Annotated in this window: 108 protein-coding genes, 2 pseudogenes and 1 riboswitch (1 of these 111 only partly in view); of the genes and pseudogenes, 60 read left to right on the top strand and 50 right to left on the bottom strand. The window is 59.7% G+C overall.

All coding sequences use genetic code 11. The features are described from left to right. A protein-coding gene (gene ahcY, locus EQV90_RS04685; RefSeq protein WP_004419650.1) for an adenosylhomocysteinase crosses the window boundary here: on the bottom strand, positions 1-1,037 show its 5' portion. It extends 373 nt beyond the left edge of the window; the window shows 1,037 of its 1,410 coding nt (coding positions 1-1,037); it begins with the start codon at positions 1,035-1,037; its stop codon lies beyond the left edge, outside the window. A gap of 22 nt (positions 1,038-1,059) precedes the next feature. Then, positions 1,060-1,166, bottom strand: a riboswitch (S-adenosyl-L-homocysteine riboswitch). Between the two features lie 165 nt (positions 1,167-1,331). Between ahcY and EQV90_RS04680 the strand changes: the two genes are divergently transcribed. Beyond that, entirely contained in the window at positions 1,332-1,733 is a 402-nt protein-coding gene (locus EQV90_RS04680) for a hotdog domain-containing protein (RefSeq protein WP_004419651.1), read from the top strand. A 157-nt stretch (positions 1,734-1,890) separates the two neighbouring features. Then, the gene (locus EQV90_RS04675) at positions 1,891-2,736 is read left to right on the top strand and encodes a formate/nitrite transporter family protein (protein ID WP_004419652.1); all 846 of its coding nucleotides are present in this window, start codon (positions 1,891-1,893) and stop codon (positions 2,734-2,736) included. A 74-nt stretch (positions 2,737-2,810) separates the two neighbouring features. On the opposite strand, the gene EQV90_RS04670 is transcribed toward EQV90_RS04675, so the two are convergent. The 7 genes from EQV90_RS04670 to pilG all read right to left on the bottom strand — a co-directional run bounded on the left by EQV90_RS04670 (position 2,811) and on the right by pilG (position 13,019). Next, positions 2,811-3,428, bottom strand: coding sequence for a hemolysin III family protein (locus tag EQV90_RS04670; RefSeq protein WP_004419653.1), 618 nt, complete (start codon positions 3,426-3,428; stop codon positions 2,811-2,813). Positions 3,429-3,565: 137 nt separating this feature from the next. Continuing rightward, positions 3,566-4,018 (bottom strand): chemotaxis protein CheW, encoded by a 453-nt coding sequence (locus tag EQV90_RS04665; RefSeq protein ID WP_004419655.1) that lies wholly within the window; start codon positions 4,016-4,018, stop codon positions 3,566-3,568. Next, complete coding sequence (locus EQV90_RS04660; RefSeq protein WP_160626591.1) at positions 4,011-9,530, bottom strand: Hpt domain-containing protein; 5,520 nt, start codon at positions 9,528-9,530, stop codon at positions 4,011-4,013. Before EQV90_RS04660 ends, EQV90_RS04665 begins: the two co-directional genes overlap by 8 nt. Continuing rightward, positions 9,530-11,560 (bottom strand): methyl-accepting chemotaxis protein, encoded by a 2,031-nt coding sequence (locus tag EQV90_RS04655; protein WP_232286865.1) that lies wholly within the window; start codon positions 11,558-11,560, stop codon positions 9,530-9,532. Before EQV90_RS04655 ends, EQV90_RS04660 begins: the two co-directional genes overlap by 1 nt. 80 nt (positions 11,561-11,640) lie before the next feature. Beyond that, positions 11,641-12,180 (bottom strand): chemotaxis protein CheW, encoded by a 540-nt coding sequence (locus tag EQV90_RS04650; protein WP_004419661.1) that lies wholly within the window; start codon positions 12,178-12,180, stop codon positions 11,641-11,643. A 10-nt stretch (positions 12,181-12,190) separates the two neighbouring features. After that, positions 12,191-12,568 (bottom strand): twitching motility response regulator PilH, encoded by a 378-nt coding sequence (gene pilH, locus EQV90_RS04645; RefSeq protein ID WP_004419663.1) that lies wholly within the window; start codon positions 12,566-12,568, stop codon positions 12,191-12,193. Positions 12,569-12,611: 43 nt separating this feature from the next. Further along, positions 12,612-13,019 (bottom strand): twitching motility response regulator PilG, encoded by a 408-nt coding sequence (gene pilG, locus EQV90_RS04640; RefSeq protein WP_004419664.1) that lies wholly within the window; start codon positions 13,017-13,019, stop codon positions 12,612-12,614. Between the two features lie 296 nt (positions 13,020-13,315). Here pilG and gshB point away from each other — a divergent pair, with 296 nt between their 5' ends. The 7 genes from gshB to EQV90_RS04605 all read left to right on the top strand — a co-directional run bounded on the left by gshB (position 13,316) and on the right by EQV90_RS04605 (position 19,309). Beyond that, positions 13,316-14,287: a glutathione synthase gene (gene gshB / locus EQV90_RS04635; protein WP_004419666.1), complete on the top strand. Its 972-nt coding sequence runs from the start codon at positions 13,316-13,318 to the stop codon at positions 14,285-14,287. Between the two features lie 145 nt (positions 14,288-14,432). After that, positions 14,433-15,332 (top strand): energy transducer TonB, encoded by a 900-nt coding sequence (locus EQV90_RS04630; protein WP_004419668.1) that lies wholly within the window; start codon positions 14,433-14,435, stop codon positions 15,330-15,332. Positions 15,333-15,412: 80 nt separating this feature from the next. Continuing rightward, positions 15,413-15,985: a YqgE/AlgH family protein gene (locus tag EQV90_RS04625; RefSeq protein WP_202210205.1), complete on the top strand. Its 573-nt coding sequence runs from the start codon at positions 15,413-15,415 to the stop codon at positions 15,983-15,985. Further along, positions 15,985-16,437: a Holliday junction resolvase RuvX gene (ruvX, locus tag EQV90_RS04620; protein WP_004419670.1), complete on the top strand. Its 453-nt coding sequence runs from the start codon at positions 15,985-15,987 to the stop codon at positions 16,435-16,437. The genes EQV90_RS04625 and ruvX overlap by 1 nt, the downstream gene beginning before the upstream one ends. An 83-nt stretch (positions 16,438-16,520) precedes the next feature. After that, a complete protein-coding gene (gene pyrR, locus EQV90_RS04615) occupies positions 16,521-17,024 on the top strand; it encodes a bifunctional pyr operon transcriptional regulator/uracil phosphoribosyltransferase PyrR (protein ID WP_004419672.1) in 504 nt (167 codons plus the stop codon). A 12-nt stretch (positions 17,025-17,036) separates the two neighbouring features. After that, the gene (locus EQV90_RS04610) at positions 17,037-18,041 is read left to right on the top strand and encodes an aspartate carbamoyltransferase catalytic subunit (protein ID WP_004419674.1); all 1,005 of its coding nucleotides are present in this window, start codon (positions 17,037-17,039) and stop codon (positions 18,039-18,041) included. Then, positions 18,038-19,309, top strand: a complete 1,272-nt coding sequence (locus EQV90_RS04605) for a dihydroorotase (RefSeq protein ID WP_010656707.1) — start codon at positions 18,038-18,040, stop codon at positions 19,307-19,309. The genes EQV90_RS04610 and EQV90_RS04605 overlap by 4 nt, the downstream gene beginning before the upstream one ends. Before the next feature lie 86 nt (positions 19,310-19,395). Here the strand turns inward: EQV90_RS04605 and EQV90_RS04600 are convergent, their stop codons facing one another. Then, a complete protein-coding gene (locus tag EQV90_RS04600) occupies positions 19,396-19,812 on the bottom strand; it encodes a TM2 domain-containing protein (protein ID WP_004419677.1) in 417 nt (138 codons plus the stop codon). A gap of 252 nt (positions 19,813-20,064) precedes the next feature. On the opposite strand from EQV90_RS04600, the gene EQV90_RS04595 reads away from it, so the two are divergent. Further along, positions 20,065-20,724: a C40 family peptidase gene (locus EQV90_RS04595; RefSeq protein ID WP_004419681.1), complete on the top strand. Its 660-nt coding sequence runs from the start codon at positions 20,065-20,067 to the stop codon at positions 20,722-20,724. Positions 20,725-20,805: 81 nt separating this feature from the next. On the opposite strand, the gene EQV90_RS04590 is transcribed toward EQV90_RS04595, so the two are convergent. Further along, positions 20,806-21,804 (bottom strand): type IV pilus twitching motility protein PilT, encoded by a 999-nt coding sequence (locus EQV90_RS04590; RefSeq protein ID WP_240877796.1) that lies wholly within the window; start codon positions 21,802-21,804, stop codon positions 20,806-20,808. 56 nt (positions 21,805-21,860) lie between these two features. On the opposite strand from EQV90_RS04590, the gene EQV90_RS04585 reads away from it, so the two are divergent. From EQV90_RS04585 to EQV90_RS04540, 10 genes are all read left to right on the top strand, one after another. Continuing rightward, positions 21,861-22,547, top strand: a complete 687-nt coding sequence (locus EQV90_RS04585) for a YggS family pyridoxal phosphate-dependent enzyme (RefSeq protein ID WP_004419686.1) — start codon at positions 21,861-21,863, stop codon at positions 22,545-22,547. 33 nt (positions 22,548-22,580) lie between these two features. Continuing rightward, entirely contained in the window at positions 22,581-23,399 is an 819-nt protein-coding gene (gene proC / locus EQV90_RS04580; RefSeq protein ID WP_240877795.1) for a pyrroline-5-carboxylate reductase, read from the top strand. A gap of 10 nt (positions 23,400-23,409) precedes the next feature. Further along, positions 23,410-23,997: a YggT family protein gene (locus tag EQV90_RS04575; protein WP_240877794.1), complete on the top strand. Its 588-nt coding sequence runs from the start codon at positions 23,410-23,412 to the stop codon at positions 23,995-23,997. Then, positions 23,997-24,290 carry a DUF167 domain-containing protein gene (locus EQV90_RS04570; RefSeq protein ID WP_004419693.1) on the top strand — a complete coding sequence of 98 codons (294 nt, stop codon included), beginning with the start codon at positions 23,997-23,999 and terminating at the stop codon, positions 24,288-24,290. Before EQV90_RS04575 ends, EQV90_RS04570 begins: the two co-directional genes overlap by 1 nt. A 199-nt stretch (positions 24,291-24,489) precedes the next feature. After that, positions 24,490-25,629 (top strand): homoserine O-acetyltransferase, encoded by a 1,140-nt coding sequence (locus tag EQV90_RS04565; RefSeq protein ID WP_004419696.1) that lies wholly within the window; start codon positions 24,490-24,492, stop codon positions 25,627-25,629. Positions 25,630-25,636: 7 nt separating this feature from the next. Beyond that, on the top strand, positions 25,637-26,257 hold the full coding sequence (metW, locus tag EQV90_RS04560; protein ID WP_004419699.1) for a methionine biosynthesis protein MetW: 621 nt from the start codon (positions 25,637-25,639) through the stop codon (positions 26,255-26,257). Positions 26,258-26,301: 44 nt separating this feature from the next. Further along, entirely contained in the window at positions 26,302-26,700 is a 399-nt protein-coding gene (locus EQV90_RS04555) for a DUF4426 domain-containing protein (protein ID WP_236010223.1), read from the top strand. After that, positions 26,700-27,296: an RdgB/HAM1 family non-canonical purine NTP pyrophosphatase gene (gene rdgB, locus EQV90_RS04550; protein WP_004419705.1), complete on the top strand. Its 597-nt coding sequence runs from the start codon at positions 26,700-26,702 to the stop codon at positions 27,294-27,296. Before EQV90_RS04555 ends, rdgB begins: the two co-directional genes overlap by 1 nt. Then, positions 27,293-28,507: a radical SAM family heme chaperone HemW gene (hemW, locus tag EQV90_RS04545; protein WP_004419708.1), complete on the top strand. Its 1,215-nt coding sequence runs from the start codon at positions 27,293-27,295 to the stop codon at positions 28,505-28,507. The genes rdgB and hemW overlap by 4 nt, the downstream gene beginning before the upstream one ends. A 9-nt stretch (positions 28,508-28,516) precedes the next feature. Continuing rightward, positions 28,517-28,840: a DUF3392 domain-containing protein gene (locus EQV90_RS04540; protein ID WP_004419711.1), complete on the top strand. Its 324-nt coding sequence runs from the start codon at positions 28,517-28,519 to the stop codon at positions 28,838-28,840. A gap of 115 nt (positions 28,841-28,955) precedes the next feature. Here the strand turns inward: EQV90_RS04540 and trmB are convergent, their stop codons facing one another. From trmB to EQV90_RS04520, 4 genes are all read right to left on the bottom strand, one after another. Further along, a complete protein-coding gene (gene trmB / locus EQV90_RS04535) occupies positions 28,956-29,675 on the bottom strand; it encodes a tRNA (guanosine(46)-N7)-methyltransferase TrmB (RefSeq protein ID WP_004419716.1) in 720 nt (239 codons plus the stop codon). 9 nt (positions 29,676-29,684) lie between these two features. Beyond that, on the bottom strand, positions 29,685-30,479 hold the full coding sequence (locus EQV90_RS04530; RefSeq protein ID WP_004419719.1) for a thiazole synthase: 795 nt from the start codon (positions 30,477-30,479) through the stop codon (positions 29,685-29,687). Positions 30,480-30,530: 51 nt separating this feature from the next. Further along, positions 30,531-30,731, bottom strand: a complete 201-nt coding sequence (gene thiS / locus EQV90_RS04525) for a sulfur carrier protein ThiS (RefSeq protein ID WP_004419723.1) — start codon at positions 30,729-30,731, stop codon at positions 30,531-30,533. Between the two features lie 80 nt (positions 30,732-30,811). Continuing rightward, positions 30,812-31,183: a DUF423 domain-containing protein gene (locus EQV90_RS04520; protein ID WP_010656711.1), complete on the bottom strand. Its 372-nt coding sequence runs from the start codon at positions 31,181-31,183 to the stop codon at positions 30,812-30,814. Between the two features lie 77 nt (positions 31,184-31,260). Between EQV90_RS04520 and mtgA the strand changes: the two genes are divergently transcribed. Continuing rightward, the gene (gene mtgA / locus EQV90_RS04515; RefSeq protein ID WP_029612693.1) at positions 31,261-31,983 is read left to right on the top strand and encodes a monofunctional biosynthetic peptidoglycan transglycosylase; all 723 of its coding nucleotides are present in this window, start codon (positions 31,261-31,263) and stop codon (positions 31,981-31,983) included. 71 nt (positions 31,984-32,054) lie between these two features. Here mtgA and rpoH read toward each other — a convergent pair whose 3' ends face one another. The 4 genes from rpoH to ftsY all read right to left on the bottom strand — a co-directional run bounded on the left by rpoH (position 32,055) and on the right by ftsY (position 36,200). Continuing rightward, positions 32,055-32,909, bottom strand: a complete 855-nt coding sequence (rpoH, locus tag EQV90_RS04510) for an RNA polymerase sigma factor RpoH (RefSeq protein ID WP_004419731.1) — start codon at positions 32,907-32,909, stop codon at positions 32,055-32,057. Positions 32,910-33,022: 113 nt separating this feature from the next. Beyond that, on the bottom strand, positions 33,023-34,045 hold the full coding sequence (gene ftsX / locus EQV90_RS04505; RefSeq protein WP_004419734.1) for a permease-like cell division protein FtsX: 1,023 nt from the start codon (positions 34,043-34,045) through the stop codon (positions 33,023-33,025). Then, the gene (gene ftsE / locus EQV90_RS04500; RefSeq protein WP_004419735.1) at positions 34,042-34,713 is read right to left on the bottom strand and encodes a cell division ATP-binding protein FtsE; all 672 of its coding nucleotides are present in this window, start codon (positions 34,711-34,713) and stop codon (positions 34,042-34,044) included. The genes ftsX and ftsE overlap by 4 nt, the downstream gene beginning before the upstream one ends. Beyond that, positions 34,710-36,200 carry a signal recognition particle-docking protein FtsY gene (gene ftsY / locus EQV90_RS04495; RefSeq protein WP_240877793.1) on the bottom strand — a complete coding sequence of 497 codons (1,491 nt, stop codon included), beginning with the start codon at positions 36,198-36,200 and terminating at the stop codon, positions 34,710-34,712. The genes ftsE and ftsY overlap by 4 nt, the downstream gene beginning before the upstream one ends. Positions 36,201-36,555: 355 nt before the next feature. On the opposite strand from ftsY, the gene EQV90_RS04490 reads away from it, so the two are divergent. From EQV90_RS04490 to EQV90_RS04470, 5 genes are all read left to right on the top strand, one after another. Further along, positions 36,556-37,911 (top strand): pitrilysin family protein, encoded by a 1,356-nt coding sequence (locus EQV90_RS04490; RefSeq protein WP_004419739.1) that lies wholly within the window; start codon positions 36,556-36,558, stop codon positions 37,909-37,911. Continuing rightward, complete coding sequence (locus EQV90_RS04485; RefSeq protein ID WP_240877792.1) at positions 37,904-39,394, top strand: pitrilysin family protein; 1,491 nt, start codon at positions 37,904-37,906, stop codon at positions 39,392-39,394. The genes EQV90_RS04490 and EQV90_RS04485 overlap by 8 nt, the downstream gene beginning before the upstream one ends. Further along, a complete protein-coding gene (gene rsmD, locus EQV90_RS04480; protein WP_004419741.1) occupies positions 39,394-40,002 on the top strand; it encodes a 16S rRNA (guanine(966)-N(2))-methyltransferase RsmD in 609 nt (202 codons plus the stop codon). The genes EQV90_RS04485 and rsmD overlap by 1 nt, the downstream gene beginning before the upstream one ends. A gap of 186 nt (positions 40,003-40,188) precedes the next feature. After that, positions 40,189-41,178 carry a hydrolase gene (locus tag EQV90_RS04475; RefSeq protein WP_004419742.1) on the top strand — a complete coding sequence of 330 codons (990 nt, stop codon included), beginning with the start codon at positions 40,189-40,191 and terminating at the stop codon, positions 41,176-41,178. Beyond that, positions 41,178-42,026, top strand: a complete 849-nt coding sequence (locus EQV90_RS04470; RefSeq protein WP_240877847.1) for an AraC family transcriptional regulator — start codon at positions 41,178-41,180, stop codon at positions 42,024-42,026. Before EQV90_RS04475 ends, EQV90_RS04470 begins: the two co-directional genes overlap by 1 nt. 45 nt (positions 42,027-42,071) lie before the next feature. Here EQV90_RS04470 and EQV90_RS04465 read toward each other — a convergent pair whose 3' ends face one another. Next, positions 42,072-42,926: a sulfurtransferase gene (locus tag EQV90_RS04465; RefSeq protein WP_004419746.1), complete on the bottom strand. Its 855-nt coding sequence runs from the start codon at positions 42,924-42,926 to the stop codon at positions 42,072-42,074. Positions 42,927-42,956: 30 nt separating this feature from the next. Further along, on the bottom strand, positions 42,957-43,625 hold the full coding sequence (locus EQV90_RS04460; protein WP_004419748.1) for a TetR/AcrR family transcriptional regulator: 669 nt from the start codon (positions 43,623-43,625) through the stop codon (positions 42,957-42,959). A gap of 166 nt (positions 43,626-43,791) precedes the next feature. Here EQV90_RS04460 and EQV90_RS04455 point away from each other — a divergent pair, with 166 nt between their 5' ends. The 5 genes from EQV90_RS04455 to EQV90_RS04435 all read left to right on the top strand — a co-directional run bounded on the left by EQV90_RS04455 (position 43,792) and on the right by EQV90_RS04435 (position 48,441). After that, entirely contained in the window at positions 43,792-45,222 is a 1,431-nt protein-coding gene (locus EQV90_RS04455) for a coniferyl aldehyde dehydrogenase (RefSeq protein WP_160626575.1), read from the top strand. Between the two features lie 13 nt (positions 45,223-45,235). Next, entirely contained in the window at positions 45,236-45,781 is a 546-nt protein-coding gene (locus tag EQV90_RS04450) for a twin-arginine translocation pathway signal protein (protein WP_240877791.1), read from the top strand. 115 nt (positions 45,782-45,896) lie between these two features. Further along, on the top strand, positions 45,897-47,492 hold the full coding sequence (locus EQV90_RS04445) for a GMC family oxidoreductase (protein WP_004419752.1): 1,596 nt from the start codon (positions 45,897-45,899) through the stop codon (positions 47,490-47,492). Positions 47,493-47,607: 115 nt separating this feature from the next. Then, positions 47,608-48,090: a pantetheine-phosphate adenylyltransferase gene (gene coaD / locus EQV90_RS04440; protein ID WP_004419754.1), complete on the top strand. Its 483-nt coding sequence runs from the start codon at positions 47,608-47,610 to the stop codon at positions 48,088-48,090. A 99-nt stretch (positions 48,091-48,189) separates the two neighbouring features. Further along, complete coding sequence (locus tag EQV90_RS04435) at positions 48,190-48,441, top strand: YfhL family 4Fe-4S dicluster ferredoxin (RefSeq protein WP_004419756.1); 252 nt, start codon at positions 48,190-48,192, stop codon at positions 48,439-48,441. Positions 48,442-48,549: 108 nt separating this feature from the next. Here the strand turns inward: EQV90_RS04435 and mutM are convergent, their stop codons facing one another. Further along, positions 48,550-49,362, bottom strand: coding sequence for a bifunctional DNA-formamidopyrimidine glycosylase/DNA-(apurinic or apyrimidinic site) lyase (gene mutM / locus EQV90_RS04430; RefSeq protein ID WP_160626567.1), 813 nt, complete (start codon positions 49,360-49,362; stop codon positions 48,550-48,552). Positions 49,363-49,379: 17 nt separating this feature from the next. Then, positions 49,380-50,192: an HDOD domain-containing protein gene (locus tag EQV90_RS04425; protein ID WP_240877846.1), complete on the bottom strand. Its 813-nt coding sequence runs from the start codon at positions 50,190-50,192 to the stop codon at positions 49,380-49,382. A gap of 201 nt (positions 50,193-50,393) precedes the next feature. Between EQV90_RS04425 and EQV90_RS04420 the strand changes: the two genes are divergently transcribed. Further along, on the top strand, positions 50,394-51,590 hold the full coding sequence (locus EQV90_RS04420; RefSeq protein ID WP_004419762.1) for a class I SAM-dependent rRNA methyltransferase: 1,197 nt from the start codon (positions 50,394-50,396) through the stop codon (positions 51,588-51,590). 147 nt (positions 51,591-51,737) lie between these two features. Here the strand turns inward: EQV90_RS04420 and EQV90_RS04415 are convergent, their stop codons facing one another. Continuing rightward, on the bottom strand, positions 51,738-53,432 hold the full coding sequence (locus EQV90_RS04415) for a DUF4153 domain-containing protein (protein ID WP_240877790.1): 1,695 nt from the start codon (positions 53,430-53,432) through the stop codon (positions 51,738-51,740). A 317-nt stretch (positions 53,433-53,749) separates the two neighbouring features. Here EQV90_RS04415 and ilvD point away from each other — a divergent pair, with 317 nt between their 5' ends. Continuing rightward, a complete protein-coding gene (gene ilvD, locus EQV90_RS04410; protein WP_004419765.1) occupies positions 53,750-55,597 on the top strand; it encodes a dihydroxy-acid dehydratase in 1,848 nt (615 codons plus the stop codon). A 591-nt stretch (positions 55,598-56,188) separates the two neighbouring features. Here the strand turns inward: ilvD and EQV90_RS04405 are convergent. Beyond that, the gene (locus EQV90_RS04405) at positions 56,189-57,244 is read right to left on the bottom strand and encodes a hypothetical protein (RefSeq protein WP_003444524.1); all 1,056 of its coding nucleotides are present in this window, start codon (positions 57,242-57,244) and stop codon (positions 56,189-56,191) included. Between the two features lie 218 nt (positions 57,245-57,462). Between EQV90_RS04405 and EQV90_RS04400 the strand changes: the two genes are divergently transcribed. Then, the gene (locus EQV90_RS04400) at positions 57,463-58,854 is read left to right on the top strand and encodes an L-cystine transporter (RefSeq protein WP_240877789.1); all 1,392 of its coding nucleotides are present in this window, start codon (positions 57,463-57,465) and stop codon (positions 58,852-58,854) included. 50 nt (positions 58,855-58,904) lie between these two features. Here EQV90_RS04400 and EQV90_RS04395 read toward each other — a convergent pair whose 3' ends face one another. Then, on the bottom strand, positions 58,905-59,423 hold the full coding sequence (locus tag EQV90_RS04395) for a dihydrofolate reductase (RefSeq protein ID WP_240877788.1): 519 nt from the start codon (positions 59,421-59,423) through the stop codon (positions 58,905-58,907). Positions 59,424-59,514: 91 nt separating this feature from the next. Between EQV90_RS04395 and EQV90_RS04390 the strand changes: the two genes are divergently transcribed. Continuing rightward, positions 59,515-60,894, top strand: coding sequence for a DUF2868 domain-containing protein (locus EQV90_RS04390; protein ID WP_003444528.1), 1,380 nt, complete (start codon positions 59,515-59,517; stop codon positions 60,892-60,894). Further along, the gene (locus EQV90_RS04385) at positions 60,887-62,251 is read left to right on the top strand and encodes a GTPase/DUF3482 domain-containing protein (protein ID WP_003444529.1); all 1,365 of its coding nucleotides are present in this window, start codon (positions 60,887-60,889) and stop codon (positions 62,249-62,251) included. Before EQV90_RS04390 ends, EQV90_RS04385 begins: the two co-directional genes overlap by 8 nt. 137 nt (positions 62,252-62,388) lie before the next feature. Here the strand turns inward: EQV90_RS04385 and EQV90_RS04380 are convergent, their stop codons facing one another. The 7 genes from EQV90_RS04380 to EQV90_RS04350 all read right to left on the bottom strand — a co-directional run bounded on the left by EQV90_RS04380 (position 62,389) and on the right by EQV90_RS04350 (position 71,319). Further along, positions 62,389-62,946 carry a phosphonate degradation HD-domain oxygenase gene (locus tag EQV90_RS04380; RefSeq protein WP_003444530.1) on the bottom strand — a complete coding sequence of 186 codons (558 nt, stop codon included), beginning with the start codon at positions 62,944-62,946 and terminating at the stop codon, positions 62,389-62,391. Continuing rightward, the gene (locus EQV90_RS04375; protein WP_240877787.1) at positions 62,946-64,073 is read right to left on the bottom strand and encodes a TIGR03364 family FAD-dependent oxidoreductase; all 1,128 of its coding nucleotides are present in this window, start codon (positions 64,071-64,073) and stop codon (positions 62,946-62,948) included. The genes EQV90_RS04380 and EQV90_RS04375 overlap by 1 nt, the downstream gene beginning before the upstream one ends. Before the next feature lie 130 nt (positions 64,074-64,203). Beyond that, positions 64,204-65,226, bottom strand: coding sequence for a putative 2-aminoethylphosphonate ABC transporter substrate-binding protein (locus EQV90_RS04370; RefSeq protein ID WP_003444532.1), 1,023 nt, complete (start codon positions 65,224-65,226; stop codon positions 64,204-64,206). Between the two features lie 47 nt (positions 65,227-65,273). Continuing rightward, complete coding sequence (locus EQV90_RS04365; protein ID WP_060781710.1) at positions 65,274-66,998, bottom strand: putative 2-aminoethylphosphonate ABC transporter permease subunit; 1,725 nt, start codon at positions 66,996-66,998, stop codon at positions 65,274-65,276. A 1-nt stretch (position 66,999) separates the two neighbouring features. Beyond that, positions 67,000-68,076, bottom strand: a complete 1,077-nt coding sequence (locus EQV90_RS04360; protein WP_003444536.1) for a putative 2-aminoethylphosphonate ABC transporter ATP-binding protein — start codon at positions 68,074-68,076, stop codon at positions 67,000-67,002. Between the two features lie 230 nt (positions 68,077-68,306). Then, positions 68,307-69,170: a LysR family transcriptional regulator gene (locus EQV90_RS04355; RefSeq protein WP_003444538.1), complete on the bottom strand. Its 864-nt coding sequence runs from the start codon at positions 69,168-69,170 to the stop codon at positions 68,307-68,309. 16 nt (positions 69,171-69,186) lie between these two features. Continuing rightward, on the bottom strand, positions 69,187-71,319 hold the full coding sequence (locus EQV90_RS04350) for a heavy metal translocating P-type ATPase (protein ID WP_240877786.1): 2,133 nt from the start codon (positions 71,317-71,319) through the stop codon (positions 69,187-69,189). 36 nt (positions 71,320-71,355) lie between these two features. On the opposite strand from EQV90_RS04350, the gene EQV90_RS04345 reads away from it, so the two are divergent. Further along, positions 71,356-71,541, top strand: a complete 186-nt coding sequence (locus tag EQV90_RS04345; RefSeq protein ID WP_240877785.1) for a hypothetical protein — start codon at positions 71,356-71,358, stop codon at positions 71,539-71,541. Positions 71,542-71,589: 48 nt separating this feature from the next. Beyond that, complete coding sequence (gene cadR, locus EQV90_RS04340) at positions 71,590-72,039, top strand: Cd(II)/Pb(II)-responsive transcriptional regulator (RefSeq protein ID WP_003444544.1); 450 nt, start codon at positions 71,590-71,592, stop codon at positions 72,037-72,039. Positions 72,040-72,160: 121 nt separating this feature from the next. Here cadR and EQV90_RS04335 read toward each other — a convergent pair whose 3' ends face one another. Both EQV90_RS04335 and lgt read right to left on the bottom strand, forming a co-directional pair. Further along, positions 72,161-73,132, bottom strand: coding sequence for a thymidylate synthase (locus EQV90_RS04335; RefSeq protein WP_003444545.1), 972 nt, complete (start codon positions 73,130-73,132; stop codon positions 72,161-72,163). 53 nt (positions 73,133-73,185) lie between these two features. After that, positions 73,186-73,989, bottom strand: a complete 804-nt coding sequence (gene lgt, locus EQV90_RS04330) for a prolipoprotein diacylglyceryl transferase (protein ID WP_010657386.1) — start codon at positions 73,987-73,989, stop codon at positions 73,186-73,188. Positions 73,990-74,156: 167 nt separating this feature from the next. Between lgt and EQV90_RS04325 the strand changes: the two genes are divergently transcribed. Further along, positions 74,157-74,903 (top strand): NRDE family protein, encoded by a 747-nt coding sequence (locus EQV90_RS04325; protein WP_240877784.1) that lies wholly within the window; start codon positions 74,157-74,159, stop codon positions 74,901-74,903. A gap of 63 nt (positions 74,904-74,966) precedes the next feature. Here the strand turns inward: EQV90_RS04325 and ptsP are convergent, their stop codons facing one another. Then, positions 74,967-77,246 carry a phosphoenolpyruvate--protein phosphotransferase gene (gene ptsP, locus EQV90_RS04320; protein ID WP_003444550.1) on the bottom strand — a complete coding sequence of 760 codons (2,280 nt, stop codon included), beginning with the start codon at positions 77,244-77,246 and terminating at the stop codon, positions 74,967-74,969. Positions 77,247-77,267: 21 nt separating this feature from the next. After that, positions 77,268-77,747 (bottom strand): RNA pyrophosphohydrolase, encoded by a 480-nt coding sequence (locus tag EQV90_RS04315; RefSeq protein ID WP_003444551.1) that lies wholly within the window; start codon positions 77,745-77,747, stop codon positions 77,268-77,270. A 143-nt stretch (positions 77,748-77,890) separates the two neighbouring features. On the opposite strand from EQV90_RS04315, the gene EQV90_RS04310 reads away from it, so the two are divergent. Continuing rightward, positions 77,891-78,547, top strand: coding sequence for an HAD family hydrolase (locus EQV90_RS04310; protein WP_127196542.1), 657 nt, complete (start codon positions 77,891-77,893; stop codon positions 78,545-78,547). 61 nt (positions 78,548-78,608) lie between these two features. On the opposite strand, the gene EQV90_RS04305 is transcribed toward EQV90_RS04310, so the two are convergent. Both EQV90_RS04305 and ilvA read right to left on the bottom strand, forming a co-directional pair. Continuing rightward, positions 78,609-79,037, bottom strand: a complete 429-nt coding sequence (locus tag EQV90_RS04305; RefSeq protein WP_003444557.1) for a DUF2269 family protein — start codon at positions 79,035-79,037, stop codon at positions 78,609-78,611. Between the two features lie 37 nt (positions 79,038-79,074). Then, positions 79,075-80,592, bottom strand: a complete 1,518-nt coding sequence (ilvA, locus tag EQV90_RS04300; RefSeq protein ID WP_003444559.1) for a threonine ammonia-lyase, biosynthetic — start codon at positions 80,590-80,592, stop codon at positions 79,075-79,077. Positions 80,593-80,812: 220 nt separating this feature from the next. Between ilvA and rpiA the strand changes: the two genes are divergently transcribed. Then, positions 80,813-81,484, top strand: coding sequence for a ribose-5-phosphate isomerase RpiA (gene rpiA / locus EQV90_RS04295; RefSeq protein ID WP_003444561.1), 672 nt, complete (start codon positions 80,813-80,815; stop codon positions 81,482-81,484). A gap of 70 nt (positions 81,485-81,554) precedes the next feature. Here rpiA and EQV90_RS04290 read toward each other — a convergent pair whose 3' ends face one another. Together EQV90_RS04290 and EQV90_RS04285 are read right to left on the bottom strand one after the other, a co-directional pair. After that, on the bottom strand, positions 81,555-82,454 hold the full coding sequence (locus EQV90_RS04290) for an SdiA-regulated domain-containing protein (protein ID WP_003444563.1): 900 nt from the start codon (positions 82,452-82,454) through the stop codon (positions 81,555-81,557). Positions 82,455-82,546: 92 nt separating this feature from the next. Continuing rightward, positions 82,547-83,479 carry an SdiA-regulated domain-containing protein gene (locus EQV90_RS04285; protein WP_003444565.1) on the bottom strand — a complete coding sequence of 311 codons (933 nt, stop codon included), beginning with the start codon at positions 83,477-83,479 and terminating at the stop codon, positions 82,547-82,549. A gap of 969 nt (positions 83,480-84,448) precedes the next feature. Here EQV90_RS04285 and EQV90_RS04280 point away from each other — a divergent pair. The 8 genes from EQV90_RS04280 to EQV90_RS04245 all read left to right on the top strand — a co-directional run bounded on the left by EQV90_RS04280 (position 84,449) and on the right by EQV90_RS04245 (position 92,150). Continuing rightward, on the top strand, positions 84,449-85,690 hold the full coding sequence (locus tag EQV90_RS04280; RefSeq protein WP_240877783.1) for an SfnB family sulfur acquisition oxidoreductase: 1,242 nt from the start codon (positions 84,449-84,451) through the stop codon (positions 85,688-85,690). A 14-nt stretch (positions 85,691-85,704) separates the two neighbouring features. After that, positions 85,705-86,901, top strand: a complete 1,197-nt coding sequence (locus tag EQV90_RS04275; RefSeq protein WP_003444569.1) for an SfnB family sulfur acquisition oxidoreductase — start codon at positions 85,705-85,707, stop codon at positions 86,899-86,901. After that, complete coding sequence (locus EQV90_RS04270) at positions 86,901-88,262, top strand: LLM class flavin-dependent oxidoreductase (RefSeq protein ID WP_003444571.1); 1,362 nt, start codon at positions 86,901-86,903, stop codon at positions 88,260-88,262. Before EQV90_RS04275 ends, EQV90_RS04270 begins: the two co-directional genes overlap by 1 nt. Positions 88,263-88,344: 82 nt before the next feature. Beyond that, positions 88,345-89,142 (top strand): MetQ/NlpA family ABC transporter substrate-binding protein, encoded by a 798-nt coding sequence (locus tag EQV90_RS04265; protein ID WP_003444573.1) that lies wholly within the window; start codon positions 88,345-88,347, stop codon positions 89,140-89,142. Positions 89,143-89,144: 2 nt separating this feature from the next. Continuing rightward, positions 89,145-90,266, top strand: a complete 1,122-nt coding sequence (locus EQV90_RS04260; protein ID WP_240877782.1) for an ATP-binding cassette domain-containing protein — start codon at positions 89,145-89,147, stop codon at positions 90,264-90,266. Beyond that, the gene (locus EQV90_RS04255) at positions 90,256-90,900 is read left to right on the top strand and encodes a methionine ABC transporter permease (protein WP_240877781.1); all 645 of its coding nucleotides are present in this window, start codon (positions 90,256-90,258) and stop codon (positions 90,898-90,900) included. The genes EQV90_RS04260 and EQV90_RS04255 overlap by 11 nt, the downstream gene beginning before the upstream one ends. 40 nt (positions 90,901-90,940) lie before the next feature. Further along, entirely contained in the window at positions 90,941-91,567 is a 627-nt protein-coding gene (locus tag EQV90_RS04250; protein ID WP_240877780.1) for a class I SAM-dependent methyltransferase, read from the top strand. 124 nt (positions 91,568-91,691) lie between these two features. Then, positions 91,692-92,150 carry a transposase gene (locus EQV90_RS04245; protein WP_240877779.1) on the top strand — a complete coding sequence of 153 codons (459 nt, stop codon included), beginning with the start codon at positions 91,692-91,694 and terminating at the stop codon, positions 92,148-92,150. 101 nt (positions 92,151-92,251) lie between these two features. On the opposite strand, the gene EQV90_RS04240 is transcribed toward EQV90_RS04245, so the two are convergent. From EQV90_RS04240 to EQV90_RS04205, 8 genes are all read right to left on the bottom strand, one after another. Further along, positions 92,252-92,467: a TOBE domain-containing protein gene (locus EQV90_RS04240; protein WP_003444581.1), complete on the bottom strand. Its 216-nt coding sequence runs from the start codon at positions 92,465-92,467 to the stop codon at positions 92,252-92,254. 35 nt (positions 92,468-92,502) lie between these two features. After that, entirely contained in the window at positions 92,503-93,309 is an 807-nt protein-coding gene (ssuB, locus tag EQV90_RS04235) for an aliphatic sulfonates ABC transporter ATP-binding protein (protein ID WP_003444583.1), read from the bottom strand. Continuing rightward, complete coding sequence (gene ssuC / locus EQV90_RS04230; protein ID WP_003444585.1) at positions 93,306-94,112, bottom strand: aliphatic sulfonate ABC transporter permease SsuC; 807 nt, start codon at positions 94,110-94,112, stop codon at positions 93,306-93,308. Before ssuC ends, ssuB begins: the two co-directional genes overlap by 4 nt. 7 nt (positions 94,113-94,119) lie before the next feature. Further along, positions 94,120-95,268 (bottom strand): FMNH2-dependent alkanesulfonate monooxygenase, encoded by a 1,149-nt coding sequence (gene ssuD / locus EQV90_RS04225; RefSeq protein WP_003444587.1) that lies wholly within the window; start codon positions 95,266-95,268, stop codon positions 94,120-94,122. Between the two features lie 31 nt (positions 95,269-95,299). After that, the gene (locus EQV90_RS04220) at positions 95,300-96,265 is read right to left on the bottom strand and encodes a sulfonate ABC transporter substrate-binding protein (protein WP_003444589.1); all 966 of its coding nucleotides are present in this window, start codon (positions 96,263-96,265) and stop codon (positions 95,300-95,302) included. Between the two features lie 204 nt (positions 96,266-96,469). Further along, positions 96,470-97,063: an NADPH-dependent FMN reductase gene (gene ssuE, locus EQV90_RS04215; protein ID WP_240877778.1), complete on the bottom strand. Its 594-nt coding sequence runs from the start codon at positions 97,061-97,063 to the stop codon at positions 96,470-96,472. A gap of 268 nt (positions 97,064-97,331) precedes the next feature. Continuing rightward, on the bottom strand, positions 97,332-97,970 hold the full coding sequence (locus EQV90_RS04210) for a peroxiredoxin (RefSeq protein WP_003444594.1): 639 nt from the start codon (positions 97,968-97,970) through the stop codon (positions 97,332-97,334). 294 nt (positions 97,971-98,264) lie between these two features. Beyond that, positions 98,265-99,626, bottom strand: a complete 1,362-nt coding sequence (locus EQV90_RS04205) for an OprD family porin (protein WP_003444596.1) — start codon at positions 99,624-99,626, stop codon at positions 98,265-98,267. A 497-nt stretch (positions 99,627-100,123) separates the two neighbouring features. Here EQV90_RS04205 and tauA point away from each other — a divergent pair, with 497 nt between their 5' ends. The 4 genes from tauA to tauD are packed head-to-tail and all read left to right on the top strand — an operon-like array spanning position 100,124 to position 103,652. After that, complete coding sequence (gene tauA / locus EQV90_RS04200; RefSeq protein ID WP_003444597.1) at positions 100,124-101,107, top strand: taurine ABC transporter substrate-binding protein; 984 nt, start codon at positions 100,124-100,126, stop codon at positions 101,105-101,107. Positions 101,108-101,134: 27 nt separating this feature from the next. After that, positions 101,135-101,929 carry a taurine ABC transporter ATP-binding subunit gene (gene tauB / locus EQV90_RS04195; RefSeq protein WP_003444599.1) on the top strand — a complete coding sequence of 265 codons (795 nt, stop codon included), beginning with the start codon at positions 101,135-101,137 and terminating at the stop codon, positions 101,927-101,929. After that, the gene (gene tauC, locus EQV90_RS04190; protein ID WP_003444601.1) at positions 101,926-102,762 is read left to right on the top strand and encodes a taurine ABC transporter permease TauC; all 837 of its coding nucleotides are present in this window, start codon (positions 101,926-101,928) and stop codon (positions 102,760-102,762) included. Before tauB ends, tauC begins: the two co-directional genes overlap by 4 nt. 56 nt (positions 102,763-102,818) lie before the next feature. After that, positions 102,819-103,652 (top strand): taurine dioxygenase, encoded by an 834-nt coding sequence (gene tauD / locus EQV90_RS04185; protein ID WP_003444603.1) that lies wholly within the window; start codon positions 102,819-102,821, stop codon positions 103,650-103,652. A gap of 95 nt (positions 103,653-103,747) precedes the next feature. On the opposite strand, the gene EQV90_RS04180 is transcribed toward tauD, so the two are convergent. Continuing rightward, positions 103,748-104,407, bottom strand: coding sequence for a TetR/AcrR family transcriptional regulator (locus tag EQV90_RS04180; RefSeq protein WP_003444604.1), 660 nt, complete (start codon positions 104,405-104,407; stop codon positions 103,748-103,750). Positions 104,408-104,550: 143 nt separating this feature from the next. Further along, the gene (locus EQV90_RS04175) at positions 104,551-105,927 is read right to left on the bottom strand and encodes a glutamine synthetase family protein (RefSeq protein WP_240877777.1); all 1,377 of its coding nucleotides are present in this window, start codon (positions 105,925-105,927) and stop codon (positions 104,551-104,553) included. A gap of 278 nt (positions 105,928-106,205) precedes the next feature. Here EQV90_RS04175 and EQV90_RS04170 point away from each other — a divergent pair. The 7 genes and pseudogenes from EQV90_RS04170 to EQV90_RS04140 all read left to right on the top strand — a co-directional run. Beyond that, positions 106,206-106,859: pseudogene (locus tag EQV90_RS04170) on the top strand (gamma-glutamyl-gamma-aminobutyrate hydrolase family protein). A 36-nt stretch (positions 106,860-106,895) separates the two neighbouring features. Beyond that, positions 106,896-108,254 (top strand): glutamine synthetase family protein, encoded by a 1,359-nt coding sequence (locus tag EQV90_RS04165; RefSeq protein WP_003444610.1) that lies wholly within the window; start codon positions 106,896-106,898, stop codon positions 108,252-108,254. A 71-nt stretch (positions 108,255-108,325) separates the two neighbouring features. After that, the gene (locus EQV90_RS04160; protein WP_003444612.1) at positions 108,326-109,690 is read left to right on the top strand and encodes an aspartate aminotransferase family protein; all 1,365 of its coding nucleotides are present in this window, start codon (positions 108,326-108,328) and stop codon (positions 109,688-109,690) included. A gap of 184 nt (positions 109,691-109,874) precedes the next feature. Then, positions 109,875-110,987: a polyamine ABC transporter substrate-binding protein gene (locus EQV90_RS04155; protein ID WP_240877776.1), complete on the top strand. Its 1,113-nt coding sequence runs from the start codon at positions 109,875-109,877 to the stop codon at positions 110,985-110,987. Between the two features lie 235 nt (positions 110,988-111,222). Continuing rightward, a complete protein-coding gene (locus EQV90_RS04150) occupies positions 111,223-112,317 on the top strand; it encodes a polyamine ABC transporter substrate-binding protein (protein ID WP_003444617.1) in 1,095 nt (364 codons plus the stop codon). Between the two features lie 69 nt (positions 112,318-112,386). After that, positions 112,387-113,529, top strand: coding sequence for a polyamine ABC transporter ATP-binding protein (potA, locus tag EQV90_RS04145; protein ID WP_010657423.1), 1,143 nt, complete (start codon positions 112,387-112,389; stop codon positions 113,527-113,529). Next, a pseudogene (locus tag EQV90_RS04140) lies at positions 113,526-114,087 on the top strand (putrescine ABC transporter permease PotH); the annotation flags it as partial. The gene potA and the pseudogene EQV90_RS04140, both read left to right, overlap by 4 nt.

Genomic DNA, 114,087 nt, shown 5'->3' with positions numbered 1-114,087 from the left:
ACCTGTGGCTTCACTTCTTCCCATGCCCAGTTCTTGCGCATGAAAGCGGTGTCGATTTCATTGTCGAAGTGGCCGATGTTGCACACTACAGCGCGTTTTTTCAGCGCAGCCAGCATGTTCTTGTCGCACACGTTGACGTTACCGGTGGTGGTCACGATCAGGTCGATCTTGCCCAGCAGCGCAGCGTCGATGCTGGCGGCAGTGCCGTCGTTCTGGCCATTGATGAACGGCGAAACCACTTCGAAACCGTCCATGCAGGCTTGCATGGCGCAGATCGGGTCAACTTCCGAAACCTTGACGATCATGCCTTCCTGACGCAGGGACTGAGCCGAACCCTTGCCCACGTCGCCGTAGCCGATCACCAGCGCCTGCTTGCCGGACAGCAAGTGGTCAGTACCGCGCTTGATGGCATCGTTCAGGCTGTGACGGCAGCCGTACTTGTTGTCGTTTTTGCTTTTGGTCACCGAGTCGTTGACGTTGATCGCAGGGATCATCAGCTCGCCTTTGGCCAGCATGTCCAGCAGACGGTGTACGCCGGTGGTGGTTTCTTCCGTCACGCCGTGGATCTTTTTCAGCATGTCCGGGTATTTCTTGTGCAACAGCTCGGTCAGGTCGCCGCCGTCGTCGAGGATCATGTTGGCATCCCAAGGCGCGCCATCCTTGAGGATGGTTTGCTCAAGGCACCACTCGTACTCTTCTTCGGTCTCGCCTTTCCAGGCAAATACCGGGATACCGGCAGCAGCGATAGCGGCAGCAGCCTGATCCTGAGTCGAGAAGATGTTGCACGACGACCAGCGCACTTCGGCACCCAGGGCAACCAGGGTTTCGATCAGCACGGCAGTCTGGATGGTCATGTGGATGCAGCCCAGAATCTTCGCGCCCTTGAGCGGTTGTTCTGCTGCATAGCGGCGACGCAGCCCCATCAAAGCCGGCATTTCGGACTCGGCGATGAAGGTTTCGCGGCGGCCCCATTGGGCCAGGGACATATCAGCGACTTTATAGTCAGTAAAACCTGCAGGCGTGTTTACAGCGCTCATCAAGAGCCTCCATTCGTTTAATCGCGAATGGGCGCCGTTGTGCGTTTAGTGCCTGAACAGGGAGCCCTGAACAAACAACGCCCCATCCGAGCCTGACAGGTTGAACCTGCTGCAGCGCCCCTCGGACAGGTGGCGGGAACGGTACTGGGTAAATATGACCGTTTTGAAGCGGGGGGGATTATAGCTGTCTTTATCCGGGTAGTGGCAAGCTGCAAGCAAGAGCGAATCGGCTTCTACTTGCAGCTTGTCGCTTAAAACTTGAAGCTGGGGGCCACACTCAAACCTGGAGCCGCCATGAACTTCCACACCCGCAAGTGGGTTAAACCCGAAGACCTCAACCCCAACGGCACCCTGTTCGGTGGCAGCCTGCTGCGCTGGATCGACGAAGAAGCCGCCATTTACGCCATCGTGCAACTGGGCAACCAGCGCGTGGTGACCAAATACATCTCCGAAATCAACTTTGTCAGCGCTTCGCGCCAGGGCGACATCATCGAGCTGGGCATCACCGCCACAGAGTTCGGCCGTACCTCGATCACCCTGACCTGTGAAGTGCGCAACAAGATCACCCGTAAAAGCATCCTGACGGTCGACAAGATGGTCTTCGTCAACCTGGGTGAGGACGGCTTGCCGGCTCCCCACGGGCGCACCGAGATCAAATACGTCAAAGACCAGTTCCAGGATGACGATCAGGCCTGACCGGACATCGGGCCTTGTGGGAGCCGGCTTGCCGGCGAATGCATGATCAAGACCGCATCGCTGGCAAGCCAGCTCCCACCTGCCATGCAGCACCCTGAGTGAACAGCTTGCAATCCAGCGTGTCGTAGCTTTACACACGCTTACGGTGACGAGCCCGATGGACACTCAAAAAAGCGGTAAAACCCCCAACCTGTCGGCTGAAGAAGAGCACGACGTCACCAAAAACCAGCCGCCACGGGCAGCCGTGCTGCATGAAATCATTCGCCTGCAGGGCGACATGGAACTGGAGCGCAGCATTGCCGCCCTGTTCTGGTCGGCACTGGCTGCCGGACTGACCATGGGCCTGTCGCTGATGGCCATGGGCTTGCTCAACTCGCGCCTGCCGGACGGCGAAGCGTTCAAGGTCATTGCCAGCTTCGGTTACTGCGCAGGTTTTCTGGCCGTCATCCTCTCCCGCCAGCAACTCTTCACCGAAAACACCCTGACCGCCGTATTGCCGATCATGAGCAAACCCACGCTCAATAATTTCGCACGCCTGTTCCGGCTGTGGGCGGTGGTGCTGGTGGGTAACCTGCTGGGCACGCTGCTGGTTGCCTACACGATGCTGCACTTGCCGATTTTCGACAGTCAGACCGATAAGGCCTTTCTCGAAATCGGGCGCAAGGTCATGGAAAACGACTCCAGCCAGATGTTCGCCAAAGGCATTATCTCGGGCTGGATGATTGCCACCATGGTGTGGATGATCCCGTCGATGGAGAGCGCCAAGATGTGGATCATCATCCTCATCACCTATCTGATGGCCCTGGGTGACTTCACCCACATCGTGGTCGGTACGGCCGAGGTCTCATACCTGGTGTTTGCCGGCGAGTTGCCGTGGAAAGATTTCTGGCTGATCTTTGCCGGCCCGACCCTGGCCGGCAACATCATCGGCGGAAGTTTTATTTTCGCCCTGATCAGCCACGCCCAAATCCGCAGCGACACCAAAAAACCGCAAAAAACCTGAGCCAAATCCTGTAGGAGCGAGCTTGCTCGCGAGCTTTTTCAAAGCAGCAAAGCTCGCTCCTACAGATATCAGGGCTAGATCACGTAGTGCGCGATCGCCACAAAGTGCAGCACGCTGCCGGCAATCACAAACAGATGCCAAATGCCGTGGGCATGGCGCAGGCGGTGATCAAGGGCAAAAAATATGATGCCCACGGTGTACATCACACCACCCGTGGCCAGCCAGACAAAGCCGGCGGTACCCAGCGCCGCCAGCAATGGTTTGACCGCCACCAGCACAATCCAGCCCATTACCGCGTAAATCACGATGGACAGAATGCGCGCCTCGGAGCGCGGCTTGATCTCTTGCAGCATGCCGATCACCGCCATGCCCCAGACTATGCCGAACAGCGACCAGCCCCACGGCCCATGTAGCGTGACCAGACAGAACGGGGTGTAACTGCCGGCGATCAACAGGTAAATCGACAGGTGATCGAACTTCTGCATGATCACTTTCGAGCGCCCGCGCACGCTGTGGTAAACAGTCGAAACGCTGTACAACAACACCAGCGTCACGCCATAGATCGCCACACTGACAATCTTTTGCGGGCTGCCGTCCAGAGATGCCATCACCAGCAACCAGATACTGCCTGCCGTCGCCAGCAACGCCCCCACCAGATGAGTCCAGGCGTTGAGTTTTTCACCGTGATACATGTGCAACTCCCTCAAGATCCGATAGTGCGACCGTGTCACCTTGTTACGAGATAAGGGCCAAGGCTGCGACCTTAAAGGGCAATGCGGCGATCGTCGAGAAGTGCAAGGCTGCTCCTGCTGAAACTTTGCTGGCGCAGTTAAACCTCTTCCCCCATCACCAATCTCTCCAGCGCCAGCAGATCCGGAATCCTGGCCACGTGATCTCCCACTTGCACCGCCGCACGCTCCAGCGGGCACAGCGGCACGTCGACAAAGCTCAATTGGCTATCGACTTTGTAGGAGCGGGGGATGCCCTGCACCACCATGGCGATGAACTTGAGCTGCGGATTGCCCCCCAACGTATTGAGAATGACGATGCGTGCCCGCTCGCCAATCACCAGCGGGCTGCCGCACGCGGCTTCGAAACTGATCAGCGGCAATTCACGGTCGCGCCAGGTGATCTGCCGCAGATGCCAGGGCGGCGAGTCGCTGCTGGGTTCGCCGCGCTGCCAGTCGATCAGCTCCGCTATGGCAACGTTGGGCAATAGCAGGTAACGGTCCGCCAGCGGCAGCAGCAGCCCGGTCAGGCTGCCCACACGGTGATCAAGCATTGAACTTGCTCCAGTAGGCGATGCGCTCCAGCAACACCGACTCTTGATACGGTTTGCCCAGGTAGTCGTTGACGCCGATGGCCATGGCCCGGTTCTGGTGCTTTTGCCCGGTACGCGAGGTGATCATGATGATCGGCAGGTCTTTAAGACGAGGGTTGTTGCGCACGCGGGTGGCGACTTCAAAGCCATCCATGCGCGGCATTTCAATGTCCAGCAGCATCAGGTCCGGGGTGTGTTCTTCGAGCACGCTCATGGCATCAACCCCGTCCTTGGCGGTGATCACGTTCATGCCGTTGCGCTCCAGCAGACGGCTGGTGACTTTACGCACGGTGACCGAATCATCGACCACCAGCACCAGCGCCGGGCGCAACGCCGGGGAGAACTCCAGGGCACCGACCGCCCGCTGTTGCGCCTGCAACAAAGGCAGGCGCGCCTGGTGGGCGCGAATGTAGGCCAGCAGATCAAGGATCAATACCACTCGCCCGTCACCCAGAATGGTGGCACCGGACAAGCCCTGAACCCCGGTGAATTGCGGCCCCAGACTTTTGACCACGATTTCCCGCGACCCTGCCAGCGCATCGACTTGCAGCGCCACCCGCTGGTCCTGGCAATGCACCAGCAACACCGGTACCGAATGGTTTTCGCCCGCCAGCCTGGGCTTGCCCACGGTTTGCAGCAGTTCACCCAGATAACGCAATTCGTAGGTTTGGCCGCCGTAGTGATACAGCGGCGGGTTGAGCTGGTAGTAGCCCTCCAGCTCATTGGGCATGACCCGCACAATGCCCTCGACAGTATTGAGGGCGATGGCGTACTGCTCGTCGGCGCACTGCACCATCAGCGCCCGATTGAGCGAGACACTGAACGGCAGGCGGATTTGAAAGTGCACGCCCTGGCCGGCCACCGAGTCGATGGTCATGCTACCGCCCAGCTGGCGCACTTCTTCGTGCACCACGTCCATGCCCACGCCACGCCCGGAAATCTGGGTGATTTTTTCCGCCGTAGAAAAGCCCGGCTGCATGATGAACTGCAACACGTCGCGGTCCGAGATGCTGGAAGCCGGGTCGAGCAGCCCGCGCAGGATGGCCTTGCGCCGCACCGCCTCAAGGGGCACTCCGGCGCCATCATCATGCATGTCGAACACCACATCGCCACCTTCATGGGACAGCTCAAGGGTAATCAGCCCCTGCTCGGGTTTACCGCTGGCCCGGCGCACGTGCGCCGGCTCCAGGCCGTGGTCGACGGCATTGCGCAGCATGTGTTCGAGGGGGGCCACCATCCGCTCCAGCACATTGCGGTCGATCTCGGCTTCGCCATTGATGACACTGAAGTCCACCTGCTTGCCCAGCTCGCTGGCCACTTGCCGGACAATCCGTTTAAGGCGCGGCAACACCCGCTCGAACGGCACCATGCGCGTGCCCATCAGGCCTTCCTGCAACTGAGTGTTCACCCGCGCCTGCTTTTGCAGCAGGCCCTGGGCATCCCGATTGCGCGCGGCCAGGGTGGCCTTGAGGTCGAGCAAGTCAGATGCCGACTCGAACAGTGCCCGGGACAATTGCTGCAGCAGCGAATGGCGATCCATTTCCAGCGGATCAAACTCATCGTAGGCCACCCCGTCACCCTCGGTGTGCTGACGATTATGCTGGCGCCCCTGGGTTTCGCTGTCGAGCCGGCGCAACTGATCGTGCATCCGCTCCAGGGTGGTCTGCATTTCGTTGAGGGCGACCTGGGCATCGTTGACTTGCTGCTCCACACGCCCGCGGATGATCGAACTTTCCCCCGCCAGGTTGAGCAAGTCCTCCAGCAGTTCGGCCGGCACCTTGACCGTGTCCAGCCCGGTACGCTCGCCTTCCGGCACCACCGCGCCAGCCGGCTCCGGTTTGCTCGGCACAGCACTCGGGCCAGGTTGCCGGGTGCTGCGCTCGATCTGCCGGATGCGCTCGATCAGCACCTGTGGCGAGGGCAACGGCTGACCACTGCGCAAGGCATCAAGCATTTGCGCCAGCTGGTCATGACAGCGCTGCAATAACATGAACAGGTCCGCACCGGGCGCCAGAAAACCCACGGAAATATCTTCGAACAGGGTTTCCAGCTCGTGGGCAAAGTCGCCGATGGCCGCAACTTCAACCATGCGCGCGCCCCCTTTAAGGGTGTGCAAGTCCCGCAGCAGGTTTTCGACTTCCATATGGTTCTGCGGGTCGGCTTGCCAACGCACCAAGGCCGCACCCGAGCTTTCGAGAATGTCGAAAGCCTCATCCAGAAAGATGTCCTGCAACTCAGGGTCGCCATTGCCTTGGGCCGCGTCGGACTGAATGCTGCTCGCCGGCCCCTGGCTGGCACCCAGCTGCGCCGTGGCGGCGCCCAACTCGGTAATCTCCAGGGTTTTGGTGCCCTCCCGACGGATCAGGCCCGTGGCTTCAGGTGCCAGACCTTCATGCAACAGGTCGTGCAGGGTCTGGATCAGCACCGGCTGCGGGGTGATTTCTTGCCCCGCCGCCAGCTGGTCGAGCATGTTGATCAGTGCTTCATGGGCGTTATTGGCCTCGGTGAAAAAACGCTCACTGACCGCCAAGCTGCTTTCTTCAACGGCGCCATACAGATCAAGCAAGGCTTCGCACAGCGCGTCGAAAGGCTGCAAGTCCAGCAGATGCGCGGACTCGGCCAGGCCGGTCAGATGCTCGAGCAACCCATCCAGCCCCTGACGCTCGTGCGGGTTCTCGCGCCAGTGCAATAGCAGGTCTTCGGCGTCAAACAGGCTGTCCATGCTTTCGGCCAGAAACTCGGCGATGCGCTGAGGATCGCGCTTGGGTTCCAGACTGCCCCCGGGAGCATTGATCAATTCATCCACACGACTGGCGATCAATTGCTCGATACGCTTGATCAGGGGCCGGGCACCATGGATTTCAGCCTGCGGGTCGACATCCAGTTGCTTGAGGCCGCGATGCAGCAAGCTGTCAGCCTCCAGCAGCAGTTCGATTTCATCCCGGTCCAGGCTGATTTGGTGCCCCTTGTACTCGCGAACCAGATGATCCAGGGCCGTGGCCAGCTCCGCCATCGGCAACATACCGGCCATGTGGGCGCTGCCCTTGAGGGTATGCATGGCGCGTTGCAGGTCGTCGCTGGCAGGCAACGGTAATTGCTGGCTGGCCTGATCGAGAAAATGGTCAAGGCTGCCGAGGTGGGTTTGTGCTTCCTGTCGGAAGATATCCAGCAGTTGCGGATCAGTACCGCTGCTGTCCTGCTCGATCAGCAACGGCAACGGCTTACTTTTTGACAGGCTGTGGGCCCGTGCGGCCAATCGGTCGACATCTTCGCGCTGACGCTGGCTAAGCTCGGCAAACTCCTGCACCAGCTCCGGGATAATCACCAGTACCTCTTCCAGCAACTGATAGATCTGCGGCCCTGGCGCCACGCTGCGCTCAATCACCCGGTTGAGTAGATTCTCGACAGCCCAGGCCAGCTCACCCAGCACCAGCGCCCGGACCATGCGCCCGCTGCCTTTAAGCGTGTGAAAGGCCCGCCGCAGTTCGGCCAGTGCAGCACTGTCGGCCGGGTTGGCTATCCACTGGGGCAAATAGTCATGCAGGGCGACCAGAACCTCGTCGGTCTCTTCAAGAAAGACTTCCAGCAGTTCTTCATCGACTGCTGCCTCGTCTACCGGGGGCGGTAGCAAGCTGCCGGGAATATGTTGTGCCGGCGGGTTGAGCGCTGACACCGGGCTGGCCAGAACATCGGCCAGGCTCTGCGCCACCAGGGGCCCTTCCAGGGTCTGAGAGATCTGCATGGCCAGCACTTCGGCCGGACTGAGGCGGTCATTGAGCACTGGCACCTGGCGCTCTGCCGGGGCATAACCCAGTTCATTGAGGCTATGCTCGGCCCGATCCAGCACCTGTTCGCCGCTGGCCCCGGGGTCCTGGGAGAGGCGCTCCAGGTAATATTCGATGCTGATCAGCACATTCGCCAGTTGTTCAAGCTGCTGCGCAGACGGCGGTCTGGCTGGCAGCAGTAGCTGTTCGCCCAAGTATTGGTTGCAGGCCTCGAGCAGGCTGGCGGCACGGGTCAGCGGGATCATCGCCAGGGCGCCACGGATTTGCGTCAGCAGTTCGGGCAGTGGTTGCAGATGCTGGCGATCAAAGTCTGCCGCCAGGTAGTCGCTGATCAGGTCTTTGACTTCTTCGAGGCCGATGCGCGCCTCTTTGATCACCAGTTGATGGATCTGCATCAGATCGGTGGTGGGCAGACGGCTCTCTTCGCGCTGCGACGGTTCAGCATTGCCGACCATGCCGGCCAACGTGGCCTCGACATAGAGCAAGGCCGCAGCGACATCCATTAACACCGCATCGGTGGGCTCACGCTGCCCCTGGGCCAGGCTCTGGACCACGGCCAACTGGTCGATGATGACTTTACGCGGCTGACCAAAACCCAGCACGGCCAGGGTATCGGCGATCTGCCGCAAAGGCGCCATCAGGCTGCTCAGCTCCGACACGTGGGAGCGGTCGCTGCGCACAAACAGGTCCAGACGCTCCTTGACCCGCACCAACTCTTCGCACAATGCCGCCACCACTGAGCGCATGGCATCGCGATCGGGCCCCGCCAGCCGCGCACGCTCTTCATCCACCATGGCCGCGTCGGGCATGGCTTCGTCCAGCTCATAGCGGGTTTTCAGCGCGAGCATTTTGGTGGTCGGCTGTTCGGCTTTGGCGATGTAAAACAGCAAACTGGTCAGCAGTTCTTCGGGCGCAGGCTGGTTGATGCCGTCTATGCCTTGTTCCAGCAGGCGCTTGAGTTCTTTGTCCGATTCATTGAACAGGCTGCGCAACGCCGGGCTGTTGGCCACCCGCCCGCGGAGCATGCCATCCACCAGCGCCGCGGAGATTTTCCACAGTGCATTGAGCGGCGCGCCGTGGCACATGCTTTCGAGGCGGGCGAACACCCCCGCCATCAGCTCCAGACTGGCCTGCACCTCTTCTTCACGCTGCAAACCCTGCAGCGCGGATTGCAAGGTGTGGCGCAGGGCCCGCAGTTGATGCGGCCATTGTGGCGGTAGCAAGCGGGCCAATGCGGCCTGGTCCAGCTCGGGCAAGTGCTGCAAGGGCGGGCTGAACAGGCTGGTTTCCGAGAGCAGTGCTTCACCTCGGGCGGTGCGCAAATCATTGAGCAGCGGCAGCACCACCAGCGGCCAGTCACGCCGGGCACTGTGCACACGGTCCAGATACAAGGGCAACTGCCTGAACGCTTGCTGCAACAGGCGCAAGGCTTCGTCGAGCTGGCTGACACGGCCCTGCTGCAGGGCAATCACCAGTTTCTCCATCTCTTCGGCCAGCAAGGCGGCGCCGTAGAACTCCACCATCAACAGGCTGCCATGCACCTGATGAATACAGTCCAGGCACTGTTCCAGCATCTGGGCAGTGGGCGGCTGCCCGTCCTCTCCCAGCGCCACGCGTGCCTGTTTCAAGGTGTCGGCAATATCGCCTTTGACCCATTCGAGGGCTACGTAGTCGTGCCGGTCAACCATTACTGTGGCTCACGTGGTTTTTGCGTGGCGGGCAAGGTGAACCCGGACACTGAACGCCGCAACTGGCTGGCCATTTTGGCCAGGTTGCCGATGCTGTCGGCGGTGGCAGTGGAACCGGATGAGGTCTGGTTGGTGATTTGCTGAATCACGTTCATCGTCAGGGAAATCTGCGCCGCCGAGGTGGTCTGCTGTTGCGCGGCGTTGGAAATGCTTTGAATCAGATCGGCAAGGTTTTGCGATACACCTTCGATTTCTTCCAGGGCCACACCGGCATCGTGTGCCAGGCGAGCACCGCGCACCACTTCGGTGGTGGTCTGCTCCATGGAAATAACCGCTTCATTGGTGTCGGCCTGAATGGCCCGGACCAGGGTTTCGATTTGCCGCGTGGCCGCCGAAGAGCGCTCTGCCAGGCGCTGGACTTCGTCAGCCACCACGGCAAACCCGCGTCCGGCATCACCGGCCATCGAAGCCTGGATGGCCGCGTTCAGGGCCAGGATATTGGTCTGATCGGCAATGTCATCAATCAGACTGACAATGTCGCCGATCTCCTGGGAAGACTCGCCCAAGCGTTTAATCCGCTTGGCGGTGTCCTGAATTTGCTCACGAATGTTGTCCATGCCGTGAATGGTGTTGTGCACCACTTCATTGCCTTTGTTGGCAATGGCGACAGAGCGCTCCGCCACCGCCGAGGACTCTGAGGCGTTGGCCGAAACCTGATCGATGGAGTGGGCCATTTGCTGGATCGCCCCCGATGCCTCTGCAATCTGCTGCGCCTGATGTTCCGAGGCTTCTGCCAGTTGCATGGCCGTGGCCTGGGTTTCCTGCACCGCCGCCGCCACCTGACCCGCAGTCAGGTTGATGGTCGCCACCAGTCCGCGCAATTGGTCGATGGAATAATTGATGGAGTCGGCAATGGCGCCCGTGAAGTCTTCCGTGACCGAGGCCGTCACGGTCAGGTCGCCGTCGGCCAGGTCTTCGATTTCATCAAGCAGGCGCATGATCGCGTTTTGATTGCGCTCGTTCTTTTCAGCGGTTTCCCGCAGCTGGCGATTGGTTTCGCGCACCATCACCATCCCGATCAGGATGATCGACGCCAGCGCCAGCAGGCCCAATACATAGCCGCCGATGATGTCCAGCGAGCGTCCGCTGGCCAGGTTTTCAAAGCCGTTGGCCAGGTTCGACGCCTCGTCGAGCAAGGTCTGCGACAAGCTGAAGATATTGTTCGCCGCTTCGCGCACGTGGAACAGCTGGGGGGAGGTTTCGAGAATCTCGTCCACCGAACCGGATACAAACTGGAACAGCTCCGAGATTTCCAGCAAGCGGGTACGTGCGTCCTTGTCTTCGACCTGAGTAATTCTCAGCCCCTCACTCCCTTCCAGCATGCCGTTGAGCACTTGCCCGAAACGGTTGGCATCGCGGCCAAAGGCACCTGCGGCCTGCGCGGCATTCTCATCACCGGCCAGCACGGTGTTGACCGCGCCCAAAATGCGCTCGGCCAACAAGGATTGACGCTGGGCCAGCACCACTTGGCTGGCAGGAGCACCCCGCTGCAAGAGGATTTCCACAACCTTTTCGTACTCGACCTGCAACTGCGGCACGGTTTCCGCCAGGGTGGCGGCGACCTGATGCAGCGACAGGACGGTTTGCTCACTTGCCAGAATGGCGTTGGTGTTATCCAGCAATTGCTCCCAGTCGCGCTGCACCGCCTGCATTTCCTTGTGCACGGCATGGGGCGCCGGGGGCAGGCCAGTGGCCGGGTCGCCTTTTTTCAGGAAGCCCCAGCGCTGGCTGAAATCATTGCGCGCATCGCTGAGCAAGCGGAACGCCGCCGCCTTGCCGGCAGCCGCTTCAGTGGCGTTCTTGGCGATACGCTGCGAAAGCACCCGCAACTCACCCGCATGGCTGATGTACTGCTTGTCGTAGTTGGACTGGGTATTGAGGTAAGCAAAGTTGGCGAACAACAGCATGATGAACACGATCAGGGCGATAAAAAGCACGATGATCTGGGAGCGACTGCGCGACCCTTCCATTGGTTTAGCGGTATTGGCTGTGGTCATCGATCAGGTCCCGGGGTCCCGTGTCATTGCTGAAGGTACAAAGTGGCGGCGGCTCACACCGCCACCGCCCAGAACTGCGGTGCCTGGGCCAGGGCAAAGGGGCTGAAGACCCACCATACCGGGCTGCCGGCAAAATGCCCCTGCACGTAGGGCGCAAACATGGGGTGGGGCAATGCCTGCACGTCGGTATCGAGGTCGGCCTGGGCGAAGTGCTGCATGCCCAGCACCTCATCTACCTGCAGTCCGACAAATATCTCCTGGTATTCCAGCACCAGCACCCGGCGCTGCTTGCGCAAAGGTGACAGTTCCACGCCGAAGAAACCGCACAGATCGAGGATGGGCAGCAGCTGCCCGCGCAAATTGGCCACGCCCTTGACCCAGGGTTTTACTCCCGGCAGCAAGGTAAAACGCGGCTCATGGAGGATTTCGGCGATTTCCCCCATCGGCGCCACGAAACAATGCTCGCCGATCCGGAAACCGATACCGCTCCAGTTGTCGGCCTGGACTTGTGCAGGTGCCAGACCCGCCGCCAGCGAGCGACAGCGCTGATCTATCTCCAGCAGCAACTCGAAGGCGGTCAGAGAGTCCGGCACAGGGCCTCCGTCATTTTGGAGGGTTATCTTTGAGTACTTGTTTGAGCGTCAAAATCAGCTTTTCTTCTTCGATCGGCTTGGTCAGATAGTCCTTGGCACCCTGGCGGGTAGCCCAGACCATGTCGGTTTCCTGGTCTTTGGTGGTGACGACAATCACCGGGATATGGCTGGTTTCGGAGTCTTTGGTCAGCTGTCGGGTCGCCTGAAACCCGTTGAGGCCCGGCATCACGATATCCATCAAGACCGCATCGGGTTTTTCCAGACGCGCCAGGGCGACGCCGTCCGCGCCGTTTTCAGCCCTGAGCACGACGTAACCGTGCTTTTCCAGCATGCCGGTCAATTTGTACATTTCAGTCGGCGAGTCATCGACGATCAGAATGCGAGCCATGGTGTTCCCCATTAAAAAAGGTAAGCGGCCGGCTGGCCGGGCATCATTGAGCGTTCGGGACAATATTGAAACCGGGCACATGAGCCTTGATCGCACTCAACAGTTCGTCCCTGCTGAAGGGCTTGGTCAAAAATTGATCAGAACCCACTATCCGCCCCTTGGCCTTGTCGAACAGCCCGTCCTTGGATGACAACATAATTACCGGCGTCGACTTGAACGCCCGGTTGTTCTTGATCAGTGCGCAAGTCTGATAACCATCCAGGCGCGGCATCATGATATCGACAAAGATGATATGCGGATGGTGATCGACAATCTTGGCCAGGGCATCAAAACCGTCGATGGCCGTGATGACCTCGCACCCTACGTTTTTGAGCAGCGTTTCGGCGGTACGGCGAATGGTTTTTGAATCGTCAATCACCATCACCTTCAAGGCGCTGGACTGCTTTTCCATATGTGCTCTACCGTCGCGTGGCGACCCGTTTTGTTACAAATGTGCGGCTTGAAAACCCAACTCCTTGATGGACAAGGGCTGAAAGTACTGTGCGAGCCTTTTTAGCACAGTCACGACCTGCAATCTATCGGGCGACCCGGCGTGACCCGGGGCAGGTGGTTTTTCCTTGACCGGGCCCCCGCTCAGCGCCACTCTGGCGCCACTTTTAAAAGCCTTTTACTAACCCGCAGAAGCGAGCTTGCTCGCGAACTTTTCTACGGGTGAGATCTTCGCCAATTTTATATGAGGAATTCGCCATGAGCGTTCGAGTCGGGATTGTCATGGACCCCATTGCGGGCATTTCCTACAAGAAGGACAGCTCGCTGGCCATGTTGCTGGCCGCACAGGATCGCGGCTGGACCCTGTTCTACATGGAGCAGCAAGACCTCTACCTGAGCGAAGGCAAGGCCCGGGCGCGGATGAAGCCGCTCAAGGTCTTCGCCGATCCGCAAAAATGGTTTGAGCTGGACGCCGAAGCCGATACCGCCCTGAGCGATCTGGACGTGATCCTGATGCGCAAGGACCCGCCCTTCGACATGGAGTTCGTGTACTCCACCTACTTGCTGGAACAAGCCGAGCGCGACGGCGTATTGATCGTCAACAAGCCGCAGAGCCTGCGTGACTGCAACGAAAAGCTGTTCGCCACGCAATTCACCCAGTGCACGCCGCCGACCGTAGTCAGCCGCCGCGCCGATGTCTTGCGAGAATTCGCCGCCACCCACGGTGACGTGATCCTCAAGCCGCTCGACGGCATGGGCGGCACTTCGATTTTCCGCCATCGGGTGGGTGATCCAAACCTGTCGGTGATTCTCGAAACCCTGACCGCCAACGGCACTCAGCAAATCATGGCCCAAGGCTACCTGCCGGCGATCAAGGACGGCGACAAGCGCATCCTGATGATCGACGGCGAGCCCGTACCCTATTGTCTGGCGCGCATTCCGGCCGCAGGCGAAACCCGTGGCAACCTGGCCGCAGGCGGCCGTGGTGAAGCACGGCCACTGAGTGACAAGGACCGCTGGATCGCAGCCCAGGTCGGCCCGACCCTGCGGGAGAAAGGCCTGTTGTTCGTCGGTCTGGATGTGATCGGTGAACACCTGACCGAAATCAACGTCACCAGCCCGACCTGCATCCGCGAGATCGACAATGCTTTCGGCACCAATATCGGCGCCCTGTTGATGGATGCGATTGCATCGAAGCTGCAAGCTTCAAGCGCCAAGCCGAAAGTTTAAAGGCGCAATGTAGCGAAGCGGCAAGTTTGGGGCGTATCGCTTTTAGCTTGCCGCTTGAGGCTTGCCCCTTCCCTCCTTGCAGCTAAAAACCAACATTGCGCTATCATGCGCGACCTGTGTAACGCGCAATGTTGGTCTTTCTGTCATGACACTCCCCAGCGACCTGCCCCCCGAACTCAGCCATAAAGGCGTGAGAGCGGCCGATCGCCTGGGTTTTACCCTGATGGTCGCGGCGCTGATTCATATCGCAGTGATTCTGGGTGTGGGTTTCAGCATGAGCGAGCCCAGGAAAATCAGTAAAACCCTGGAAATCACCCTCTCGACGTTCAAAAGCGAGAAAGCTCCGGACAAGGCGGACTTCCTGGCACAGGACAACCAGCAAGGCAGCGGTACGCTGGACAAGAAAGCCGTGCCCAAGACCACAGAGGTCGCTCCGTTCCAGGACAATACGGTCAAAAAGGTCACCCCGCCTCCTGCCGCCAGACCCGAACAGCCAAAGGCAGCGCCCAAGGCGGCAGTCACCACCGTCGCCCCGAAACCGAACAAGGCCCCGCGCGAACCGCAAAAGGTCAAAACCGAAGCGGCGCCCAAGGCCAGCGTTCCCACGTTCGACAGCTCACAGCTGTCCAGCGAGATTTCCAGCCTCGAAGCCGAACTGGCCAACGAGCAGCAGCTGTACGCCAAGCGCCCGAAGATCTACCGCATGAGTGCCGCTTCGACCATGCGCGACAAGGGTGCCTGGTATAAAGAGGACTGGCGCAAAAAAATCGAACGCGTCGGCAACCTCAACTACCCCGAACAGGCCCGTCGCGAAAAGATCTACGGCAAGCTGCGGCTGCTGGTGTCGATCAATCGCGACGGCTCACTGCACGAAGTGCTGGTACTTGAGTCCTCCGGGCAACCGCTGCTGGATCAGGCGGCGCAACGAATCGTAAGGCTGGCGGCGCCTTTTGCGCCATTCACTGGCGATCTGGCAGACATCGACCGGCTGGAGATCATCCGCACCTGGAAGTTTGCCCAGGGCGACAGGTTGTCGAGCAATTGAGCCAGGCTCACTCCTGCAGAGTCAGCAATCTTCATCCGCCAAACTTGTCAGTTCACCTTGCCAGCGCCACACTAAGGCTCATGAAAAAGCACGCACCGACCTACCTCAAGCATCAATTCCTGATCGCCATGCCCCACATGGCTGACCCGAACTTTGCACACACCTTGACCTACATCGTCGAGCACACGGCCAATGGTGCCATGGGCCTGGTGATCAACCGGCCAATGGATCTGAGTCTGGCGGACATTCTTGAGCAACTGCGCCCTGATACGGCCTGCGCACCCTTGTGCCAGCATGTGCCGATCTACGGCGGCGGCCCGGTGATGGTTGATCGCGGTTTTGTCCTGCACCCGGTCGGCATGAGCTTTGACGCCACCGTCGAGCTGGAGGACGGACTGGCCCTGAGCACCTCTGCCGACGTGCTGTTCAGTATTGCTGACGGGCGCGGGCCGCGACGCAGCCTGATTTGCCTGGGCTATGCCGGGTGGGACGCCGGCCAGCTGGAGGCCGAACTGGCCGACAATGCCTGGCTGACCTGCCCCTACTCAGCCCACGTCCTGTTTGACACCTCTAGCGAGTTGCGCCTCGACGCCGCCGCCAAACACCTCGGAGTGAACCTCAATTTGTTAAGCACCCAAGCAGGCCATTCCTGATGGCCGGGCACGACATTCGTCTTGTGCTCGGTTTCGACTTCGGCACCCGCTCCATCGGGGTCGCCGTTGGCCAGATGATCACCGGCCAGGCCCGTGAACTGTGCAACCTGAAAGCCGAGAACGGCATTCCGAAGTGGGAAGAGATCGAAAAGCTCATTAAAGAGTGGAAACCCGACGTGCTGATTGTCGGCAAGCCCCTGAACATGGATGGCAGCGAAAGCCCGCTGTGCGCACGGACCAAAAAATTTGCCAATCGGCTCAATGGCCGTTTCAATTTGCCCGCTTATGAGCACGATGAACGCCTGACCACTTTTGAGGCCAAGGGCGAGCGTATGGCCCAGGGCGGCCAGCGCGGCAGTTTTCGTGACAACCCTGTGGATGCCATTGCCGCCAGGCTGGTGCTGCAAAGCTGGATCGACGAGTTCCTGGCCAAGTCTCAATCCAAAGCCTGACCCTGCGTTTGTATCACTGACGCGCCCCATTGTTTGCGCCCGCCGCTGCAGGCTTCGCCTCGCGGGCCTTTTAAGGAGCCACCATGATCCTGCCTGTTCCCGCTGAACTGATCTCCCAGATGGCCCTCGACCTCAAGGCCCATCTAGCCCGGCGCGGCATCACCGAGCCGCGCTTCATTGGCATTCGTACTGGCGGTATCTGGGTTGCCCAGGCACTGCTGCGCGCGCTGGACAGCGACTCGCCACTGGGCACGCTGGATGTGTCTTTCTACCGCGACGATTTCAGCCAGAACGGGCTGCACCCGCAGGTTCGCCCTTCCGAGCTGCCATTCGAAATTGAAGGCCAGCATCTGGTCCTGATCGATGACGTGCTGATGAGCGGTCGTACCATTCGCGCCGCGCTTAACGAACTGTTCGACTATGGTCGTCCAGCCAGCGTGACACTGGTCAGCCTGCTGGATCTGGACGCGGCCGAACTGCCGATCAGGCCCGACGTGGTGGGTGCGACCCTGCCCCTGAAACCGACCGAGCGGGTAAAACTGTCCGGCCCGGCGCCATTGACCCTCGAACTTCAAGACCTTGCCTAAGAGACCTTTGCGATGACGCCCATAGACGCCAAGCGCCCGCTACAGCTCAATGATCAGGGCCAGCTGCGCCACTTTCTGTCCCTCGACGGACTGCGCCGCGAGCTGCTGACTGAAATACTCGATACCGCCGACTCGTTCCTCGAAGTCGGCGCCCGGGCGGTGAAGAAGGTCCCGTTGCTGCGCGGCAAAACCGTGTGCAATGTGTTCTTCGAAAACTCCACCCGCACCCGCACCACCTTTGAGATGGCCGCACAGCGCCTGTCCGCCGACGTGATCACACTCAATGTGTCGACTTCGTCCGCGAGCAAGGGCGAAACCCTGCTCGACACCCTGCGCAACCTTGAAGCCATGGCCGCCGACATGTTCGTGGTACGCCACGGCGACTCCGGGGCCGCGCACTTCATTGCCGAGCATGTGTGCCCGCAGGTGGCGATCATCAACGGCGGCGACGGCCGGCACGCGCACCCGACCCAGGGCATGCTCGACATGCTGACGATCCGTCGCCACAAGGGCGGCTTCGAAAACCTGTCGGTGGCCATAGTCGGCGACATCCTGCACTCGCGGGTCGCGCGTTCGAACATGATTGCCCTGAAAACCCTGGGCTGCCCGGATATCCGCGTGATTGCACCGAAAACCCTGCTGCCGATCGGCATCGAGCAATACGGGGTCAAGGTCTACACCGACATGACCGAAGGCCTGAAAGACGTCGACGTGGTGATCATGCTGCGCCTGCAGCGCGAGCGCATGTCCGGCGGCCTGCTGCCGAGCGAAGGCGAGTTCTACCGCCTGTTCGGCCTGACTACGGCCCGCCTGGCGGGGGCCAAGCCCGATTGCATCGTCATGCACCCGGGCCCGATCAACCGTGGCGTGGAGATTGAGTCGGCAGTGGCCGACGGCCCGCATTCGGTGATTCTCAACCAGGTAACCTATGGCATCGCCGTGCGCATGGCGGTGTTGTCCATGACCATGAGCGGGCAAACGGCCCAGCGCCAATTCGAACAGGAGAACGCCCAGTGAAGCTCAGCATTCTCGGCGCCCGCGTGATTGATCCGTGCAGCAAGCTGGATCAAGTGACCGACCTGCATCTGGAAGCCGGCAAAATTATTGCCATTGGCGCTGCCCCGGCAGGTTTTACCCCGACTCAAACCATCGAAGCCAAAGGCCTGGTGGCCGCTCCCGGGCTGGTTGACCTGAACGTTGCCCTGCGCGAGCCGGGCTACAGCCGCAAAGGCACCATCGCCAGCGAAACCCGCGCTGCCGCTGCCGGTGGCGTGACCAGCCTGTGCTGTCCGCCTCAGACCAAACCGGTGCTGGACACCTCGGCCGTCACCGAGCTGATCCTCGACCGCGCCCGTGAAGCCGGAAACTGCAAGGTGTTCCCGATTGGCGCCCTGAGCAAAGGCCTGGAAGGCGAGCAGCTGGCCGAATTGATCGCTCTGCGTGACGCCGGATGCGTCGCCTTCGGCAACGGTCTCAGCAGTTTCACCAACACCCGCACCCTGTGCCGGGCGCTGGAATATGCGGCAACATTCGACCTGACGGTGATTTTCCACTCCCAGGATCGCGATCTGGCTGAAGGCGGCATCGCCCACGACGGTCCGATGGCCGCCTTCCGCGGTTTGCCGGGCATCCCTGAAACCGCCGAAACCGTAGCGCTGGCCCGTGATCTGTTGCTGGTTGAGCAAAGTGGCGTGCGCGCCCACTTCAGCCAGTTGACCAGCGCCCGGGGCGTGGCCCTGATTGCCCAGGCCCAGGCTCGCGGTTTGCGGGTGACGGCCGATGTGGCGCTGTATCAGCTTATTTTGACCGATGAGGCGCTGGTGGACTTCTCCAGCCTGTACCACGTGCAACCGCCGCTGCGGACCCGGGCCGACCGTGACGGTCTGCGCGAAGCCGTGAAGTCGGGCGTGGTGCAAGCCATCTCCAGCCATCACCAGCCCCACGAACGCGATGCCAAGCTTGCACCCTTCGGTGCCACCGAGCCGGGCATGAGCAGCGTTGAACTGTTATTGCCGCTGGCAATGACCCTGGTAGAAGACGGTTTGCTGGACTTGCCGACCTTGCTGGCTCGCCTGGGCGCTGGCCCGGCCGATGCCTTGCGCCTGCCGGCCGGACGCCTGGCGGTGGGTTGCGCGGCGGATCTGGTGCTGTTCGATCCGACAGCTTCCACCGTGGCCGGTGAGAAATGGCTTTCCAAAGGCGACAACTGCCCGTTCCTTGGCCATTGCCTGCCAAGTGCCGTGCGTTACACGCTGGTGGATGGCCGGATCAGCTACGAAGGCTAAGCATCTGCAGGAGCGGGCTGCTCGCGATCTTTTGAACACATAAAAGATCGCGAGCAAGACCGCTTCTGCATGTTTTGCGCTGTGCCTTAACGGCGTTCGGCGTTCTTGATCGAAATCTGTTCGTTCAGGGTCCAGAAGTCGTAAAGGATACCGATCAGAAAGAACCCGCCGGTAAACAGGTAGATGATCCCGGTGATCCATTTGCCCATGTACATGCGGTGCACACCGAGCACACCCAGGAAGGTCAGCAGAATCCAGGCCACGCTGTAGTCGGTTTCACCCGAGGTGAAACGCAGGTCGGCTTCGCGATCCATGCTCGGAATCAGGAACAGGTCGATCAGCCAGCCAATTCCCAACAAGCCCAGGGTGAAAAACCAGATCGTCCCGGTCACCGGCTTGCCGTAATAGAAGCGATGCGCCCCCAGAAATCCGAAAATCCACAGCAAATAACCCAGCACCTTGCTGTGGGTATCGCGTTGTACATCGTCTCGATAGCCGCTCATAAATGCCCTCTTTGGTGCTGATAGAAAAATATTGTGGATTTTTTTGTGACTTTTTTACTGTCACGCAACAGGTAAAAGTGTCTTACAAAAAATGGCGCAAAGCCTTGTACCACCTGACCTGCGCTGCTGCCATGGGACAATTTGCCAGTACTTTTGTGCTTTTTCACCCCCAGGCCCAATCGACAAACGGCCTGAGAAAGGACAAAAAAGCTGTTATAAAGTTTCGCGCTTACCACCATAGAGCCCTGCCGAATGCGTCCTTTATTCAAGACATGGCTAACCATTTGCCTGTTAATGCCACTGGCCGCCCACGCCACCAATCGTGAGCAACATCTTCCTTCGGGCTTCACTGGCTACACCGCAAAATCATCTGCGGGTGCTGCTTATGTCGCCTCTAACAGCAAGACCAGCAACAAAACCGTAGCACGTCCTGCGTCCAGCAAGGCTCATCGCAAAGCGCCTGGCAAAATCGCCAATGCTTCGCTGACCGCCGCCAACATGCAGAGCAGCACGGTATTGAGCCGCGCCGTCAACGTGTTGGGCACCCCTTATCGTTGGGGCGGCAGCAGCCCAAGTAAAGGGTTTGATTGCAGCGGGCTGGTGAAATACGCCTTTAATGACGTTGCAGCGGTTGATTTGCCACGTACCTCCAGCGAAATGGCCAGCGGCCACGGGCAAAAGGTCGAACGCAAGGATCTGAAACCCGGCGACCTGCTGTTCTTCAACATCAAGAGCCGCAAGGTCAACCACGTTGCCATCTACCTGGGCAACGACCGGTTCATCCACGCGCCACGTCGCGGCAAGTCGGTCACCATCGACACCCTGAAAAAGCCTTACTGGCAGAGCCATTACGTAGTCGCCAAGCGCGTACTGCCGAAAGAGAAAGCCAGTCTGCAGGTTGTTCAGCGCTAAGAGCGCCAACCTGCTCGCTGGAGCTGTCGAGGCACGAAGGCTGCGATCTTGAAGATCGCAGCTTTTTTTCATCCACAGCCCCTACAACGTTTCGATCACCCTCGCCTCACTAAGCCTGCCAAGGCTCATCTCCAGCGTCTGCATGCCGACCGCCCCACCGGTCTGGATCGCCGAGACCATCTGCGCAACCTTGTTTTCCCGTATCAGGTTCCTGATTGCCGGTGTCGCCAGCATGATTTCGTGAGCCGCTACCCTGCCCCCGCCAACCTTCTTGACCAGCGTCTGGGAAATTACCGCCTGCAGTGACTCGGACAGCATGGAGCGCACCATGGCCTTTTCTTCTGCCGGGAACACATCCACCATCCGGTCGATGGTTCTGGCCGCCGAAGACGTATGCAGCGTGGCCAGCACCAGGTGTCCGGTTTCAGCTGCCGTCAGGGCCAGCCGGATGGTCTCGAGGTCGCGCATTTCGCCCAGCATGATCACATCCGGATCTTCGCGCAGCGCCGAGCGCAACGCTGCCGAAAAACTGTGGGTGTCACGGTGCACTTCACGCTGGTTGATCAGGCAGCGGGCCGGCTGATGGATGAATTCAATCGGGTCTTCAATGGTGAGTATGTGCTGCTGACGACTACGGTTAAGGTGGTCGATCATCGCGGCCAGGGTCGTGGATTTACCGGAGCCGGTGGCGCCAGTGACCAATATCAGGCCGTGGGGCAGGCGACAAAGCTGACGAAACACCTCGCCCGGCCCCAGTGACTCAAGGCTCGGCACCCGTTGGGCAATGCTGCGCAACACCGCCCCCGCGCCACGCTGTTGCTCGAAAGCGTTGACCCGGAACCGGCCCAGCCCGGCAAGTGCACAAGAGAAATCGGCTTCATGCCCGGTTTCGAAAGCGCTGCGCTGCGCGTCTGTCATCAGGCTGTGGATAAGCCCCCGCACCTGATCTGGCCCGAACACCGGCAGCCCGCACTGCTGCATCTCACCATCGACCCGCAGCATGGGTGCGACACCTGCTGACAGGTGCAAGTCCGAAGCGCCACTACTGACACACAATGCCAACAGGTCGGCGATATCCATCCCCCCTCCCAATTCCAGTAGAATGCCGCAGACTTTCACAACGGCGGGCTTAACGAATGTCCACGATAGCTGACAACATCGCTGAAGTTGAGGCACGCATCCGTGCCGCGGCACTGGCTGTGCAACGTGATGTGACGAGCATTCACTTACTCGCGGTCAGCAAGACCAAACCCGCTGCAGCGCTGCGCGAAGCCTATGCCGCCGGGGTTCGCGATTTTGGCGAAAACTACCTGCAAGAAGCCCGTGCCAAACAGGTCGAATTAGCCGACCTGCCCTTGAGTTGGCACTTCATCGGCCCCATTCAATCGAACAAGACCCGCGATATCGCCGAGCATTTTTCGTGGGTGCACTCAGTGGACCGCCTGAAAATTGCCCAGCGCTTGTCTGAACAGCGCCCGGCAGACCTGGAACCACTGAATATCTGCATCCAGGTCAACGTCAGTGGAGAAGCCAGCAAGTCCGGCTGTACCCCGCAGGATTTGCCTGCACTGGCAGCCGCCATCAACGGCTTACCGCGCCTGAAATTGCGCGGCTTGATGGCGATACCGGAGCCCACTGAGGACCGGGCCGAGCAGGACGCGGCCTTTGCAACAGTGCGTGATCTGCAACAAAGCCTGAACCTGGGGCTCGATACACTTTCCATGGGCATGAGCCACGACCTGGAGTCGGCCATTGCCCAAGGCGCCACCTGGGTACGCATCGGTACCGCGCTGTTTGGTGCCCGCGACTACGGCCAGGCCTGATAAGACCGACCTCAATTTTTATAAGGATCTGTTATGAGCAACATGCGTATTGCCTTTATCGGGGCCGGGAATATGGCTTCCAGTCTGATCGGCGGCCTGCTGGCCAAAGGTCTGGATGCCGCACAGATCCGCGCCAGCGATCCGGGCGCCGAAACCCGGGCCAGGGTCTCGGCCGAGCACGGTATAGAACTGTTTGCCGACAACGCGCAGGCGGTTCAGGACGCTGACGTGATTGTCATTGCGGTCAAGCCGCAAGTCATGAAAGCCGTGTGCCAGGACCTGCGCGCGCATCTCGAACCGCATCAGTTGCTTATTTCGATTGCCGCAGGCATCACCTGCACCAGCCTGCAGAACTGGCTGGGCAACCAGCCGCTGGTACGCTGCATGCCCAATACTCCGGCATTGCTCGGTAAAGGTGTAAGCGGCCTGTTCGCGACTGCCGCCGTTACCGCCGAACAGCGCCAGCAGGCTGAAGATTTGCTGTCAGCCGTCGGGATCGCGGTCTGGGTCGACACCGAAGCCCAGATCGATGCCGTCACTGCTGTGTCCGGCAGCGGTCCGGCGTATTTCTTCCTGCTGATCGAAGCCATGGCCGACGCCGGGGTCAAACTCGGCCTGCCACGCGAAGTGGCCAGGCAACTGGCCGAGCAGACAGCGCTGGGGGCGGCGCACATGGCCGTGGCCAGTGATGTCGATGCCGCCGAGCTGCGCCGCCGCGTAACTTCGCCCGCCGGTACCACCGAAGCTGCGATCAAATCATTCCAGGCCGACGGTTTTGCAGCCTCGGTCGAAAAAGCATTGAGTGCCGCCGCGCACCGCTCGGCCGAAATGGCCGAACAACTGGGTCAATAAGGAGCACATGATGTCTGGACTTAATGGCGCTGCCATTTTCGTAATTCAAACCCTGGGTAGCCTCTACCTGCTGATCGTCCTGCTGCGATTCATCCTGCAGCTGGTACGGGCCAACTTCTACAACCCGCTGTGCCAGTTCACGGTCAAAGCCACGCAGCCGCTGCTCAAGCCTCTGCGCCGTGTGATCCCGAGCCTGTTTGGCCTGGACATGTCATCGCTGGTGCTGGCGATTCTGGTGCAAATGGTGATCTTCGCCATAGTGCTGACCCTGAGCTACATGTCGTTCAACATTCTGGGGCTGCTGGCCTGGGCCATCATTGGCGTGACCGCGCTGTTCTTGAAGGTGTTCTTCTTTGCCCTGATCATCAGCGTGATCCTGTCCTGGGTTGCTCCTGGTAGCACCAGCCCGGGCGCCGAACTGGTGAACCAGATCACCGAGCCGGCCCTGGCGCCGTTCCGCCGCATGCTGCCAAGCATGGGCGGGCTGGATATCTCGCCGATCCTGGCGTTCATGGTGATTCAGCTGATCCAGAGCTACTTGATCCCGCCTTTGGCCATGTATGTCGGCATGCCGGTCGTGTTGTTCGGCCTGATCTGATGAGCTACTTCCGTTGGGACGGCGAGGACCTGATTCTCGACTGCCACCTGCAACCCAAGGCCAGCAGCGATGAGTTCGCCGGCCTGCACGGTGAACGTCTGAAGATCCGCCTCACCGCCCCACCGGTAGAAGGCAAGGCCAACGCCCATCTGCTGGCCTTTCTGGCCAAGGCGTTCGGTATAGCCAAAAGTCAGGTCAGCCTGATCAGCGGTGAACTCAACCGGCAGAAACGCGTGCGCTTGCACGCGCCGAAAAAACTGCCGGATTTGCCGGGGCTGACAAAGCCAGCCTGAATACTGTTTCTTCTGTGGGAGCCGGCTTGCCGGCGATTGCATCATTGCGGTTTCCAGGCCGAAGTTGTCGGCTGCATCGCTGGCAAGCCAGCTCCCGCAAAGGCAGTCTTCGAGCGCCTCCGAAATCAGCCCGGAGCATTGCTTGCCGCCCACTCCCCCGCTCATTAGACTTACGCCTCATTTAAAGAGAGCAGGGTCGATGCCAGCCGCCTTTCCCCCCGATTCCGTTGGTCTGGTTGTGCCACAAATGGCGCACTTCAGCGAACCCCTGGCTTTAGCCTGCGGCCGTTCATTGCCTGCCTATGACCTGATTTACGAAACCTACGGCCAGCTCAATGCCACGGCCAGCAATGCCGTGCTGATCTGTCACGCCCTCTCCGGGCACCATCACGCTGCCGGCTACCACAGCATCGATGAGCGCAAGCCCGGCTGGTGGGACAGTTGCATCGGGCCCGGCAAGCCTATCGATACCAACAAGTTCTTCGTCGTCAGCCTGAACAACCTCGGCGGCTGCAATGGCTCTACCGGCCCCAGCAGTATCAATCCAGAAACCGGTCGCCCGTTTGGTGCCGATTTCCCGGTACTCACCGTTGAAGACTGGGTCCACAGCCAGGCACGCCTGGCTGACCGGCTGGGCATCGACCAGTGGGCCGCCATCATCGGTGGCAGCCTGGGCGGCATGCAGGCGCTGCAGTGGAGCATCAGCTACCCGGACCGGCTGCGTCATTGCCTGGCCATCGCTTCGGCGCCAAAACTGTCGGCGCAAAACATCGCGTTCAACGAAGTCGCTCGCCAGGCCATCCTCACCGACCCCGAGTTCCACGGTGGTTCGTTCCAGGAAAAGGGCGTAATTCCCAAGCGCGGCCTGATGCTGGCGCGCATGGTCGGGCACATCACCTACCTGTCCGATGACTCGATGGGCGAGAAATTTGGCCGTGGCCTGAAGAACGAAAACCTCAACTACGACTTCCACAGCGTGGAGTTCCAGGTTGAAAGCTACCTGCGTTATCAGGGTGAAGAGTTCTCCGGGCGCTTTGACGCCAACACTTATTTGCTGATGACCAAGGCGCTGGACTACTTCGACCCGGCGGCCAACTTCGATGACGACCTGGCCAAAACCTTCGCCTCAGCCAAGGCGCGCTTTTGCGTGATGTCATTCACCACCGACTGGCGTTTCTCGCCCGCGCGCTCACGGGAACTGGTGGATGCCCTGATGGCGGCGAAGAAAGACGTGTGCTATCTGGAGATCGATGCTCCGCAAGGCCATGACGCCTTCCTGATCCCGATCCCGCGTTACCTGCAAGCCTTCAGTAATTACATGAACCGCATAGAACTGTGAGAACGCCATGAGAGCCGACCTGGAAATCATCCAAGACTGGATCCCCGCCGGCAGCCGCGTGCTCGACCTTGGTTGTGGTGATGGCGAACTGCTGAGCTGGCTGCGCGACAACAAGCAAGTCACCGGCTATGGCCTGGAAAACGACCCGGACAATATCGCCGAGTGCGTCGCCAAGGGCATCAACGTCATTGAGCAGGATCTGGACAAGGGGCTGGGCAACTTCGCCAGCAACAGTTTCGATATCGTGGTCATGACCCAGGCGCTGCAGGCCGTGCACTACCCCGACCGGATTCTCGACGAAATGCTGCGCGTCGGGCGCCAGTGCATCATTACCTTTCCGAACTTCGGCCACTGGCGCTGCCGCTGGTACCTGGCCAGCAAGGGCCGGATGCCGGTATCCGAGTTTCTGCCCTACACCTGGTACAACACGCCGAACATCCACTTCTGCACCTTCGAAGACTTTGAAGAGCTGTGCCGAGGTCGCGAAGCCCGGGTGATCAACCGCCTTGCTGTCGATCAGCAGCACCGCCACGGGTGGGCCAGCAAGTTATGGCCTAACCTGTTGGGCGAGATTGGCATTTATCGTGTCAGCAGCCCCGGCCTTCAGGATCATCAGGTCGCGGTTTAAATCAGCGCTCAAGGAGAAAGACGATGGGTCGTATTGGATTACTAATGCTTTCAATGTGCTTCGCCATGCAGGCCATGGCGGCTGGCCAGGCCACGGTCGGCGGCACCAAGGTGTATTACAACGCCTATATGTCGGACTTCCTGTCGCCTGAAATTGCAGCCAAATACAAACTGGAACGCAGCAAACAACTGGGTGGCCTGAATATCAATCTGGACACCGCCGGTAAAAAAGTCGCCACCACCGTCAAGGGTACCGTGCGCGTCGAAGGCGAGAAAAAGGCCCGGCCCCTGACCTTCAAGCAAGTGATTGATGACAAGGGGGCGATCGACTACTTCGCTCAATTCCCGGTCAATCAGCCTGCCACCTTCATTTTCGATATCGAGCTCAAGGTCAACGGCGAAACCAAATCCATCGATTACTCCCAAGAGGTCGCTCCGCTCTAATGATCAACTTCACGCAACTGGTACTGGCCAGCCACAACGCCGGCAAACTCAAAGAACTTCAGGCCATGCTCGGCGAGTCGGTGCAGTTGCGCTCGATTGGAGAATTCAGCAGCGTTGAGCCGGAAGAAACCGGCTTGTCGTTCGTTGAAAACGCGATTCTTAAAGCGCGCAATGCCGCGCGTATCTCGGGTTTGCCGGCACTGGCCGACGACTCCGGGCTGGCGGTGGATTTTCTCGGTGGCGCGCCGGGTATTTACTCGGCCCGCTACGCCGACGGCAAGGGTGATGCGGCCAACAACGCCAAGCTGCTCGAGGCCCTCAAGGACGTACCCGAAGCCGAACGCGGCGCGCAATTTGTCTGCGTGCTGGCGTTGGTCCGGCACGCCGAAGATCCGTTGCCGATTATCTGCGAAGGCTTGTGGCACGGGCGCATCCTGCCTGCCGCCAGCGGTGCGCACGGTTTCGGTTACGATCCGTTGTTCTGGGTTCCGGAGCGCAATTGCTCCAGTGCCGACCTCAGCCCGGGCGAAAAAAACCAGCTGAGCCATCGGGCCCGTGCCATGGTCCTGCTGCGTCAGCGTCTGGGCCTGAAATGACCCACGACACTCCTCCACAGCCGCTCTATCTGGGTGCGGCTGGCTTTACTCAGCAGGCGCCACGCGCGCCGTTGACGCAATTGCCGCCCCTGTCGCTGTACATCCATATTCCGTGGTGCGTGCGCAAATGCCCGTATTGCGACTTCAACTCCCACACCGCCAGCCCGGTGCTGCCTGAAGACGAGTACGTCGACGCACTGCTGGCCGACCTCGATCAGGACCTGCACGCGGTGTATGGCCGCGAGCTGAGTTCGATCTTCTTCGGCGGCGGTACACCAAGCCTGTTCAGCGCCCGGTCCCTGGGGCGCCTGCTCAAGGGTGTCGAAGCGCGAATTGCGTTCGCCAGCGATATCGAAATCACCCTGGAAGCCAACCCCGGTACTTTCGAGCAGGAAAAGTTCGTGGCTTACCGCAAGCTGGGGATCAACCGGCTGTCGATAGGTATCCAGAGCTTCCAGCAAGAGAAGCTCGAAGCACTGGGCCGCATCCACAACGGTGACGAGGCCGTACGTGCGGCCGGTATGGCGCGCCTGGCCGGCTTTGATAACTTCAACCTGGACTTGATGCACGGTTTGCCCGATCAGTCGCTGGACGACGCCCTGAGCGACTTGCGCCAGGCTATCGCCCTGCAGCCGACACACCTGTCCTGGTATCAACTGACGCTGGAACCCAACACGGTGTTCTGGAACCAGCCGCCGGTCCTGCCTGAGGACGACACTCTGTGGGACATTCAGGAAGCCGGTCAGGCACTGCTGGCCGAACACGGCTATGCCCAGTACGAAGTTTCGGCCTACGCCCAGCCGGGTCGCCCGGCGCGGCATAACCTGAACTACTGGAGCTTTGGCGACTTTATCGGTATCGGTGCTGGCGCCCACGGCAAATTGAGCCATCCCGATGGCCGCATAATCCGCACCTGGAAAACCCGCCTGCCGAAGGATTACCTGAACCCGGGCAAAAACTTCCAGGCGGGCGAGAAAGTTCTGACTGCCGAAGAGCTACCGTTTGAGTTTCTGATGAACGCCTTGCGCCTGACCGATGGCGTCGATGCTGCGCTCTACCCCGAGCGTACCGGGCTGGCACTCGAAAGCTTGAAAAGCGGACGCGATGCTGCCGAACAAAGCGGCCTATTGCAGGTCGAACCGTCACGCCTGGCAGCAACTGCCCGGGGCCAGCTGTTTCTCAACGACTTGCTGCAGCACTTTCTGATCTAAGGAACTCGAATGGACTTGGTACTAGACCTGCTTGCTACCGTATCGCGCTGGAGCCGCAGCCACCTCTCGGAGATCTCGCTGGCCCTGATCGGCTGCTTGCTGGTGCTGTTCGGTGCCGACTTCAAAGGTTGGGTCGAACAACGTCTGGGAAGTGTTGCCGGCGCCTTGCGTGTGCCCCTGATGGCCTTGTTGTGCCTGGTGGGCAGCGGTGCGGCTCTGATTTACGCCACGCCCTGGGTCGAACGCGGCCTCGGCCAGTTCAACAACTACAGCCTGGCGCCGGTGTTGTTGGTGGTGCTGGTGTTGATCGGGGTTGTGGCTGACCGGCGCTGATGCGAAGACTGAAAACATTGTGGGAGCTGGCTTGGCAGCGATGCAGACGACGCGGTTTACAGTCAGACCGCGTTGATGCCATCGCTGGCAAGCCAGCTCCCACAAAGGTTGGCGCTTACAGTTTTTCGAACTTCAGATCCCACACGCCATGCCCAAGACGTTCGCCGCGGCGTTCGAACTTGGTCACCGGACGCTCGGTCGGACGCGGTACACAACGGCCATCTTCGGCCAGATTGCGATAGCCCGGCGCGACGTTCATCACTTCCAGCATGTATTCGGCATAGGGTTCCCAGTCGGTGGCCATGTGCAGCACACCGCCGACCTTGAGCTTGGAACGCACCAGTTCGGCAAAGGAAGCCTGCACGATACGGCGCTTGTGGTGACGGCTCTTGTGCCACGGGTCCGGGAAGAACAGCAGCAGGCGATCCAGGCTGTTGTCGGCCACGCAACGGGTCAGTACTTCGATCGCATCGCAATCGTAAACCCGCAGGTTGGTCAGCCCTTGGGTCAGTACGCCATTGAGTAGCGCGCCGACACCCGGACGGTGAACCTCAACCCCGATAAAGTCCTGCTCAGGCGAAGCAGCCGCCATTTCCAGCAAGGAGTGGCCCATGCCGAAACCGATTTCGAGGGTCCGCGGCGCCGAGCGGCCGAATACCTGGTCGAAATCGACCGGCGCATCAGCCAGCGGCAGCACGTACAGCGGCGTGCCCTGGTCAAGGCCACGTTGCTGGCCTTCGGTCATACGCCCGGCGCGCATCACAAAACTCTTGATGCGACGGTGCTGGCGATCTTCGCCTTCTTCCGGGGTTGGGGTGTCGAGTGATTCAGTCATCAGTGGCTCTTACTTGATCAGACCATCCAGCGGCGAAGAGGCGCTGGCATAGAGTTTTTTCGGCATGCGTCCGGCCAGATACGCCAGACGGCCCGCCACAATGGCGTGTTTCATGGCTTCGGCCATGATGATCGGGTGTTGGGCATTGGCGATGGCCGAGTTCATCAGCACCGCCTCGCAGCCCATTTCCATGGCAATGGTGGCGTCGGAGGCAGTACCCACGCCCGCATCCACCAACACCGGAATTTTTGCTTCTTCAAGGATGATCCGCAGGTTGTAGGGATTACAGATCCCCAAACCGGTGCCAATCAGCCCGGCCAGCGGCATCACGGCGATGCAGCCCATGGCCTCGAGCTCGCGGGCGATGATCGGGTCATCGCTGGTGTACACCATCACGTCGAAACCTTCCTTGACCAGGATCTCTGCGGCCTTGAGGGTTTCGATCACATTGGGGAACAGGGTTTTCTGATCCGCCAGTACTTCCAGCTTGACCAGATTGTGGCCGTCGAGCAGCTCACGGGCCAGGCGGCAGGTGCGTACGGCTTCTACCGCGTCATAGCAACCGGCCGTGTTCGGCAGGATGGTATAGCGATCCGGTGGCAGGATATCGAGCAGGTTCGGCTCGCCAGGGTTTTGCCCGATGTTGGTACGACGCACGGCGACGGTGACGATTTCAGCACCCGATGCCTCGATGGCAAGGCGGGTTTCTTCCATGTCGCGGTACTTGCCAGTACCCACCAACAGGCGCGACTGATAAGTACGGCCAGCCAGGATAAAAGGCTTGTCGCTGCGAACATTGCTCATCGGGAATCCTCTGTAATTGTGTGCACCGCGGGAATGGGTTAAGCGGGGGGACTAGCCACCACCGATGGCATGCACCACTTCGACCTGGTCACCTTCTTTGAGCACCGTCCCGGCGTGCTGACTGCGCGGGACGATGTCCAGGTTAAGCTCGACAGCCACTCGACGCCCGGTCAGTTCCTGGCGCGCCAACAGGCTGGCGACGGTCTCGCCGTCCGGCAGTTCAAAAGGTTCACCGTTCAACTGAATGCGCATGCGCGACGCTGCCTTCATTTTAAGGGGCCAGCATTCTATCCCGATCAGTCAGGTCGACCCAAGCCATTCATCTTGCGGACTTAGCTCAAGCGCCAGGCGGCAATGCCCAGGCATAACCATCCGGCCAGAAAAGCCAGACCACCGATGGGCGTAATGATCCCCAGTTTGCTGATACCCGTCAGGGTCAGCAGATACAAACTGCCGGAAAACAGTACGATGCCCAGGGCGAAAAAGACACCGGACCACGTCACCAGGCGACCCGGCAGCTGAGTGGCGAGCAGGGCTACACCGAGCAGGGCCAGGGTATGCACCAACTGGTAGGTAACCCCTGTATGAAAAATGGCCAGGTATTGCTCGCTCAGGCGGCTTTTCAGGCCATGGGCCGCGAATGCGCCAAGGGCCACACCGGTGAAGCCGAAAAAGGCGGCCAGCATCAGAAACACGCGCAACATGGTTAACTCCCGTCAGGACTATGGAATGGCGCAGGGTCTGTATAATGGCCCGCTCAACGGGTTCGGCCAAGCCATCTATGCTGCGTATTCTTGTTCATCGCTTTCTCAAAGCCCTGCTCTGGTTCGCAGCGGGCAGCGCATTGCTGGTGCTGATCTTTCGCTGGGTCCCGCCGCCCGGCACTGCGCTGATGGTCGAGCGCAAGGTCGACTCATGGTTCGACGGCGAGCCCATTGACCTGCAACGCAGCTGGCGACCGTGGGATGAAATCAGCGACGAACTTAAAGTCGCGGTCATTGCTGGCGAGGATCAGAAATTCGCCGAGCACTGGGGCTTTGACTTCAGCGCCATCCGCGCCGCTTTCGCTCATAACGAACGGGGCGGGACGTTACGCGGTGCCAGTACGCTGAGCCAGCAAGTCTCGAAAAACCTGTTTCTATGGTCGGGTCGAAGCTGGCTGCGCAAAGGGCTGGAGGCCTGGTTCACCGGGTTGATCGAGGTGCTCTGGCCCAAGCAGCGGATCCTCGAGGTGTACCTCAACAGCGCAGAGTGGGATGAGGGAGTATTTGGTGCAGAGGCCGCGGCCCAGCATCACTTTGGCGTGAGTGCCGCCAGATTGAGCCGTCAGCAAGCCAGCTACCTGGCCGCCGTACTGCCCAATCCGCGCAACTGGAGTGCCGGTCGACCTAGCCCGTACGTCAGCCGCCGCGCCAGCTGGATACAGCGACAAATGCGCCAGCTGGGCGGCGACAGCTACCTCGATACCCTGAACACTTCGCGCAAGGCGCCCTGGGCCGAGTAAGCCGGCTCCCGCAGGGACAAACAAAAACGCCCCGACTCGTTAGAGCCGGGGCGTTTTTTTGTCGAGCCCGTTTAGGCGGCGATCGACAGTTTGAGCTTGTTCATCGCGCTTTTTTCCAGCTGACGAATCCGCTCGGCAGACACGTTGTACTTCTGTGCCAGGTCATGCAGCGTAGCTTTCTCTTCAGCCAGCCAGCGCTGATACAGAATGTCGCGGCTGCGATCATCAAGCACTTCCAGCGCTTCATGCAGGTTGCTGGTGGAGTTATCAGTCCAGTCAGCATCCTCCAGTTGACGTGCCGGATCGTACCGGTGGTCTTCCAGGTAGTTGGCTGGCGACTGGAATGCACTGTCGTCGTCAGCTTCGGCTGCCGGGTCGAACGCCATATCATGGCCAGTCAGACGGCTTTCCATCTCGCGAACTTCGCGAGGCTCTACACCGAGGCTTTCAGCCACACGATGAACTTCATCATTGTTCAGCCAGGCCAGACGTTTTTTCTGGCTGCGCAGGTTGAAGAACAGTTTGCGCTGAGCCTTGGTGGTCGCAACTTTCACGATCCGCCAGTTACGCAGAATAAACTCGTGGATCTCTGCCTTGATCCAGTGCACGGCGAACGACACCAGACGCACGCCCATTTCAGGGTTAAAGCGTTTGACCGCCTTCATCAGGCCGACATTGCCTTCCTGGATCAGGTCAGCCTGAGCCAGGCCATAGCCCGAATAGCTACGGGCAATGTGTACAACAAAACGCAGGTGGGCGAGCACCATCTGCCGAGCCGCCCCAAGATCCTGCTCATAGTAGAGACTCTCGGCCAGTTCACGCTCCTGCTCCGGTGTCAGCAGTGGAATGCTGTTCACCGTGTTTACATAGGCCTCAAGGTTCGCACCAGGGACCAACGCATACGCAGGTTGCAAAGAAGTGGTCATACGAATAAACCTCCGTCTCACATAACTCGTGCAGTTCAGCACTGCGAAAGTTGACCGGAAACTCAGGAAAAAGTTCCCAAAAAAAGCTGAAAAGGTCAACAGGCAAAAAGAAACTACTTAGGCGAAAGCTCACGTAAGTGACGCGCTACTGCAATCCATGCACCGATATACCCTAACAGCACCGCGCCAAGCAAGAGAGACAGACCATCGGCTACTGGCACACCGGCCAGGGCAAAACTGCTGCCATACAACCCGGCCAACCCGACTACCGCGTCGTTGAGCCAGTTCAAGCCGAATGCCAATACGCCCCAGGAAAGCACCCCGGCGCCAAAACCATAAAGCGCACCCATATAAAGAAAAGGCCTGCGCACATAACTGTCAGTGCCGCCGACCAGCTTGATGACTTCGATTTCGATACGACGATTCTCGATATGCAAACGAATCGTATTACCAATAACCAGCAGCAAAGCCGATACCAGCAAGACCGTCAAGCCAAACACAAAGCGGTCACCCAATTTCAGAATGGCCGCCAGACGCTCGACCCAGACTAGATCAAGTTGCGCCTGTTGCACTTTCGGCAACTCCGAAAGACGCTCGCGCAGAGCCTCGAGGGTGGCTTTATCGACCTCATTCGGGGTCACCAGCACCACGCCCGGCAACGGATTATCCGGAAGCTCTTTGAGCGCTTCCCCCAAGCCGGATTGCTGCTGGAACTCTTCAAGGGCCTTTTCGCGGCTGATGAATTCAGCGTCAGCCACGCCAGCCATACCTTTTATCTGATTACTCAATTGCTCGCCTTGCGAGCTGTCGGCATCCAGTTGCAGGTACAGCGAAATCTGCGCCGCACGCTGCCACGAACCGCCCAGACGCTCGACGTTGTTAAGCAAAAGCGAGAGCCCCATTGGCAAGCTCAGCGCGACTGCCATCACCAGGCAGGTGAAGAAGCTGCCAATCGGCTGCTTGCCAAGACGCTTCAGGCTGTCGAGCAAACTGGCGCGATGGGCCTCAACCCAGGCCCGGAACAACATCGAGAAACCGGGGCCATCGTCATCGTCATGCTTTTTCCTGGCCGGCTGCGGATCTGCGGCCTTGGGTGCTACACGTTCGGAAACCTTGGAGCCGCGTGTCGCACTCATTGCGCGGCCTCCCCGTCGCCAATCAATCGCCCGCGCTGCAGGGTGAGCATGCGGTGGCGCATGCGTGCAATCAGCGCCAGGTCATGGCTGGCGATCAGTACGCTGGTGCCCAAACGGTTGATGTCTTCAAATACGCCCATGATTTCCGCCGCCAGACGCGGGTCGAGGTTGCCGGTGGGTTCGTCGGCCAGCAGCAAGGCTGGACGATGGACGATGGCCCGGGCAATACCGACGCGTTGTTGCTGGCCCGTGGACAAGTCACCGGGATACAGATCGGTTTTGTCCGACAGCGCCACACGCTCAAGTGCCGAGTCGACACGCTTGGCGATTTCAGGCTTGGACAGCCCGAGAATCTGCAGCGGCAAGGCCACGTTATTGAACACCGTGCGATCAAACAGCAGTTGGTGGTTCTGGAACACCACACCGATCTGACGGCGCAGGAAAGGAATTTGCGCGTTGCTGATCTGCCCCAGATCCTGCCCCGCCAGCAGCAGTTTGCCGGTGGTCGGGCGCTCCATAGCCAGTAACAGCCGGAGCAGGGTGCTTTTACCTGCGCCGGAATGACCGGTTACAAAAAGGAACTCGCCGCGACGGACCCGAAAGCTCAGCTCGTGCAGGCCCACGTGTCCATTTGGATAGCGCTTACCGACCTGCTCGAAACGAATCATGGACGCTCCCGCTCCGCAAACAGAGCCTGGACAAAGGGTTCGGACTCAAAGTCCCGTAGATCATCGATGCCTTCGCCGACACCGATAAAACGAATAGGAATATTGAACTGCTTGGCCAGGGCGAAGATCACCCCGCCCTTGGCCGTGCCATCCAGCTTGGTCAGCGCCAGGCCGGTAAGGGCCACGGTCTGATTGAACTGCTTGGTCTGGCTGATCGCGTTCTGCCCGGTGCCGGCATCCAGTACCAGCAGCACTTCGTGCGGGGCGTCTTCGTCGAGCTTGCCGATCACCCGGCGAACTTTTTTCAGTTCTTCCATCAAGTTGTCTTTGGTGTGCAGGCGTCCGGCAGTATCGGCGATCAACACGTCGATGCCCCGCGCCTTGGCGGCTTGCACGGCGTCAAAAATCACCGAAGCCGAGTCGGCGCCAGTGTGCTGGGCGATCACCGGGATATTGTTGCGCTCCCCCCACACCTGCAACTGCTCGACCGCGGCGGCACGGAACGTATCGCCGGCGGCGAGCATGACTTTTTTGCCTTCAAGCTGGAGCTTTTTCGCCAGCTTGCCGATGGTGGTGGTCTTGCCCGCGCCATTGACGCCGACCACCAGAATGACGAATGGCTTGTTTTTCGCTTCGATTTTCAGCGGCTGCTCTACCGGTTTGAGCATGGCAGCCAGCTCGGCCTGCAACGACTTGTACAGTGCATCGGCGTCGGTCAGCTGCTTGCGCGCAACCTTTTGAGTCAGGTTTTTGATAATCACCGAGGTGGCTTCAACACCAACGTCTGCGGTGAGCAGGCGGGTTTCAATCTCGTCGAGCAGATCGTCATCGATGATTTTTTTGCCCAGGAACAGGCTGGCCATGCCTTCGCCGATGCTGGCGCTGGTTTTCGACAGCCCCTGCTTGAGGCGGGCAAAGAAGCCGACCTTGGCTGGCGCAGCTGGAGCTTCAGCTACCACCACCGGAGCCGCAACTGCTGGAGCAGGGACCACAGGCGCAGCAACAGCTTGCGGCTCGACAACTACGACCGGCTCTGGCTCTGGCTCTGGCTCTGGCTCTGGCTCTGGCTCTGGTGCAACAGGCTCGACGAAGGTTTCAAGCACTTCAAGCACTTCGACCACAGGCTCCGGCGCGATGACCGGGGCGCTGACCGCGACCTCGATCTCCGGTTCCGGAATGGAAGGCACGATATACGGCGCCTGCAGGTCCTTGACCAGCGCAACGGGTTCCTCGGGCACTGGCAGCGGCGGCCATGGCTCGGCAGCGGCTGGCGATTCAACAGCAGGCGCCTGTGCAACCACAACCACTTCAGGCGTTGACTCGACAACCACCGGAGTGGCCTCAATCAACGGCTCAGGGGTGATTTCGGGTGCGGGTGCAGGCTGCTCAACGACGGTTTCCTGCGGCTTTCTGCGCAGCCATCCGAACAGGCCTTTTTTCTCGCCAGCCGCAGCTGGGTTCTTCTTGTCGTCGTTGGAACCAAACATGGAGGACGGCTATCTCATCGTAGCGAAGCGCCACTGTGGCGCCCCGGCAAATAATATTCGGTGTGAAACAGACTGTTTTTTTGTCAGCTCGTTCGCACGCACCTTGATCAGAGGGTAAATCACACCCCTGAAACTTCGTCTTAACTCGGAACTGGAACGGGAAAATCGGCAAAAAAGCTAAATTTACCGGGATACATTCACACTTCCAGGCTGGCTCCTATACTGCCCGATCAATCGTCGTCTGATCGTCAAAGGCCTGATAGGCGTGGCCGCCAGTAAAACGGATCAGTATCCTAGCACCTCCTCACCCGCTGACGCTAAGGCCAAGCGGGCAGCCCAACAGGTTTAAAAACGAATGAATGCTCTAGCCCGCCGCGCTGCTGGCCTGTTGCTCAGCACAGTTTTGCTCCCGCTTTCGGCCCTGGCGGCCGACCAGCAACCCACCCACGAGTTTCGCCTGGACAATGGCCTGAAGGTCATCGTGCGCGAAGACCATCGCGCGCCAGTGGTGGTGTCCCAGGTCTGGTACAAAGTGGGTTCCAGTTACGAGACCCCGGGCAAGACCGGCCTGTCCCATGCTCTTGAACACATGATGTTCAAAGGCAGTAACAAGGTCGGCCCCGGCGAAGCCTCGTTGATCCTGCGCGACCTCGGCGCCCAGGAAAACGCTTTCACCAGCGATGACTACACCGCCTATTACCAGGTATTGGCCCGCGACCGCCTGGCGGTTGCCTTCGAGCTCGAAGCCGACCGCATGGCCAGCCTTCGCTTGCCGCCTGAAGAGTTCAAGCGCGAGATCGAGGTCATTAAAGAAGAACGCCGCCTGCGTACCGACGATCAGCCGATGAGCAAGGCCTTCGAACTGTTCAGCGCCATGGCCTACCCGTCCAGTGGTTATCACACGCCGACCATCGGCTGGATGGTGGACCTGGAGCGCATGAGCGTTGGCGAACTGCGCGCCTGGTATGAGGAGTGGTACGCACCGAACAACGCCACCCTGGTGGTGGTGGGAGACGTAACACCGGATGAAGTCAAAGCCTTGGCCCAGCGCTATTTCGGCCAGGTGGCCAAACGCGAAGTGCCTGTCGCCAAAGTCCCGCTGGAACTGCCGACCCCCGGTGAGCGCCTGCTCAAGATCCACGTGCAGACCCAACTGCCAAGCCTGATCCTGGGCTTCAACGTGCCAAGCATTGCCACCGCCAAAGACCCGGTTACTGCCAACGCCCTGCGCCTCATTTCGGCACTGCTGGACGGTGGCTACAGTGCACGTATGCCAACCCAGCTGGAGCGCGGCGAAGAGCTGGTGTCGGGCGCTTCGTCCAACTACAACGCCTTCACCCGTGGCGACAGCCTGTTCATGCTTTCGGCAATGCCCAACAGCCAGAAAAAAGTCACTCTGGCCCAGGCCGAAGCCGGCTTGTGGCGCATGCTCGATGACCTGAAAAAAACCCCGCCATCGCCACAGGAACTGGAGCGAGTGCGCGCCCAGGTGATCGCAGGCCTGGTTTATGAGCGCGACTCGATCACCAGCCAGGCCACCTCGATTGGCCAGCTGGAGACCGTGGGCCTGTCGTGGAAGCTGATGGATACCGAGCTGCAAGACCTGCAAAAGGTCACCCCGGCCGATATCCAGCAAGCCGCCCGCACTTATTTCACTCGCGACCGCCTCAGCGTTGCGCATGTACTGCCCGAGGAGAAAACCCATGAGTGAGCGTAAAGGTTCCCGCTACGCCCTGCTCGGCCTGAGCGCTGCAATACTGGCCGGCGTACTCGGCTACTATTTCGTCAGCCCCTCGGTCTCCGTGGCCAGCCAGGCACTGGATCAGGCCAAGGCCGAGCACAAGCTCGAGTCTCTGACCGAACTCGACGGCAAGGCCCCCAGCCATCGGGCATTGAATGTACAAACCTGGAAAACCGCCGAAGGCTCCAAAGTTCTGTTCGTTGAAGCCCGCGAGCTGCCGATGTTCGACCTGCGCCTGACCTTCGCCGCCGGCAGCAGCCAGGACGAAAACACCCCGGGCCTGGCACTGCTGACCAACGCCATGCTCAATGAGGGCGTGGCAGGCAAGGACGTCGGGGCCATCGCCCAGGGCTTTGAAAGCCTGGGTGCGGATTTCGGCAACGGGGCCTATCGCGACATGGCTGTAGTGTCATTGCGCAGCTTGAGTGACCCGGCCAAGCGCACACCGGCGCTCAACCTGTTTGCCGAAGTGGTTGGCCAGCCAACCTTTCCGGCCGACTCCCTGGCGCGGATCAAAAACCAGTTGCTCGCCAGCTTTGAATACCAGAAGCAGGACCCGGGCAAGCTGGCCAGCGATGAACTGTTCAAGCGTCTGTACGGTAATCACCCTTATGCCCACGCCAGCGATGGCAACGCTCAAAGCATCGCTGAAGTCACCATCGATCAGCTCAAGGCGTTCCACAACAAGGCTTACACCGCCGGCAACGCGGTGATCGCGATCGTTGGCGATCTGTCTCGCGCAGAAGCCGAAGCCATGGCCGCTCAAGTGTCGGCCGCGCTGCCCAAAGGCCCTGCAGTCGCCAAAACCGTAGAGCCCGGCGAACCCAAGGCCGGCCAGACCCACATCGAATTTCCGTCCAAGCAGACCCACCTGCTGCTGTCCCAGCTGGGAATTGACCGCGACGATCCGGACTATGCCGCACTGGCCCTGGGTAACAGCATTCTCGGTGGCGGTGGCTTCGGTACGCGCCTGATGACTGAAGTACGCGAGAAACGCGGCCTGACCTACGGCGTGTATTCCGGCTTCAGCCCGATGCAGGCACGCGGGCCGTTCATGATCAACCTGCAGACCCGTGCCGAATTGAGCGAAGGTACGCTCAAACTGGTGCAAGACATTCTGGCTGACTACCTGAAAAACGGTCCGACGCAAAAAGAACTCGACGATGCCAAGCGTGAATTGGCGGGCAGCTTCCCGCTGTCAAATGCCAGCAACGCGGCAATCGTCGGCCAACTGGGCGCAATGGGCTTCTATGATATGCCTCTGGACTATCTGGAAACCTTCATGCAGCAGTCCCAAAGCCTGACTAAAGAGCAGGTCAAGGACGCCATGAACAAGCACCTGAGCGCCGACAAACTGGTCGTGGTGACCGCCGGACCAACTGTGCCGCAAAAACCACTGCCACCTCCTACCGATAAACCTTCAGAGCAACCTCTTGGGGTTCCGGAGCATTAATGGCAAAGCCTAAAAACACATCGCACTCGGGTGCTGGTCAGTTACGCATCATTGGCGGGGAATGGCGCAGCCGCAAGCTGGACTTCCCCCACGTAGAAGGTCTGCGCCCGACGCCGGACCGTGTACGTGAAACCCTGTTCAACTGGCTGACCCCGGACATCGTCGGCGCCAAGGTGCTGGACGTGTTCGCCGGTAGCGGCGCGCTGTTCCTGGAGGCACTGTCACGCGGCGCAGCCAAAGGCGTGGCTCTGGACAGCAACCGCGATGCGATTTCCAACATCCGCGAAAACATGGGCATCCTGCGCTGTACCACCGGCGAAGTTCAGCAGACCAACGCCCTGAACTACCTGGCGACGCCTGCGACCGAAGTGTTTGACGTGGTGTTCCTCGATCCGCCTTTCAACCTGGACCTGCTCAAGCCGGCATGCGACCTGCTGGAACAGAACGGTTGGCTGGCTGACAACGCCTGGATCTACACCGAAAGCGAGCGCCGTCCTTCGGAGCTGGGCCTGCCTGCCAACTGGCGCCTGCACCGTGAACAAAAGGCCGGCGGCGTGAATTACGCCCTGTGGGAGCGCGAAGCAGCGCCAACAGCCGCCGCAGAGTAACAACGCCATGCCCACGGGGTTTATTCAAACCCCGTGGTGCATCAGGCGCGTTCACCGCCTCTTACTTCGTCAACGACTACTGTCTCGGGCCGCTGTTGTGGCAAGCTAGCCAATCACTGCATCAGTTAGCGCAAGAGAATTCCAGTGCCATCCTTAGCTGCCCCTGTATCACTTCCTGAATCGTTCATGGCGGCCCATGGCCTGCGCAATCCCCATTTACAAACCCTGTGGGGCCCGCTGTGGCGCAAACGGCCGGTGGTTGAACACCGCCGCGAGCGCCTGTGGCTGGCAGATGGTGACTTTCTCGATCTGGACTGGCACGGCACCCCTTCAACCGATGCACCCATAGTGCTGGTATTGCATGGCCTGACCGGCTCATCGGCGTCGCACTATGTCGCCGGCCAGCAAAGGGCCCTCGCCACGCAAGGCTGGACCAGTGTCGCCCTGAACTGGCGCGGCTGCTCCGGCGAACCCAATCTGCTGGCGCGCAGTTATCACTCCGGCGCCAGCGAAGACCTGGCGGCAGCCGTGGCACACTTGCGCGCCACCCATCCGCTGGCCCCGCTGTTCGCCGTCGGCTATTCACTGGGCGGCAACGTATTGCTCAAATACCTGGGTGAAAGCGGCAACGAGAGTGGCTTGCAGGGTGCGGTGGCGGTGTCGGTGCCGTTTCGCCTCGACCAGTGCGCCGACCGGATTGGCCAGGGTTTCTCCAAGGTCTACCAGGCGCATTTCATGCGTGAAATGCTGGTCTATGTCACGAACAAGCAGCGGCAGTTTCGCCACGATGCCCGGCATGAGCCGCTGGCCACGCTGGACAACCTGGGCTCCCTGAAATCGCTGCGCAAAATGCGCACCTTTTGGGAGTTCGATGACCGGGTCACCGCACCACTCAACGGTTACCTGAATGTCGATGACTACTACCGTCGCGCCTCCAGCCGGTACTTTTTGGCCGCCATCGACACTCCGACCCTGATTATCCACGCCGTGGACGACCCGTTCGTGTTCAAACACAGCATCCCCGAGGCCAGCGAACTGTCCGGGTGCACCACACTTGAGCTGCATGCCAGGGGGGGCCATGTCGGATTTATCGAAGGCTCCCTTAAAACCCCGGGCTACTACCTCGAACGGCGCATCCCGCAATGGCTGGCGAGCCTCAGGCCCGGGCCCGGGTAATGAGCAGCGAGCAGGGTGAGTCGATCCGGTTCTGGCAAACGCCACCGCTGACAGGTGTCGAGTTGCTCACCGCGCGCTATATCGAACACCGCTTCGTACCCCATGTGCATGATGGTTTTGTGATCGGCATGATCATGGACGGGGCCCAGCGCTATCGTTATCGCGGGGCTGAGCATCTGGCCTGCTCCGGCACCCTGGTTCTGATCAACCCGGACGAAGTGCACAACGGGCACAACGGGCACAAAGGCCATGATGCCGGCTGGCGCTACCGGGCGTTCTATCCCGACAACGCGCAACTTCACGGCCTGCTGGAAGAGCTCGGCTTGCCCGGCATGCACTTGCCGACCTTCAATGACACCCTGATTCACGACCCCGACCTGTTCAACGGCTTGTGCCGGCTGCACCAATTGCTCGAAGGCCCGGAGTCGGCACTGCATCAACAAACGGTCTGGCGACAAATGATGCTGGCGCTGCTCAATCGCCATGCCCGCCTGCCAATGCCGGCCAAGCCGGGCATTGAACATCGCGCCGTACGTCAGGCCAAGGAGCTGCTGCAGGCCCGTCTCGCCGAACCGCCCTCCCTGGAACAGCTGGCAGCGGCGGTCAATCTGTCGGCGTTCCATTTGGCCCGGGTGTTTCAACGCGCGACGGGCATGCCACCGCACACCTGGCTGATGCAGCAACGTATTGCCCACGCCAGAGCCTTGCTGAAAAAGGGTTGTTTGCCGCTGCAAGTGGCTACGCAATTGGGTTTTGCCGATCAAAGCCATCTGAGCCGGCAATTCAAGAAAGTCTACGGTGTGGGCCCCGGCGCCTATCGCGCAGCCAGTGCCCATAAACACCCGTAGTCGCAGCCTTCGCGCCTGGGCAGCGACCAGGTTACAGCGCGGGCATCAATCGCCGGTAGCAATGCCCCGCTCAGGATCGTTGATCCATTCGCTCCACGACCCCGCATAGAGCTTACCCAGCGGATAACCGGCCAACCCCAGTGCAAACAGGTTATGGCACGCCGTCACGCCGGATCCGCAGTAGGCCACCAGCTCTTGCGCAGAACGACCGCCGAGCTGCTCGGCGAAACGCTTTTTGAGTTGATCGGCAGGTAAAAAACGCCCGCTGCTGTCGAGGTTCTCGCTGAACGCTGCACATTGCGCACCCGGAATATGCCCGGCAACAGGGTCGATAGGTTCAACTTCGCCGCGAAAACGTGGTCGGGCACGGGCGTCGATCAAGGTCAGGTCCGGATCGCCCAGGCGCTTGTGCAAGTGCTCGGCATCGACCAGCAAACGCTTGTCGAGCTTGCCTTCCAGGTTGCCACGGGGCTTGACCACAGCATCCAGACTCAGCGGGAAACCTGCACCATGCCAGGCCTTGAGGCCGCCATCGAGGATAAACACGCCATCGCGCTTGCCCAGCCAGGTCAGCAACCACCATGCCCGGGCGGCATAGACCCCCGGACCGTCGTCATACAGCACCACATCGCTGTCGTCATTGATGCCCCATGCGCGCAGTCGCTCAAGCAACACCTGTGGCTCGGGCAACGGGTGACGGCCCGTTACACCTTTGATCACGGGGCCGCTCAAATCACGTTCAAGGTCAGCAAATTGCGCACCGGCTATATGCCCTTCGGCATAGCTGCAACGACCATAGTCGGGGTCTTCAAGGGCGAAACGGCAATCCAGAATAACCAGACCGGGCAGTTCCTGGCGTTCGCTCAGGGCTTGGGGGCTGATCAGTTGCGCGACGGGCATAGGGAACTCCTGTGAGGGGGTGAAATGCATTTATTGAACGTGCAGCGCGTGCTCCAGCGGGACGTAGTAATCCTTGATCAGTTCATCGAAGTCTGCCCGGCCCTGAGCGGTGACAAAGCCCGATTCCAGGACCAGCAGTTGATACACCCCGCGCTTGATGGCCTGCTCACTGAGCTGATCGTTGTTCTCCCGGGTAGTACACAGAAAACTGACCCATGAGGTGAGAATGATCCACGCGTTAAGGGTCAGCGACTCGATTTGCAGGGGGGTCATGCACATAAGCCCGGCATCGACAAAACCGCGGTAAATCGCTTGCGCCTGACGCAGACAGTTCTGGGAAAAGACCCGGTAACGGGCGGCAAGCTCAGTGTCGCTGTGCAGCAAGTGCTCGATATCACGGTACAAAAAGCGATAGCGCCACATGGCATCCAGCAACTGCTGCAAGTACTGACGCTTGTCTTCAACACTGGCCATACGCCCTTCGGGCGGGCGCAGAAACCTCAACACCAACGCCTCATACTCGCTGAACAATACCGAGATGATCGCCTGCTTGTTAGGGAAGTGGTAATACAGATTGCCCGGTGAAATTTCCATGTGCGCGGCAATGTGGTTGGTGCTCACACTGCGCTCGCCCAGCTGATTGAACAGCTCCAGACTGCTATTGACGATGCGCTGGCTGGTTTTTATTCGTGGGGCCATGGGCTTCTTGGGCTTTAATGAAAAACGAAAGACATCTTACGACCTTACCCGTCATCGTTAAACCTCACGGATAAGCGCCCCTCATTGACAGCTTAGAGCATAGGCTCTAAAAGCATGATTGCTCTCAAATAAAAATAACCCGCAAGCCTTCCGCCCGGAGCAAACCATGTCTGTCGACAGCGCCCCCCGCCAAGACGCCTCAGCCGTGCTGAGCGATCTCCATTCCCTGCTCGACACCCAACGTCTGGCTTATGCGGCTCACCCCTATCCGCCACTCGCCCAGCGCCAGCAATGGTTGAAAAGTTTGCGCAAGTTACTGAGTGATGAGCGCGAAGTGCTGATCGACGCCATCAGCCAGGACTTCAGCCACCGCAGCCCTGACGAAACCCTGTTTGCCGAGCTGATGCCCAGCCTGCACAGCATTGATTACACCCTTAAGCATTTGAAGCGCTGGATGCAGCCCTCGTCCCGCAGCGTAGGGGTGATGTTCCAGCCGGCCAGCGCCAAAGTGGTGTATCAGCCCCTGGGCGTAATCGGCATTATCGTGCCGTGGAACTACCCGCTGTACCTGGCCATGGGCCCTTTGATCGGGGCATTGGCGGCGGGTAACCGGGTAATGCTCAAACTCAGCGAGTTCACCCCGGCCACAGGGCACTGGCTCAAGGACTTGCTGGGGCGCATCTTCCCCGAAGACATGGTTGCCGTAGTACTGGGTGAAGCCGATGTGGCGGTGGCATTCTCCGGTCTGGCATTTGATCACTTGCTGTTCACCGGCTCGACCCACGTAGGCAAGCAGGTCATGCGGGCAGCTGCCGACAACCTGACCCCGGTAACCCTGGAGCTGGGCGGCAAGTCGCCAGCCATCGTATCGGCCGATGTACCGCTCAAGGATGCTGCCCAACGTATCGCCTGGGGCAAAACCCTCAACGCCGGGCAGACCTGCATCGCTCCGGATTACGTGCTGGTGCCGCGAGACCGGGTCGATGACTTTGTTGAGGCCTACCGCCAGGCCGTGCACAGTTTTTATCCGACCCTGATCGACAACCCGGACTACACCGCAATCATCAATGAACGCCAACTGGCGCGCCTTGATCGCCTGCAAACCGATGCCACTCTGAAGGGTGCACGCCTGATACCGCTGTACGAGCAAGGCCAGGGGCGGCGCATGCCCCACGCCCTGCTGCTGGATGTAAACGACGAGATGCAGGTGATGCAGGACGAAATCTTCGGCCCGCTACTGCCCGTCGTGGCCTACGGCGACCTGCAGCAAGCGCTGGATTACATCAATGCCAGACCGCGCCCGCTGGCGCTTTACTACTTCGGCTACAACAAGCCCGAGCAGCAGCGGGTCATCCTGCACACCCACTCTGGCGGCGTGTGCATCAATGACACCCTGCTGCATGTGGCCATCGACGACCTGCCGTTTGGCGGTGCAGGGCATTCCGGCATGGGCCATTACCACGGTCATGAAGGCTTTGTGACCTTCAGCAAAGCCAAGGGGGTGCTGGTTAAACAGCGCCTCAACAGCTCGCTGATGATTTACCCGCCTTATGGCCGCCAACTGGTACGCCTGATCCAGAAGCTGTTTATCCGCTAGTCGAAGGTGGCCCATGCCTGAATTGAGGGTTGAAGAGGTTCTGCTATCGCGTCGGGGCGTACTGAAAGTCGGCCTGTGGGCCAGTGCATTTTTGACCTGCGCCGGGCTCGGCGCCAGTCTGAGTGGCTGCTCGCCCGGCAGTAGCGCCAGCGGCTTCGCCTTGTTGCGCAGCAGTGATCTGACTTTTTTGCGGGCACTGATCCCGGTGATGCTTGCGGGTAGCGTGGGCGCCCCGGCTGTTCCCGGTGCGGCAGATGCCACCTTGCATCAGCTGGACCACAACCTTGCTCACTTGTCCCCCGAACTGCTCAAGCTGACTCGGCAACTGTTCGATGTGCTGGCCATGCCGGTAACACGGGGCCCGTTGACCGGGGTCTGGGGTGGCTGGGAGAGCGCCAACCCCGAACAGATTCAGGATTTTTTGCAACGCTGGCAAAACAGCAGCCTGAACCTGCTGCGCATGGGCCACGGCTCGCTGGTGCAACTGGTGATGATGAGCTGGTACGAACGCCCCGAATCCTGGGCCGGGTGCGGGTATCCGGGCCCGCCGAAGATCTGACTGACCCCGTACAACCCGTAGGAGCGAGCTTGCTCGCGAGCTGTTAAACGCGGCGACGAAGAGCTCGCGAGCAAGCTCGCTCCTACAAACCCCATTGCCACCATGGAAGTCCTTTATGCCCGTACCTGATCCGTTCCGCGAAGGCATGGCCCGAGGCTGGAAAACCCGGGATGGCTCGCAACTCGACAGCGACCTGACGCTCGAAGCCGATGTGGTGATTGTGGGTAGCGGTGCAGGCGGCGGCACCACGGCCGAGATTCTTAGTGCCGCCGGTTACAGGGTCTTGCTGATCGAGGAGGGCCCGCTCAGGACCAGCAGTGATTTCAGGCTGCTGGAAGACGAGGCCTACTCCAGTCTTTATCAGGAAGGCGTCGGGCGCATGAGCAAAGACGGCGCCATCAGCATCCTCCAGGGCCGGGCCGTGGGCGGTACGACCCTGGTCAACTGGACTTCAAGCTTTCGCACCCCCGCCCCCACCCTGGAGCACTGGGCCCGGGAACACGCGGTCGCCGGCCACAGTGAGGCGCAGATGGCACCATGGTTCGAGCAGATGGAACAGCGGCTTGGCGTCGCGCCCTGGCTGATCCCGCCCAACGCCAATAACGAGGTGATCCGCACCGGTTGCGAAAAGCTCGGCTACAGCTGGCATGTGATCCCGCGCAATGTGCGCGGCTGCTGGAACCTGGGCTACTGCGGCATGGGCTGCCCGACCAATGCCAAACAATCGATGCTGGTGACCACCATCCCCGCCACCCTCGAACAGGGCGGCGAATTGCTGTATCTGACCCGCGCCCGGCGGCTGCTGATCAGCGGCGACCAGGTTACCGGGCTGGAGTGCCAGGCCATGGACAGCCGCTGCGTGGCGCCCACCGGCCGCACAATCATGGTCAAGGCCCGGCACTATGTGCTGTCCGGCGGCGGCATCAACACCCCCGGCCTGCTGCTGCGTTCCGAGGCACCCGACCCCCACGGACGACTCGGTAAACGGACGTTTCTGCACCTGGTCAACTTTTCTGCGGCGCAGTTTCCTGCGGCCATCAATCCGTTTTACGGCGCCCCGCAATCGATTTACTCCGATCATTTTCAGTGGAAAGACGGCACCAGCGGGCCCATGGGCTACAAACTCGAGGTGCCGCCGCTGCATCCGGCCCTGGCAGCCACAATTTTTGCCAGCTTTGGCCAGACCAGCGCCGGGCACATGGCGCAACTGCCCAATACCCATATGATGCTGGCGTTGATGCGCGACGGTTTTCATCCCGACAGCCCCGGCGGCAGTGTCGAGTTGCGTGCTGATGGCAGTCCGGTGCTCGATTACAGCCTCACGCCCTACGTCTGGGACGGTCTCAAGCGTGCCCTCCACAGCATGGCCGAGATCCAGTTCGCGGCAGGCGCCAGCGCCGTCATGCCGCTGCACAGTGATGCGCAATACATGACCAGCCTTGGCCAGACACGTGACCGAATCGACAGTTTGAGCCTTGAGTTGTATCGCACCCGCCTTGCCAGTGCCCATGTCATGGGTGGCTGTGCAATGGGCGAAAACCCGCAACTGGCGGTTACCGACAGCCTTGGGCGCCATCATCAATTGGGTAATGTATCGGTCCACGATGGCTCTTTATTCCCCACCAGCATTGGGGCCAACCCGCAATTGTCGGTGTACGGGCTCACGGCGAAACTGGCAACAGAGCTGGCCGCGCGCCTGAAAAATCCGTGAAAAAGTAGTTAATTGGCCACGTCTATAGTGCTTTCTTCTGCGAATGGCGACTTGGCCGACCGGGAATGCTGCGATACCATCCGACTCCCCAACGGATTCCCGCCAGGACGACGCGATGAACCGAGTGTTGTACCCAGGTACATTTGACCCTATTACCAAGGGCCACGGCGATCTGGTCGAACGCGCCTCGCGCCTGTTCGATCACGTGATCATTGCTGTCGCTGCCAGCACCAAAAAAAACCCGCTATTCCCTCTGGAACAGCGTGTGGAGCTGGCACGTGAAGTCACCAAGCACCTGCCCAATGTGGAGGTAGTCGGCTTCTCGACGCTGCTCGCGCACTTTGCCAAAGAACAGAACGCCAATGTCTTTCTGCGTGGCCTGCGTGCCGTGTCGGACTTCGAATACGAGTTCCAGCTGGCGAACATGAATCGCCAACTGGCCCCCGACGTCGAAAGTCTGTTCCTCACGCCGTCAGAGCGTTATTCGTTCATTTCGTCGACATTGGTCCGGGAAATCGCGGCATTAGGTGGCGATATCAACAAATTCGTGCACCCGGCCGTGGCCGATGCCCTCACCGAGCGCTTTCGCAAGAAGTGACCGCTGAAGCGGCGCCCGCGTGCACTGCGGGCGCCAATGCGGCACAATTGCCGCATTCGATTTCAGTTGCCCGGGCCGAGCGCCCCGGCAGGAGTACCCATGTCCCTGATCATCACCGACGATTGCATTAACTGCGACGTCTGCGAACCCGAGTGTCCGAACGCTGCCATTTCCCAGGGCGAAGAGATCTATGTGATCGACCCGAACCTGTGTACCCAGTGCGTGGGCCACTACGATGAGCCGCAATGCCAGCAGGTCTGCCCGGTTGACTGCATCCCGCTGGATGAAGCCCACCCGGAAACCGAAGAACAGCTGATGGCCAAATACAAGGCAATCACCGGCAAGGCCTGACCTTGTCGGCCATTGCTTTAATGCGCCGAACCTGAAAAGCCACAGTGCCTGAATCTCTGGTCAGCCAGCTCCCGCGATGACAGCCGGCCAGCGCCTGCTGTGTTCCTGTCAGCTCTGGCAGCGCGGGCAGAACACGCTGGCGCGCTGGCCCAGCTTGACCTCGCGCAACTCGGTGCCACAGACCTTGCAGGGCTGGTAGCCACGCCCGTAAACAAACAGCTCTTGCTGGAAGTAGCCAGGTTGTCCGTCGCCCCCGATAAAGTCGCGCAAGGTGGTGCCTCCACGCTCAATCGCCGCGGCCAGAATCCGCTTGATCTCGATCGCCAGCTTCAAATAGCGCGCCCGGGAGATGCTTTTGGCTTCGCGACGCGGATCAATGCCGGCAGCAAACAGCGCTTCAGTCGCGTAGATATTGCCCACGCCCACCACCACTGCGTTATCCATGATGAACGGCTTGACGGCCATCGAGCGCTTGCGCGACAGCTGAAACAGCCGGTCACCGTCAAACAGATCGGTCAGTGGCTCCGGCCCGAGGCGCAGCAGCAATTCATGGTTCAGCGGGTCGAGGCTCCAGAGCATCGCACCGAAACGTCGCGGGTCGGTGTAGCGCAATGCCAGGCCCGACTCCAGCTCGATGTCCACATGCTCGTGCCTGGCCGCCGGCAGCCCGGCCTCTACCAGGCGCAGGTTGCCCGACATGCCCAAATGGCTGATCAGCGTCCCGACTTCGGCGTTAATCAGCAGATACTTGGCGCGCCGCTCCACCAGCACGATCTTCTGCCCCGACAGACGCACATCCAGGTCTTCCGGGATCGGCCAGCGCAAACGGCGCTCGCGCACAATCACCCGGCTGACCCGCTGACCTTCAAGGTGCGGGGCAATGCCCCGGCGGGTGGTTTCGACTTCAGGTAATTCAGGCACGGGAGGCTCCTGCGAGACTAGTGGGCACCCAATTCGCGAATGCTTTCTTTAAGGTTGTCAAAGTCGTAGTCGGACAGACCAATGTAGTCCAGCACCAGGTGCCGGATGCTGTTCCATTCATGGTCTTCACGCTGGTTGCCCAGCACTGTGTGCGAGGCACAGATATGTTCGGCCATCTTGAGGATCGCCAGCAGGTTTTTAAGCTGGCTGTTGCGCGAAGAGTCGTCGCTGAAAATCGCCAGGGCATTGTGGTGATTGGCAATCGCCTCTGTCAGATGCGCAGGCAGACGCCAGGATTTTGCCGTGTAGTAGCCGACCACCGCATGGTTGGTATTGAAATGCCGGTTTTCAGTGTCAACCACACGGCTGCCAGTCCCGGCACTGGCATAGCCCTGTTCCAGTACCCGCATGTAATCCGGGAAGCGCTTGAGCATCAACGGGATGCCACAATCGTGAAACAGCCCCAGGGCATAGGCTTCATCCAGCGCCTGGGTGCCCGTGCGCTTGGCCAGGGTCAGGCTGGTCATTGCCACGTCCTGGGCCGTGTCCCAAAACCGGTTAAGGGTCACGATGGTGTCGTCTGTCATCTCGCCCTTGATCGACTGTGCGTTGATCAGGTTGATCACGGTCCGGCTGCCGAGCACCGTGACTGCACGGCGGATCGAGGCAATCTTGTTGCTCAGGCCGTAATACGGCGAGTTGACGATTTTCAGCAGTGCCCCGGACAGCCCCGGGTCCTGGGCGATCAGGCCGGCTATCACTTCCAGATCCGGGTCCGGCATGTATTGCTCCATCTGCAAATCCACCATGATTTGCGGTTGGGGCGGCACGCTGATGCCTTGCAGGGCAAGGCTGATCTGTTCGGATGAAAGCTCTGGGGGCATAACGACGCACTCTGAATTGGACGGCGAGTCTAGCGGAAATTTCTGGCCATTTGCGCACGTAATCCGACGCAATACCGCGAATCAGCTGAGCTTGCAGGGTGCGTCTAAGGCTATAATCGCGCCCTTTTCAATACCCGGAGCGACGTCATGTCCCTGCCAAGCCTGCGCCTTAAAGCCAATGCCGATCGACGCCTGCGCGCCGGCCACTTGTGGGTCTACAGCAACGAAATTGATGTAGCCAACACCCCGCTGCACGGCTTCAAGGCCGGCGACCAGGCCGTGCTCGAAACAGCCGGCGGCAAGCCGCTGGGCATCGTTGCCATGAGCCCGAACAACCTGATCTGCGCTCGCCTGCTGTCGCGCGACATCAAATTGCCGCTGGACAAATCGCTGCTGGTACACCGCCTGAACATGGCTTTGTCCTTGCGCGAGCGCCTGTTCGACAAGCCTTACTACCGCCTGGTTTTCGGCGATTCCGACTTGCTGCCAGGCCTGGTCGTAGACCGTTTCGGCGACATTCTGGTGGTTCAGCTGGCCTCGGCCACCATGGAACAGCACAAAGACGACGTAATCGCAGCACTGGTACAAGTCATCAAGCCAAGCGGCATCCTGTTCAAGAACGACTCGGCTGCCCGTGACGCTGAAGGCCTTGAGCGTTATGTCGAAACCGTCTTCGGTCTGGTTCCGGAGTGGGTTGCACTGGAAGAGAACGGCGTGAAGTTCGAAGCGCCGGTCATGGCCGGCCAGAAAACCGGCTGGTTCTACGACCACCGCATGAACCGCGCCCGCCTGGCCCCGTATGTTAAAGGCAAAAAGGTTCTGGACCTGTTCAGCTACATCGGTGGCTGGGGTATTCAGGCTGCCGCTTTCGGCGCCAGCGAAGTGACCTGTGTCGACGCCTCCTCGTTCGCCCTGGACGGTGTTGAGCGCAACGCTGCGTTGAACGGTTTTGCCGAGAAAGTCACCTGCATGGAAGGCGACGTATTTGAAGCCCTGAAAGAGCTCAAGGCCAACGAAGAGCGTTTCGACGTGATCGTGGCCGATCCTCCGGCCTTCATCAAACGCAAAAAGGACCTGAAGAACGGCGAAGGTGCTTACCGCCGCCTTAACGAGCAAGCCATGCGCCTGCTCAGCAAGGACGGGATTCTGGTCAGCGCATCGTGCTCGATGCACCTGCCGGAAGACGACCTGCAGAACATCCTGCTGACCAGCGCCCGCCACCTGGACCGCAACATCCAGTTGCTGGAACGCGGCGGCCAGGGCCCGGATCACCCGGTGCACCCGGCGATTGCAGAAACGCGCTACATCAAGAGCATCACCTGCCGTTTGCTGCCTAACAGCTAAGACGCCTGAATCGCTGGCAAGCCAGCTCCCACAGTGGAAATGCCCTGAGCATATCTCGTGGGAGCCGGCTTGCCGGCGATGACTCAACATCCTGCAAACCGAGTCGCCTGCCTCGTCGGAAGTCCGGCTCCCACAGGGGTGTCCTAGTTAAGGCTGCGGCGGTATCTCCGGTTGCGGGCTCAGTTGTTCATCCCCGGCCTGCAGCGATTGATAACGCGGCTTCACCACTTTCACCTTCCCTTCGCGAATCTGTTCAATCATCTCCAGCGGGTTTTCGATACCTGTATAGGTGCCTGCACGCTGCCATTTGCCCTGCGCATCACGCTTGAAGAAGTACAGCGGATCAGACCAGCTGTATTTGGGTAACTGCAGCACTTCGTCCTGCCCGTCCTGATCCAGATCGACCGCCCACATGGCACATCCCGGGTACAGGCACTGCTGCCCGCCAATGCCGGGGTCGTTGAACTGCTCGCTGCCTTCCACGACAGGCCCGATCCACTCCAGAAGCCGCCCATCGGAGTCCCGCGCACCTTTACCGGCCTGGGCATCCTTGAGCCGTTTCAACAAAACTTCGCGCGCGGGTTCTGCCAACACCCGGCCCTGCTCGACTTGCTCCAGCAATGCCTCGAACGCCTGCTTGCCCGGTGGCCCCAAGCGATAGAGCAAAGTGTCGGCATCAAAGCTCTCTACCGGACTTTTAGCCTCCAGCAAGCGCTTTACCTGATTGCTGGCGCTGATCTGCAACGGACTGAACCACGGGGTATGAATCGCCAACAGCAGTACCACGCTGAGCAACGCAATCAGCGGGTTGCTGATGCGCAGGCTCCACAACCACTGACGCTGAGGCACCACCACCGCCCAGGCCGCGGCAAGGGTATGAACCAGCATCACCGCCACCAGCAACATCGCCAGAATGCGGCTGGGGGTCAGGCCATATTGTTCGATTCGCAGCCAGCTCGAATACCCCGCCAGCAGCACCAGTACCGGCAAGCACAGCAGGCACAGGTCAACCATGCGCAACAGCCATCGCGGATAACCGCTGCTCTGCTCGCCGACCTGGAACACGCCATTGAGCAGAAACAGATTGGCCGCCACCAGACACAGCATGATCGGCGTCGAATAGCCGGTGGCCCAAATGGGCTGCAGCCCGGTAAATAGCAGGGCCAGGGTGAAGACAATGGCAATCAGCGAACTCAGGGGCAGCAGAAAGCGGCACAAGGTCAGCAAAATGCCGCGTAACAGACCGATGACACGATCGTTGTCGCGGCCCATCTGCAGGCCCAGGGCAAACACCATCATCGAACTGATGCAGATAAACCCGGTGGTGGAAAACAACTGATTGAGCGCCACAATCCCGAGCATCTTGAACAGGCTGCCCCACAACAGCAGCAGCGCCCAGAACACGCCGTTCAACAGCAAGCCCAGCAACACGATAAACACTGTGTCCCAGGCGTGGCGGAACAGGTCTTCGTAGCGCGGGAAGCGCCCTTCGCGGCTCGGCCAGCTGAGGATGAAAGCCGTCACTATATAAGTAATCACCACGGCAAAGCAGACCCAGGTGCCGGTCAGCCAGCTGCTGCTGCGCAAACTGTCGCCGCCCTCCCAGTACACCCAGGCGCTGATGGCGCTCATCACCAGCGTCAGCCCGAGCACCAGCCAGGCCGTACCGCGTTGACGCACGTCCGGCCCCAGCAGCACCAGGTTGATACCACCGACCAATACCGCAGTGGCCAGGGCAAACTGGAGCCCCGCCTCGGTCAGGGCGCTCGCCAGCCACAGCAGCAGCCCTTGCGCCAGGCCAATGGCCAGGCAGGTTCGCACGGATCGGTTGAGGGTCAGCATACGAATGTCCTTATCGAAAAATCATGCCTGCACTCTATAGCCTGAACACTGCCAACGCCTACCGGCCCGCCAAATGCAATGACTCCTCACGCAGGCAGCCAACCCTCTACCCCATTCCCTCCCGCCGCCAGCCGTGTAGAATCGACGGATTCATCGCCAATCATCCCCGGCGGGTTTATGAGCTCAGGCCCTGACGCGCGGCGATCCCGCAGCGTTAACGGCAGCTTGCTGACACGTGGTCATTTTCTGTGTAGTCCGCCAGTCATTAGAAGCTCACTTCCCTGTTTGTTACCTGATTAGCCGCCCGGAGTTGTTCCATGCCTGACTATCGTTCGAAAACCTCCACCCACGGCCGCAACATGGCCGGTGCCCGCGCTTTGTGGCGCGCCACGGGGATGAAAGATGCCGACTTCAAGAAGCCGATCATCGCCATTGCCAACTCCTTTACCCAGTTCGTACCCGGCCACGTCCACCTCAAGGACATGGGGCAACTGGTAGCCCGCGAGATCGAGCGCGCCGGCGGCGTTGCCAAGGAATTCAACACCATTGCCGTGGATGACGGCATCGCCATGGGCCATGACGGCATGCTGTATTCGCTGCCGAGCCGCGAGATCATCGCCGACTCCGTCGAGTACATGGTCAACGCTCACTGCGCCGACGCCATCGTGTGCATTTCCAACTGCGACAAAATCACCCCTGGCATGCTGATGGCTTCTTTGCGCCTCAACATCCCGGTGATTTTCGTCTCCGGCGGGCCGATGGAAGCGGGCAAAACCAAGCTCGCCAGCCACGGTCTCGACCTGGTAGACGCCATGGTCATCGCCGCCGACTCCAGCGCTTCTGACGAGAAGGTTGCCGAGTACGAGCGCAGCGCCTGCCCTACCTGCGGTTCGTGCTCCGGCATGTTCACCGCCAACTCGATGAACTGCCTGACCGAAGCCCTGGGCCTGGCGCTGCCGGGCAACGGCACGGCGCTGGCGACCCACAGCGATCGCGAGCAACTGTTCCTGCAGGCAGGCCGCACCATCGTCGACCTGTGCCGTCAGTACTACGTCGAAAACGACGAAGCGGTACTGCCGCGCAACATTGCCAACTTCAAGGCATTTGAAAACGCCATGACGCTGGACATCGCCATGGGCGGTTCGACCAACACCATCCTGCACTTGCTGGCAGCAGCCCAAGAGGCCGAAATCGACTTCGACCTTAAAGACATCGACCGTCTTTCGCGCCACGTACCGCAGCTGTGCAAGGTGGCACCGAACATCCAGAAGTACCACATGGAAGACGTGCACCGCGCAGGCGGCATTTTCTCCATTCTCGGTTCGCTGGCCCGCGGCGGCCTGCTGCACACCGATCTGCCGACCGTGCACAGCAAGACCATGGCCGAAGGTATCGCCAAATGGGACATCACCCAGACCGACGATGAAGCTGTTCACACCTTCTTCAAGGCCGGCCCGGCCGGTATCCCGACGCAAACCGCGTTCAGCCAGTCGACCCGCTGGGAAACCCTGGATGACGACCGTGAAAACGGCTGCATCCGCAGTGTTGAGCACGCCTACTCGCAAGAAGGCGGCCTGGCCGTGCTGTACGGCAACATTGCGCTGGATGGCTGCGTAGTCAAAACCGCAGGCGTCGACGAATCGATCCACGTGTTCGAAGGCAACGCCAAAATCTTCGAAAGCCAGGACAGCGCCGTGCGCGGCATCCTGGCTGACGAAGTCAAAGCCGGTGACATCGTGATCATTCGTTACGAAGGTCCGAAAGGCGGCCCGGGCATGCAAGAGATGCTCTACCCGACGTCCTACCTGAAATCCAAAGGCCTGGGCAAAGCCTGCGCCCTGCTCACCGATGGCCGCTTCTCGGGGGGTACTTCGGGCCTGTCCATCGGTCACGCTTCGCCGGAAGCGGCTGCCGGTGGCGCGATTGGTCTGGTACAGGACGGCGACAAAGTGCTGATCGACATTCCGAACCGCTCGATCAACCTGTTGATCAGCGACGAAGAAATGGCCGCTCGCCGCGTCGCCCAGGACCACAAAGGCTGGAAGCCGGTGGAAGTGCGTCCGCGCAAAGTCACCACCGCCCTCAAGGCCTACGCCTTGCTGGCCACCAGTGCCGACAAAGGCGCGGTACGTGATAAGGCCCTGCTGGACAAGCTGGTGCCATAAGCCGACGCGTCAAACAAAAATCCCGGCCATGTGCCGGGATTTTTTATGCCCGATACAAATCCATTTGTGGGAGCCGGCTTGCCGGCGATAGCAGTACCTCGACCCGATCGCCTCAATCGCTGGCAAGCCAGCTCCCACAGGGTAGGCAGAGTCCCTGCTTTTATGTTCAGCCTAAATCCACTGTGGGAGCCGGCTTGCCGGCGATAGCAGCACCGCGACCCGATCGCCTGAATCGCTGGCAAGCCAGCTCCCACAGGGTAGGCAGAGTCCCTGCTTTTATATTCAGAACAAATCCACTGTGGGAGCCGGCTTGCCGGCGATAGCAGCACCGCGACCCGATCGCCCGAATCGCTGGCAAGCCAGCTCCCACAGGGAGGGCAGAGTCCCTGCTTTTATGTTCAGGACACATCCACTGTGGGAGCCGGCTTGCCGGCGATAGCAGCACCTCGACCCGATCGCCTCAATCGCTGGCAAGCCAGCTCCCACAGGGAGGGCAGAGTCCCTGCTTTTATGTTCAGCATGAATCCACTGTGGGAGCCGGCTTGCCGGCGATAGCAGCACCGCGACCCGAGCGAGGGTTGTGCAAGCCTGTTACTGGATCTGATCCGGTTTGACGATCACCCAGTTCTTGTCCGCAGTCACCGGCAACCCTTCCCTGGCCTGGGCCGCCGCGTTTTGGGCCATCATGCCTTCCAGCTGGGTCATGTATTTGTCCTTGCGGTTGATCCACAGATGAATCCCGCCTTTGGCCACGTCCACCCCGTGGAACAGCATGTAGCCGTCACTGGTCGGGGTGTCGCCGCCCACCAGCACCGGTTTTTTCCATTGGTCGATGTAGGTCAGGATCGCCGCCTGCTTGCCCGCCATCCAGGTAGCCGGGGTCCAGAGATAAGGCGTGAGTTCCAGTCCGAGGTTGGCCTTTTCGTTGTAGGTACCCGCGCTGATCTGTTTACGGGCCGTGGTCAGCTCGCCGGTCTTGCGGTCTTTGAGCAAGGTGCTCACGCCAATCACGTTCTGCGGTTTGACGTTGTACCCGTACTTGGGGTCTGCCGCGACCATGCGCACCAGTTCTTCCGAGGCGGCCGTCATCACGTACACCTCGATGCCATTCTCCATCAGCTTGTTGAACAGCTCGACCTGGCCGGTAAACACCTTGGGCGGCTGTACCTCTGAAGTCTTGAGCGCGTCACCTTCGAAGTAAGTCACCGGCACCGGTTTGCCCGAGGCCATCAACTCGTCAACGTAGCCCTTGAGTTGCTGCAGGGTGAACCCGGAAAACACCTGCGCCACCCAGGGGTAGCAGACCATGTCGTCAACTTCGCACAATCGGTAGTAATAGCTGAACAGGCTCTCCTTGTGCTCGGCCGTGTCTTTGAAAGGGATCAGCTTGAGTGACGGGTCAAGGCTGTCACGGGTGATCAGGCCGCGGTTTTCCATATAGGGCAGCAGCGCTTCTTCCAGATCGTTGCGATAGCTGGTGTTGTCCATGTCAAAAACTGCAAAGTTACCCTTGTTCGCGTTTGCGGCGATCATCGCGTCCAGCTGTTTGGCCTGATCAGCCGGCCAGTGCTTCAAATCAGTGGCCAGGGCCTGGCCGGCAAGGCCCAGACACAGGGTTGCAGCGATCAACTTTAGACTCAGGTTCATCAGCTATGCTCCTATTTAAAGGCATCGACGCTAACAAACCTGCGTGACAGTTTTAACGTGAGCGCGACCGTTGACGTTCTAATAGCGCCACCGCCTTATTCCCAAAACCTAGGTACTCATTCCACAACGGTATATTTGCAGATATATCAACCTGTTAGGATTTCCGGTTCGAAATCGCTACAACTCAAGACTGGTACAAGTCGTCCCTCGGAGCTTTCATGAATTTCCCGCTGATCCTCAATCTGCTGGTGTTCCTCGCGTTGCTGTTCGGCTTGTCGCTGACCCGCCATACCGCGTGGAGCCTGGCGAAAAAAGTCTTGTTGGCGCTGGTTATCGGCGTGCTGTTCGGCCTGGGCCTGCACCTGGTCTACGGTGCCGACAGCACGACCCTGAAGACCTCCATCGGCTGGTTCGATCTGGTCGGCAGCGGCTACGTGCAATTGCTGCAAATGATCGTGATCCCGCTGGTGTTCGCTTCGATCCTGAGCGCCGTGGCGCGACTGCATAATGCCTCTTCCCTGGGCAAGATCAGCTTTCTGACTATTGGCACTCTGCTGTTCACCACCATGATCGCAGCCCTGGTCGGGATCGGCCTGACCAACCTGTTCGGCCTGACGGCCGACGGCCTGGTGGCAGGCGCGGCTGAAATGAGCCGCCTGCACGTGATCCAGAGCGATTATGCGGGCAAGGTTTCGGACCTCAATGTGCCGCAACTGCTGCTGTCGTTCATCCCGCAGAACCCGTTTGCCGACCTGGCCCGGGCCAAGCCTACGTCCATCATCAGCGTGGTGATTTTCGCTGCGTTCCTGGGGATTGCAGCGCTGCAACTGTTCAAGGACGAGCCGGAAAAAGGCGGGAAAATCCTCAGCGCCATCGACACCCTGCAAGCCTGGGTAATGCGCCTGGTGCGCCTGGTGATGAAGCTGACCCCTTACGGTGTGCTGGCCCTGATGACCAAAGTGGTCGCCACATCCAACCTGCAAGACATCATCAAGCTAGGCAGTTTTGTGGTGGTGTCCTACATCGGCCTGGCGCTGATGTTTGTCATCCACGGCGTAATCGTGTCGGTATCCGGGGTTAACCCGCTGCGCTTCTTCCGCAAGGTATGGCCGGTTCTGACCTTTGCCTTCACCAGCCGTTCGAGCGCGGCCAGCATCCCGCTGAGTATCGAAGCACAAACCCGTCGCCTGGGGATTCCGTCCTCGATCGCCAGCTTTGCCGCCTCGTTTGGCGCCACCATCGGTCAAAACGGCTGCGCCGGTCTGTACCCGGCCATGCTGGCGGTAATGGTTGCGCCGACAGTGGGCATCAACCCGCTGGACCCGGTGTGGATCGCGTCGCTGGTAGCGATTGTGACCTTGAGTTCGGTCGGCGTGGCAGGCGTAGGGGGCGGTGCTACCTTCGCCGCCCTGATCGTGCTTCCGGCCATGGGCTTGCCGGTGTCGCTGGTGGCGTTGCTGATTTCGGTCGAACCCTTGATCGACATGGGCCGTACGGCACTCAACGTCAGCGGTTCGATGGTAGCCGGTACGGTGACCAGCCAGATCCTGCACAAGACCGACAAGGCCATCCTGGCTGAAGACGATCACGGTGACCTGGCCCACGCCTGAACACCGCATCGCCCTGCAGGAGCTCGCTCCTGCAGGGCAGGTGCAACCCCTCAGATTTTTTCCCACACCTCAAAGCTGAACGCCGGTTTGTCATCCACCGGCGGGTGCGGCTCGTTCGATACCAGCTTCCACTGCGCCTGATCAAACTCGGGAAACCACGCATCGCCTTCCGGGCTCAGCCCCACCCGCGTCAGGTACAAGCGGTCGGCATCTGCCAGGCCCTGGCTGTACAGCTGCGCGCCACCGATCAACATCAACTCGCCCACGCCCACGCCCTGCTCTTTGGCCCACTCTTCAGCGCGCTCAACCGCGGCCTCCAGTGATGCAAAAACTTCGGCACCTTCGAGCTGCAGACCGGTCTGACGACTGACCACCAGGTTCAAGCGGCCCGGCAACGGGCGGCCCAGGGAATCCCAGGTCTTGCGCCCCATGATGATCGGCTTGCCCAAGGTGGTGGCCTTGAAATATTTGAAATCCGCCGGCAAATGCCACGGCATGCTGTTGTCGACGCCGATCACGCGGTTTTCACCAAGTGCCGCGATCAGGCTGAGGGGGAGTGATTTTTTCATGGGCGCGAGGATACCAGAGCCGCCCGCGCCAGCAGTACCCGGTCCGACGTAACAGCGGGTATGCTCTTGGCTCACTTGAATGGAATGTCGCGTGACTCAACTTTCCCCCCTGCACCGCCTCTGGCTGACCGAAACCGTGCGCCTGCGCGAAGAACACGCTGGCCCGCTGGATGATCTTGAAGCCAGTCGCCGCGCCCGCACGGGCGGCGGTGATTTATCCACACGCCTGCAAAACCGGGCCCTGTGGCTGGCCGAACGCGATGGTTTACTCAGCGCCATGCAGCATTGGCTGCAAGGTGCCCGGCTGGCGTTACTGGTGCTGGCCGTACTGGCCGTGATCAGTGGCGCCGGGCTGGCCTTTGCCGCCCTGGGCGACGGACAAAACCCGGTCAATGTGTTCTGGGCACTGGGCAGCCTGCTCGGGCTCAATCTGATTCTGCTGCTGAGCTGGGCGCTGGGCCTGCTGTTTGCCGGCGAACACGGCGCCAGTCTGGGCCGCCTCTGGTTGTGGCTGAGCGAAAAATTCGCCCGCGACGCCAAGGCCGCGCAACTGGCGCCGGCGCTACTGCTGTTGCTGCAACGCCACAGGCTCAATCGCTGGGCACTCGGCTCGCTGGTCAATGGCCTGTGGCTGCTGGCAATGCTCAGCGCACTGCTGATGATGCTGTTGCTCATGGCCACCCGCCGGTATGGCTTCATCTGGGAGACCACCATTCTGAGCCCGGATGTGTTTGTGGCGGTGACCCGCAGCCTCGGCGCACTGCCGGGCTGGCTGGGGTTCGGTGTACCGACGGATGAGATGATCCGCGTCAGCACTGACACCCGCTACAACAGCGAATTGCTGCGTCAGGCCTGGGCGGTCTGGCTGGTGGGCATCGTGCTGTTCTACGGGGTAATACCGCGTCTGCTGCTGGCGACGTTCTGCCTGTGGCGCTGGAACCACGGGCGCAACGCCCTGCAACTGGACCTCAACCTGCCGGGTTACAACCAGCTGCGCGAGCGCCTGATGCCCAGCAGCGAACGCCTCGGCGTCAACGATCTGGCCCCCGAACAACTGCACAACGTGCAGGCCGGGCATACCGACTTGCAAACCGATGGCGCGCTGATTGTGGCCATCGAACTGGACGATCAACACCCCTGGCCGCCCAAACTGCCCGCCACGGTCAAGGACGCCGGCATCCTCGACAGCCGCGAATCCCGGCAAAGGCTGCTGGAGCAAATGACCCGCTTCCCGCCGGCCCGCCTGGCCATTGCCTGCGACCCGCGCCGGTCCCCGGATCGCGGCAGCCTGGCGCTGATTGGCGAACTGGCACGCAGTGCCGCCCAGACCCGCATCTGGCTGCTGCAGGCACCGTCAGGCCAGGCGCTGGACGCTGACCGCCTGAGCGACTGGCATAACGCATTGCAACAACTGGAGCTGCCGTTCGCCACCAGCGCCCCCCTGAACTGGCTGGAGACAGGCCATGACTAAGCCACTGACCCTGGCCGTGGTCGGCCATACCAATGTCGGCAAAACCTCGTTGCTGCGCACCCTGACCCGGGATGTCGGCTTTGGCGAGGTGTCCCATCGGCCCAGCACCACCCGCCATGTCGAAGGCGCGCGGCTGTCGGTGGACGGCGAACCGCTGCTGGAGCTGTACGACACTCCCGGCCTGGAAGACGCCATCGCCCTGCTCGACTACCTGGAGCGCCTCGACCGTCCCGGCGAACGCCTCGATGGCCCGGCACGGGTGGCACGGTTTCTGGAAGGCAGCGAGGCGCGCCAGCGTTTTGAGCAGGAAGCCAAAGTCCTGCGCCAGCTGCTGGCCTCGGACGCCGGTCTGTATGTGATCGACGCCCGCGAGCCGGTGCTGGCCAAATACCGCGACGAACTCAGTGTGCTGGCCAGTTGCGGCAAGCCGCTGCTGCCGGTGCTGAATTTTGTCAGCAGCCCCCAGCATCGCGAACCCGAATGGCGCGAAGCCCTGGCCCGCCTTGGTCTGCATGCACTGGTGCGGTTTGACAGCGTGGCCCCGCCCGAAGACGGCGAGCGTCGACTGTACGAAAGCCTGGCGCTGCTGCTGGAACATTCACGCGAGGCCTTGCAACGCCTGATTACCGACCAGCAGGCACAGCGCGAGGCACGCAAACACAGCGCCCTGCGCCTGATTGCCGAATTGCTGATCGACTGCGCCGCCTGTCGACGCAGTGTGGTCAGCGAGAAAGCCGCCGAGCAACAGGCCATCAACGAACTGCGCCAGGCAATCCGGCAGCGGGAACAGCGCTGCGTTGAAGCCTTGCTCAAACTCTACGGCTTTCGCGCCAGCGATGCTGCGGCCAGTGATTTGCCGTTGCTGGACGGCCGCTGGGGCGATGACCTGTTCAACCCCGAAACGCTCAAGCAACTGGGGGTTCGCGTGGGCAGCGGGATTGCCGCCGGCGCTGCAGCCGGGGCGGGAGTGGACTTGATGGTCGGCGGCCTGACGCTGGGTGCGGCAGCGCTGGCCGGAGCCATAGCTGGCGGCGCCCTGCAGACCGCGCGCAGCTATGGCAGCCGCTTGCTGGGTAAATTCAAGGGCCAGCGCGAACTGACCGTGGACGACAGCGTGCTGCGGTTGCTGGCTCTGCGCCAGCGCCAACTGCTGCATGCATTGAATGCCCGTGGGCATGCGGCGGTGGACAGCATCAAGGTTGCCACCCCGCAGGACAAGACCTGGCGTGAAGGCAAACTGCCGCAAGAGCTGAACAAAGCCCGTGCGCACCCTCAGTGGTCATCGCTCAACCCGCACCCGAAACTGAGCCAGAGCGAGCGCCAGGAGCAGATCGGGCTGCTGGCCCAACAGATCTGAACCCTGCCCTCTGTAGGAGCAGCCGGTCGACGCTCGATTGCTCGCGAGCTCTTCATGACCGCAGATTAAAAGCTCGCGAGGCAAGCTCGCTCCTACAGGTCATGGGCAAAAGGTCAAAAGGTCAAAAGGTCAAAAGGTCAGCTGGCCAACAGCCGCACTGCCTTGTCCTTGAGAATTTGCAGGTCGATGACCGGCACCTGCATCTGCTTGGCCTGTTCGTCCCAGACCCGCATCCGCAAGCTGAGCTGGCACAGCGGGTCTTGCTCGAAGGCATCGGCTTCTGACTCGCTCATCACCCCGCCCTGGTAGCCCAGGGTACGAATGCTGGCTTCACTCAACAGCTGGTAATAGCCCGGTTGACGCAGGGTCAGGTAGCGCTTGGCCTGCACGTGGTACTCCACCAGCTTCGCCATCCGCTCGCTGAAGCCTGCGCGGCGCAAGTAATCAGCCCCGACCCGTTCATGACTGACCACCCCATAACCGCCCATGTTCTTCGCATCTTTGCCACACAAGTGCCCGATATCGTGAAAGAACGCAGCAAGCACCACTTCATCGTCACAGCCTTCAGCCAACGCCAGCTGTGCGGCCTGGGACATGTGTTCGATCTGCGACACCGGCTCGCCAATGTAATCATCAGCGCCGTACTGGCGGTACAGGCCAAACACCTCTTCCACCACTTGCTGCGCCTCGCTCATCACACCTCCTCCAGCAGCCGGGCAATATTGCCTTCGGCCATGGCCGGGCCCACGCTCATGCCCACTCCGGTTTGCATCAGGGCGGCATTCAAGCCGGGGGCTACCTCCAGCCAGGTGAACGGTTTGGCCCCCCGGGCACCATAGACCCCCTGCCAGCGCTCAACCACCTGCACTTCACAGCCAAGGGTTTGCTCGCACAGTTGCAGCATCCAGTTGTCCACCTGTTCGCCGTTGAACGGTGATGGATCGCCACCGTAATCGTGGGAATCACCGATGATCAATTCACCGTAAGGTGTCGGGCTGACCAGCAGATGAATCCCGTGCCGGTCCAGATGCGGGCTGTCGCGCAGAATCTGGGCCTGTACCGCTGCCGCTTCCGGCAAGTCGGCAAAGGCGCCGTAATGCACGCAACTGAGGCCGGTCATCAGCGCATGTTGCAGCTGCAAATCAATTTTTGGTCGTACACGCAGCATTTGCAGGCGGCAGATCTGCGGCTCGAGGCGGGCCAGCGGTTCAGCCAGCAGGGTCAGGTAGTCATGCCCCGAACACACAATCACCTGGGCGCCTTTAAAGCTGCCGGCAGTGGTATGGACCAAGCCTGGTTCGACCTCGCGGACCAGGGTCGAGAAGTGAAACTCGACCCCCAGCTCCCGTTGCAGGTACTGGATCAACGCCGGGATTGCTTCGCGTGAGTACAGCTGCAGGTCATCCAGCCCGTGCAGTGCGGCGCGATGATGGCTGAACTGGCCATCGTAGAGGCGCTGCATATCGGCGCCCCGCAGGAGCTCGGCGCGGTAGCCGAATTCAGGGCCACGGCCCTGGCAGAAGGTGTGCAGAAGATGCTCTTCGGCCTCGGTACGGGCGAACAGGTACGAACCGTTTTGCTTGAGATCAAAGCCCGCATGCTGCGCCCAGCCGGTCCAGATTTCACGGCTGGCGCGGGCCAGATCCAGCATCACGCCCGGCGGCTGGCCCGTCACCAGCGCCATGCCGAAATTGCGCACCGAGGCCCCCAGCGGGGTGCTGGTGCGCTCGAAGACCTGAACCTTGAGCCCGCGCCTGGCCGCCGCATAGGCGTGGGACAGCCCCAGAATACCGGCGCCGACGATAAGGATTGTTTGAGTCATAAGCATGTCCTGATGGAGCGGGCTTCTGTAGGAGCAGCCGGTCGACGCTCGATTGCTCGCGATTTCTTCATGACCGCGATTAAAAGCTCGCGAGGCAAGCTCGCTCCTACGGGTTTTATTTGCTGAGAAGTTACTGCGCCACTTTCTCGGACTTGCCGTCATAGCGCTTGCGCCATTCGGCCAGGATGCTGTCACGATTCTGCGAGGCCCAGGCGAAGTCGTTCTTGATCAGGCGCTGTTCGTAGTCCGCTGGCAGTTCGGTCTGCGGCTTGGCGATGCCGGGTTGCGCGAGTACGGCGAAGTTCTCTTTATAAAGCTCCATCGCTGCCGGGCTGGCAGAGAAGTCGGCCAGCTTTTTCGCCGCCTCTTCATGGGGCGTGCCCTTGATCACCGCGGTGGCTTCGATTTCCCAGCCCAGGCCTTCCTTGGGCAACACGATATCCAGCGGAGCACCCTGGCGCTTGAGTTGCACCGCCGGGTATTCGAACGAAATACCGATCGGGAACTCGCCAGAAGCCGCCAGTTTGCATGGCTTGGAGCCGGAGTGAACGTACTGGCCGATGTTCTGGTGCAGGTCATCCATGAACTGCCAGCCCTGTTTCTCGCCGAAGGTTTGCAGCCAGGCACTTACGTCCAGAAAACCCGTGCCCGAGGACGCCGGGTTGGGCATCACGATCTTGCCCTTGTATTCCGGTTTGGTCAGGTCCTGCCAGCTCACCGGTTTGCTCAGACCCTGTTTTTGTGCCTCGATGGTGTTGAAGCAAATGGTCGCGGCCCACACGTCCATCCCCACCCATGCCGGTGGATTGGCTGGATCGCGATAGTTGGCGCCGATCTTGGCCAGGTCTTGGGGTGCATAGCTTTGCAGCATGCCCTGCTGATCAAGTATCGCCAGGCTGGAGGCGGCCAGCCCCCATACCGCATCGGCTTGCGGGCGGGCTTTTTCCGCCAGCAGCTTGGCGGTGATGATGCCGGTGGAGTCGCGCACCCACTTGATCTCAACGTCCGGGTTGGCCTTCTCAAAAGCCTGCTTGTAGGTTTTCAGCTGCTCGGCTTCGAGGGCCGTGTACACGGTCAGCTCGGTTTTGGCAGCAAAGGCGTTGAAGCTAAAAGCAGTGAGGACAGCAGCGGCAAGGGCAAGCGGCTTGAACATGGTGCGGTTCCTTTTGGTTGTAGAGGGCAGGCTTTGATGGGCGCGGATCATTGCGCAGGTACGCCCTGGCGCCAGGCCTGGGAGCGGCGTAACAAGCCGCGTGAAGCCCAGGCCAGCAGCAGGGACACGCCCGCCGAGGTGAACAGAATCAGGGTCGACATGGCCGCCGCGCCGCCAACATTGCCGGCGTCGTCCATGTTCAGCACCGCCACCGCCGCGAGGATGGTGTCGGGGCTGTAGAGAAAGATCGCCGCCGACACCGTGGTCATGGCCGAGACGAACAGGTAGCGCACGATGTCGAGCAACGCGGGCAGACAGATGGGAACGGTGACGCGCCAGTAGTGGCGATACAGCGGCGCCTTCAGTGACAGCGCGGCCGCTTCAAACTCACTGTCCAGTTGCCGCAGCGCGGTGGTCGCGGTCATTTGTGCGGTGGTCAAATAGTGAGCAATGGTGCACACCACCAGCAGCGTCATGGTTCCGTAGAGCACATGCAGCGGGTTGCCCGGCAGGTTGAAAAAGAACACGTAGCCCAGACCCAGGACCAGCCCCGGTACCGCCATGGGTACGAAACTGAGCATGCGCAGCGCCAGGTTCAGGCCTTTCTGGCCTTTGCTCTTTTCCATCAGGTAGGCGCCGGTGAAAATCAGCACGCTACCGATCAGTGCCGCGCACAACGCCATGGTCACGCTGTTGCGGTAGGCCAGCCAGCCCCCGCCTGCCGTATCGTTGAACTGGTAGTGATTGAGCGACAGCGACAGGTTGTACGGCCAGAACTTGACCAGTGACGAGTACACCGCCATGCCGAACACCAGCACCAGGGTGGCGCAAATCAGCAGCACAATGGCCAGGTAGCAGCGGTCGCGGACTTTAGAGGGCAGCGGCTTGAAGACCTGGGCCCGACCGCTCATCGAGTCGCCATGCTGACGGCGCAGCCAGGCATCCACGGCGAAGCTGAACAGCGCGGGCAACAGCAGCACCATGCCGATCAAGGCACCGCGGCCGAATTGTTGCTGTCCGACCACAGCCTTGTAGGCTTCCAGCGCCAGCACCTGGTAATCGCCCCCCACCACCACCGGTACGCCAAAGTCGGTGATGGTCAGGGTGAACACCAGACAGAAGGCGGCGAACACCGCCTGGCGGGTGCCCGGCCAGGTGATGCTGCGAAAGGCTTTGAAGGGCCCCGCCCCCATACTCGCTGCGGCGTCGAACAAACGCGCATCAGCCAGGGACAGCGCGGACAGCAGAATCATCAGGGCGTGGGGGAAGGTGTAAATCGCCTCGCCCAGCACGATGCCCCAGAAGCCATAGATATTGTCCGAAATCAGCCCGCGCAACATGCCCTGATTACCAAACAGGTACACCAGGGCAATGCCCGGTAACATCGACGGCGCCATCAGCGGCAGCAGCGAAAGACCGCGCCAGATGCGCTTGCCGGGGATCATGGTGCGTTGCAGCGCGTAGGCAAAGAGGTAGGCCAGCGGGACGACAATCGCCGCCACACTCAGGGATACCTTGAGGCTATTACCCACCAGCCAGTGAAAATTATCGCTGGTAACCAGCTCCCGCGCTGCCACCCAGCCACCACCCTGGCCATCCTCGGCGCTGAAGCCGCGCCAGAAGATCGCCAGCAATGGCATCAATACCGCCACACCCAGCAGCAGCAAGAGCAGCAGCTTGCCGCCGACCACGAAAATCCTGTCGCCGAGTTCAGCGCTGGAGGTTTTGGCTATCACTTTGCCGGGCACTGGCAGGGCCATTTCAGCGGCCATCTCAGGCAAACACCTGCAAGCTGTTGGGCGGCAGGGCGACAAAGATGTCCGGAGCGCCAAGGCGCGGCAGATCCTGGGTGCCGACTTCGGCAGTGAGTGCATGGCCTGGCAAATGATTGAGCTCAAAGCTCATGCGGCAGCGATTGCCAAGAAAGGTGATCTCGCGCACCCGCGCCGGGAACAGGTTCTCCTGGTGCAGCAGCGGGTTCACGCTGATGGTTTCGGGGCGGCAGAACAGGCGGCCCGATGCAGCACGCCCGGCGTCGTCCGCCAGACGCATGTTCATGCCGCCGACCTGGGCGTGGGTGGCGCTGTTGCGCTCAAAGGGCAACCAGTTGCCTTGCCCGACGAACTCGGCCACAAAGGGCGTCGCCGGCCTGTCGTAGATTTCCTGCGGCGTAGCGTATTGCTCGACCTTGCCGTTGTTCATCACGGCAATGCGGTCGGCCATCAACATCGCTTCGTCCTGGTTGTGGGTCACCATCAACGTGGTAATGCCCAGGCTGCGCTGCAGTTGGCGCAGTTCGGTACACAGATGCTCACGCACCCGGGCGTCGAGGGCCGACATGGGCTCGTCGAGCAACAACAGCGAAGGTGACGGCGCCAGGGCTCGGGCCAGGGCTACCCGCTGCTGCTGGCCGCCGGAGAGCTGGCCGGGGAATTTCTTTTCGCTGCCGGTCAGGCCCACCAGCTCGAGCATGGCTGCCACCCGCTTGCGCACCACGTCGCGATTGCTACCGGCCAGGCCGTAGGCGATGTTGGCTTCGACTGTCAGGTTGGGGAACAGCGCGTAGGACTGAAACAGAATCCCGTAATCACGAGCTTGAGGTGCGAGGTCAGATACATCGCGATCACCCAGATACAGCACACCGTTGTCCTGGCGTTCGAGCCCGGCGATGCAGCGCAGCAGGGTGGTCTTGCCGCAGCCCGAAGGCCCGAGCAGGCACACCAGTTCGCCAGCGGCGACCTCCAGCGACACATCATCCAGCGCATTGAAAGCGCCAAAGCGTTTGCTCACATTGCGCACCTTCATCGGTACGCCCGGTTGGGTAAAAGCGGTTGCGTTCGAGCTGTTCATGGATGCACCTCATCAAGCAGATGGGGGTCATCCTAGAGACGCAATGCGTACAGAATGTGGCAAGAACGCAAAATCAGCCGATAGGGGTATTGGTGGATTTTGGATACAGAGCCCCATAGATTCCCGCAGGTGCGAGCTTGCCTCGCGATACAGGTAACTCGGTTAACCAGTCAAAACGAGGTGATTCGATCGCGAGGCAAGCTCGCTCCTACGGTTTTTTTTGTATGTGCTCAGGCCGGGGCCATTTCCTGCGCCAGGCCCAAAAAGGCTGCCGGCAGCCGCGCCGATTTGCGCTCTTTGAGGCAGTACAGGTATTCCGCGATCTGCGGCGCACCCTCGAGGGTCAGCACCCGCAATTGCGGATCGTGGGGCACTTCCTGACGGGCAATGATGCTGATCCCGATGTTGCGCAACACCGCCTCGCGAATCGACTCCCGACTGCCGATTTCCAGCAGCGGACCAAAGCCCACACCGGCGCCGTCCAGCAGCTGCTCCGTGAGTTTGCGGGTGGTCGAACCCTGTTCGCGCATCAGCAGACAATGCCCGGCCAGCGCGCTGAGCGGCACGTGTTCGAACTTGGCCAGCGGGTGATTGCGATGCACCGCCAGCACCAGCGGGTCGGTGCCCAGAGTCCGGCGAATCAGCCGTGGATCCTCCACCAGTTGCGACGAAGCGGCGATATCAACCCGGTACTCGTCCAGGGCTTCGAGCACTTGCTGGGAATTGCCGATGTCCACCGACACGGCAATTTGCGGCAGTCGCTCGCGAAAGTTTTTCACCAAATCGAGGATGTAGTACGGCGCAGTGGCCGCGATGCGCAAGGTGCCAGTGCCCTGACCACTGTTGCGTAGAAAAAACTCGATATCGCCCTCTTGCTGAATCAGCGCCTTGACCATCGGCAGCAAACGCACGCCGTCATCGCTGAGGGTCAGGCGCCGTCCGCCGCGGTAGAACAACTCCACCGCGTACTGGCTTTCAAGCTGGCGAATCTGTGTGGTCACGGTCGGCTGACTGAGCCCGAGCTTTTTCGCTGCCTGAGTAATGCTGCCCAATTGGGCCACCCGGTAAAACGCTTTCAGCTCGGCACTCAGCACTGCGGCCTCTCATGATCTATTTGCGCAACAGGCGCAAACCGTTGAACACCACCAACAGGCTCACGCCCATGTCGGCAAACACGGCCATCCACATGGTGGCCAGACCCAGGAAGGTTACCGCAAGAAAGATCCCTTTGATGACCAGTGCCAGAGCAATGTTTTGCTTGAGGATGCTGGAGGTCTGACGTGACAGACGAATGAATGCCGGTATTTTGCGTAGATCGTCGTCCATCAGGGCGACATCGGCGGTTTCTATCGCGGTATCGGTGCCTGCAGCCGCCATGGCAAAACCAATTTCGGCACGGGCCAGTGCCGGGGCGTCGTTAATCCCGTCGCCGACCATGCCCACGTGATGCCCCTGGGCGTACAGCGCCTCAATCGCCTTGAGCTTGTCGTCGGGCAACAAGTTGCCCCGGGCCTGATCGATACCCACCTGGGCCGCAATGGCACTGGCGGTATGCGGGTTGTCGCCGGTCAGCATCAGGGTTTTGATCCCCAGTTCATGCAACTCGCGGATCGCTTCGCGGCTGGATTCCTTGACCGTATCGGCCACGGCGAACAACGCCAGCGGACCTGAACTGTCGCAAAGCAAAATCACGGTTTTACCCTGCTCTTCCAGGGCAAAGAGTTTTTCTTCCAGGGCCGGGGAGCACAGGTTCAACTCTTCAACCAGACGATGGTTGCCCAGGTGGTAGAGCTTGCCGTCGATTTCACCGCGTACGCCGCGTCCGGCCAGGGCAGTGAAGTTATCCACAGGCCGTAGCGCCAGGTTTTTATCCACCGCGGCGTTGGCCACCGCCAGAGACACCGGGTGATCGGAGCGGCTGGCCAGACTCGCTGCCAGCAACACGGCGCTCTCGGTCATCAGCGGGTCGAGTGGCAGGTAATCGGTTTGCACCGGCTTGCCGTGGGTGATGGTGCCGGTTTTATCCAGTGCCAGGAAATCCAGCTTGTGACCGCTTTCGAGGTACACACCGCCCTTGACCAGAATACCTTTGCGCGCCGCTGCCGCCAGACCGCTGACGATGGTCACGGGAGTCGAGATCACCAGTGCACAAGGGCACGCCACCACCAGCAACACCAGGGCGCGATAGATCCAGTCAAACCATACGCCCCCCATAAACAGGGGTGGAATCACGGCCACCGCCAACGCGAAGATGAACACCACCGGGGTGTAGATTTTCGCGAAGCTGTCGACAAAGCGCTGGGTCGGAGCCCGGGCACCCTGGGCTTGCTCCACGGCGTGAATGATTCGCGCCAGGGTCGAATTGCTGGCCGCAGCAGTGACCCGGTATTCCAGCGAGCCGGCCTGGTTGATGGTGCCGGCAAAAATTTTATCGCCGACAGTCTTCTCGATCGGCAGGCTTTCACCGGTGATCGGCGCCTGATCTATGGTCGAACTGCCCGAAACCACTTCACCGTCCAGACCGATGCGCTCGCCGGGGCGAACCCGCACGATAGCGCCCAGTTCGACGTCTTTGACCTCAAGTTCCCGCCACGATCCATCAGCCTGTTGCACGGTGGCCTTGTCCGGCGCCATTTGCATCAGGCCGCCGATGGCGTTGCGCGCCCGGTCCAGGGATTTGGCTTCGATCAGTTCGGCCACGGTAAACAGGAACATCACCATGGCCGCTTCTGGCCATTGGCCGATCAGCACCGCGCCGGTCACGGCAATGCTCATCAGCGCGTTGATGTTCAGGTTGAGGTTCTTCAGGGCGATCCAGCCCTTCTTGTAGGTGGTCAGGCCGCCGCTGAGGATCGACACTAACGCCACCAGGGCAATCACCCAGGTAGGAGCGGCATCGGTAAAGTGCAGCACTTCGGCCGCCAGTGCGCCAACACCGGCCACAGCCAGCGGCCACCAGTGTTTCTTGGCCGGCGGGGTGACGAGGCCGGCATCCGTATCCGATTCCAGCGGGTCGGCCTGCATGCCCAGGGACTTGATGGCCGCAATGATCGGCTCGGTGGACGGCAGGTCATGGGTCACACCCAGCACCCGATTGATCAGGTTGAATTCCAGTTGCTGCACACCCTCCAGCTTGCCCAGTTTGTTCTGGATCAGGGTTTGCTCTGTGGGGCAGTCCATGGCTTCGATACGGAAGCTGCTCAAGCGGGCGCCCGCCGTAGGGGCAGCGCTGAGCTTGATCACGCTCGGAGCTTCGGCCGCAGTACAGCAGCCGTGCCCATGGCCGGCATGTTGATCTTTCTTGCCGTGATCGTGATCGTGATCGTGATCGTGATCGTGATCGTGATCGTGATCGTGATCGTGATCGTGATCGTGATCGTGATCGTGATCAGCATGGGGCTTGTGGTGGGTGTGAATGGAATCGCTCATCAGGTTGCGTCCGAAAAGGTGCCTGTTGCCAAGTAAAGACCCTGTAGCCACTATAGGGTCAAGCACCCTTTCGGAGATAACCTGATGAAAATTGGTGAACTGGCGAAATTGACCGACTGTCAGGTCGAAACCATCCGTTATTACGAGCGCGAAGGGCTGCTGCCGGAGCCGGCACGCAGTGAGGGCAACTACCGCCTGTATACCCAGGCCCATGTAGAGCGACTGACGTTTATTCGTAATTGCCGCAGCCTGGACATGACCCTGGAGGAGATTCGCAGCCTGCTGAACCTGCGGGACAGTCCGCAGGATCAGTGTGAAAGCGTGAATGCGCTGATCGACGAGCACATCCACCACGTCAAGGCCCGGATCGACAGCTTGCTGGCCTTGCAGACACAGCTTTTTGACCTGCGCCAACGCTGTGGTGAAGGGCCGAACGGCGAACATTGCGGGATTTTGCAGCAGCTGGAGGTGAGCGGCTCAGTCAGCGCCCCGGAAGGCGAGCCGAGTCATGTGGGCAGAAGCCACGGGCATTGATAACAGCAATAACAGCAATAACAGCAAAACCTGTAGGAGCGAGCTTGTCTCGCGAGCCTTTTAAGGATCGCGAGCCTTTTAAGGTTCGCGAGACAAGCTCGCTCCTACAGGAAACAGGGGTTTACACCGCCATCGGCGCAGTCATGGGCGCATGGTGCTGGTAGCCTTCGAGGCTGAAGTCACCCGGCTCGATCAGGCCCAGCCACTCCGGCTGGTACACGCCGGTCTTGGCAAATTCCGGTACACGGTCCGAAATCACCAGTTTGGGCATCGGGAACGGCTCGCGGGTCAGCTGTTCGTTGAGCATGTCCAGGTGGTTTTCATACACGTGGGCATCACCGATGAAGTAGGTGAACCAGCGTGGCGTGTAACCGGTCAGGCGACCGATCAGGCTCAGCAGTGCGGCGCCTTCGGTCAGGTTGAACGGCGTGCCCAGGCCCAGATCATTGGAGCGGATGTAGAGCGTCAGGGAAATTTCCCTGGTCTCGACATTCGGGTGGAACTGATACAGCAGATGGCACGGCGGCAGGGCCATTTCGTCGAGCTGGGCGCAGTTCCAGCCGTGGAACAGAATTCGCCGGCTGCCCGGGTCGTTGATGATGGTGTCGACACATTGGCGCAACTGATCGATGGCCTTGTACAGCACCACGTAGGCCTGGCCGTCTTCTTCGCCCTCGGCAATCTGCCGGTAACCCTGGCTCAGGCACAGCTCGATAGCCGCCTGGTTGCTGCTGGCGATTTGCTTGTATGCCGGCCATTTGCGCCATTGCACACCGTAGATTTCACCCAGGTCGTCTTCACCCTGACGGAACGGGTTGGCCAGCCACTGGGCGTTTTCGTTGGCATTCTGGTCCCACACCTTGCAACCCAGGGCGCGGAAATCTGCAGCACTGTTCACCGGGCGCAGAAAACCGCACATCTCGCCAATCGCGGATTTGAACGCCATACGGCGAGTGGTGATGGCCGGAAAGCCTTCCTTGAGGTCATAGCGCAACATGGCGCCGGGCAGACTGATGGTCTTCACCCCGGTGCGGTTGGCTTGCAAGGTGCCATTTTTGATGACGTTGGCGACGAGGTCGAGATATTGCTTCATGGTTTTCCTACCGTTTGAATGCAGGGCGCTGTACGCCCTGCGATTCGAATTCATTACGCAGCTTTATGAGCCGCTGGATCGCGCTGGTATGCCCACCAGATCAGGAGCAGACCGCCGAGGATCATCGGGATGCAGAGAATTTGCCCCATCGTCACCCAGCCGAACGCCAGATAGCCCAGCTGGGCATCCGGCACGCGGACGAACTCGACGATAAAGCGGAAGATGCCGTAGAACAGGGCGAACATCCCGGAAACTGCCATCGTAGGCCGTGGTTTACGCGAGTACAGCCAAAGGATCAGGAACAGTGCCACACCTTCCAGCGCAAATTGATAAAGCTGCGACGGATGGCGCGCCAGTTGCTGGGGATCGGTAGGAAAGATCATTGCCCACGGCACATCGCTGGCCTTGCCCCACAACTCGGCATTGATGAAGTTACCGATACGTCCTGCGCCCAGGCCAATCGGTACCACAGGCGCAATGAAGTCCATGATCTGGAAAAACGACTTGCCGTTGCGTTTGCCGAACCACCAGACGGCCAGCATCACGCCGATCAGTCCACCGTGGAACGCCATGCCGCCTTTCCAGACCTCCAGAATCAGCAGCGGGTTGGCAATGTAGGCGCTCAGGTCGTAGAACAGCACGTACCCCAAACGGCCGCCGACAATGACGCCCATGGCCACCCAGAACACCAGATCAGAGAGTTTCTCCTTGGTCCAGGTCGGGTCGAAGCGGTTGAGACGTCGCGACAGGATCAGCCAGGCAGCGCCAATGCCGATCAGGTACATCAAGCCGTACCAATGGATTTTCAGCGGACCAATGGCCAGTGCCACCGGGTCAATCTGCGGGTAAGGCAGCATTGCGACTCCTTGTTAGATCAGGAAACTCAAACCGGCACAGGACAACAGCGCCGCATACAAATTTGATCGGCATGGTAACGGAAGGGAGGCCTTGGGCTCTAGTGAATGGCGTGACAGGCTCAGGCAATCTATAAGTACAGTGATTAAAAAAACATTAAGGACTGCCCATGTGTCTGATTGTGTTCGCCTGGCGCCCCGGCCACGCCCAGCCTCTGGTCGTGGCGGCCAACCGTGATGAATTCTATGCACGCCCGGCAAAGCCCCTGGCGCAGTGGGTCGATACGCCTCAAGTGTATGCCGGCCGTGATCTGGAGGCCGGGGGCACCTGGCTGGGCATTGGCGCCAACGGGCGCTTTGCGGCGCTGACCAATATTCGTGAGCCGCACAAGCCGCCTTCACGGCGTTCGCGGGGGGAGCTGGTATCTGACTTTCTGAGTGGCAACCAGTCAATTGGCGAGTATTTCGCCGATGTTGGCCGCCGTTCTGTGGAATATGCCGGGTTCAATCTGTTACTGGGCACTGCCGATCAGCTCTGGCACTACAACTCCCAGGATGTCGCACCACAGCTGCTCGACGCAGGAATATATGGCTTGTCGAATGCCGGGCTGGATACGCCATGGCCCAAGTTGCTGAAAGCCAGGGCGGCTCTGGCCGAGGTTCTCAATGACCCTCAACCCCAGGCCCTGCTTGCACTGCTCAGTGATCGCCAGACAGCGCCCTTCAGTGATTTGCCTGATACCGGTGTGGGCCTGGCCACGGAAAGCTTGCTGTCGAGCGTATTCATTTCCAGCCCCAGCTACGGCACCCGCGCCAGCACCGCGCTGATTGTCAACGCAGACGGCTCGAGACTGATGGTTGAACACAGCTTTGGCCCGTTGGGTGGGCGCCTGGGAGAGGTAAGAATCCAGGGATGACTCGGATTCCACTGTAGGAGCGAGCTTTTAACAGCTCGCGCCTACAGTCCTGCAGAGGGACGATCAATACGGCTTGATCGCCGCCGGATTCATCATGCGGGTCAGGCCCATGTTTTTCAGGGCCAGTTGCACGGTGCTGCGAATCACCTGCGGGTTGTCGATGGTCATCACTTCGGCCAGCAGTTCCTTCGCGCGGCTCAGGCTGACCTGACGCAACATCCACTTCACTTTCGGCAAGTTGGTGGCGTTCATCGACAAACTGTCAAAACCCATGGCCATCAGCAAGATTGCCGCCGCCGGATCACCCGCCATCTCACCGCAAATACTGACCGGCTTGCCTTCGGCATGTGCATCGCGCACCACTGATTGCAGGGCCTGCAGCACCGCCGGGTGCAAGTAGTCATACAGATCGGCTACCCGCGGGTTGTTACGGTCCACGGCCAGCAGGTATTGGGTCAGGTCGTTGGAGCCCACCGACAGGAAGTCCACCTGGCGCGCCAGCTCCTTGGTCTGGTACACCGCTGCCGGAATTTCGATCATTACCCCGATTGGCGGCATCGGTACATCAGTGCCTTCGTCGCGCACTTCACCCCAGGCACGGTGCAGCAGGTGCAGGGCCTCTTCAAGTTCGTGGGTGCCGGAAATCATCGGCAGCAAAATACGCAGGTTGTTCAGGCCTTCGCTGGCCTTGAGCATGGCCCGGGCCTGCACCAGAAAGATTTCGGGGTGGTCGAGGGTGACGCGTATCCCGCGCCAGCCAAGGAACGGGTTGTCTTCTTTGATGGGGAAGTACGACAGTGACTTGTCGCCGCCAATGTCCAGGCTGCGCATGGTCACCGGTTGCGGATGGAAGGCTGCGAGTTGCTCGCGATAAATCGCCAGCTGCTCCTTTTCGCTCGGAAAGCGCTGATTGATCATGAACGGCACTTCGGTGCGGTACAGACCTACGCCTTCGGCGCCACGCTGCTGTGCACGGGCCACATCTGCCAGCAGGCCGGTGTTGACCCACAATGGCATGCGATGCCCGTCAGGTGTGATGCACGGCAGCTCACGCAAGGCATCCAGGCCTTGTGACAGCTGGCGTTCTTCTTCGACAACCTCGGCATATTGCTTGCGCAGCACATCGCTGGGGTTGGTGTAGACCTCGCCATGGTAGCCGTCGACGATCATCTGGATGCCGTCGACCCTGGAGTACGGCAGGTCAACCAGACCCATTACCGTCGGAATCCCCATGGCCCGGGCCAGAATCGCCACGTGGGAGTTGCCCGAACCCAGTACCGACACCAGGCCCGCAAGCTTGCCTTCGGGTACTTCACCGAGCATGGTCGCGGTCAGCTCTTCGCTGACCAGGATGGTGTGGTCGGGGTAGACCATGGTTTGCTGGCGGTCATGTTGCAAATAGGCCAGCAGACGCCGCCCGAGGTCACGCACATCCGACGCCCGCTCGCGCAGGTAGTCGTCGTCCATCAATTCGAAACGGTTGACGTGATCAGACACCACCTGGCGCAACGCGCCCTGGGCCCACTGGCCGGTCTTGATCACATTTTTGACTTCGCTGCCCAGCGACGCATCGTCGAGCATCATCAGATACACGTCGAACAGCGCCTGTTCTTCGGGCCGCAACTGGGTGGCGAGTTTTTTCGACACCGCGCGCATATCGTTGCGCACACCTTCGAGGGCGGTTTTGAACAGCGCAATTTCAGCCGGGATATCGGTAATGCTCTTGTCCGGAACCACGTCCAGATCGGCCGGGGGCAACATGACCACCGCCGTACCGACCGCCGCACCGGGCGAACCCGGTACACCGACGAACTTGGCTTCCTGAATGCCCTTGCCCTGACGTCCCAGGCCGCGGATCGAGCCCGTGGCTTCGGCATGGGCAATAACCCCCGCCAGCTGCGCGCTCATGGTCACGAGGAAGGCTTCTTCACCCTCATCGAACTGACGACGTTCTTTTTGCTGGATGACCAGAACCCCCACCACTCGGCGGTGGTGGATGATCGGCGCGCCGAGGAAAGAGGCATACCGCTCTTCACCGGTTTCTGCAAAGTAACGATAACGAGGGTGATCGGCGGCGTTTTCGAGGTTCAGAGGTTCTTCACGGGTGCCCACCAGACCCACCAGGCCTTCGTTGGGCGCCATGCTGACCTTGCCGATCGAGCGCTTGTTCAGGCCCTCGGTCGCCATCAGGACAAAACGATTGGTCTCTGGATCGAGCAAATAGACCGAGCAGACCTGACTGCCCATGGCCTCTTTGACGCGCAGCACAATAATCCCCAACGCCGCCTTGAGATCCTTGGCGGAGTTAACTTCCTGGACGATCTTGCGCAGCGTATTGAGCATGGCTCGGGGTCGAACTCCGTGTCAGGCGCGCGTTAAAAGGCGCGGGGCAAGCTCTTTGAGAGCGCGACGGTAAACCTCGCGCTTGAATGTCACCACCTGGCCCAACGGATACCAATAACTGACCCAACGCCAGCCATCGAACTCCGGTTTACCGGTCAAATCCATCCGCACCCGTTTCTCGTTGGAGACCAGGCGCAGCAAAAACCACTTTTGCTTCTGACCGATACACAGCGGTTGGCTATGGGTACGGACCAGACGTTGCGGCAAACGATAACGCAACCAGCCTCGCGTGCAGGCGAGTATTTCCACATCTTCGCGCTCAAGGCCAACTTCTTCGTTCAACTCACGGTACAAGGCGTCTTCCGGCGTCTCATCAGGGTTGATACCACCCTGGGGAAACTGCCACGCGTCTTGATTGATTCGGCGAGCCCAAAGTACCTGACCAGCATCATTTGTCAGAATAATCCCGACATTAGGGCGGAAACCATCGGGGTCGATCACGGCAACAACCTCGCAAACGCATGTCACCGCATTGTTCCACAAAGGTTGTGAAAGCAGCAACGCGCCTTCCCGCCTTATGTGCACTCTTATGAAAAGACCGTATTCTTGTGGCCTTTTAACAGACACTTCAGCGGGTAATTTCAATGCGACTGGCTTTATTCGACCTGGACAACACCCTTCTGGGCGGTGACAGCGATCACGCTTGGGGCGATTACTTGTGCCAGCGGGGCATTCTCGACGGCGACGCTTACAAGGCGCGCAACGATGCCTTTTATCAGGATTACCTGGCCGGCAAACTCGACAACGCCGCCTACCTTAATTTCAGCATGGAAATCTTTGGCCGGCATGACATGGCTCAACTGGATCAATGGCACCGCGAATTCATGCGCGATTGCATCGAGCCGTTGATGTTGCCCAAGGCACAAGCCCTGCTGGAAAAACACCGTGCAGCAGGCGACACGCTGGTCATTATCACGGCCACCAACCGCGTGGTAACGGCACCGATCGCCCAAAAGCTCGGCGTGGAACACCTGATTGCCACCGAGTGCGAAATCGTCGATGGCCGCTATACCGGGCGCAGCACAGACGTGCCGTGCTTTCGTGAAGGCAAGGTGACACGCCTGAACCGCTGGATCGAAGAAAATGGCTACAGCCTGGATGACAGCTGGTTCTATAGCGACTCAATGAACGACTTGCCGCTGCTGGAGCAAGTGACCCACCCGGTGGCGGTTGATCCTGATCCGAACCTGCGGGCCGAAGCCGAAAAACGCGGCTGGCCAGTGATGACGCTGCGCGACTGATCCCCCCCCCACCCCCACAACCTACTGCAGGAGCAAGCTCGCTCCTGCAGATGCAACAGGGTCAAACCGGCTTGGCACCCATCAGCCCGGCAATGGCGATAAAGCAAATCGTACAAAAAATCGCCAGCCCCAGCGTAAATCCAGGATGTCTGGCCACTCGCCCCAACCGCAGGCGATTGAGCCGTACCAGCAACCACAACCAGCTCAAGCCGCCCACCAGGTACAAACTGCTGCCCGCCAGCAACCACAGCTGACTCAGCGGCCAGCCGGCCATATGCACCAGAAACCAGCCGCTCACCGGCAACGCCACCAGGCACAGGGCCATTAGCGCCCAGACAAAAGCCCAGGGCCGTCTGACGATGCCGCCCGACAGGTCTTTATCCCCTGCCCGCCAGCGTCGAATCACCACCACCAGCAACACAATGGCGCTGACCAACAGCAGCAGTGTCGATACGCCATGCAGCAGTTTTAACGCGGTGAACGTTTCCATTTGATTAATCCCTTGAGCCGTTCAGTCAGCGTAGCGGCTATCGGCCAAGAAACAGCTGATACGCCGGGTTATCGCTCTCATCCCAATATGGGTAGCCAATCTCGGCCAGCGCGGCAGGCACCAGATGACGCTCATCGGCAGGCACTTGCAGCCCGGCCATGACCCGACCATCGGCCGCCCCGTGGTTACGGTAATGGAACATCGAAATGTTCCAGCGCCCGCCCAGCTTGTGCAGGAAGTTGAACAGCGCGCCCGGGCGCTCCGGAAACTCGAAACGGAACAGCAGTTCATCGCTGACCTTGGCTGCATGCCCGCCAACCATGTGCCGGATGTGCAACTTGGCCAGTTCGTTCTCGGTCAGGTCGATCACCGGGAAGCCCTGTTCGGTCAGGCTGGCCAGCAGTGCGCTGCGGGGGTCGTTTTCCGGATGGGTCTGCACCCCAACAAAAATGTGCGCCTCGCTGCCGGTGTGGTAGCGATAGTTGAATTCGGTGATCTGACGCTTGCCGACGGCCTGGCAGAACGCCTTGAAACTGCCCGGCACCTCAGGAATGGTCACCGCGATAATGGCTTCGCGGCCCTCACCCAGCTCGGCTCGCTCGGCCACATGGCGCAGGCGGTCGAAGTTGACATTGGCACCGGAGTCGATGGCAACCAGGGTCTGGCCACGCACACCGCGCTGCTCCACATACTTCTTGATCCCTGCCACACCCAGGGCGCCGGCAGGTTCGGTGATCGAGCGGGTATCGTCGAAAATATCCTTGATTGCCGCACAGATTTCGTCGGTGCTGACGGTGATGACTTCGTCGACGTAGTCTTTGCAGATATCGAAGGTGTGCTGGCCAATCTGGGCCACGGCCACACCATCGGCGAAAATCCCGACCGCAGGCAGCACCACGCGCTCGCCGGCCGCCATCGCGGCTTGCAGGCAGTTGGAATCATCGGGCTCGACGCCAATGATCTTGATCTCGGGACGCAGGTATTTCACATACGCGGCAATCCCGGCGATCAGCCCGCCGCCGCCCACCGGCACGAAGATCGCATCCAGCGGTGCCGGGTGCTGGCGCAGAATCTCCATCGCCACGGTGCCCTGCCCGGCAATGGTATGCGGGTCATCGTAGGGGTGAACGTAGACGTAGCCTTCCTTCTCGACCAATTGCAGCGAGTAGGCCAGGGCTTCAGGGAAAGTATCGCCATGCAGCACCACGATACCGCCCCGGGAACGAACACCTTCGACCTTGATCTCGGGGGTGGTTTTGGGCATGACGATGGTGGCCTTGACCCCCAGTACCTTGGCTGCCAGGGCCAGACCCTGTGCATGATTGCCCGCCGACGCGGTGACTACGCCACAGGCGCGCTCGGCGTCGCTCAAGTGCATGAGCTTGTTGTAAGCGCCGCGAATCTTGAACGAGTACACCGGCTGCAAATCTTCGCGCTTGAGCAAAATATGGTTGCCCAGCCGCGCGGTGAGCTGGTTGGCAGCTTGCAAGGGAGTTTCTACGGCAACGTCATAAACGCGCGAGGTGAGGATTTTCTTAACGTACTGTTCGAGCATCGGAAAGCTTCACTGGGCGGGTTGGCAGGGACCAAGGAGTCTACCCCAGCGTTTGCGCAACCGACCACACGAAAGGGAAGGTTTATTGGCCCGCTCCCCCATCCAGCGGCAGCGGGCTTGCCAGCGACCAGCATGGCGCCAGACATCAGGCCGTCCACATCCCCGGTTAGTTGCCTCTATAATGCCGGCCTTTCTGTTCCCCTTCCCGCCCGGAGCCCCCATGACCCAGGACCAACTCAAACAGGCCGTAGCCCAGGCTGCCGTCGACTTCATCCTTCCAAAGCTGGATGACAAGAGCGTTGTAGGGGTCGGTACCGGCTCCACGGCCAACTGCTTTATCGATGCCCTGGCTCTGCACAAGGGTGCCTTCGACGGCGCCGTGGCCAGTTCCGAAGCCACTGCCGCCCGCCTCAAGGGCCACGGTATTCCGGTTTACGAACTGAACACCGTCAGCGACCTGGAGTTCTATGTCGATGGCGCAGACGAAAGCGACGAAAACCTGAACCTGATCAAAGGCGGCGGCGCAGCCCTGACCCGCGAGAAGATCGTGGCCGCTGTGGCCAAGACCTTTATCTGCATCGCCGACGGCAGCAAGCTGGTCCCGGTACTGGGCGCGTTCCCACTGCCCGTTGAAGTGATCCCGATGGCCCGCAGCCATGTAGCCCGCGAACTGGTCAAGCTGGGCGGCGACCCGGTTTACCGCGAAGGTGTGGTGACGGACAACGGCAACATCATCATCGACGTGTTCAACATGCAGATCACCAACCCGGTAGAGCTGGAGCGTCAGATCAACGCCATCGTCGGCGTCGTGACCAACGGCCTGTTCGCTGCCCGCCCGGCTGACCTGCTGTTGCTGGGTACCGCCGAAGGCGTGAAAACCCTGACCCGCTAACCCCAACTTGTAGGAGCGAGCTTCTCAAACCGCCATCAAGAGCTCGCTCCTACGGTTTGTTTTTAATGTTTTATGGTTTTTTGAACACGTAAAACAGATTTGGCTCACTCACCACGTATAACGCTCCTTCGTCGTCCATGGCGACACCTTCCGCTTGTGGCACTGTTTTTTTCAGGCCATGACGGCCCTTTTTCAGCGACAGCGTGCTGATGGGCCGCCCGTCTATATCCAGCTCCAGCAACAACCTCGACTCATCGGACAAGGCCAGCAAATGCCCGCTGCGCTCGTCAAACTGCAAACTCGACAGATCGCGCACAAATAACCGGGCATCGCGCCGCGCATTGCTCACCACGTGGATGGCATACGGCGTTTGGGGATTGTCCTGAGGGAAGCCCCGCACTTCGTAAATCAGCATCGGATCCCGCTCCTTGGCCACAAACAGACGCTTGCCGACCGAGTCGTAGGCCAACCCTTCAAATCCCTTGTTACCCCGCTGATGGATCCCCAGCGTCAGCTGCTTCGCCTCCCGGGCATCGAGTACCTGAGTGTTGTCATCAACCTTGACCTTGAACAGCCGCTGCTCATGTTCGTCGGCAATCACGTAGGTATTGGCGTCAATAAACTCGACTGCCTCGGCATCGCCAAACCCGATCAGGGCAATACGCCGCAAAATCCGGCCATCCAGGCTCAACTCCACCAGTTCGCTTTTTTTGTTGGTCACGGTAAACAGGCTTTTACGCAGCGGGTCGTAGGTCAGTGCCGAGACATTGTCCTCAAGCCCTTCAATCACCTGGCCTTGCAGCACGGCGCGATACTCGCCCAGATTGATCGCTGCGGGGTTGGCCTGTTGCCATAGCCGGCTGACCTTGAACCAGGTGTGCTCGAACAGACGGTAATGTTGTGCGGCGAAACCCGCAGCCAGCAGAGTCAGGCACAGCACAAGAGCGGTAGCACGATTGAAGCGGCGCATTGAGACGAACCCTAAACAGATCAGGCGGGTGAAATACCACGACTGGCTGAACTCAAACTTAATAACGCCGCCGGTCTTGCGCCGCAACCGGCTCAAGGTTTTTTCGGAGTTTTCTCAAAGCGATAAAACAGATTCGGCTCACTGACCATATACAGGGTGCCGTTTTCATCGATCGCCACCCCTTCAGCCCGGGGAATGGTGTTTTTGAGACCATTGAAACCGCGCAGCAAGGTCATGAAACTGACCTGCTCGCCCAGTTCATCGAGCTCCAGCAACATGTGCGAATCCGCCGAAAGCACCAGGGTATGGCCCGTTCTCGGATCAATGCTCAAAGCCGAAAGGTTGCGCAAATCCAGTTCATCGCTAGGCACCTTCTGCTTGCTTCCAGAGAGGACCTGGCCGCCGTCGCTTTTCCATACATACAACTGCGGCGGGCGCTCTTCGCCCAGCAACAGTTGCTGGCGGCGCGGGTCCCAGGCAATGGCCTCGAAGGCTTTGTTCTGGTTCCTGGAGGGGCCCAGGTTGTACTTGGGGAAGTCGGCGATATTCAGGGTTTTGGTGTTGGCATCGATATTGACGATGGTCAGCAAGTGCTCACGCTCATCGACAATGGCCAGCAGACCATTTTCCATCACCGTCAGGCCTTCAGGGTTGCTCCAGCCCACCAGCGGAATTTTGCGCAGGACATCGCCATCGAGGGTCAGCTCCACCAGAAACGGGTTCTTGCCCATCACCGAAAACAGGGTTTTGCTCAGCGGGTTATAGGCCAGGTCCGACGCTTCATCCTTTTCCATCCCCGGTAATGGCTTGCCATCAATAACCGCCGTGTAGTCCGGCAACCACACGCTTTCGTTCTGTTCTTGCGGGTTCTCAAATTGCTCCAGCACCCACAACGCCCCCCGGTCATCCCAATGCATGATGGCCGCCACCCCATAGAGCACGGCGCCAAGCAGTACAAGCCAGTAATACCAGCGCAGGCTGAAGCGAGAGCGTGCAGGCGGGGTCAGCTGAGGGTCTGAAGCCATTTGAATAATCTTCCGGGAAATTTGGCAACGTCTAAATATCACAAAGCGGGCAAATCCACTGCCTGGCTCGAACCTATTATGCAGATGCGTTGTGAAATAAATGATAAATGCAGCGAAATACACACCGGAATCGGGGGGCTGTGAAAAAATGTTACGAGGCAGGCCTACCACGGCTTGCAAAGGGTTTTTCTAGCGCCACTGAGGAGTGCGTCGGGATCGTGCTCAGTGGGTCCCCTGAAAGGGTTTGAGTGGTTTGATCAAATACGTTTGCAACATGAATCAAAGATAAAAAAATCACAGCATATATAGACATGCCGATTAAAAAGCCGCACTTAAAGTTTCAGTGCGGCTATGTTCATGGGTCGTTCTGTTAGTTATGCGATCGGGTGTCGACTCCTGGAATACCTGAATGTAGTAAACGTTCTCTTCAAAGCCCCCTTGGTTTGATAGTCAAGCCAGGGCGGCTCGTCATTTTTCGAACGAGAGCTTAAAAATAGGAGCGAGGGGTACTAGAAGGTAACTGAAGAGGTGTAGCCGGCGAGGGTGACGTAGCTGACCAAGGTGTATTAACGGCGCTTCTGTTCGCTGAGTTGGTCTGCCCCGGATTTTGTAAATCACCACGGGACAAATACGGCAAAAGCCTCTCACGGACTGGTCCTTGTTCCAGCAAACAGGACAGATCCATATCGCGCATGGGTGGCACTCGCAGGGCTCCCCCGGGTAATGCAAAGCCGCAGCCCCTCTGGCGCAACAGCCAGCCAGGACGAATCGTCTATCCATATTCCTAAAAGTTAGTTCTTTTAATTTTTATACTCAATTAGGGTATATGCACCGGACCACCGGACTTTCCAGCTTTTATCTGCACCGCTCAAGCGGTGCTCCAATGAGATGCGAGGTAGGTATGGTCCGTAACACAATTACCCTTGTGGAAATCGCCAGGGCATTGCGTGCAGCCAAGGAGCAGCAGTGATGTCCAATCTGGCTAATGCACACCTGCAAAGCGACCTGGATGTCGCCCCCTTGTTGCTCGCAGCGCACATCCTGCGCACCGACAACGAAGCCCTTGAAGCCGCACGCGATCTGGCTGCCACCGCCCGTGAGCACGCGGCCAGGCGCGATCAGCAACGCAAATTGCCCTGGTCACTTATTGAGCAGTTCACCCGCAGTGGACTTGGCAGTATCTCCATTCCCCGGGAGTTCGGCGGGCCACAGGTTTCCTTCGTCACCCTGGCTGAAGTGTTTGCCATTATTTCGGCCGCCGACCCGGCGCTGGGGCAGATTCCGCAGAACCAGGTGGGCATTCTCAATCTGATTTCCAGCACCGCGAGTCAATCGCAAAAAGAGCAACTGTTCAGCAGCGTGCTGCAGGGCTGGCGCATCGGTAATGCGGGGCCTGAACGCGGCAGTAAAAACACCCTGGACTTGAAGGCACGCATAACCGCTGACAAGAATAATTTCGTCATCAGTGGTCAGAAGTTTTACTCCACCGGTGCACTGTTCGCGCACTGGATTGCAGTCAAGGCGCTCAACGACGACGGCAAACCGGTCATGGCCTTTGTTCGCCGCGGGACTCCCGGCCTGCGCGTTGTCGATGACTGGTCCGGCTTTGGCCAGCGCACCACTGCCAGCGGTACCGTGTTGCTCAACAGCGTGCGCATTGATGACGAACTGGTCATCGACAGCTGGCGTTTGGGCGAAGTGCCGAACATTCAGGGCTCGGTGTCGCAACTGATCCAGGCCGCCATCGATCTGGGCATCGCCCGCGAAGCCATCACCGACACCATCAGTTTTGTACGCGAACGTTCCCGGCCGTGGATCGACGCCAGGGTCGAGCGCAACAGCGATGATCCCTATGTCATCGCCGACATCGGCAAATTGAAGATCGAGTTGCATGCCGCCGAAGCCTTGTTGCGCAAAGCCGGCCGGGTACTGGATGAAGTCAGCGCCGCAACGATTGATGCGCAGGCCGCCGCCCGGGCCTCGATTGCCGTGGCCGAAGCCAAGGTGCTGAGCACCGAGCTGTCGTTGCTGGCCAGCGAAAAACTTTTCGAACTGGCGGGCAGCAGCGCCACCCTCGCCCGTTTCAACCTCGACCGACACTGGCGCAACGCACGGGTTCATACCCTGCACGACCCGGTCCGCTGGAAATACCACGCTATCGGCACCTACCGCCTCAACGGCACCCTGCCTGCCCGGCATTCCTGGATTTGACTACGGAGATACCCATGTCCCTGATATCCAAACAGGTCCCGGTCATCCGCAGTGATGCCGAGGCCCTGAGCGTAGCCCGTGAACTGGCCGCACATTTCAAACGCGAAAGTGCTGTACGCGACCGCGATCGACGCCTGCCGCTTGATGAACTCGAACTGTTTTCCCACACCGGCCTGTGGGGCATTACCGTGCCGCAGGCCTGGGGTGGCGCCGGCGTGTCCAATGTCACGCTGGCTCAGGTGGTGGCATTGATTGCTGCTGCTGACGCCTCGCTGGGGCAAATTCCGCAAAACCATTTCTATGCACTTGAAGTGCTGCGGGTCAATGGCACGCCGGCACAACAGGCGCGGCTATATGCCGAGGTCCTGGCCGGGCAGCGCTTTGGTAATGCCCTGGCCGAAATCGGCACTAAAACCGCCCACGACCGTACCACCCACCTGGCCAGGGCCGAAGACGGCTACCGCATCACCGGTCGCAAGTTTTACGCCACCGGCGCCCTGTATGCGCAGCGTATTCCGACCTCGGTGGTGGATGATAACGGCGTACAGCACCTGGCGTTCGTGCCCCGCGACAGCGACGGCCTGACCGTGATTGACGACTGGAGCGGCTTCGGCCAGCGCACCACCGGCAGCGGCTCGGTGCTGTTCGACAATGTGTTCGTCGCCGCTGATGACGTGATTCCGTTTCAAAGCGCCTTTGAGCGCCCGACCCCGGTTGGCCCGCTGGCGCAAATCCTCCATGCCGCCATCGACACCGGCATCGCCCGCGCCGCCTTTGAAGACGCGCTGCATTTTGTGCGCACCAAGACCCGGCCCTGGATCGACGCCACCAGCGATATTGCCAGCGAAGACCCGCTCACCCTGAAAAGCTTTGGCCGCCTGAGTGTGCGTCTGCATGCCGCCGAAGCCTTGCTGGAGCGCGCCGGTGAACTGCTGGATATCGCCCAGGCCAATACCCATGCCGGCACCGTGGCAGCTGCCTCGATTGCGGTGGCAGAAGCGCGCGCCATCAGCACCGAGATTTCGCTGGCCGCAGGCAGCACCCTGTTTGAACTGGCGGGCAGCCAGGCCACCCTCGCCGAACACGGGCTCGATCGCCACTGGCGCAACGCCCGGGTCCACACCCTGCACGATCCGGTGCGCTGGAAATATCACGCGGTGGGCAATTACTACCTCAACGATACGAACCCGCCATTGCGGGGGACCATCTGATGAGCAAAAAGAAAATCCTGATCAATGCCTTCAACATGAACTGCATTGGTCACATCAACCACGGTCTGTGGACGCATCCACGGGACAACTCCACCCAGTTCAACACCCTTGAATACTGGACTGAGCTGGCGCAGCTGCTGGAGCGCGGGCTGTTTGACGGGCTGTTTATCGCCGATATCGTCGGCGTCTACGACGTCTATCAACAGTCGGTTGATGTGCCGCTCAAGGAGTCGATCCAGCTGCCGGTCAACGACCCGCTGCTGCTGGTATCGGCCATGGCGGCCGTAACCAGAAACCTTGGCTTTGGCCTGACCGCAAACCTGACCTACGAGCCCCCGTATTTATTCGCCCGTCGCATGTCGACACTGGACCATCTGACCCGCGGCCGTGTGGGCTGGAACATCGTCACCGGGTATCTGGACAGCGCGGCCAAAGCCATGGGCCTGAGCGAACAGGTCGAACATGACCGGCGTTACGACCAGGCCGATGAATACCTGGAGGTGTTGTACAAACTCTGGGAAGGCAGCTGGGAAAACGGCGCCGTGGTCAACGACCCGGCACAGCGCATCTATGCCCGTCCCGACAAGGTGCACAAGGTCAGACATGCCGGCGAGTTCTACCAGGTCGAGGGCTATCACCTGTGCGAACCCTCACCCCAGCGCACGCCGGTACTGTTTCAGGCCGGCAGTTCGGATCGCGGTCTGGTGTTTGCCGGGCGCCATGCCGAGTGCGTGTTTATCAGTGGCCAGACCAAGGCGGCGACCAAAACCCAGGTCGACAAGGTTCGCGCCAGCGCCGCGGCGGCAGGACGCAACCCGGATGACATCAAACTGTTTATGGGCCTCAACGTGATAGTCGCGCCCACCGAAGCCCTGGCCCGGGCCAAGCGCGACGAGTACCTGGGCTATGCCAGTGCCGAAGCCGGGGTGGCGCATTTTTCCAGCTCCACAGGCATCGACTTTGCCGACTACGAACTGGACGAGCCGATCCAGTACGTGAAGAACAACGCCATCCAGTCCGCTACCAAAGTGCTGCAAAACAACGACTGGACCCGGCGCAAACTGCTTGAACAACACGCACTGGGCGGGCGCTACATGACATTGGTGGGCTCACCGCAACAGGTGGCCGACGAGCTCGAATCGTGGATCGAAGAGACCGGTCTGGACGGCTTCAACCTGACCCGCATCGTGACGCCGGAAAGCTATGTCGACTTTATCGATCTGGTAGTCCCCGAGCTGCAACGCCGGGGCTCCTACAAGACCGCATATGACACCGGCAGCCTGCGGCAAAAACTCTTTACCGAGGGCGACGCGCACTTGCCTGAACGGCATACGGGCGCCGCTTACCGCCAACCCGAATAACCCTGCAGGAGCGAGCTCACGAGCCGTCTGATGCTCGCTCCTGGAGGATTTGAATTCTGAATTTTTGAATGGAATTTGCCCCATGCACAAAAAACACTTAACCCCACTGGTTCTGGCGCTCGGACTGTTCAGCGGCATCGTGTTCGCCAGCGACGCCCCGCTCAAGGTCGGCACCACGGCGGCCTTTGCTCCCGCCCTTGAAACGACGGTGAACGAAGCCAGGAAGCAAGGCCTGGATGTCGAGCTGATCGAGTTCAGCGACTGGATCGCTCCCAACGTCAGCCTCAACAGCGGCGACATCGACGTGAACTACTTCCAGCACATCCCGTTCCTGGAAAATGCCAACGCTGCTGGCGGGTTTAACCTGGTGCCCTATGCCAAAGGCATCATCAACAACGTGGGCCTGTACTCGAAAAAATACAAAAGCCTGGACCAACTTCCCCAGGGCGCTACGGTGGCCATCGCCAATGACCCGATCAACAGTGGACGCGGCCTGCAACTGCTGGCCAAGGCCGGCCTCATCACCCTCAAGCCCGGCGTAGGCTACAAGGCGACCGAAGAAGATATCGTCGCCAATCCGAAAAACATCAAGATCCTGCAGGTCGAAGCCGTACAGCTGGTACGCGCCTATGACGATGCCGATCTGGTGCAGGGGTACCCGCACTACATACGCCTGTCGAAAAACTTCGATGCCAACTCGGCGCTGTTGTTTGACGGCATCGACCACCCGGAATACGTCATTCAATTCGTGATCCAGCCCAAGAACAAGGACGACCCGCGACTGGCCAGATTTGTCGATATCTACCAGCATTCGCCCGTGGTCAAAGCCTCGCTGGATAAGGCCTACGGCACCCTGTATCAACCTGGCTGGGATAACTGAACATGAACGTGGCAATTGCTCGCGAGCGGCTCGATCAGCCGCAGCCAAGCGCGACCCACACCCGGCTGCACCCTGAACTGAGCCAGGCCCATGTGCGTTTTATCGGTGTAGGCAAAACCTATGACGGCCAACAGGGGCCGGTGGATGCCCTCAAGGATATCGACCTGGCGATTCAGCACGGTGAGATTTTCGGCATTATCGGTCGCAGCGGCGCCGGCAAATCCTCGCTGATTCGCACCATCAATCGCCTGGAACAACCCAGCAACGGTCGCGTGCTGATCGATCAAATCGACATCGGTGACTTCGATGAAAACCGGCTGGTGGCGCTGCGCCGACAAACCGGCATGATCTTCCAGCACTTCAACCTGATGTCAGCCAAGACCGTGTGGCAGAACGTCGAGCTGCCGCTCAAGGTAGCTGGCGTACCCAGACTGCAGCGGGAACAGAAAGTCCGCGAGTTGCTGGAGCTGGTGGGCCTGCAAGGCAAGCACAAGGCCTACCCGGCGCAACTGTCGGGAGGGCAGAAACAACGGGTTGGCATTGCCCGCGCGCTGGTCCACGACCCGGCCATCCTGCTCTGTGACGAAGCCACCTCGGCCCTTGATCCGGAGACCACCCAGTCGATACTCGGTCTGCTGCGCGAGATCAATCAGCGCCTGGGCCTGACCATCATCCTCATCACCCACGAGATGGCGGTGATTCGCGATATCTGTCACCGCGTGGTGGTACTGGAACAAGGCCGGATCGTCGAGCAGGGCCCGGTGTGGCAAGTGTTCGGCGACCCGCAGCATGAGGTCAGCAAAACCTTGCTCGCACCGCTGCAGGACAACCTGCCCGAAGCCCTGAAAAACCGCATCAGCGCGCAGCCGGCATCGTCACATTCGAGTGTGATTCTGCGTCTGCGTTTTACCGGCAGCCAGGAGCAGGAACCGGACCTGGGTGCGTTGTTCAGCGCCCTGGGCGGTCAGGTGCGGCTGCTGCATGGCGGGGTTGAGCAGATTCAGGGGCACGCCCTGGGCCAACTGTTGCTCAGCGTGACCAGCAACTCTCTGGGGGCGGACGAATTACGCAAGCGCGCCGGACAATGGGCACAACAGGTCGAGGTCGTGGGTTATGGGATTTGAACGTCTATGGCAGGGTGTGATCGACACCTTTTTAATGGTCGGTGTGTCGTCACTGATCGCATTAATCCTGGGCATTCCGCTGGCGGTGATTCTGGTCACCAGCGGCAAGGGCGGTATTTATCAGGCCCCCAGGCTGAACCAGGCACTGGGCGCGTTCGTGAACCTGTTCCGTTCCATTCCCTTTCTGATTTTGATGGTGGCGCTGATCCCCTTCACCCGCCTGATTGTCGGCACTACCTACGGCGTCTGGGCTGCCGTCGTACCCCTGACCATCGCCGCTACGCCGTTCTTCGCACGGATCGCCGAAGTCAGCCTGCGCGAAGTGGATCACGGCCTGATCGAGGCCGCGCAAGGCATGGGTTGCAAACGCCATCACATCATTTGGCACGTGCTGTTGCCTGAAGCCTTGCCGGGCATTGTCGGCGGTTTCACCATCACCCTGGTGACCATGATCAACTCATCGGCCATGGCCGGAGCCATAGGTGCCGGTGGCCTGGGTGACATTGCCTACCGCTACGGTTATCAGCGCTTTGACACCCAGGTCATGCTGACCGTGATTGTGTTGCTGGTGGTGCTGGTGGCGTTGATTCAGCTTGGCGGTGATCGCCTGGCCCGCGTACTGAACAAACGCTGAGGTATAGTCGGCGGCCAGACTGCCGCCGACCGAGCCTGCCATGACCCTCGATGCAAAAACCCTCGAACAGATTGCTGCCACCACGCTGGAGCATTATCAGCAGAGTGCCGAAGGCTTTCGCGAAGGGACTCGCGACCATGATGTGAGCCAGAACATCGACGCATTACTGCGGCATATCCAGGGCAGCGCGCCATTTACCCTTCTGGATTTTGGCTGCGGCCCGGGGCGCGATCTGCAAACCTTCACCCGCCTGGGGCATGTAGCGGTCGGGCTCGACGGCACTGAACGCTTCACCCAGATGGCCCGCCAGGACAGTGGCTGTGAGGTATGGCATCAGGACTTTCTCAAGCTGGACCTGCCTGCCGAACACTTTGACGGCATCTTCGCCAACGCCTCGTTGTTCCACGTACCGACCCAAGAGCTTGCGCAAGTACTGGGCAAGCTGCACGCCACCCTGAAGCCTGGCGGCGTACTGCTGAGTTCCAACCCGCGCGGGGACAATCGAGAAGGCTGGAATGGCCAGCGTTACGGGGCATACCACGACCTGGAAAACTGGCAGGCGATGCTTACCGGGGCGGGTTTTGTCGAACTGGAACACTACTACCGCCCCCCCGGCCTGCCCCACGACCAGCAGCCGTGGCTGGTGAGTGTGTGGCGCAAAGCCTGACTCCCCGCCTTGAAAGCTCGCTCCTACAGGGGTTATGTAGACACATACAGAGATACTGCTGTGTCCTTGTGGTCCCGGCGCAACACTAATATTTCCCTTTGATATTTATTCAGAGGGCAAAGGAATGCCTGCTTTTCCTCATGCATGCCGACTCCGTACCGGGAGGTTTTCCGAAGAGGGGCGTATTTATTTGATGACGGCTGTCGTGAGGAATCGGCAGCCTTATTTCTATGACTTTTTTCTAAGCCGTCTGTTGGTTAATGAATTCAGGCGAACGCACACAGAAGGCCTTGTGGAGTCTCTCGCCTGGGTCGTGATGCCCGATCATTTTCATTGGTTGATCGAACTTCGAGACGCCAGCCTTTCGACAGTGATGCAACGGACAAAGTCGCGGAGTGCGCTAGCGATTGGCTGTGCCCTTGGGGGCCCGGTGAAACTCTGGCAAAAGGGCTATCACGACCGGGCGATTCGTTATGACGAGGATCTTGCAAGCGTCGCCCGCTATGTCGTCGCCAACCCCCTGCGTGCAGGTTTGGTAAAGCGTCCGGGCGATTACCCGCACTGGGACGCCATATGGCTGTAACCCTGTAGGAGCGAGCTTGCCTCGCGATCCAAACAACGCCATTGCCGGGCATAAAAAAACCCCGAGGGGCTTACACCGCTCGGGGATTGGTCTTTCATGCTTTACAACTTGGCGATGGATACTTCGGTGGATTTTACAAAGGCGATTACTTCGCTGCCCACTACCAGCTCCAGCTCTTTGACCGAACGGGTGGTGATGACCGAGGTAACGATGCCCGATGCCGTTTGTACGTCGATTTCCGAAAGCACGTCGCCCAGCACGATTTCCTTGATATGGCCTTTGAACTGGTTGCGAACGTTGATGGCTTTGATGGTCATGGTGTCGATTCCTGTCTTGGGATAGAAAAGTGCGGTTATTGCGCCCAGCGCAGTTGCGTAGGCAGCGGTGCAACGGGTTCCGGCTCAGGGGGCGAGCCAGGCAAGGCAAGTACCCGGTTGAGTACTTCTGTTTCCAGTGCCGCCAGCCGGTGCGATCCGCGCACCCGGGGGCGCGGCAGTTCGACTGTGAGGTCCAGCCCCACTTCGCCGTCTTCGATCAGGATGACCCGATCGGCAATCGCAACGGCTTCGCTGACGTCGTGGGTCACCAGCAATACGGTGAATCCGTGCTGGCGCCACAGGCGTTCGATCAGTTGCTGCATCTCGATGCGGGTCAAGGCATCCAGCGCACCCAAGGGTTCATCCAGTAACAACAGGCCCGGCTGGTGAATCAGCGCACGAGCCAGGGCCACACGCTGTTTTTGCCCGCCCGATAAAGCCGCCGGCCATTCATTGGCGCGCTCGGCCAGACCCACCTCTTCCAGCGCTTTTAGCGCCTTGGCACGCCAGTCGCCCTTGAGCCCTAGCCCGACGTTGTCGATGACTTTTTTCCAGGGCAGCAAACGCGCTTCCTGAAACATCAGCCGCGTGTCTTCGCGGACTTCTTCCAGTGCTGCCGTGCCTGCCAGCAGTTGGCCAGCCGTCGGTTGATCGAGCCCGGCCAGCAGGCGCATCAGGGTGCTTTTGCCACAACCGCTACGCCCGACTATCGCCACGAATTGACCGGCAGGAATATGCAGATTGATGTCACGCAGGACCTGACGCTCAGCAAAAGACTTTTGCAGGCCTTTGATGGCCAGCGGAATGCCCTGACGCAAACGCGGAGGTTGTTGAGCCGTCATGCTGCACCGCCTTTAACCACTTGATAGGCCGGGTGCCAGCGCAACCACACACGCTCCAGGCCCCGGGCCGCGGTATCGGCCAATTTGCCGAGCACCGCGTACAGAACAATCGCCAGCACGACCACGTCGGTTTGCAAAAACTCCCGGGCGTTCATCGCCAGGTAGCCAATGCCGGAGCTGGCGGAAATGGTTTCGGCCACGATCAGGGTCAACCACATAAAGCCCAGGGCAAAACGCACCCCCACCAGGATCGAAGGCAAGGCACCGGGCAGGATCACCTGGCGAAACAGGCTGAAACCGGACAGCCCGTAACTGCGCGCCATTTCCACCAAAGCAGGGTCTACGTTGCGGATGCCGTGATAGGTGTTGAGGTAGATGGGGAATAAAGTCCCCAGCGCCACCAGGAAAATCTTCGCCGACTCGTCGATCCCGAACCACAGGATGACCAGAGGGATGAGCGCCAGGTGCGGTACGTTGCGGATCATTTGCACCGAACTGTCCAGCAGGCGCTCGCCCCATTTCGACAAGCCGGTGATGAAGCCCAGCACCAGGCCGATGCTGCCACCGATGACAAAACCGACCCCGGCGCGCCAGCCGCTGATGGCGAGGTGTTTCCAGATCTCGCCACTGCGCACCAACTCGACCCCGGCCGCGAATACGGCGCTAGGGGCAGGCAGAATGCGGGTCGACAACCAGCCCGCCGATACCGACAGCTGCCATACCGCCAGCAGCAATACCGGCAAGGCCCAGGGCGCCAGTTTGTGGCCGATGCTATTGAGGCTTGAAGCCTTGCCCTTGCTCATGGCCGCCTCAACTCTGCGCAGCAGCTTTAGGAAGAATATCGTTGGCCACCATTTCGCCAAACGGACTCACGTATCCCGAACTTTTCGGCAGTTCCGGGCGCTCGATATCGAGGTGCGGAAACAGCAGTTCAGCCACCCGGTACGACTCTTCCAGATGCGGGTAGCCGGAAAAAATAAAGGTGTCGATGCCCAGATCGGCGTATTCCTTGACCCGTGCTGCCACTGTCGGGCCGTCACCCACCAGAGCCGTACCCGCACCACCGCGCACCAGACCGACCCCCGCCCACAGGTTGGGGCTGACTTCCAGATTGTCGCGGCTGCCGCCGTGCAGGGCAGCCATGCGCTGCTGGCCGACGGAATCGAAACGCGCCAGTGAAGCCTGGGCCCGGGCAATAGTGTCGTCATCCAGATGAGAAATAAGTTTGTCTGCCGCTTTCCAGGCCTCGTCGTTGGTTTCGCGCACGATGACGTGCAGGCGAATGCCGAAACGTACGGTACGTCCGTGTTTGGCAGCCTTGGCTCGTACCTGGGCAATTTTTTCGGCGACCGCAGCCGGTGGCTCGCCCCAGGTCAGAACCATTTCAACCTGCTCTGCGGCCAGATCCTGCGCAGCTTCCGAAGAGCCGCCGAAGTACAGCGGCGGACGCGGTTGCTGAATCGGCGGGTACAGCAACTTGGCGCCTTTGACCGTGATGTGCTGACCGTCGTAGTCCACGGTTTCGCCTTCGAGCACGCGGCGCCAGATGCGGGTGAACTCTACCGAGGCCTGATAGCGCTCTTCGTGGCTCAGAAACAGGCCGTCACCGGCCAGTTCTTCCGGGTCACCGCCGGTCACCAGATTGAACAGCGCGCGTCCGCCGGACAGTCGGTCCAGGGTCGCGGCCTGACGGGCTGCCACGGTCGGCGAGACGATACCCGGACGCAGCGCCACCAGAAATTTCAGGCGCTGAGTCACAGGGATCAATGCTGCCGCCACCAGCCACGAGTCTTCGCACGAGCGCCCGGTAGGGATCAGAACTCCGCCAAAACCCAGGCGGTCTGCCGCTTGTGCCACTTGTTGCAGGTAACCGTAATCAACGGCACGGGCGCCTTCGGAGGTGCCAAGGTAATGGCCGTCACCGTGGGTAGGCAGGAACCAGAAAATATTGAGGCTCATGGAGTTGTCTCCTGAATGGGTACGGCAAGCGTTAGTTGGCTTTGGCCACAGCGGCCGGTGGTGTCCAGATCACATCTTTCACAACCAGCGGCTTGGGAATCAGCTTGAGCTGGTAAAAACTGTCAGCGATTTTTTGCTGGGCGTTGACCACTTCAGGGGTCAAGAACTGCGCGCCGTAGCCCTGGCGCTTGACCGCCGTGCGGGTGATATCAAGCGCCAGGCCCAGGAGCGGCGCTACTTGCTGCGTGACTTCTTCCGGGTTGGCTTTGGCCCACTCACCGACATTGCGCACTTCTTCGATCAGGGTCTCGATGACCTTGGGATGCTGTTCGGCGTAAGGCTTGGTCGCCAGGTAGAACTGATGATTGTCGGCAAGCGCGCTGGCATCACGCAGGGTGCGTGCCTGCAGCTGTTGTTCGGCAGCGGCCTGGTACGGGTCCCAGATGACCCAGGCATCGACACTGCCCCGCTCAAACGCGGCACGGGCATCGGCGGGCGGCAGGAATATGGTCTGGATATCGCTGTACTTCAGGCCGGCGTCTTCCAGGGCACGCACCAACAGGTAGTGAACGTTGGAGCCTTTGTTGAGTACGACCTTTTTGCCTTTGAGGTCTTTGACCGATTTGATCGGCGAATCCTTGGGCACCAGAATCGCTTCGCTGGTCGGAGCGGGCGGCTCGTAGGCGACATACAGCAGATCGGCACCGGCGGCCTGGGCGAACACCGGCGGGGTTTCACCCGTCACGCCGAAGTCGATGGAGCCGACGTTCAGGCCTTCAAGCAACTGCGGGCCACCGGGGAATTCAGTCCATTGCACCTCGACACCCTGCTCGGCCAGACGCTTCTCCAGCGTGCCCTTGGCCTTGAGCAGCACCAGGGTGCCGTACTTTTGATAACCGATACGCAGGGCATCGGCCTGAGCGTGTAAAACGACGCCAAAGGACACGGCCGCAGCTAACAGTGCGACCACTCCACGACGCAAAATGACAGGGCGCATGGCGCTCTCCTATTAAGGTTCGAGATTCGGGTTGCACCTGCCGGGCCGTTAGCGGATCGGTAAGGCGGAATTGCTTGAAACTGTGGGCTGTATCTGTGGGAGCTGGCTTGCCGGCGCTGGCATCACTGCATCGCCTCAGGCAATCCGGGGCGCCTCAATCGCTGACAAGCCAGCTCCCACACAGATGCCGTGGCATCGATTGGTTCAGATACTCCAGCGAGCCGTGCGCAGGCGCTTGTTGAGAATGTTCGGGTCCAGCGGTTTCGGACGGCGGGCCAGGGCGCTGTAAAACTGCTCCAGAGCCTCGCTCAAGCGTTGTTCCAGGATCGGCACCAGTTGCGCTTGTGCGCCGCCTTCGCCGTAAGCGATCTGGCTGTCATCGGCAAAAATGCCGTGCAGCATTTCCTGAGCCTTGAGCGCAGAGAGCACCGGCTTGAGGGCGTAGTCCACGGCCAGCATGTGGGCGATGCTGCCACCCGTAGCGATGGGCAATACCACTTTATGGCTCAGGGCGCGCTCAGGCAGCAGATCAAGGATGGTTTTCAGTGCACCGCTGAACGAGGCCTTGTACACCGGCGTCGCAATCACCAGGCCATCTGCATTTTCAATGTGTTGCAACAGATTGATGATTTGCGGACTGTCAAAACGTGCGTGGAGCAAGTCTTCGGCCGCAAAGTCACGTACCTGGTAACTCACGACTTCTACGCCTTGCTGGTTGAGCCAGTGTTTGGCGCGGTCCAGCAGCACCCCGGAGCGGGATCGTTGGCTTGGGCTACCTCCGAGTGTCACGACCAGCATCGGGCATTTCCTTGAGTGAATGTGTGCAATTCGCTGTCAGCGTTTTCGCTTGAGTGAGAAGACCTTAACAGGTGATTTATATATCTATAAATCATATTTATTCATTTGTTTATTCCTTAAATGAATATGAGATTTGACGATTCAAAGCGCAAAAAAAAGGGCCGTCGAAACGGCCCCAAACCCTGTTGCACTTGAAGATGGAAACTCTGCAGGAGCGAGCCGTGCAGATCAAAAAGATCGCGAGCAAGCTGGCTTCTACAGGAGAGGATTATTTGTTTGGCTGCGGCGTGAGGCGCAGGTAGGGCTTCACAGCGCGGTAGCCCTTGGGGAAGCGCTTCTTGATTTCGTCTTCATCTTTTAGCGACGGCACGATCACCACTTCGTCGCCGTCCTGCCAGTTGGCCGGGGTGGCAACTTTGAAGTTGTCGGTCAGTTGCAACGAATCGATCACGCGCAAAATTTCATTGAAATTGCGTCCGGTGCTGGCCGGATAGGTGATGGTCAGGCGAATCTTTTTGTTCGGATCAATCACGAACAGCGAGCGCACCGTCAGGGTATCGCTGGCATTGGGGTGAATCAGATCGTAGAGATCGGACACTTTGCGATCGGCATCGGCCAGGATCGGAAAGTTGACCTGGGTGTTCTGGGTTTGGTTGATGTCTTCGATCCAGCGGTGATGCGAGTCCACCGGGTCGACGGACAGCGCGATGGCTTTGACCCCGCGTTTGGCAAATTCGTCCTTGAGCTTGGCGGTGAAACCCAGCTCGGTGGTGCAGACCGGGGTGAAGTCCGCCGGGTGTGAAAACAGCACGCCCCAGTTATCGCCCAGCCATTCATGAAAACGAATCTTGCCGGCGCTGGAATCCTGTTCGAAATCGGGGGCGATGTCGCCGAGTCTGAGGCTCATGGTGCAGCTCCTTTTTATAGGGAATGGCAGGGCGTGATGGACTTACTCTGCCTGCACCATGAACTAATTAAAAAGAATAAATATCGATTTGGTTAGAGCATAAAGGAATATTAAAAACTGTTTCATTGGACGCGGCCAAGGCATGGGGCCACTCTGGATTCAGGTTTAGGCAAGGGGAGCGGCAGGGAGCTGCGACATTCAAATGTGTTGCGAATTGATCGATTCGGTCTTCGGTAAACACCCTGCCCGGCATTGCGCCGGGCAGGATTTTTCTTGCCTGTTACTACAACCGGCTTACAGCAACGGAATCGAGTAGCTGACGATCAGACGGTTTTCGTCCTGGTCGCGCTGGTTGGCAATGTCGTTGCGCCACATGGCGTTTTTCCACATGAAGCCGAGGTTTTTCAACGCGCCTTCCTGTACCACGTAGGCCACAGTGATATCGCGTTCCCACTCGGAAGCGCCATTGCTGGTCTGCTTGTTGCCGCTGTAGGTGTCGATGTTGTCGCCACGCAGGTAAACCGCGCCCGCCGTCAGGCCGGGAACGCCAAGCTTGGCGAAGTCATACGAGTAGCGAGCCTGCCAGGTACGTTCGCCAGCACGGGCGAACTTCTGGATTTGCATGTCGGTAGTCAGGTAAGCCGACGAACCGTCGCCCTGGTTCAGCCAAGGGAAGTCACTGCTGCCGTTGCTGACCTGGTAACCGCCACCGAAGGTGTGACCTTCAACGGTGTACAGGAACAGACCGCTGTACAGGTTGTTATCAACCTTGCCTTTGCCGTTGCCCGTCGAGCTATGGGCGTAGTCACCGGAGGTGTAATACAGCGGATCATGGCCGTTTTTACCGTCATCGGAGCTGTTGAAGTAGCGCAAGTCAGTTTTCAACACGCCCGGACCGATGGACCAGTTGTGGGTCAGACCCAGAAAGTGTTGCTTGTAGAAATCTTCCAGATTGCCGTAGTAGTACTGCAGCAACAGGTCTTTGTTGACCTTGTAGTCGGCACCGCCGTAATAGAACTTGTTAACAAATTTGCCGGTGTCGTAGTTGGAGCCACCGTTGGCGCCAGCAATCGACAAGCCTTCGTTGTTGGTGGAGTTACGACCCTTGGCGTGTTCGATCTGGCCGCCGGTGAAGGTCAGGTCCTTGAACTCGCTGGAGGTGATCTGGCCACCCTGGAAGGTTTGCGGCAGCAGGCGACCGTCGTTGGTCACGATGACCGGCAGTTTTGGCTGCAAGGTACCGATGCGCAATTCAGTCTGGGAAATCTTGGCTTTAGCCGTCAGGCCCAGGCTGGAGAAATCGTCCACAGCGTGGTCGCCGTCGCTTGGGAATACCGAGCCACCGGCGTTCAGGCCAGTCGGGTTACCGTGCTTGGCAGTGCTGGAGTCCAGCTTGACGCCCAGCAGGCCAATTGCATCCACACCAAAACCAACTGTGCCCTGGGTGAAACCCGAGGTGTAGTCCAGCTGGAAGCCTTGGCCCCATTCAGCGGTGTAGTTGGAGTTCTTCGGCGCACCCGAATCACGGTTATCGTTGTTGATATAGAAGTTACGCAGTTTCAGCGTGGCCTTGCTGTCTTCAATAAAACCGGCAGCGCTTGCCTGTTGCGCCAACAAACCTACGGCCACAGCGATGGCCAAGGTGGACTTGTTCATGGTGTTGCTCCTATGCGTTTCTAATTTTTGTAGTTCTTTAACCCAAGATCTGACGTCTCGGTGCTACAGATGCGCGATTAGCGCCGGACAATGACTGACAAGTCAATCGTAACCAATCATGTCTACGACCTTTGTCTAGTCGTCTGCCATTTATGCGCAGGATAATGGCTACTCCATAAAACTAAAAAGAATTGTTTAGAATTTTTTCAGATCGAATGGATATATGTCTAAATATTACCCGCGCAAAATCGGAGGAATCCTATCGGCCTTTTGTCTAATTCCTAAACAAAAATTTATGAATTTTTTAATAACATTTAGCGCTTAACTCCTACCCGATCAGTTGCCAGGCGAAACACCGGAGCAGATAAAGCTCGCGCGCGTTTGTGCATGTTGCGGAACAACATAAGCTAATGCTTAAAAGTTATTTATTTACGCATTATTAGATCATTTAACCTCGCGCTCTGCCGATATCCGGCCACCTGCCGAGGAGCTACTTGATGAAACTGCACTCTCCATTACGCCTTTTGGCAGCTTTGTCCCTGGCGGGTGCCAGCTTCTTTGCCCAGGCCGCAGCCAACGACGTGACCGTGGCCTACCAAACCACCGTAGACCCGGCGAAAGTCGCCCAGGCCGACGGTGCTTACGAGAAAGCTACCGGAGCCAAAATCAACTGGCGCAAATTCGATAACGGCTCCGACATCATTGCCGCCATTGCCTCGGGCGATGTGCAGATCGGCTACCTGGGTTCAAGCCCGCTGACCGCAGCCATCACCCGCAAGGTGCCGGTGGAAACCTTTTTGATCGCAACCCAGATCGGCGGCGCCGAAGCCCTAGTGGCCCGTGACGGTTCCGGGATCAATGGCCCGCAGGACCTGATCGGCAAGAAAATCGCCGTGCCCTTTGTCTCTACCGGCCACTACAGCCTGCTGGCAGCGCTCAAGCACTGGAATATTGATCCTTCGAAAGTACAGATTCTGAACCTGGCGCCGCCGGCCATTGTGGCGGCCTGGAAGCGTGGCGATATCGATGCCACCTATGTGTGGGACCCGGCATTGGGCGCAGCCAAGGAAAACGGCAAGGTGCTGATCACCTCTGGCGAGCTGGCCAAATTCGGCGCACCGACCTTTGACGCCTGGATAGTGCGCAAGGACTTCGCCGCCAAGCACCCGGAAATCGTTAAAGCGTTCGCCAAAGTCACCCTGGATGCTTACGCCGACTATCACAAGGACCCAAAAGCCTGGCTGGCCAATCAAAGCAACGTCGACAAGGTGGTGAAGCTCTCGGGCGCCAAAGCGGCTGATATTGCGCTACTGCTGCAAGGCAACGTCTACCCGCTGGCCGCCGATCAGGTGGTTCTGCTGGGCGCACCTACCACCAAAGCGCTGACCGACACCGCGACCTTCCTCAAAGAGCAAGGCAAGGTCGACGCGGTTCTGTCGGACTACGCGCCGTCGGTTAACGCCAGTTTCATTACTCAATAATTTTCGCCCGCTGAGGAGTCGACCGTCATGGCCTTGTTATCACTGGAGCGTATCAGCGCACAGTACCCGGGCGCAGCTGAGCCGGTGCTGTCGGATATTTCCGTCAGCCTCGGCCCTCAGCAACTGCTGGTCGCCCTTGGCCCGTCGGGCAGCGGCAAAACCTCCTTGCTGAATCTGATCGCCGGTTTTGTTGAACCCAGCGGCGGACGCATCACCCTCGACGGGGCTCAGGTCAAAGGGCCAAGCGCCGAACGCGGAGTGGTGTTTCAGGACGATGTACTGCTGCCCTGGCAGGACGTGCTGGCCAATGTGGCCTTCGGCCTTGAACTGGCAGGAGTCCCCCGCAACAAGCGTGAAAGCCGCGCCCGTGAAATGCTGGCGCTGGTGGATTTGTCGGGCTTTGAACAGCGCCGCGTCTGGGAGCTTTCGGGCGGCCAGAAACAACGTGTCGGCCTGGCTCGGGCCCTGGCGGCCGACCCGCGCGTGTTGCTGATGGACGAACCTTTCGGCGCACTGGACGCCTTCACCCGCGAACAGATGCAAGAGTTGCTGCTGCAAGTGTGCAAGCGCACGGACAAACCCGTATTTCTGATTACCCACGACATTGAAGAAGCGGTTTTTCTGGCTACCGACCTGATTTTGCTCGCGCCCAATCCGGGCCGCATTGTTGAGCGGCTGAGCCTGGACTTCGGTCAGCGTTACAACGCCGGCGAATCGGCCCGTTCGATCAAATCCGATCCGCGCTTTATCGAAACCCGTGAACACGTGCTGGAACGTGTGTTTTCCCAACGCGGTGCCGCCCGGCACCAGGAGCACGCATGAGCAGTTATGAAGCCGTCGCCGAAGCTGCAGTTGCAGCGCCCCACGCACCGCGCCCGGTAAAACGCAGCCTGAGTACGCGCTGGATCAGTGTCCTGACCATCCTCACGCTGCTTGCCGTCTGGTGGGCCGTGACTGCCGCCGGACTCATCGAGCCGCTGTTTTTGCCGCCACCTTCGGCCGTGCTGGAAAAAGGCTGGTTGCTGGCGACCACAGGTTATATGGACTCCACCTTGTGGCAGCACCTGGGCGCCAGTCTGACCCGTATCGGCCTGGGCCTGGGCTTTGCGATTCTGACCGCGGTGCCGGTGGGCATCGCTATCGGCCACAACCGCATCGCGCGGGGGATTTTCGACCCGCTGATCGAGTTCTATCGGCCGATTCCGCCGCTGGCCTATTTGCCGCTGATTGTGATCTGGTGCGGGATTGGCGAACTGTCGAAAGTACTGCTGATTTATCTGGCGATCTTTGCCCCGATTGCAATTGCCACTGCCACCGGCGTGCGTACCGTCGACCCGGCCAAAGTCCGCGCCGCCCAGTCGCTGGGTGCCACTCGCTGGCAGTTGATTCGCCATGTGATTTTGCCCAGCGCCCTGCCGGACATTCTGACCGGTGTGCGTATCGGGCTGGGCGTGGGCTGGTCGACCCTGGTGGCAGCCGAGTTGATCGCAGCCACCAGCGGCCTGGGTTTTATGGTGCAGTCCGCTGCGCAATTCCTGGTCACCGACGTGGTGGTCCTGGGGATTCTGGTGATTGCCATCATCGCCTTTGCCATGGAAATGGGCCTGCGCGCCCTGCAACGCAAGCTGGTGCCGTGGCACGGCCAGGCTCACTAGATACTTCGAATTGCACTCGACGCTGATCAATCGGCGCGCTGATAAAGAGATAGACCATGAGCCTGACCATTACCCCGATTAGCTCTGCCCTTGGCGCCCAGATTGACGGCGTCGATCTGACCCGGCCTCTGAGCCCGCTGCAGCGTGATGCCATCGAGCAGGCGCTGCTCGAATATCAGGTGATTTTCTTTAAACAACAGTCGATCACCCCGCAACAGCAAGCACGCTTTGCGGCCAATTTTGGCGATCTGCATATTCATCCGATTTATCCCAACGTACCGGAACAACCTGAAGTGCTGGTGCTGGACACGGCCGTTACCGATGTCCGTGACAACGCGGTGTGGCACACCGACGTGACCTTCTTGCCGACCCCGGCGCTGGGCGCGGTGCTGAGTGCCAAGCAATTGCCGGCTTTTGGCGGCGATACCTTGTGGGCCAGCGGGATTGCAGCGTTCGAGGGTCTGTCCAGGCCACTGCAAGTGCTGCTGGATGGTTTGACCGCTACCCACGACTTCACCAAATCGTTCCCGCTGGAGCGTTTTGGTTCGACACCCGAAGATTTGCAGCGCTGGGAACAGACCCGCAAAAACAACCCGCCGCTGTCGCACCCGGTGATCCGCACGCACCCGGTCAGCGGGCGCAAATCGTTGTTCGTCAACGAAGGCTTCACCACCAGAATCAATGAACTTTCAGAGGCTGAAAGCGAAGCGATCCTCAAGTTGCTGTTCGCCCACAGCACCCGCCCGGAGTACACCATCCGCTGGCGCTGGCAGGAGAACGACGTAGCGTTCTGGGACAATCGCGTGACCCAGCATTACGCCGTGGATGATTACCGCCCGAATCGCCGCGTGATGCACCGCGCAACTATCCTCGGTGATGCGCCCTTCTGACCTGCAGAGGCAAGCTTGTTGCAGGAGCGAGCTTGCCTCGCGAGCTCTTCACGACCCGGGATACAGCGTTAAAAGCTCGCGAGACAAGCTCGCTCCTACAGGGGTAAGGCCGGGCTTGGGCGTTTGGGCAGGTACGGCGGCAGGTACAACCCCAGATAGGCATCGACCACCCGCGCGCCTTCTTCGGCCATGCGCGGGGTGATGCTGCCGTTTATCTGGATGGAGCGCGCATACACGCGGTCACCCAACTCCATGGCCAGGGCAAAAACGTCCACCTCTTGCGGCAGTACCGGAAGCTCGAAGTGGCGCATAAACAACCCGTGCATCAACTGGCCCAGTTCAAGGTCGTGCTGACTGTCGGCCCGGGTCACTTCGGTAAGCCCGTGCTGGGCCAGAATCAGCTGCCGGGCGGCCGCATCCTGGTGGTAAATGGTCAGCATGCGTTGCTCGATAATCCGCGAAAGATCACGCCAGCCATTGAGCTCGTCATGGGCAACCGGTTGTTTCAGGCAGGCGCGGAACGCGCCGTGGACATCACTCGTCAGGGCCTGGAGCAACGCCGGCACACTGGGGAAAAAGTGATAGACCGATGACGGCGCAATTGCCGCACGCTGCGCCACACTGTAAATCGACAGGCTGGACACCCCCTCGGCGGCGAGCAATGTGCGGGCGGCGTCGAGTATCGAATCAATTCGGACCTGACTGCGGGCGCGGGGCTTGCGAGGTGTAGCGCGGGGCGAGGCGGGGCGCGTCATGGGTGTCTCCTGCGGGGCAGCAGGCATTGTACGAGCCGGGCTGGATGTTCGCCACAGACCTTCGCCTGGATCGCCGGTGCTGGTGCGCACATAAAAAAACGCCACCGGCTGTTGGCCGATGGCGTTTTCAGGACTGCAACCGCTTACACGGTATGCAAGTACCAGTTGTACTCGAGGTCGGAGATGGAATGTTCAAACTCTTCCAGTTCGCTCTCTTTACAGGCCACAAAAATATCGATGTATTTAGGGTCGATATATTTGGCCATCACTTCGCTGTCATCCAGCTCGCGCAGGGCATCACGCAAGTTGTTCGGCAGGCTTTGCTCGTTCTGCTCGTAGGAGTTGCCTTCTACCGGTGGTGGTGGCTCGATCTCGTTGGTCAGGCCGTGGTGCACGCCCGCCAGAACCGAGGCCATCAACAGGTACGGGTTGGCATCGGCGCCAGCCACCCGGTGTTCCAGACGCACGGAGTCAGAAGAACCGGTCGGTACCCGCAGGGCCACCGTACGGTTGTCCAGGCCCCAGCACGGCGAGTTCGGCACGTAGAACTGTGCGCCGAAACGACGGTAGGAGTTGACGTTAGGGCAAAGGAACGCCATCTGCGCCGGTAGGGTCTCGAGCACACCGCCGATCGCGTGACGCAATGCGGCGTTCTGCTCGGGATCCTCGCTGGCAAAAATATTTTTGCCCTCTTTGTCCAGAATCGAAATATGTACGTGCAACCCGTTACCCGCCTGGCCCGGATAAGGCTTGGCCATGAACGTGGTGTCCATCTCATGGTCGTAGGCGATGTTTTTGATCAGACGTTTTAGCAGTACTGCGTAGTCGCAGGCCTTGATCGGGTCGGCAACGTGGTGCAGGTTCACTTCGAACTGCGCCGGGGCACTTTCTTTAACGATGGCGTCAGCCGGGATGCCTTGCTCTTTGGCACCTTCCAGAATGTCCTGGAGGCAGTCGACGTATTCGTCGAGATCGTCGATCAGGTAAACCTGGGTCGAATGCGGACGCTTGCCGGAGATCGGCGAGCGCGGCGGTTGTGGACGCCCGTTAACGTTCTCCTGGTCAATCAGGTAGAACTCGAGCTCGAAAGCGGCGCAGATGGTGAGACCCATGTCGTCAAATTTCGTAACAACTTGACGCAATACTTCGCGAGGGTCGGCGAAGAACGGCTCACCTTCGAGTTCGTGCATGGTCATCAGCAGTTGCGCAGTGGGGCGCTTTTGCCATGGTTCATTGCACAGGGTGTCAGGAATTGGATAACAGATTCTGTCTGCGTCACCGATATCCAGACCCAGACCGGTGCTTTCCACCGTTGAGCCATTGATATCCAGCGCAAACAGAGAGGCTGGCAGGTTGATGCCTTTCTCGTAAACCTTGTGGAGACTGGTGCGTTCAATGCGCTTACCGCGCACCACACCATTCATATCCGCAATTAGAAGGTCAACGTACAGAACCTCAGGATGTTCCTTAAGGAACGCGTTCGCTTCGTTAAGCTGAACGGCACGCGGGGGTACCGACATGATGCAACACCTTTGTTGTTAAAAATATCAATCATTGAGCGCTACGGGATTCAGTCAACCCGAACGGCATACCGAAGTCAAGCAGCCTATTTTTTGCCCTGAAAAAGGGCTTAAAGGCCATTTTTGACGCTTTTCAGGGCGTCTTTGCCCTTTTAAAAACCTTGCCGCCCGCAGGCTTGAGCGGGGCGTATTGTATTTTTTACGGGGGTGTTGTGTAAAAAAATGAACAAGGCTAAGCTCGATTCAAACCCATAACAGCAATAATACCGGGGTGTTACATGTCACGCCTGCCGTTAATCGGCGTCACCGCCTGCACCAAGCAGATCGGTTTGCATCCTTATCACATCACTGGCGATAAGTACGTGCGAGCAATCGCGGTGGCCGCCAAAGGCTTGCCTCTGATCCTTCCGTCCTTGGCGGAACTGATTGATCCGACCAATATTCTGGACAGTCTGGACGGACTGCTGTTTACCGGGTCACCGTCCAATATCGAACCTCATTTATATCACGGCCCCACCAGCGCGCCTGACACGCTGCATGATCCTGACCGTGATCGCACCACCCTCCCCCTGATCCGTGCCGCTCTCGCCACAGGTGTTCCTGTGCCGGGGGTCTGTGGCGGGTTTCAGGAATTGAATGTAGCCCCGGGTGGCTCACTTCACCAGAAATTGCACGAAGTCGACGGCTTCATCGGGCATCGAGAAGACCCCAGCGCACCGAGTCACGCCATGCAACATTCAACCGGGCGGCGTACTGGCAGGCCTGGCTCCGGACGGCCTGGTGGAGGCGGTTTCGATCGAAGGCGGCAAGGCTTTTGCTTTAGCCGTGCAATGGCACCCCGAATGGCAGGTAAGCTCTAACCCGATTTATCTCGCGATGCCTGCAGAAGGCGCGCCACTCAACACGACGCGGATGCGTCAGTAAACGCCTGACTTATCCAAGTCAGGACACTCAGCCCAGAGGCATTTATGAGTAACAACCTCGACCAGCTCACCGATTGGTTGAAAGACCACAAGATCACAGAAGTCGAATGCATGATCGCCGACCTTACCGGGATTACACGCGGGAAGATTTCGCCGACCAACAAGTTCATTGCCGAAAAAGGCATGCGCCTGCCCGAGAGCGTTTTGCTGCAAACCGTAACGGGCGACTATGTCGAAGACGACATCTACTACGAGCTGCTGGACCCTGCCGATATCGACATGATCTGCCGGCCGGATCAGAACGCTGTCTTTATGGTGCCCTGGGCGATCGAGCCTACGGCCCAGGTGATTCACGACACCTACGACAAACAAGGCAACCCGATTGAGCTGTCGCCGCGCAACGTGCTGAAAAAGGTCCTCAAACTCTATGCCGACCACGGCTGGCAGCCGATCGTGGCGCCAGAAATGGAGTTTTACCTGACCAAGCGCAGCGACGACCCGGACTACCCGTTGCAGCCGCCGATCGGGCGTTCAGGACGCCCGGAAACCGGCCGTCAGTCGTTCTCCATTGAAGCGGCCAACGAATTCGATCCCCTGTTCGAAGATGTATACGACTGGTGCGAGCTGCAAGAACTGGATCTGGACACCCTGATCCACGAAGACGGCACCGCGCAGATGGAAATCAATTTCCGTCACGGCGACGCACTGTCGCTGGCCGACCAGATTCTGGTGTTCAAACGCACCATGCGCGAAGCCGCGCTCAAGCACGACGTAGCCGCTACCTTCATGGCCAAACCCATGACCGGCGAACCGGGCAGCGCCATGCACTTGCACCAGAGCATCATCGACATCGAAACCGGCAAAAACATCTTCTCCAATGAAGATGGAACCATGAGCCAGCTGTTCCTGAATCACATCGGCGGCTTGCAGAAGTTCATTCCCGAGCTGCTGCCACTGTTTGCACCGAACGTGAACTCCTTCCGCCGCTTCCTGCCTGATACCTCGGCGCCGGTAAACGTGGAATGGGGCGAAGAGAACCGCACCGTAGGTCTGCGCGTACCGGATGCCGGCCCGCAAAACCGCCGGGTCGAGAACCGCCTGCCGGGGGCCGACGCCAACCCGTACCTGGCCATTGCTGCCAGCTTGCTGTGCGGCTACATCGGTATGGTGGAAGGGATCAATCCGAGCGCGCCAGTGGTGGGCCGCGGTTATGAGCGCCGCAACCTGCGCCTGCCGCTGACCCTGGAAGAAGCCCTGGCACGCATGGAAAGCAGCAAGACTGTAGAGAAATACCTGGGCACCAAATTCATTGCGGGTTACATCGCAGTCAAACGTGCCGAGCATGAAAACTTCAAGCGTGTCATCAGTTCGTGGGAGCGGGAATTCCTGCTGTTCGCCGTCTGATCCACCCCGTCTGTCACCAGAGTGCTGTGCCAGGAAGGCGCGGCACCTAACGGAATAAAGGAGAGTGCTTTATGACTAACAAGAACCCGCAAACCCTCCACTGGCAACAACTGAGCAACGACCATCACCTGGCGCCGTTCAGTGATTTCAAGCAATTGAAAGAAGTCGGTCCACGCATTGTCACCCACGCCAAGGGCGTGTACCTGTGGGACAGCGAAGGGCACAAAATTCTCGACGGCATGGCCGGCCTGTGGTGTGTTGCCATTGGCTACGGACGTGACGAACTGGCCGATGCGGCCAGTAAACAAATGCGCGAGCTGCCGTACTACAACCTGTTTTTCATGACCGCTCACCCGCCAGTACTCGAGTTGTCCAAGGTCATCGCCCAGATTGCCCCTGAAGGCATGAACCACGTGTTCTTCACCGGTTCCGGCTCTGAAGGCAACGACACCATGCTGCGCATGGTTCGCCACTACTGGGCGATCAAGGGCCAGCCCGAGAAGAAGGTCATCATCAGCCGCAAGAACGGCTACCACGGCTCAACCGTGGCCGGTGCCAGCCTGGGCGGCATGACCTACATGCATGAACAGGGCGACTTGCCGATCCCGGGCATCACGCACATCGCGCAACCGTACTGGTTCGCGGAAGGCGGCGACATGTCCCCGGAAGAGTTCGGTATCTGGGCTGCCAACCAGCTGGAAGAAAAGATCCTCGAAATTGGCGTCGACAAGGTCGGGGCCTTTATTGCCGAGCCGATTCAGGGCGCAGGCGGCGTGATCATTCCGCCAGACACCTACTGGCCGCGCATCAAGGAAATCCTGGCCAAGTACGACATCCTGTTCGTGGCTGACGAAGTCATTTGCGGCTTTGGTCGCACCGGTGAGTGGTTCGGTAGCGATTTCTACGACCTCAAACCCGACATGATGACCATCGCCAAGGGCCTGACCTCGGGTTACATCCCCATGGGTGGCCTGATTGTGCGCGACGAAGTGGTCGCCGTGCTTAACGAAGGTGGCGATTTCAACCACGGTTTCACCTACTCCGGTCACCCGGTAGCCGCCGCAGTTGCGCTGGAAAACATCCGCATCCTGCGCGAAGAAAAAATTATCGAGAAGGTTCACGCCGAAACGGCACCGTATTTGCAAAAGCGTCTGCGTGAACTGAACGATCACCCGTTGGTGGGCGAAGTGCGCGGTGTGGGTCTGCTGGGAGCCATTGAACTGGTTCAGGACAAAGCCACCCGCAAACGTTATGAAGGCCGTGGCGCTGGCATGATTTGCCGGCAGTTCTGCTTTGAGAACGGGCTGATCATGCGCGCCGTGGGCGACACCATGATCATCTCGCCGCCGCTGGTGATCAGCAAAGACGAGATCGACGAGCTGGTAACCAAGGCCCGTAAGTGCCTGGATCTGACTCTGGAAGTACTGCAAGGTTGACCGCCAGGCTCCGGGTGAAAGACATCGGCGGTTTTATTGCCGGCAATTGCGCTCGGAGCCTTAAGAATCAAGGCTCTTCCCTTGAAAGCCTGCCCCGGATCTTGCCAGACTACCCGCCGGCTTTAGTCATCCTGAGATCAGGCCGCTGAATCGGTGGTTTAAAAGAACAATTGGAGCATTACAGATGAAGGCATCAGGTTTTAAAAAAGCTGGCAAGACCCTTCTCGCCCTGTCCTTGATGGGGGTGATGGCTGGGGCAGTTCAAGCCGCGGACAAGGTTCTGCACATCTACAACTGGTCCGACTATATCGCGCCCGATACCGTCAAAAAGTTTGAAGATCAGACCGGTATCAAAGTGGTTTACGACGTGTTCGACAGCAACGAGACCCTCGAGGCCAAACTGCTGGCGGGCAAGTCCGGCTACGACATCGTCGTGCCATCCAACAATTTCCTGGCCAAGCAGATCAAGGCCGGGGTTTACCAGGAACTGGACCGCTCCAAGCTGCCAGACTGGAAAAACCTCGATCCTGCGTTGCTCAAGGCCGTTGGCGATGCCAGCGACAAAGACAACAAACACGCGTTCCCGTACATGTGGGGCACTATCGGTATCGGCTACAACCCCGAGAAGGTCAAAGCAGCACTGGGCGTCGATACCATCGATTCCTGGGACGTGCTGTTCAAGCCGGAAAACGCTGCCAAGCTGAAAAGCTGTGGCATCAGCTTCCTCGACTCGCCGACCGAAATGATCCCGGCCGCCCTGCACTACCTGGGCTACCCGACCGACTCCCAGAACAAGAAGCAACTGGCTGAAGCCGAAGCACTGTTCCTGAAGATTCGTCCTTCGGTGGGCTACTTCCACTCGTCCAAGTACATCTCTGACCTGGCCAACGGCAATATCTGCGTTGCCGTGGGTTACTCGGGCGACCTGGAACAGTCCATCTCCCGTGCCAAGGAAGCCGGCGGCAAGGTCAAACTGAAATATGCGATTCCGAAAGAAGGCGCCGGCAGCTTCTACGACATGGTCGCCATTCCCAAGGATGCCGAGAACGTTGATGCCGCTTACGCCTGGATGAACTTCCTGATGCAGCCAGAAATCATGGCTGAAATCACCAACAGCGTGCGTTTCCCGAACGGTAACAAGGCTGCAACGCCGCTGGTGAATAAAGATATCTCCGGTGACCCGAGCATTTATCCATCGGATGAAGTGAAAGCCAAACTGTATGCCATCAGCGATTTGCCGCCTGCAACCTTGCGCCTGCTGACTCGCAGCTGGACCAAGATCAAATCCGGTAAATAAGGTCCCTTTGCAGGAGCGCACTTGCTCGCAAGCTGTTCAGATCCCCGGGATCGCCAGCAAGCTCGCTCCTGCAGGAGGGCAAAATCACGGAAAATCATGGCTTTAGGGCAATAAATCGCAGAAAACTTTGCCGTGTCGGTTTATCGAGGGTAAGTTGCGCGCCGGTTTTGTCTTTGCCAGCTCTGCTGCCGTGTGACGCGGGCCACCGAGGCCCGACTATTTAGAGGACCACCACGTGTCTACATCCTTGTTTCGCAAGACCCTGCTGGTCGGAGCTGGTTTGACGCTTGCCGTCAGCGTTCAAGCGGCACCCACCGTGCACATTTACAACTGGTCGGACTACATAGCCCCGAACACACTGGCCGATTTCGAAAAGACTACCGGCATCAAACCGGTGTATGACGTCTTCGACTCCAACGAAACCCTGGAAGGCAAACTGCTGGCAGGCCGCACCGGTTACGACGTGGTCGTTCCGTCGAACCACTTCCTGGGCAAGCAGATCAAAGCGGGCGCATTCCAGAAGCTGGACATGTCGCAACTGCCTGACTACTCCAACCTGGACCCGGTCCTGCTCAAGCGTCTGCAGGCCAATGACCCGGGTAACCAGTACGCGGTGCCGTACCTGTGGGGCACCAACGGTATTGGCTACAACGTCGATAAGGTCAAGGAAGTACTGGGCGTAGATTCCATCGACTCCTGGGACCTGGTGTTCAAACCCGAGAACATGAAGAAGCTGCAATCGTGCGGCGTGGCTTTCCTGGACTCGGCCGATGAAATGCTGCCCACCGTGCTCAACTATCTGGGCCTGGATCCAAACAGCACCAACCCCAAAGACTACAAAAAAGCTGAAGCTACCCTGATGTCGGTGCGTCCTTACGTCACCTACTTCCATTCTTCCAAATACATTTCCGACCTGGCCAACGGCAACATCTGTGTTGCGATCGGCTTCTCCGGTGATGTATTCCAGGCCAAGGCACGTGCCGAAGAGGCCAAAAAAGGCGTCAACATCGCCTATATCGTTCCCAAGGAAGGCGGCGCCCTGTGGTTTGACATGCTGGCGATCCCCAAGGACTCCGGCAACGTCAAGGAAGCCCACGCATTCATCAATTACCTGCTCAAGCCTGAAGTGATTGCCCAGGTCAGCGATTATGTTGGCTATGCCAACCCTAATCTTGCCGCAGACAAAGTGATGGACGAGTCCATCCGTACCGACGAAGCGGTTTACCCGACCCAGGCGGTGCTGGACAAAACTTACGTTTCAACCGAACTACCCCCGAAAACGCAACGTCTGATGACGCGCACGTGGACCAAGGTCAAGACGGGTAAATAACTCGCAAGACCACCTATCCAAGGCCCGACCCTATTGATCGGGCTGCTAAATTTGTTGGGAGTTTCGTAAATGGCTGTTGCCTCCGGCGCCTATAAGAAAGCCCTCGAGGGCGACCACACCCCTAAACAGGTGTTGGTCAAAATCGACCGGGTCACGAAGAAATTCGACGAGACGATTGCCGTGGACGATGTGTCCCTGGAAATCAACAAAGGCGAGATCTTCGCCATGCTCGGCGGATCGGGATCGGGCAAATCCACCTTGCTGCGCATGCTCGCCGGTTTCGAGCGCCCAACAGAAGGCCGTATTTTCCTGGATGGCGTAGACATCACTGACATGCCGCCCTATGAGCGGCCGATCAACATGATGTTCCAGTCCTACGCCCTGTTCCCGCACATGACCGTGGCCCAGAACATCGCCTTTGGCCTCAAGCAGGACAAGATGTCCTCTTCGGAGATCGATGCCCGGGTAGGCGAAATGCTCAAACTGGTGCACATGACCCAGTACGCCAAGCGCAAGCCCCATCAACTGTCCGGCGGTCAGCGTCAGCGTGTGGCCCTGGCCCGTTCGCTGGCCAAGCGTCCGAAGCTGCTGCTGCTCGATGAGCCGATGGGCGCACTGGACAAAAAACTGCGTTCGCAAATGCAGCTCGAGCTGGTGGAAATCATCGAGCGCGTCGGCGTGACCTGCGTCATGGTGACCCACGACCAGGAAGAGGCCATGACCATGGCCCAGCGCATTGCGATCATGCACCAGGGCTGGATCGCCCAGATCGGCAGCCCGATCGACATCTATGAAACGCCGGTCAGCCGTCTGGTCTGCGAATTCATCGGCAACGTCAACCTGTTCGACGGTGAAGTGGTGGATGACGCCGAAGGCTATGCGCGCATCAACTGCCCGGAGCTGGAGAACGACATCTACGTGGGTCACGGTGTGAGCACCTCGGTAGAGGACAAACACACGACCTACGCGATCCGTCCGGAAAAAATGCTGGTCACCACCGAAAAGCCGACCTGTGAATACAACTGGTCGCGGGGCAAGGTGCATGACATTGCCTACCTGGGCGGCCACTCGGTGTTCTACGTTGAACTGCCCGGCGGCAAGATCGTCCAGTCGTTTGTCGCCAACGCCGAGCGCCGCGGCGCCCGTCCGACCTGGGACGACGAAGTTTACGTCTGGTGGGAAGACGACAGCGGCGTGGTACTGCGCTCATGAACCTTCGAAAATTCAAGCGCCGCCTGCAACGAATAACCCCCGGTGGCCGGCATATGGTCATCGGGATTCCATTCCTGTGGCTGTTCCTGTTTTTCATGCTGCCGTTCTTCATCGTCCTGAAGATCAGCTTCGCCGAAGCCGACGTGGCGATTCCGCCGTACACCGAGATCTACAGCTACGTTGACCAAAAGATTCAGCTGCTGCTGAACCTGGGCAACTACGCGATGCTGGGTGACGACGAGCTGTATATCGCCGCTTACCTGGGCTCGCTGAAGATGGCTTTCTTCAGCACCGCGTTGTGCCTGCTGATCGGCTATCCGATGGCCTATGCCATTGCCAATGCGCGCAAAGAGATGCAGACCGTGCTGGTGCTGCTGATCATGATGCCGACCTGGACTGCGATCCTGATCCGCGTTTACGCGTGGATGGGTATTCTCAGCAACAACGGCCTGCTCAATGGTTTCCTGATGTCGATGGGCTGGATCAGCGAACCGCTGCAGATCCTCAACACCAACATCGCGGTGTATATCGGCATCGTCTATTCGTACCTGCCGTTCA

This window comes from Pseudomonas sp. TMW22089, assembly GCF_022496645.1.
GTDB classification, from domain to species: Bacteria; Pseudomonadota; Gammaproteobacteria; order Pseudomonadales; family Pseudomonadaceae; genus Aquipseudomonas; species Aquipseudomonas paraversuta.
This window is presented reverse-complemented; position numbering and strand designations above follow the sequence as displayed.

Bases quoted from the DNA above. Each gene is read 5' to 3' on its own strand.
- EQV90_RS04680 (WP_004419651.1), top strand. From the start codon at position 1,332: ATGAACTTCCACACCCGCAAGTGGGTTAAACCCGAAGACCTCAACCCC.
- EQV90_RS04675 (WP_004419652.1), top strand. From the start codon at position 1,891: ATGGACACTCAAAAAAGCGGTAAAACCCCCAACCTGTCGGCTGAAGAA.
- EQV90_RS04670 (WP_004419653.1), bottom strand. From the start codon at position 3,428: ATGTATCACGGTGAAAAACTCAACGCCTGGACTCATCTGGTGGGGGCG.
- EQV90_RS04665 (WP_004419655.1), bottom strand. From the start codon at position 4,018: ATGCTTGATCACCGTGTGGGCAGCCTGACCGGGCTGCTGCTGCCGCTG.
- EQV90_RS04660 (WP_160626591.1), bottom strand. From the start codon at position 9,530: ATGGTTGACCGGCACGACTACGTAGCCCTCGAATGGGTCAAAGGCGAT.
- EQV90_RS04655 (WP_232286865.1), bottom strand. From the start codon at position 11,560: ATGGAAGGGTCGCGCAGTCGCTCCCAGATCATCGTGCTTTTTATCGCC.
- pilH (WP_004419663.1), bottom strand. From the start codon at position 12,568: ATGGCTCGCATTCTGATCGTCGATGACTCGCCGACTGAAATGTACAAA.
- pilG (WP_004419664.1), bottom strand. From the start codon at position 13,019: ATGGAAAAGCAGTCCAGCGCCTTGAAGGTGATGGTGATTGACGATTCA.
- gshB (WP_004419666.1), top strand. From the start codon at position 13,316: ATGAGCGTTCGAGTCGGGATTGTCATGGACCCCATTGCGGGCATTTCC.
- EQV90_RS04630 (WP_004419668.1), top strand. From the start codon at position 14,433: ATGACACTCCCCAGCGACCTGCCCCCCGAACTCAGCCATAAAGGCGTG.
- EQV90_RS04625 (WP_202210205.1), top strand. From the start codon at position 15,413: ATGAAAAAGCACGCACCGACCTACCTCAAGCATCAATTCCTGATCGCC.
- ruvX (WP_004419670.1), top strand. From the start codon at position 15,985: ATGGCCGGGCACGACATTCGTCTTGTGCTCGGTTTCGACTTCGGCACC.
- pyrR (WP_004419672.1), top strand. From the start codon at position 16,521: ATGATCCTGCCTGTTCCCGCTGAACTGATCTCCCAGATGGCCCTCGAC.
- EQV90_RS04610 (WP_004419674.1), top strand. From the start codon at position 17,037: ATGACGCCCATAGACGCCAAGCGCCCGCTACAGCTCAATGATCAGGGC.
- EQV90_RS04600 (WP_004419677.1), bottom strand. From the start codon at position 19,812: ATGAGCGGCTATCGAGACGATGTACAACGCGATACCCACAGCAAGGTG.
- EQV90_RS04595 (WP_004419681.1), top strand. From the start codon at position 20,065: ATGCGTCCTTTATTCAAGACATGGCTAACCATTTGCCTGTTAATGCCA.
- EQV90_RS04590 (WP_240877796.1), bottom strand. From the start codon at position 21,804: ATGGATATCGCCGACCTGTTGGCATTGTGTGTCAGTAGTGGCGCTTCG.
- EQV90_RS04585 (WP_004419686.1), top strand. From the start codon at position 21,861: ATGTCCACGATAGCTGACAACATCGCTGAAGTTGAGGCACGCATCCGT.
- proC (WP_240877795.1), top strand. From the start codon at position 22,581: ATGAGCAACATGCGTATTGCCTTTATCGGGGCCGGGAATATGGCTTCC.
- EQV90_RS04575 (WP_240877794.1), top strand. From the start codon at position 23,410: ATGTCTGGACTTAATGGCGCTGCCATTTTCGTAATTCAAACCCTGGGT.
- EQV90_RS04570 (WP_004419693.1), top strand. From the start codon at position 23,997: ATGAGCTACTTCCGTTGGGACGGCGAGGACCTGATTCTCGACTGCCAC.
- EQV90_RS04565 (WP_004419696.1), top strand. From the start codon at position 24,490: ATGCCAGCCGCCTTTCCCCCCGATTCCGTTGGTCTGGTTGTGCCACAA.
- metW (WP_004419699.1), top strand. From the start codon at position 25,637: ATGAGAGCCGACCTGGAAATCATCCAAGACTGGATCCCCGCCGGCAGC.
- EQV90_RS04555 (WP_236010223.1), top strand. From the start codon at position 26,302: ATGCTTTCAATGTGCTTCGCCATGCAGGCCATGGCGGCTGGCCAGGCC.
- rdgB (WP_004419705.1), top strand. From the start codon at position 26,700: ATGATCAACTTCACGCAACTGGTACTGGCCAGCCACAACGCCGGCAAA.
- hemW (WP_004419708.1), top strand. From the start codon at position 27,293: ATGACCCACGACACTCCTCCACAGCCGCTCTATCTGGGTGCGGCTGGC.
- EQV90_RS04540 (WP_004419711.1), top strand. From the start codon at position 28,517: ATGGACTTGGTACTAGACCTGCTTGCTACCGTATCGCGCTGGAGCCGC.
- trmB (WP_004419716.1), bottom strand. From the start codon at position 29,675: ATGACTGAATCACTCGACACCCCAACCCCGGAAGAAGGCGAAGATCGC.
- EQV90_RS04530 (WP_004419719.1), bottom strand. From the start codon at position 30,479: ATGAGCAATGTTCGCAGCGACAAGCCTTTTATCCTGGCTGGCCGTACT.
- thiS (WP_004419723.1), bottom strand. From the start codon at position 30,731: ATGCGCATTCAGTTGAACGGTGAACCTTTTGAACTGCCGGACGGCGAG.
- EQV90_RS04520 (WP_010656711.1), bottom strand. From the start codon at position 31,183: ATGTTGCGCGTGTTTCTGATGCTGGCCGCCTTTTTCGGCTTCACCGGT.
- mtgA (WP_029612693.1), top strand. From the start codon at position 31,261: ATGCTGCGTATTCTTGTTCATCGCTTTCTCAAAGCCCTGCTCTGGTTC.
- rpoH (WP_004419731.1), bottom strand. From the start codon at position 32,909: ATGACCACTTCTTTGCAACCTGCGTATGCGTTGGTCCCTGGTGCGAAC.
- ftsX (WP_004419734.1), bottom strand. From the start codon at position 34,045: ATGAGTGCGACACGCGGCTCCAAGGTTTCCGAACGTGTAGCACCCAAG.
- ftsE (WP_004419735.1), bottom strand. From the start codon at position 34,713: ATGATTCGTTTCGAGCAGGTCGGTAAGCGCTATCCAAATGGACACGTG.
- ftsY (WP_240877793.1), bottom strand. From the start codon at position 36,200: ATGTTTGGTTCCAACGACGACAAGAAGAACCCAGCTGCGGCTGGCGAG.
- EQV90_RS04490 (WP_004419739.1), top strand. From the start codon at position 36,556: ATGAATGCTCTAGCCCGCCGCGCTGCTGGCCTGTTGCTCAGCACAGTT.
- EQV90_RS04485 (WP_240877792.1), top strand. From the start codon at position 37,904: ATGAGTGAGCGTAAAGGTTCCCGCTACGCCCTGCTCGGCCTGAGCGCT.
- rsmD (WP_004419741.1), top strand. From the start codon at position 39,394: ATGGCAAAGCCTAAAAACACATCGCACTCGGGTGCTGGTCAGTTACGC.
- EQV90_RS04475 (WP_004419742.1), top strand. From the start codon at position 40,189: ATGGCGGCCCATGGCCTGCGCAATCCCCATTTACAAACCCTGTGGGGC.
- EQV90_RS04470 (WP_240877847.1), top strand. From the start codon at position 41,178: ATGAGCAGCGAGCAGGGTGAGTCGATCCGGTTCTGGCAAACGCCACCG.
- EQV90_RS04465 (WP_004419746.1), bottom strand. From the start codon at position 42,926: ATGCCCGTCGCGCAACTGATCAGCCCCCAAGCCCTGAGCGAACGCCAG.
- EQV90_RS04460 (WP_004419748.1), bottom strand. From the start codon at position 43,625: ATGGCCCCACGAATAAAAACCAGCCAGCGCATCGTCAATAGCAGTCTG.
- EQV90_RS04455 (WP_160626575.1), top strand. From the start codon at position 43,792: ATGTCTGTCGACAGCGCCCCCCGCCAAGACGCCTCAGCCGTGCTGAGC.
- EQV90_RS04450 (WP_240877791.1), top strand. From the start codon at position 45,236: ATGCCTGAATTGAGGGTTGAAGAGGTTCTGCTATCGCGTCGGGGCGTA.
- EQV90_RS04445 (WP_004419752.1), top strand. From the start codon at position 45,897: ATGCCCGTACCTGATCCGTTCCGCGAAGGCATGGCCCGAGGCTGGAAA.
- coaD (WP_004419754.1), top strand. From the start codon at position 47,608: ATGAACCGAGTGTTGTACCCAGGTACATTTGACCCTATTACCAAGGGC.
- EQV90_RS04435 (WP_004419756.1), top strand. From the start codon at position 48,190: ATGTCCCTGATCATCACCGACGATTGCATTAACTGCGACGTCTGCGAA.
- EQV90_RS04420 (WP_004419762.1), top strand. From the start codon at position 50,394: ATGTCCCTGCCAAGCCTGCGCCTTAAAGCCAATGCCGATCGACGCCTG.
- EQV90_RS04415 (WP_240877790.1), bottom strand. From the start codon at position 53,432: ATGCTGACCCTCAACCGATCCGTGCGAACCTGCCTGGCCATTGGCCTG.
- ilvD (WP_004419765.1), top strand. From the start codon at position 53,750: ATGCCTGACTATCGTTCGAAAACCTCCACCCACGGCCGCAACATGGCC.
- EQV90_RS04405 (WP_003444524.1), bottom strand. From the start codon at position 57,244: ATGAACCTGAGTCTAAAGTTGATCGCTGCAACCCTGTGTCTGGGCCTT.
- EQV90_RS04400 (WP_240877789.1), top strand. From the start codon at position 57,463: ATGAATTTCCCGCTGATCCTCAATCTGCTGGTGTTCCTCGCGTTGCTG.
- EQV90_RS04395 (WP_240877788.1), bottom strand. From the start codon at position 59,423: ATGAAAAAATCACTCCCCCTCAGCCTGATCGCGGCACTTGGTGAAAAC.
- EQV90_RS04385 (WP_003444529.1), top strand. From the start codon at position 60,887: ATGACTAAGCCACTGACCCTGGCCGTGGTCGGCCATACCAATGTCGGC.
- EQV90_RS04380 (WP_003444530.1), bottom strand. From the start codon at position 62,946: ATGAGCGAGGCGCAGCAAGTGGTGGAAGAGGTGTTTGGCCTGTACCGC.
- EQV90_RS04375 (WP_240877787.1), bottom strand. From the start codon at position 64,073: ATGACTCAAACAATCCTTATCGTCGGCGCCGGTATTCTGGGGCTGTCC.
- EQV90_RS04370 (WP_003444532.1), bottom strand. From the start codon at position 65,226: ATGTTCAAGCCGCTTGCCCTTGCCGCTGCTGTCCTCACTGCTTTTAGC.
- EQV90_RS04365 (WP_060781710.1), bottom strand. From the start codon at position 66,998: ATGGCCGCTGAAATGGCCCTGCCAGTGCCCGGCAAAGTGATAGCCAAA.
- EQV90_RS04360 (WP_003444536.1), bottom strand. From the start codon at position 68,076: ATGAACAGCTCGAACGCAACCGCTTTTACCCAACCGGGCGTACCGATG.
- EQV90_RS04345 (WP_240877785.1), top strand. From the start codon at position 71,356: ATGGCCGGCATGTTGATCTTTCTTGCCGTGATCGTGATCGTGATCGTG.
- cadR (WP_003444544.1), top strand. From the start codon at position 71,590: ATGAAAATTGGTGAACTGGCGAAATTGACCGACTGTCAGGTCGAAACC.
- EQV90_RS04335 (WP_003444545.1), bottom strand. From the start codon at position 73,132: ATGAAGCAATATCTCGACCTCGTCGCCAACGTCATCAAAAATGGCACC.
- lgt (WP_010657386.1), bottom strand. From the start codon at position 73,989: ATGCTGCCTTACCCGCAGATTGACCCGGTGGCACTGGCCATTGGTCCG.
- EQV90_RS04325 (WP_240877784.1), top strand. From the start codon at position 74,157: ATGTGTCTGATTGTGTTCGCCTGGCGCCCCGGCCACGCCCAGCCTCTG.
- ptsP (WP_003444550.1), bottom strand. From the start codon at position 77,246: ATGCTCAATACGCTGCGCAAGATCGTCCAGGAAGTTAACTCCGCCAAG.
- EQV90_RS04310 (WP_127196542.1), top strand. From the start codon at position 77,891: ATGCGACTGGCTTTATTCGACCTGGACAACACCCTTCTGGGCGGTGAC.
- EQV90_RS04305 (WP_003444557.1), bottom strand. From the start codon at position 79,037: ATGGAAACGTTCACCGCGTTAAAACTGCTGCATGGCGTATCGACACTG.
- ilvA (WP_003444559.1), bottom strand. From the start codon at position 80,592: ATGCTCGAACAGTACGTTAAGAAAATCCTCACCTCGCGCGTTTATGAC.
- rpiA (WP_003444561.1), top strand. From the start codon at position 80,813: ATGACCCAGGACCAACTCAAACAGGCCGTAGCCCAGGCTGCCGTCGAC.
- EQV90_RS04290 (WP_003444563.1), bottom strand. From the start codon at position 82,454: ATGCGCCGCTTCAATCGTGCTACCGCTCTTGTGCTGTGCCTGACTCTG.
- EQV90_RS04285 (WP_003444565.1), bottom strand. From the start codon at position 83,479: ATGGCTTCAGACCCTCAGCTGACCCCGCCTGCACGCTCTCGCTTCAGC.
- EQV90_RS04280 (WP_240877783.1), top strand. From the start codon at position 84,449: ATGTCCAATCTGGCTAATGCACACCTGCAAAGCGACCTGGATGTCGCC.
- EQV90_RS04275 (WP_003444569.1), top strand. From the start codon at position 85,705: ATGTCCCTGATATCCAAACAGGTCCCGGTCATCCGCAGTGATGCCGAG.
- EQV90_RS04270 (WP_003444571.1), top strand. From the start codon at position 86,901: ATGAGCAAAAAGAAAATCCTGATCAATGCCTTCAACATGAACTGCATT.
- EQV90_RS04265 (WP_003444573.1), top strand. From the start codon at position 88,345: ATGCACAAAAAACACTTAACCCCACTGGTTCTGGCGCTCGGACTGTTC.
- EQV90_RS04260 (WP_240877782.1), top strand. From the start codon at position 89,145: ATGAACGTGGCAATTGCTCGCGAGCGGCTCGATCAGCCGCAGCCAAGC.
- EQV90_RS04255 (WP_240877781.1), top strand. From the start codon at position 90,256: ATGGGATTTGAACGTCTATGGCAGGGTGTGATCGACACCTTTTTAATG.
- EQV90_RS04250 (WP_240877780.1), top strand. From the start codon at position 90,941: ATGACCCTCGATGCAAAAACCCTCGAACAGATTGCTGCCACCACGCTG.
- EQV90_RS04245 (WP_240877779.1), top strand. From the start codon at position 91,692: ATGCCTGCTTTTCCTCATGCATGCCGACTCCGTACCGGGAGGTTTTCC.
- EQV90_RS04240 (WP_003444581.1), bottom strand. From the start codon at position 92,467: ATGACCATCAAAGCCATCAACGTTCGCAACCAGTTCAAAGGCCATATC.
- ssuB (WP_003444583.1), bottom strand. From the start codon at position 93,309: ATGACGGCTCAACAACCTCCGCGTTTGCGTCAGGGCATTCCGCTGGCC.
- ssuC (WP_003444585.1), bottom strand. From the start codon at position 94,112: ATGAGCAAGGGCAAGGCTTCAAGCCTCAATAGCATCGGCCACAAACTG.
- ssuD (WP_003444587.1), bottom strand. From the start codon at position 95,268: ATGAGCCTCAATATTTTCTGGTTCCTGCCTACCCACGGTGACGGCCAT.
- EQV90_RS04220 (WP_003444589.1), bottom strand. From the start codon at position 96,265: ATGCGCCCTGTCATTTTGCGTCGTGGAGTGGTCGCACTGTTAGCTGCG.
- ssuE (WP_240877778.1), bottom strand. From the start codon at position 97,063: ATGCTGGTCGTGACACTCGGAGGTAGCCCAAGCCAACGATCCCGCTCC.
- EQV90_RS04210 (WP_003444594.1), bottom strand. From the start codon at position 97,970: ATGAGCCTCAGACTCGGCGACATCGCCCCCGATTTCGAACAGGATTCC.
- EQV90_RS04205 (WP_003444596.1), bottom strand. From the start codon at position 99,626: ATGAACAAGTCCACCTTGGCCATCGCTGTGGCCGTAGGTTTGTTGGCG.
- tauA (WP_003444597.1), top strand. From the start codon at position 100,124: ATGAAACTGCACTCTCCATTACGCCTTTTGGCAGCTTTGTCCCTGGCG.
- tauB (WP_003444599.1), top strand. From the start codon at position 101,135: ATGGCCTTGTTATCACTGGAGCGTATCAGCGCACAGTACCCGGGCGCA.
- tauC (WP_003444601.1), top strand. From the start codon at position 101,926: ATGAGCAGTTATGAAGCCGTCGCCGAAGCTGCAGTTGCAGCGCCCCAC.
- tauD (WP_003444603.1), top strand. From the start codon at position 102,819: ATGAGCCTGACCATTACCCCGATTAGCTCTGCCCTTGGCGCCCAGATT.
- EQV90_RS04180 (WP_003444604.1), bottom strand. From the start codon at position 104,407: ATGACGCGCCCCGCCTCGCCCCGCGCTACACCTCGCAAGCCCCGCGCC.
- EQV90_RS04175 (WP_240877777.1), bottom strand. From the start codon at position 105,927: ATGTCGGTACCCCCGCGTGCCGTTCAGCTTAACGAAGCGAACGCGTTC.
- EQV90_RS04165 (WP_003444610.1), top strand. From the start codon at position 106,896: ATGAGTAACAACCTCGACCAGCTCACCGATTGGTTGAAAGACCACAAG.
- EQV90_RS04160 (WP_003444612.1), top strand. From the start codon at position 108,326: ATGACTAACAAGAACCCGCAAACCCTCCACTGGCAACAACTGAGCAAC.
- EQV90_RS04155 (WP_240877776.1), top strand. From the start codon at position 109,875: ATGAAGGCATCAGGTTTTAAAAAAGCTGGCAAGACCCTTCTCGCCCTG.
- potA (WP_010657423.1), top strand. From the start codon at position 112,387: ATGGCTGTTGCCTCCGGCGCCTATAAGAAAGCCCTCGAGGGCGACCAC.